The organism is Thioalkalivibrio sp. ALE16 (genome assembly GCF_000381305.1).
Taxonomy (GTDB): Bacteria; Pseudomonadota; Gammaproteobacteria; order Ectothiorhodospirales; family Ectothiorhodospiraceae; genus Thioalkalivibrio.
Window position 1 is genome coordinate 1 of sequence record NZ_KB906361.1, and the last position, 114,486, is coordinate 114,486.

Genomic DNA, 114,486 nt, shown 5'->3' on the forward strand with positions numbered 1-114,486 from the left:
CCGCTGGAATCACTCGAAGCCCCTACTCTTGCGGTTGCATCCTGGGAACTAATCCCAAGCCCGGATGCGCGGGAACGTGCTTCATTCTGCATCGCTTCGAAGTAATCCTCACTGGATACTCCGCCACGCTCGATCCCATGCTTGGCCATTGCACCTTCGGCATCAAAACCATGGCGGTCGTCGGCTTGCGCGCTGACCGCTCCGAACGCCAATCCCAGAGCAATCACGCTGGACAGCACCGATTTCGCTTTCATCTTCATCGCATTACCCTCCGCAATAGCCTTCAAAGTGCCAGTAATTCTCACAGTCGAAGCACCCGTCATTTCTTTGGTCGTAGCTCACAACTACAGGCACCCCTCCCCAAGGACACATACCGTCCTCAAGAGTGGTAGACCAACCCGTCCAGAGGCTCACGCCCGGGGGATTCACCAACGGCTTGAGGTCGTCGCGGCTTCCATTACATTGACTGAAGACCGAATTCCCAGACGAGTAACACGTCTGCCCGTGAGTCGGCGAGTAAGCATACCAATTAACTCCCTGTGACCCCGGCCCATATATTGGGTTCCTGTTGCTATTCGCACTCCAAGCGCTCACATAACTGCCCCCTGGCGCACCAAAAACTGAGGCGTGATCCACTTTACAGCTCTGCGAACTTTCGTCCCACTCGAACCCCATATCCCGACATTCACGCTGAGGATATGCGCAGCTCAGGGATGACGCATCCCATTTTCCGTCATTGGCTTCGCAATCCGCGCGACGCGAGTCCCACCAGCCCTGTGTGCTGGCTTGCGTCACGTTCATACTGGAGTCCACAAAATCTGAGGACGACGCGGCAGCGGCATCCATCCCCTCACTCAACCGCTCTTCCACGCTTCGGCTGGTCGTTCGGGACTCGCTGACCTTATCGTCCAGGCGGTTCGGGTCCACCTGGCCGGTGATCCCCCGTTCCATCTTCATGGCCTCGGTGTTAAATCCATGCCGATCGTCGGCCTGAGTCGCTGTCAGACCAAACGCAACGACCATGGCCACAGACGTGGCGGCTACCAATACCTTTTTTCCATTCATTTCCTCTCTCCTGTTTACCTGCTTTCCCTGTTCGGCCTGGGCGACCCCATCACCCGCATTTCGTGAATACCACTGTCATCGAATTGCTCGTGTCCTGCCAGGGCCCAGTCGGCGGGAGGATCTGCGGATCGATCCGCCATTCCGAACCAAGATCGGTAACATTGACTCGCTGCCCGTGAATCGGCTCCCCGGATTCTCCCGCAATCGACTGAATCGAGGTGTACACCCCGGGGTCGATGCCGGCCGGGCACTGCGGTTTTTGAACCGTCATCCCAGTACCCGATAGAACGACCTGGTTGTAGATTCCCTGACTCACGAGCTTGTCGATATCCTCGATGTACATATCCCGTGCCAGCACGCGCTCATCCGCCACGACATTGTTACCGGCATACACGTTGTCGCCCGCCACGACGTCCGTGGTCGCGACTACATCATTGCCTGCAAACAGGTTCCCATCGGCGCGAATATTGAGTCCGGAATTGATGCTCTGCCCGACCTCAAGAGACCGCTGAATCACGGTATCGCCACCGATAAACGCATTGTTCCCCAGCACCATGTCGCCCGACGCATCGATCGAGTCGGCATTGACGAGACTGTTTCCGCCGGCCCGAATGTTCGCGTTCATCTCGTTCGACCCGTCCGTCCGCAGCCACATATCGTCAGAGGGACGGTTGCTGGCCACGACCATGGCGCGACCAAAGTCGGGGTCCGCCGGATCCTGCGTGCTCGCCGACGGATCGTTTGAATTCACCGGGACATTGGCGAGGAAATTCTGGAACAACCCGTTCGCCGGCTGCCCGCTGTGCGCAGAAGCCGTGTTGATCACCCGGTGGGCGAGAACTCCCCGGCGATCCGGCTGATTGCTCAATACGTCGAAATAGGCTCGGACTTCCCATCCATCTGTCCCGAAGTTATTGACCTCGATGTCATAATCCGTGCCAAAGATCGTGTCACTGTTTCCGTATCGAGCGATATGGCACGGGATGTACCCCTCCGACACATCGAGGTGCCCCCGGGCGGGGCCGCCACACGACTCGGGCCGGAAATGATCTAGGTCTACGGGGCCCGCCGTCGGCGTAACCACGCCCGCTTGGATATCCCCGATGTAACCGCGCAACCCGACAGAAAGCTGGGCCAACTCATTGCCCGCCGTTTTCGCTGACGAATCCGCAGTGCTCCGATCCATCATCTTGTGCGCCAGCGGAAGTGCGGCGACCGCGACGGACAACGCCAGCAACATACCGATGAGCGTGAAGCCTTCCTGCCTGGCCCGCGCTGCGCTTGAAATCGTTCCCTGTTTCATCCCTGACCCATTCCTTTAGATTGTCCTAACGAAAAAGGGCCCGGCACACCCACCTTTTCACGAGATGGAGTGTGTCGAGCCCTGCATGAACGCCCCGCTCCCTAAGCGGGTAGTGCAAGTACGATTAACTGCTTTATCGGCCTTGCGTAAAGGCGATGTCCACAAAATCCGCGCTGGAGCAAGCCTGACCCAGTGTGGCGACTTCCATGGTCTGACCCACGTCCTTTACAACCGAACCGCCAACCTCAACACGGGTGAACGAGCCCTCGGCAGCCTGCACGAATCCCGTACAATCATCGCGCGGAACATCCGGGTAGGTGAAGCGCACGGCATCGTTCGTGGTATTGATCGTCGCTTCATCGACCGCGATCGCGGTGTTCCACGGCGAAATAATGTCGGAGCCATTCACCATCGAGCGAGGCGGAACGTTGTTGTTGACCAGCGTTTCGGCGTCGATGTTGTTGAAGTTACCCTGGCTGCGATACAGCGCTCGGGTGTCCGCCACCATCAGATTCAGGGTTTCGGACGCCTCTTTCGCGACCGCCTTGCCCTGCACCTTGCTCACGGCCGCAAACACGGCAAAGAGAATACCGGCGCCGATCGCGAGCACGATCAAGACCTCGATCAGAGTGAAGCCCTTCGATTTGCGGGCGCGGGCGTTGAGGGTGGAGCGGGAGATGGACTGCTTCTTCATGGAATCACCTTTCCTTGGTTGAGGTACACATTAGTGGTCCGACCACGCCTATAACGTAGCCGATTCGGATGGGCGGATCAAATGCCCATCGACTGCTGCTCAACGGCATCCGAGATCGCGAAACTGGTCTCCCCTAGCGCGAAGATCGTGGCCAGGATGAACGCAGCCAAAAGCACCATGACCGCCACGGATGTAAGCGAGCTGATTCTGGAGACACTGCTCTCGAGGTCACTCATCGCGTCGTCCCCGATCGTCTTCATCGCTTCCGCAAAGTCCGGAAGATCGCCGTAAATCGCAAGACTATCACTCATTTCGTGACTGAGAAGCCCCGTCTCAAGCGCTTTTGACTCGGGCAATCCGCCCTTTAGCTTTGCCCCCATGAGCGAGAGATGCTGACGCAGCCAGGGCGTCGAATACTGGGACAGGCTCCGAATGCTGTTGGCCGCCGTCATACCCCCTCGAAGCATCGATGAGAGCGCAAGCAGGAAGAAAGCTCCCTGCATTGAGCGATAAAGCGTCCAAGGGAACGCCTTATCGGCGTAGTCCCTCAGGCTCTCCTTCTTCTCCCAGCGATTACCGCTGGATTTCTTCTTCTGGAACTCAGCACTCCCTTTCCAAATGGGAAATGAAATGACGAGGGCAATCGCTAAGGCAACCACCCCAAGGGCGGTCCACCCGCCCCAGTCCAGCATCCATTCACCAAATGCGAAGTACGCTTTCGCGAAATCCGGCATCTGTTCTTCTGGAAGCATGTCCTGGGCGCTGGGCACAATCGTTGCGGCGATGTAGTAGACCAACCCAAACAACGAGAGCAGAAGCACGACCGGCATTGTCAGTTTCGACACCGCCATTTTCGTCATCTTGTGTCGGAACTCGGTCAACTCCGCGGCCTCCTGGAGACCCGTCTGGAGGTCGTTCACCTTGTCGCTGGCCGCGATAATCGTCACTTCCGCGGGATCCGCCCACCCATCAAGCGCATCAGCAAGGCTCGCACCCTGCCCAACACGCTTAATCCAGTCATGCGTCATAAACTCGAGCGGGTTGCGACGCGCCTTATGCCTCGCGTTGAGCTTCTTGATCGATTCCGTTGGGGGGAAGCCGGCCGCCGTCATGGATGCCATCTTGCGATACAGGCTGGCCCGCTCTTTTGCGCCGAACTTGAGCTTGGCTCGCATCCTCTTGAGTCGATCCCCTAATGCCGCCGAAGACACATTCTTTCGTGCCCCCGGCTTCGATCCACCCCCCGCATTCGACGGCCGACTCGAGAATCGATCCGCCAGCGCCATTAGACGCTGGCCGTGCTCCATCATAGCTTCCTTCATCGCCCTTCCCTAGTCGTCAAGGTGGAACAGTTCGTCCAGCATCATGAATCGGTGCTCGATATCCCGAGGGTCGCATATCCCTTTTCGCATCTTGTAGATCGCATGCTCAAAGGCCGTTCGCCCTGTCATATCACCCGGTTCTTCGGATCGCTGGTCGCGCCAAGCCTTCCGGGCCTCGATGATGTCGCCCTGGCGAATGGCTCGCAGCATCGCGTTGTTCGGCAGGGCGACCTCCGCGCAGACCGTCTGACCGACAATTCCGACGCCATTGCACTCAGGGCAACCGTTTTGCTTGCTGAAGTAGATTCCATCGAGATCGTTATTCTGGATCTCGCTTAGCCGTCCGATCATGCTCTTTTGCTCGGGAGTCCCTGCGTTTTCGCGTGCCCATTCTTCTGCGGGGATCTTGCAGTGGTCACACAGCACGGGCATTAACTTCTGGTATGCGAGCCCCGATATCAAGCCGGGCTGCGACAGAGTCCCACCATCGATGTCGATCAGATTGAGGCGGTCAACAACCCCGCTCCACGCGTCGGCGTGAATGGTGGTCGCGACCTGATGCCCTGTCTGCGCGGCCTGGATGGCCAACTCCGCCGTCACGGTATCTCGAATCTCGCCAATCATTAGAACATCAGGGTCACTGCGCAGCGCGGCCTTGATCGCATCAACAAACGGCTTGTTTTCGCTCTTCCCATCGCCCGCTTTACTTTCATCACGAACAACCGGTGTTTGCGAAGCTCCTCGGATCCGATACTCCACGGGCTCCTCAATGGTCCGGATTTTTTGATCGGGTCGCTCCATCGCGATCCCTTCAATCGCATTTTGGAGCGTCGTCGACTTACCCGACCCCGTCGTACCCGCAATAATGAATACCCCAGACGATTTCCCCATCGCCCGGCGGATATCGCGCACATGCGACTCTGCGTAGCCCAGATCTTCATACGACTGGTGATCCGCCTCAACCCCAATCGGAAGGAGACGCAAGACCACGTTGAAGCCTTCCGGTGCCACCGGCATTGACGCATACCGGAAACGAACGCGCCCCTCTTCGTACGGTCGGTCAATAACCGCGTTCTGAAAGATCCGCTCATTAAATGAGTCCCGTGTCGATCCGGACTCCGTAAGCGTGTTGTACGCCGCAGAACAGATAGCTCGGGCTCGCTCGGGCGCCAGATCCTTGTAGTGCCGAAGTCGCCCATGCTGCCGCATCAGGATTTGGGCGGATTCCCGATCCGCCTCGATGTGGATATCCGACACCTTATTTGCAAGGGCATATCGCCCAATGTCATCAAAATCCTGTTGCTCATTCGAGACGTCTCCGCCGGATAGTAGCTCGTCGCTATTCTGCCGCTCGTAGAGCGCCTCAATGATCGCCGCTGTAGTCAACCTCGGCCTATTGTGCACCCGAGCACCCGGCAATGCTTTTCGCGCAGTGCCAATCAGATCCGCGAGATGAACCTTTGACCGGTCACGCACACGGCCAGTACACAAGACCCAAACTTCGAGTTCGATCGATTGGCTCTCGACCATCCTCGGGACATCCTGGACCTCGATGTCTTCCTTTTGAAAATCGCCCTTGATATGCGTGACATGCCCCACCACACAAGCGAAATCCTCGATGACCAGGGGCGCCTTAACGACCCCGCTGGAACCAGTGAGAATCCAATCGTAAGGCGGGAGATCCACCATGCGTGTAATCTCCGGCGCCTCAAACCGCTCCCGGTGGTTGTCCGAGGCGATCGCCCCCACACTGCTCGGCGGCGCGGGCTGCTCGGCGCCTTCAGTGTCGACCGCAGCGTCTTCCAGGATCTCGCCGACGGACTCCGCCGTCTCTTCGAATTCCAGGCTCATCCTTTACCTCCGGCGATTGGGATCGCCATTCCCATTGGGGCGCTTCAGGCCGATTTCGAATCGTCGGCCTTCCTTCTCGGCTACCACTCGGGTCAATTCGATTTCGGACACCATCCAATCGCCCGGGAGCATGTCCCCGTGAGAGATCGTCATACGACCCCCGCCATAGAAGACCTCCGCCGAAGGACGGCCGCGGTCACCAAACACGCTCACCAAGCGCATCTCGGCCAGTGCTCGCTCGTCATCGAGGATGGTGGAATCAAACGCACTGGCCACTCGGCCCGGTCGAGCTTGATTACGTGGCGCCCCGCCTCCTTGAGGCCCATTCATCAACGCCATGATCTCTTCCATTGAAGGCCCTCGTGGTTCAGGGCGTGCGGCCTCGTTAATCTTCTGTTGACGCTCCATATAGGCTTGGCGCTGCTCCCCAACCCGATTCCGAAGCTCCCACAACTCGCTTTCCTGCTGAAGGGCCCGGAGTTCATCCAGGTATTGCCGTTCGGATCGGGTCATGTCGACCGGGCTTTCAAGCTCGTCGTCCGCCGCGCGAGCGCGCGGGGGTGCTATCGGAATATCTGGACGAATGGGTGCTGCACCCACAACCGGTTCGCCCCCTCCCGTACCGGGGTCAACACTTACCCGGCCCGCGTCCGCCGCCGACCGCTCCGGACCGGGGCCCAGGTTTTCTTCTGCATCCCCCGCATCGCCATCGGGGCTAACCGAAGGGGTTGGGTCGATCTCACCTCGATCGCTCTGCCTCTCGGGTGATCCATCCGCTTCAATCGAACCCCCATCAGTCTCCATGTTCTGCATGAACGAAGGTACGTCGTCCGCCTGCGCAGACGCCCATGTCGCCGTGCCCAGGCACAACGCAACCACCGCGGCTGCGACCGGTTTGCGGATCCACTGAGTTTCCTTACTGTTTCGCCACATACTCCATCTCCACTCTCCATTGGGAGGAACTGCCACCGTCTTCCGGCGGGGCAAACGTCACTTTCTTTGCTCGAATATCGGTTTGGTCGAGGCTCCCCAAAAGCCGCTCTAGTTGAGCGAGCGTCTTACCGTTGGCGTGCAACGTCTCACTTTCAAGACGAACCATCCCCGCTGGCGCGACCGCCGGCCCAACCGAAGACGTCCCTCTCGATCTCTCGAAATCGATCCCGGGCGACCGGAATTGAGCAAGCTGCATGAAATCCCACCAGTCGGCACGGATCTCTCGCCCAACTGGCAACTGATTCAGGTCCGACTCACCTTGGAATACTCGCATTGGCACATCCCCGATCGAGACTTGCGCACTCAAGGAGTCCCCTCGAGAGGATCTCGACAAGGCTCCTTCCGGGAGCCCCGCTTCCTCTTCAAAGCCGCGGATTGGCCGGATGGACGAATACGGCACCCATGAAATCGTGCACGCTCCGGGCTCGCACGCAACACCTTCGAATTGCCAACCATTCGCGGACACGGCGTGCCGATCCATTGCCGTCTCAATGGCCTCTATCGCCCAACCACTATTCTCGGGGATTCGATCGTTGACGGACCGGAGGATGGCTTGAAGGTATTGCTCTCTTGCCTCGGCTTCTTCGCTCTGGGTCTGAACTTGTGGGGTCTCATCCACAAAAAACATATCCCACGCCATCCAGCCAACGCCGGCCATAAACGCCAGCGCAGCGACGCCGGTAACAGCCTGCCTCGCGGGCGACATCCCTTTTTCGAGCGCCTCTACCGCAACCGCATCCACGTCCGCGACAATGCTTTCAAGACCCTGAATACTCGCGCCCGCGAGTGCTCGACCCACCTCGTTTTTCGCTTGATCACCCAACCCCTCAAGGCCAGGGATATCCGCGCTTGAGACCAGGATCGCCTGATCGCCGAAAAGCTCGAGATGATCGTGCAGCGCTGACAGAATTTCGCGCCCGCTTCCTTCGATATCGGTGCCCGGGATAACGCCACCCTGGTGCGAAACCATCAGCCACCAGACACCATCCTCGATTTCGCCGACGATGATGTGCTCGGGGCAAGCCTTCGCGATTGTTCCCGCCAGCGTGCCGGCTTTTTTAGGGGGTGTACCCCGGTCTCGATAAAGGCCCACGAAATCCTCTTCAAGCGACTCGGAGGATTTCAGGTGAACAACTCCAGTAACCGGCGGGCCGCCGTCCTCTTCATAGCTTTGAACCTCGCGGGCGCCGACGGCCTTGCCAGCCGGCACACCATGCCACTCCAATTCGGTGAGATAGAGCTTCTTGTTGAGCTTGATCTGGCTCACGCATGCCCTCCTTGGCTTAGAAGCGATCTCGGATCGAGGTCACAGTGGGAGTGAGAACAATCACCAGACTTTCTTTGCGATTGTCCGCTGCCCGATTACCCCCGAGCGCCCACTGATCCGCATCGATCAAGCCCTGCCGCGAGAGGTTCGCATCAATCGACTCAAACCCCGCGAGAACCAATGCCTCCCCGCTTTGCAGCCAAGTGCGCTGGACGAAATCACGGGAGGACACCTCGGGGAGCTGAATCCGCTGACCCCCAGACTCAAACTCCTCGATGCGATCCAGTGTCGACAAGGTCAGCATCACCTGCATCAGGATGTCCCGGCCGTTGTCCTGCACGTGCGGAAGGAGCTGCATCGAAAAGCCGACATCGATCTCACCCGGAGTGAGCGTCGTACTCGACCCCACGTTTGCGGTATCGGTCTGACTCACGGATTCCAGATACGCAATCGTCTGGCCAATCCGAACGGGCGCCGGCTGGTTGTTCACCGTCTGAAGCGTGGTGGACGTGACACTGGACGTCTTACCGATTCGGGAAAGACTCTGGATAAAGCCCTCACTCCCCACGAACCGGCTCAGCGTACCCGCCCCCTCAGGAATCGAGAGACGCGCCGTTCCTGGGTTCAGATCACCTACACCTCCACCCGGGCTCGATACTTCCAATCCGATGTTGGGGGTATCGAACAGCGCCGACCAATTCACGCCACGTAGGTCTTCCTGCGAGGCCTCCACGCGGAACACCTGCACATCCACCGAGACCTGACGCTGGAAGGTCTCATTGAGGTTCTCGATATATTCCGCGACGCGGTCCACGACATCCGGAACGTCTCGGATCGTCACCGTTCCCGTGGTATCCGTTACCGAGAAAGCACCGCGGCTCGACGTCATTGTCTCAAGCGCCGCTTCCACCGACTCCCACACCGAACTGTCGCCCTCCAGTCGAAGGTTGCTTTCCGCACCCCCTGTCCTGGACTGCTCGCTCCTGGTTTCGATGTTGACGTCGTTACGGATACTCCCCGGCGTCATGGCGATTCGCATGGTCTTGGTGACATACCGATAGAACACGACCCGCTGCGCACCTTCGTCATAACGCCAGTTGGCCTGCAATGCATTGGCCGCCGCATCCAGCACGTCGCGTACCCGACCTTGATGAGACACAGCGACTTTGACGTCGTGCATCAACTCGCCACCTTCCGATCGAGCACCCGCCAGTTCATCCAGATCCACCACGGACACATCCCGCCCTGCGGAGTCTTCCCGACGCTGGTCGCGGATATTCCCGCTCCGGGCGCCTGAGTCGACCAGGTCATACTCGAATCCAACCTGCAACCCCGCGACCTGAGAGAGCTTCCCCATGACCTGCCCGATCGGGGTGGGATGCGGCTCATGGAAGGTCACCTGTCGCTCGAACAGACGCGGCAAGGTTTTCCGGATCGGAACCGGACGGGTATTCACGTAGGGGTTGCTCGACCCTTGAGGCTGACGGGTCGACTCGTGGGCACGCTCATTTCCTTTCATGCGCTCGGCCTCGAGCACCTGAATTTCAGAGTGAACGCGATCCACTTCCGCGTCGGCACGGTTGACGGTCTCGTTGGGCTCGCCGAAAGACGCACAGCCTGATACGACCAACGCCACAGCCCCCGCCACAATCGTCTGCTTCCAATGCATCATCTAAAACTCCTTTTTTCGATCAGCGGCGACGCAGAGACTGCGGTTCACCCGACATATCGGACGATTCAAAAACCACGACCCGGTTGGCTTCCGCGAACCGGGGGCTAACGCCCATCAATCCACCCTGATCCTGGTAGGCGCGAACAAGCCCCATGATTGCCGACTGCATATCGCCGCGCATCGGGATGTCGTCCTCGATGAAATAATCGTGATCAACGTTCCAACGCAGTGAGTTCCAGCCTTGCGCTTTCACGTAGCGCCGGAGGGACTCGCTCAGCATGGTCCCAGCGCGCAGGACATAAGCCGGCGACTCACAAACCGGATCACACCCGCTTTGAGCCGTCCGACCGGAAATTTCTGCGGCGAGTCGAGAGTCGCCGCGACGGACCACCTCGACCTCACCTTTCGAAGTGCGAAGGAAGAATTCTCGAGGCGATGAATCCAGCACCACGTAGGGTGGACTCTCCTTGAGCTGTACTCGGCTCCCCCCCACGATCGCGTAATGCGGCGTCACATCCCCAGGCATCTCGATGAACGTTTCGTACTCATCCGTGAAGACCTGAACCGGCTGGGCGTTTGGCGCGCCAAGGGTTTGGAAGTCGAATGAATACGGTGAATTCACCGATTCGTTGTCGATATAGGTTGTCCAGCTACCGGCAAAGACGGGCGCTGCTGCCATGAGCGCCAGTGTCGATACCACCAGAATTCCTTTCTTGCCTTTCATTAACTACTCCTGTCGCCCATTGTTTTCGAGCGCCTCCAGGCGCTGCATCAGTTCTGCCCTGCGCTTTTCCAATTCTGTTCGGTCCGGCTGCACACCCTCTGAGGCTTTAATCGCGTCGTTACACGCCCCTTCGGTCATCCACCCCGCCCGAATACAAATCGAGTCCCCCGCTGAATTTCGCGCGAACCAGATCGATTCGACACCTTCGGTCACTCGATACATTCCGTGCCTGCGGGTCTCTCTCGTTTGACCAGCCGCATCCTTGAGGTCGCGATATCCTGTTCCGTCAGCGGTGAGAAAATAGGTTCGGCTTCCATCGTCAAACACCTGACCATCGGAATTCCTTCCATCGAGCGATGCAACCTCATAATCGAAGTTAAACTCATCAGCCTCGACGATGATCGCCATTTCTGGGTTCTGCGCATGGAAATACCGCGCATCTCCGTCTCGGGGATCCTTGGTGCCCATCCCTGCGCACCCCGTCACTAGAAAGGTGATGGCCGTAATGCCGACTCCCATTTTCGGCATACCTATCATTCCATTGCCTCCCGATAACGCTCATATCGCGCCAGCACGAGTGGCACGAATTGCTGGGTTTCACTGAATGGCGGAATCCCTCCATGCCTTTGAACCGCACCCTCACCGGCGTTGTATCCGGCGATCGCATGCTCAATTTGATCGAAGGTATCCAGAAGGAAACGGAGATATTTCACTCCCCCTTCAATGCTTTGAACCGGATCAGTGCGATCTGTCACACCAAAACGTTCGGCGGTTGCAGGCATAAGCTGCATCAACCCAAGCGCACCCGCACTTGAAAGGGCTTCCGGCTGGAAAAAGCTCTCGGTGTGCATTACGGCCCGAACCAAGGCAGGGTCGACACCATAACGACGAGAGATGGACTCCACCTCACGCTGAAAAGCTGTCGTGTTGATCCGGCCGTTATACGGTTGGGTCGCCGAGGTTCGGTTCGGCGCGGGGTGGAAGGCCGCCTGGCGCGCTCTTGGGTTGCTCTGGGTCGTTTTCGAGGACGCAGCGCCTTGATCTATGACGACCGAACGGTGGGCTATATCCTCGCCTCGCTTGAAAAAATGCGCGAGGCGACGTCCTTTCTCGTCTGTTCCAACGAGGACCAGTGGACCATCATGGTTTCGACGAACACCCAGATCCAGAAGGGAGGTCCCCGCCTCGATCTCCACGGTGCCGCTTTGCGCGGCCGCCGCCGGCCCAGCCGCCAACATTGTTCCCGCTAGGATTAGCGGAGAGATTGCTCTCAACATCCCTGTTCGTCCTTTGTCATCCGGATCATCCCTATCCGGTTCTCCATGAGCCTACAACAACTTGAATTCGATTTACAGCACGATGTCCGAGTTCACCATGATATTCATCGTTTCCCCGGCCTTGATGGTAATCGTCGGCGGCCTCTGCTGATTGCGTTCCAGCGAGTCGCGTGCGACATCTCCCACGATTTCGGCCGCCTGGCTCGAACTCGTGGTCTCACCCCCGCCGCCACCAATCTGGGTCACTTGCGCGGGCTCGCTCTGTCGCTCGATGCCGTAGGTGATGGCGCCAATCAGGCCCGCTCGCCCCAGGCGGGACCAGAAGTGCGTATTCACACGGCCTGTCATGCCCGATTGCCCCTCTGCATCCGCACCCTGCATACCTCCCAAATCAATATCCCGTCCATCCGGGAGCATTGCTCTATGGAAGGCAAATACCAGCCGGTTTTGCCCTTGAATGACGTCCGAATTGTATTCACCCACAAACCGTGTCCCACGGGGAATCACAACCTCTGCGCCGTTCACTGAATCCAGCGTGTCGCGGGTCGAAATGGCTGTAATCATTCCCGGAAGATCCGAATTCACAGCCGTTTGCAAAACCACAGGAATCACCGATCCCTCCAGGACTACGGGGCGATCAAGGGGCCGATCCCGCACCACCCGCATATCCCCGGGATCACGGTCACGCTGACGGTTCAGCCATTGCTCATTCCGTGTCGGCCCGCCGGCCACATCCTCGCCAGGGGCTCGAGGGGCATCAACCCTTCCGAGCCCTTGCTCCATCATTTCCATTCCGCGATCCGCCCGCGAACGAAGGTCCGCAAGCATGCGGTCGTTCTGATCCCGCATCGCCTGGAATCCCGGGGGGGGTGACGAACGATCCGCTTCAGCGCCCCCTCTCGCTCTGCTGCCGCTACCCGTGATCGCCAAAATCTCCGATTGAGCGGCGCGTTCCTGGAGCGCGCGCTCACGATCGCTCATCTGGACCGACTGGTTCGACTCCGGATCCCCATTTTCAACGCGAATACGGGGCGCCCGATCATCACTTCTCTCTGGCTCCGGGGAGTCTTGAGCGGTTCGTTGAGCCTGCATCTCGGCTTCTCTCGCTCGGCGCCGCTCGAGCGCTTCTTGCTGGCGCCGCTCCAGCTCTTCCTCGAAACTCTGGGATTCGATTCCTCGATCCGCGAGCGCGTCCTGCTCCGCTTCTTGCCCGCCACCGCCACCACCACCTTCGGAGAAAATCATCCCCACGACCATGACCCCCGCGATACCCAGGATCACGAGCATGGCCAGGTTCTTCGGGGTCTTCCCCTTTACTTGTTCCTTTGGCGCCTCATCAACTCGTTCCTCGAATTCTTCCTCATCGAAAGAACCCTCCAGAAGTTCGTCGTTCCGCCCTTCGTTCCGGCTTCCTTTGCTCATTTGGCATCCCTGCTCGTGACGCACTGCATGCGTTTACCCGCGCTCAATCACCACTTCGTCGCGCCCAATCCTAAGCCGGGTCACCCGACTCACCTGGTGAACGACGATGTAGTTGCCGTCCACGCGGTAATTCGCAAGGGCCTGAGACGAATTACGCCCCTCGACAAACACCGCCGGAAGCTCGTCGAGATCATCCTCCAATCGAATCCACAGCGATTTCCCGTCATCGAACGCACTTTGGACAACACCCGAAGCCCCATTGATCTGGTAGCCGAAATTCAGCTCGGACGGATGGGGTGTTCGTGTTCCCCGCGCGCTCGTCTCAGCGTGCTCGCGCGCCGCCGTTGCCTCGGCCGCCTGTCGACTGCTCGAGGATCGACCTTCTCCTTGACGTCCAGATCGATTCGCCTCTCGGATGAGCCCACCAGACCCGTGCTCCCACGAAACCCGCTGATACCACTGCCCACTCGAAGGAACCGCCCGCAGGCTGATTTGATACGTTCTCTTGTCGGTAACGATCGTGCCTGCCGTGTACACCCCCGGCCGCACCGGCTTGACAAATATGTGGCCAGGAATGTCGTCCGTGATCCATTGCACCGTATCACCAATCGCGAGCGCCACCAGCTCTTCGTCCGGGGCGAGCGCGATATTCGTTGGGGAATTCGGCCGCGCGAGGATCTCGTAGGTGCGGTTCTCGTCGTACCGAAACTTCACCAGGCGCGTCTCCTGGGGGAACGTGTACGGCTCCGCGGACGCCACCGCTGTCGACACCAGCGGGGTTGCCGCGCCGCCTGCCAACCCGGACACGAGTGCAAACGCGACTGCGCCCGGAACCACCGCACGCCCTATGAATCCCTTCATCATTATCCCCCAATATCCCTTGTGAGGTTGAAGTTTGTTACCACTAGGCCAACCGGATTTTCGAGGATCTGCTCCTCGGTCTGCGGCCTAAACGTTTCGTAGTTCACGACGAGAGAATAATCTTCCCTCCCCGTCGCCCGATTCGGCGAACGTGTTTCCGTATAGAACTGTATCACAGCCGCACCGTCCGACAAAAAATTGATCGAACGGATCTGTGTATCAACCGTAACCTCCGGGCTATCTGTCGAGCGTCCGATTGGATCATAGCTATCCAGGTGCTCGCGAAACTGCGAAGACGCCGTTCCCCTTGTTTTGTTAAACGCTTTTGGAAGATTCTGGGACGTCACGCCTGGCCGGATCGTCATCATCTGATTGGTCCACTCAGCCAAAAAATAGCGAAGCTGAATCTCTGACGGAGTGAATTCAATCGCTCGCGCATTGGACACTTCTGTCCGGCCTATGTTATCCGTTTCGATGACATACGGCGTCACCTCCTTCAGCGGGGTGAGACTGGCAATCGAAAATGCCAGCAGACCCGCCACCGCGCACATCGCGAGAATCGCCACGAAATACCGGTTTCGTTCTACCTCCAACGCTCCGGCGTTCATGAATCGGGCCTTTATGGCCTTCGCATCCAGAGCCACCGAAGGTGCCCCTTCCGGCGCTTCGTCTTTGTTCTTTTTTCCCTTCGCGACCCGCTCATCCTGGGCCTTTCGACCGAACATCCCTTTCATTTTTCAATCCTTTGCCAGAGTTCCCTCATTAACGGTTCTTCCCGACTGCACGTGCAACGGCTGCGGCGCCCCTTGATCCGGCGGCCGCTACCGCCGGTGCAGCTCTAGCGCCACCCTTCGCCGCCATACCTGCGCCTGCGGATGTTGCCATGCCAAATCCTCTGCCCATCATCAGCATTTCCGCAAGCAGCGGGGCCTTCAGCAGCATGATGCCGCCCACGGCCGCCGTCAAAATCAGCGGAAGAATCGTCATCAGCGTGAAGGCTCCGTTGAGCTGGTTGATACCGGTCAAATTCTCTTCAGGATCCTCACATCTTGTATACCCTCCGCCACCCCGATTCGGCATCTCAGGACCCACCTCACACTCGGGCTCTGGACCCGGCGCAAACTGATCGAATGAATCCATGTTGGCGGTCACGGACAGCAGCAACCCACCAAACACCGACAAAATAATGGTGAGCACTATTTTCATTAGACCTACAAGAATTGCCATCCTAACCCAGCCATCCCCCAAGAATGACAGGTAAGGGACCATTAGCGTCATTAACATAATCGGGCCAATCGCAATGACCACCGTTTGCATAAAGGTGACCAGGATCAGCATGAACGCATAAATCAGCAGATACGCCACCGAAGCCAAAATGGCGATGGCATGTATGACGTGGATCTTAATAATCACCCACAAACCCTGAATGGCCGCCGAAGGCTTCTCTCTCCACGACCGGTCAGCGATTTCAGAGTTAATTATATCCTCGGCTGTCCGGACCGATTTGCCCATCATATCCATGAAGTGGCCGAGCCCTCGAATCGCATTCGACCCGGGTAAATCCGAATCGATTTCCGCAACGTTGGCACTCCCCGCCTGTGCTTGTGATAGTCCTGCTTGAGTGGCTATCGCGCTGACCGTCTCCTGCTCAACGGTGGAACTTAACCGGTCAAACCCGTTGTAAAAGTATTCGACCAGTTCACCGTAATTCCCCACTATCCAATAGAAGATCGACCATAGAATAATCATTTTGACGAGATTGAATACATAGTCCGACGCATCCATGGAGCTTGAAAGCGCCATTCGGATCCCGAACCACACGATAATGATCACGATCAGGAAATCCATGATCGTAAGCGCGACCGCCGACAGGTTCTGCCCAGCCTCGGTTGCGAGGATCGTCAAGCCCATAACAGGCCCAACAACCGCATCAAGGCCGTCGTTAATCAGTTGTCCTACCGGGGCCGCCATTCCATCTCGCCTCTTCCGTCGTTATCGGTTCCCGAACTCTTAGAAGTTCGGTTCAATGCCAATCGAACGGTAGAACTCTCGACTTTCTTCTATCGAACGGCGACGCTCGAATTCACTGCGCATCGCGTCCTGCCGCGCATTGCGTCGGACGCTTTCTGCGTCCGTCGATGCGCTTCTCTCCTCCTCCGCGGACATGACTTGCTGGGCCGATGCAAGCTCGACCAACTGCGCATTCTGGTCCTGCAACATCGCCATCTGCGTCGAAAGCTGCGTCAAACCTTCGACCTCTCCCGCGAAGCCAGCCGCCGCCTTGTTTTGATGGCGCTGGATCACATCGTATTGATTCTCTACTCGCGAGCCAATCTGCCGAGCCCGCTCGAACTGGCTTACCACCAGACCGTCACGCCGCTCTGCCCTCTCTCGTCTCGATTCATAATAAGCTGGCCAATCGTCATGCTGACTCACCGAAAGATCCCTGTGGAGGTCATCCATAAAGTCTCTCGCACCATCCAAATCACCCACAAGCCTATCTACGGATCGCATGTAATCCTGATACTCCTGCATCGTGAGCCCCGTATCCCCCAACAAATCTCCCGGATTGCTGAGCTGCTGAAACTGATTGTAGTAACGCTGCAAGTCCAATGAATACTGCTGGGCCGTCTGATAAGCTGTCACCAAGTTTTCGGCGTGATTCGTTGGGTCGTAAACGATCCCCGCTGCGCCCGACGCCTGAGCACCCGAAGTGGCTACCACGGCGGACACAATCAAACCCGTCAGGGCCGTCCATTTCACTTTACGCGTCGTCTTGCATCCGATCATGATAGATCTCCTTCCATTGTTCCGGGTGTGAGCTTTTGGCCATATCAAACACCTTCTGCGCTTTCCCGTCCGATCGAAGATAGGCCAGCACGCGGGGCGGGAATTTCGCTTCCACCATGCGTGCTTTGGTGTTATCCACGATGTAATACTGCTTCTTCGGGATCGCGGTTCGAATGCGTTCAATCTGTGCGTCAGATAAACCGAATCGGCTTTTGTACAACTCCTTCGATGCGCGAGCATTCGGATTTGCCAAAAAGATCCGATTGGGAATGTTGTCCACCATCGATACGAATGAGCTAGATTTGGCCAGTTCCTCAAGGGATTGCGTGGCCATGATGAGCGTGGCGTTCTTTTTCGCTAGGGTTCGGAGCCAGTCATTGACCTTCGCCGCAAAACGCTCGTCCTCCAGCATGAACCAGGCCTCCTCGATATAGATCATAGTCGGACGTCCATCGAGGCGCTGATGGATACGATAGAACGCGTAATCCAGGAACGCCCTTGCCGCCCGAGGATCTTCAAACAGTTGCCCCATTTCCATCGCAGTCCAGTTGGAGAAGCTGAGCGCATCTTCGTCGTTGTCGAAATAGGAGGCCTTTGCTCCCCCCTCAATCCAGGGTGCCAACTGGTCACCGAGGTGCTGAGGAAGATGCCATGCAAAACTGGAAAGTTTTACGGTTTCACCACTGCTCTTGAGCTGCATAACCTCCTTGGCAGCTTGGTAGATCGCTTTCTCGTCAGCCGTGGTGATCTTGTGTTCACGCGACTCAATTAGTGTTTCCACCCACCGCGTAAACCAGTTCAGATCTTCCTCTGAATCCAGCTTGGAGAGGGGGTTCATAGGCGCGTCTTCTTTCGCCAGCCAGAGATACTTTCCGTCGTGTAGATAGGTTGGAATTCGGCAGGTTAAATCTTTGTCGAATATAAATACCTGAGAAGGGGCATACCGATTCCACTGGCTGGCGAGGAACATCATAAATACGGACTTACCCATTCGGCTGGGTCCCACCACAAAGCCATGAGGCAAGTCACTCTCGTGGAAGCTAAAGAAATACGGGCTCTTGTACTCCGTTTCGAGCGACGTCAACGCCCCCGTTTCCTGTCCGCGCTGCTGCGTTAGATATTCGTTTACCTTCGACCCGGTGCGAACGGAACGGATTGGCACCGAGTCCGCGTAATTCTTGCCCGACACAAACATCCAGCGAACGGGTTCTTTGACCTGCCCTGGAATATGCCCTGTCCAGGCCGAAAGAAGATGAATCGTCTCGCGCATGAGAATGAATTCGTTCTCATGCAGTAGCTTCATTGTGTTGTTGTAGTCCTTCTCAAGCTGCTTCGGGGTCTTTGCATAGACGGTGAGCGTGGCAAGCATGTAGCCAGCACTCCCGCCAAGACCCAAGTCGGTTAAGGCATTATCCGCCTCTTCGTACTGCATGATGCGGGTGTTGTCGATCGTCGCCGTATCACCTTGAGAGAATGCCTCCTTCATATACCCCATGATAGACTTGGCAAAGTTGGCATTGTGCCGGCGTACATCCTCGATGTAGGACTTCGCCTCCTCTTTGTCGAGAACCTTGAACGCGATCGTGAAATCCAGTTCGGCGTCCGCTTTCTGAATCGGGTCAAAAACGCCCGGGACCGAGTGATGCGGCCACGCCTTGATACTTGCAGTCGTCGCCACCCTCGGGTTCTGTCCACTGAATTGCAGATGACGGGGGTGGACGGTCAGGGAGTCCTCGCCCAAATACGAATCGAGATACGTCGATGTCGGGTCGGGCGCAACGGTGGCTTGCTGAGAACCTGGAGAAATGGTCCGGTGCATAAACCCCAACAGCTCTTTCCCTTCCAGCCGACGCATTTTGATCCCCGGGAGCGCCGCCGTGAACTGATCCAGAGTGCTCTCAATCGCTTTGACCCAGGTCACGACCTCTTCTGCCTCGAACACGAGCCGGTCGCGCGACTGAAGAGAGATCGATGCTGCCCGCATCAGCGCTTTAATCGATGAAAGGCCATCCGACAGGGCTTTCGCATAGAGATCGAAAAACCGCGTCGATCCCTTAGCATTCTCGAATCGAATCGCCACGTAGTGCCGGTGATAGTAGGAGCGGGTCTGTTTCAGGCTCTCCACCCAGGCCTGGTCGACATACTCCGACGCAGGATTATCGAAAGAAGCAATACCGGGATCCGGGTCCAACACTCGGCGCTGCGTCGTCCACCAAAGGCTTGTGCCTTTTTCAAACACTCCAAGGGCCGCCTCGATTCGTTCCACCGAGGTATTCACCTCTAGGGCGTCTACGCCTTCTCGGTCAAACCCTTCATGCTCAAACGCCACAAGAATGGATCCATCCTTCTGGATCACGCAGCCATCGGTCACCATCGACATCCACGGAATAAACTCAGAAAGTGGTCGATGACTCGCCTGATACGCTTCGTCTGGGCGTTTCTTCGAAACACTTAGCATAGCATCCCCCTGCCCCAGCCCTTGGGACGCTTGGCTTGCTTCTGGTTGATTCTGGGCCAGGGCTCATATCGGTCGCTCTGGCGCGCATACGCCAGATAGACCTTCCGAACATCCTTGTCCTTGGAGTAGATATGCCGAAGGAATTTGTGAATCAGCCAAGCGAGAGCCAACCACCAATACCAGTACAGACCCATCACCGCCGCGGCCGTAATGGTTAGGTTGGCGATCACCATATTCGCTTCAACACCCGCGATTCGCTTTCCCTCGATGAGCGATGGGCGCACCGGGGTTTTACGTAACCCCTCGGGTGTGAAGAATTCATGATTCTCGTCTTCCATGACGTTCCTTTTCTATCGCTACGCGCCGCAGCCGGCCTCACCCAATCCGAACAGGTTTGCGAACTGGGCTGCCATAAGCGCTAATGACGCACCCATAACAAATCGGAGCAGGCTGGCGAACATGCCTTGCAGCTCGCCAAATGCAACCATCAACCCGGTAACCACCAACGCGATTACTACGGCATACCTTGCAACGGGACCACACATCGAGTCGCGCACAGCCTTGAGCATTTCAACCCACGGCACTCTGTCTTCCGCAACACGATTTCCGGCTTCCTGAGCCGACGCCACCTCCGGCCAGAAAGCCGAAAGAAGCACCAGGAACGGCATCACCAGAACAAGCAGTTGCCCACTTTTCCGCCATGCTTCACTCGAGGCTTCCACTGGAACTTACCGTCCGCAGGCAAAGCCGCCGGCAACCCCGAAGAAGGAGAGAAAGTTCACTGCGAAGAGCGCAATGGAAAGGCCAAAAGCCACACGCATCATCACCGAGAACAAACCCGACAGCTCACCAAAAGCCACCAGAAGGCCCGTTACCACGAACGCGATCACCGCCGCAAACTGAGCCACCGGACCACACAGCGAATTCATCACCGTTTCCAGAGGCCCCTCCCACGGCATTGTCTCCGTCGTCGACTGCGCCAGCGCCGGATCGATCGTGAAAACAGCGATCACCGCCAACAGGCTCCAGATATTCCATTTGAGGATGGTGTGCTTGTGCTTCTCAGCCCAGACCGACAGATTGCTGCCTTTTTCCGCCATCCATGCTTTGCTCTGATCCATCATGCTCATGCTATCCCTCGCATTTTTACGTTTACTGCATACCCACTGACTTTGAAAACCCTCGCTTCCCTTCAGTCAGCACCACTTCGACCGAAACCGTTTAGCCCCCTGGACGGAACTCGAACAATGTTTCGGTCTGATACCCTCCGTCCCTGTAGCCGGTCACCCGAACAATCTCTGCCAAGTGCCGCTTTCCATGGGTTCGGGACATCTGGATTACATAATCGATGGTCGATGCGATCTGGGTTCGGATCGCGTCGATGGGCCACCCGACGTCGGCGATCAGCACCAGGGTTTCCAGGCGTGCCAATGCCTGCTCTGCACTATTCGCGTGCAAGGAGCAGCAGCATCCGTCATGCCCGGTGTTCATCGCCTGAAGAAGGTCGAAAGCCTCCCCGCCTCGGATCTCACCGATAATAATCCGGTCCGGTCGATACCGAAGCGCGAGTTTCAGCAGGCTCTGCATGTCGATCCCGATCTGGTGATTGGTTTGCACGCGCACCTGATTGGCGACCGCGACATCCAGCTCGGGAACATCCTCCAGCACCATCACTCGGTCGTCTTCCGGGATATGCTCCAGAAGTGCGTTCAGTAGTGCGGTCTTACCGGACGACGTTCCACCCGACACGAGAAAGTTCTGGCTTGACCGAATCAGCCAACGGACCCACTCGGAAAACCCCTCCCCATCTTGCCGCGGAGGTTCGGGCTCCTCCTCTGCATCGGGGGCCCCACCGGCGCGATGGAATTCGGAAAGCTGCTGGGCATAGTCACCGGTCGTGAACCTCACCTTCCGGTGTTTTCGAATGCAGATGGAGTGGCCTTCCTGGGCGATTGGATGCAAAGCAGCGGCGACACGCATGCCTTCGATCTGCGTATCGATAATCGCGTCCTTGGAGGTTTCGCTCACGTCCTTCTGGTCAAGGCGCCCCATCAGCACGATGGCGGCCCGAACCGCATCCGCCTCCATCCCGACGGTCACCCGATCGAGCGAACCATTCTTCTCAACGAAGACGTCACCGGGGTTGTTCACCATGATCTCCTGGACATCGGGGTCGTCCAGGTAGGGCGCCAGCGGGGCGAGATGAGCGCGAAGTAACTGCTGGGCTTGGCGGGTTCGCTGATCGTCCATGATTCTCCTTTGGTTCCATCCTGGAACGCGTGCATTTGACTATACCCATCCGGCCGCTTCGATTCTACCCCTCCCGAAGGAGCGGTAGTCGAGGCGCCGATGGTCACACCCGCTTTTGCGACGAGCGTAGTGTGCTTCCGAACAGAAACAGTACAGCCGCCACCAAAGCCGTGATCGCCCATGCTGGCGTGGGGATCAGGGCGAATGGCGCATAGATCAGGAGCGCAACCCCCAAAACGAGCATTTTCTTAAACGTATCGTGCTTCAGCGGCGACGTCATCTCGAATTTCCACTTCCGCTTCTCGCGACTATTCAGCGCGTCGTAAATCAGCGCGGCGAAGAAGGGGAGAAAGACGATCAGCCACGACAACGCCAGCATGAGTCGATAAATCATTGTCCAGAACGCCAGCCAGAACACCTCGACGCGCTTCCACATCTCACTCTCGGTGTTTCCACGACCGGCCTCGCTTGCGAACGGGAGACTCGCTCCGGCGTTGTGCGTCCAATCCCGCGCCTTCCCGTATATCCCGGAATCGACGACCCACCCGAAGAACACGTCGTCGGCCCGGTCTTTGAAGACCTGTTCTGACTCATTCCCCATCACCGACGCATTCAATGTTCGCTCAATATCAACAACCCGTGACAGATACCCTTGTGCGTCAAACAGGAAGAGGATCACCGTTTGCAGTAGAACGATCGCAATCGCGAATCGCGCCTTGCTTAGCGGCTGCCTTGGGGCTTGCGCTTTAGCTACCATCGCTCTCTTCCTTGAGATTTTTCAAAACGTCCTACCCTTTCAGGATCGGGGTCAGTACCTTGAGGAGTCGCCCATCCTTGAGGTGTGCGAAATACTGGAGGTCTGGGATCTCCCCCAGGAGTGGTGGCGGTACAAGCTCCAGGTCTTCCTTCTTCATGGCCTCACTGTATCCAGCCTTGGCGGTCTCCATTTCTCCAATCTCGCCGCCTTGTTCCCGATAGCCGATTTCCATGTCTTCAATGCGAACGTTCGGAAGCGCCTTCGTAATGTACTCCTGCGTCCCGCCGTCTCGGACCCGAAGGAAAAGGCCGTTGTTGAAATTACCGAGCGCCTGCAACGCGTTTGCCTGCCCCCCAAGTCGCACATCGACATCCGACATCGTCTGCGAGGCCATGATGGCACGCATTCCAGCACCTCGCCCCTTGTTGAGGATCCGGATGGCGGGCTCGTTCAGCACCTCAGATGCTTCGTCGACACAGATCCACAGGGGCTTTGCTGTTCCGTAGTTATAGATATCACCCGCGACCGCCGCCAAATCCGACAAGACGATGGCACCGATCGCTGATCCAACCGTTTTATCCGCCAGCGAATCCAGCCCGATATACAAGACCATGCTCTCTCGAATTACCTTCTTCATGTCCAGGATCTGGCGATCGTCCTCGGCATCCTCGTATTTCGGGCTCAACAGCTCCCCGAGAACGTCAGAGGTCAGCATGGACAGAATCGGGATCAACGAAGCAATCAGCTTCTGGAAATGCTCTCGGTTGTGAGTGAACGCCATGACCAGGCCATCCACCACCGAACTTCGGTGCGTTTTCGCAACCTCATCCGTGTAGAACGAGATCATCTTCATGATGCGCTCGTCTTCCTCTGACATCTGAGCGTTCTTTTTGCCGCCATCGCCGCCACCGCCCGCTTTGTAGTTCGCAAACGCATTCGGCCAGTCTTTCGACCATCGCTCGAAATGGACCGGCAGCACGCGCGCGAGCAGCGGCCCCGGGCCACCCTCGATATAGGCCCGGATCTTCACGAGGCTCGGCATCTCGCCAACCTCCACCATCCCTTGGATCCCGGAATTCAGGGCATTCCACGCGATATCGCGAAACGGATCCGAGCCATCGCTGGACATGAGATCGGTAATCCGGGAGGCGACTTCTGTGGCGCGGTTCCAGTTCTTCAGGGGGTCAATGCGGATCGAGCGCTCGGCATAGGCTGGATGGAACATCTTGAATCGTTCCGGCGAACCCGTCGCTTTGCACGCCCGCTCCATATTCTCTCTCAGCTCATGGTCACCCTTGGGGTCGATCACCACCACAGGCCCGTCGTTCTGGGCGATGAGTTGGGTCAAAAGGATGTCGTACAGGCGGGTTTTCCCTGCACCGGTGGTTCCAATGACCAGCGTATGTCCCTCAAGGTATTTCTTCTGGACGTAGAGGTCCTCCGGCTTCTTGAGCCCGTGCATCCAAAAGGCACCGCCGCCCTTGGCTCCGGATGTCTTGCCAACAACATTCTCAACACCGCGGCGCCAGATCGTGTAGGCCTTATTTGCCGCCGTTTTGTCCCACACAAAGCCGCGCCCAATCCAGATCTCATCGCTTCGGAGCTTTTTCAGGAGGTGCTCCATGGTGACGAACTCCAGAGCACTTCCCTGGATTCTTTGCGATTCCTGCCAGCGGGGCCAGGCCTGGAGGCCACGAAACATACCTACCCCCAGACAAGCTGCAACGGACACGGCCACCAGTCCTGATGGCATTGCCATCAAGGGCCCGGCAATACCCGAGACGGTCGCCCCGACACCCCAGCCAATCGCACTTCGGAGTTCAAAGTTTGGTCGGAAAGGGACCTCGTATTCATCGTGACTCGTGAACAGCACTCGAAAACTCCTTGTTACGTTCTCGCAAGCGCTTCGCCCCTTTTTGCGTGAGGCGTAGCCCTGCCTTCCCATTCTCTAGTTTTTCGCCCACCACTCCGAAGCCGTGAAGACTGGTTCGCACCTCATAGGGTCGAACCGTTCTACCTTCCAGCTCCGATAGCTCTTCAAGCACCTCGGTCTCCGTGAACGTCTTGATGCCGGATTCCCATCGATCCATGAGCCACCGGATAAGGTTGGCTTCAAGCCGCGCTTTCCGATGCTGCTTCGATTCAGCGGATGATGCCGGTTGACTACGACTTTCTCCGTGGTCCTCTTCGATAGACAGAACACCGCCCTTCGGCTTTTCGGCCTTCGGGGTCACTCCATCTCCTCCCTCTGCTGCGCCGCTCGCTACGGCCGGTTTCGCGACCGAATACCCCTGGACGCGAATCGTATGGCCATTAACCTCGATAGCCGTTTCCTCGGTTTGGACGTCATGCGCACCAGCAATCTCACGCTCACGTTTCTTTTCTTCGGGGCTTCGTTTGGAGGATCCAACGAACCCGAGCCGTTCAGGCGTCGCGCTGTCAAAGCCTTCACTCTCCCCGTTTCGGGTGGCGCCGCGCCCACCTTTCCGTTTTCCCTTGTTGCCCGAACCATTAGTCGAGGGTGCTTCACCCTTCTTCGTAGACCAATCAGGTGCCTTCGGCTTTTCCGTTGAGGGGGCTTCCTTGCTGCGCTCGGTTGACTGATCTCCAGATCCTTCCGTTTTTTCCGCGGGAACCCCCGCCGTTAGCGGGGCGGTGGAGATTGTCTTCGGACCGCCCTGGATCGCATTGTCCTTCCGGTCGGATGCTGAAGTGGACTTCGCGGATACGACCTGCATCCTGGGTGGCGCCGATTTTCCAGTCGCCTTTTTCTCGGGTTCGGCCGCGGCGGGGTTTTCCGGTCTGTCTTCCCCGGCGGTACTTTTGTTCGGATATGGTGCTGACTTCTCTGGGGCGTTCTTCGCCTTACCCGATCGTTTCTTGGGTTCCTCGACCCCCTTAGTTGCCCGTTTCTCCTCCTGCTCCGGCGCTTCCGTCTTTTCCCTGGGTTCCGGCGCGAGGTCATCCATGACCTTGGAACGGGTGGTCTTGGGCTTCGCACCCGGATCGCCTTGTTCGATCTTGCGGGCCAGCATTCGGCGATACGCTTCGGCGTTCCGCAAAACGCAGCGGCTGGCGCGATCATTGAGCCTCCACCACTCTTCGCCGTATTCGCCTGCCGCGAACGGCAGCTCACCGTTCGCGTTCAAAAGGAAAAGGCCTGACTTCAGGGCAGCGTCACGCATTACCTCCATGTCGGGATGGAAGTCCGCAAAGAAGTCGGGGGCCCTTAGCGCGACAATTCGAGGCTTTTCGCCTTCGATAATCTCCCCATCTTCGGTCACCAGCTCATAAGGAATCGTTGCGATATCCGGCGACGCGCTCCGCATCTTGTTCAGGTCGTCGGCAAATGCCCCAAGAATGCGCCCCATGAACCCATGCTCCGTAAAGAACGCGGAGACATCTTCTGCTGATAGTTCTTCCCGGCCCTCCTTCTGGACCACACGGGAAGGCTCCTGCGTGGGAATCCGGGGCGGCGCAGCCGGCTTGAGCTTCGAATGGGCAGGCGGTGCCTCCGCATCGGGCACTGCCCCGACTTGCGATTCCGCCGGCACCTTTTCTTTTTGAGCCGCCGCATGGTCCTCTGCCCTCATCGGCCCGGCGGACGCATCGTGATCGTTTTCCGGTTGGCCAATCGCTTTTTCTGCCTCTTCAGGGCGCGAACCGGCACTGTTCTGATGCGGATTCGAACCGTCTTCCGCTGCCGCGTCTTCCGGCGCGCGCGGAGCTGCGCTTTCAATCGCGCCCCCATAACGCCCTGGCGTCGACTCCACGATTTCATCCGTAATAGTGTCGATCGAGTTCATCCGCAAGGCTTGTAGGCGAATCCCTTTCTTGGCCGACCCCTGTTTCTCCAAGGCTTCCGGCGCAATCGGCCAGTAAGTTCGTTTCTCGTTATTATCATCGACGAATGGAGACGCAAGATTTCGGTCCAGAAGTTCGCGGGCGATCGTTTCGGCGTCGAGCGGAATCCCTCTCACGCCATCCGACTTCAACACCTTCGCAATCGCTTCACCGGCTGCGGGCCAGACCAGAAATGGCACCTTGTCGATCATCCAGAAAGGAGAACCCGGCTTGTTCGGTTTCCACTTATGGTCCTTCAGAAGACGCCGAATGGCCGACAGATAGTAGCGCTCCACGGGGATTCCGGTGCCGCCGTACACCGCCACAGTTTGCTGCTTGTCGGCACTGGTACTGGAAGAATCAGCTTGCTTGACGATTTTCGCGATCACATTCAGTGGAGAGGCATCGCCCGTGATCGCCTCCAGGGTCTCGTTGAGGATGTCCGAAGGTACATCCGTTAGAAACTCTTTCCCCCGGCTACCCATGATCGCATCGAGCATCGTCAGTGATGCCGGCTCATGGCGACGATGACGCCCTCGATTCCAGTAGACGAAATATCGATCAACGCCGTTCTTGGAGGCCCATCGCGGGATCGTCATCCCAAACGGATTCCACCGGATCTCACCCGATGAATCCATGACATTGATATCCGTTACAGGCTTGCCGATATCGTGACAGAGCGCCGCGACCATCACTGCATAGCGAAAACGAAGGTTCAGCTCTTTTCGGCGTTCTGCGTATTCAGAACGGGCAAACGGGGCGTGATTGTGCGCGCTTTTGAGGGCGAGGTGCGCGACCTCCAGACCATGCCGAAAAAGCCCACCCGGTTGGGCATGATGGTCCGACTCCGAGGCCGGGAGCAGATGGACGACCTCCGCATACCGATTCAGAGCGGAATTGAAGACTTTTCTCTGGTAGTCGTCGTCCGTTTCAAACTCGTCCTGGATCTTCTTCAGGAGTTCTGATTGGGTTGCCAGCACGGTATCTCGCGAGACGGCCGGAAGGCCGTCCATGTACGATGGGTACCGCGGTATATCCCGTTCGAGATCAAACGGCCGGACTTCGGCCCTTTTCGACTGATTGAGGCTTCTCTGACGTCCACGAATCATCGTCGAGTCGGGCTTCCCAGTCGGCTCCTTTCCGGTCAGAACCCCCCACGCGGACCGCGCGCGCCTCACTGCTTCAACTACTGCTTTCACGCCGCCTCCCTGCGCGCGATGGCCGGGCTGCCGCTTTATGCGGCAGCCATACCCAGTCGCTCTTGAATTTCGCCTGCCACCCGGTCGGCGAGATCAACGTCGATCTTCCGCCCAAACAGGAATGTTTCGTCCGAGCCCGATTGCGTTCCGCCGTCCTGGCTGAGATCTCCGAACCCGCGGAGCCTTAGATCATGCTCGGCGACTTCGAAGCCATCCTGGGTTTTCTCCAGTACGGAAAGCCGTTCGAAGACCTTTTCCTTCGCGGTATCCGGCACGATTAGACTGCAAAGCCCCGAGCCGCCCTGGCGGGCCACACGACCGCGCAGTTGATGTATCTGGGTCAGGCCGTAGCGAGACGCGTCAGCAATCACGATATGCCGCAGAGCCGGGAGGCTGATCCCGACCTCCACGACGGTGGTGCCGATCAACACATCCGCTTCGCCTTTCCGCATCCGATCGAGCGCCGTGCGCTTTTCCTCGTCGTCCATACCTCCAGAAATCATGGCAACCCGCTCGCCGAACTGCTTTCTCCACTTCTTGATCGCATTCTCGAGCGCGAGGCGGTCATCCGGATCCCCTTCCTTCAAGGGGTATACGACTAACGCTTGATAACCCTTCTCAATAGTCCGACGAATCTGCCCGAAGACGCGGGCGGCGTCCGCGGCACGAACCACCTCGGTCACAATGTCTTTCGGGGTATGCGCCTGGCGCAGTTGACTGACTTCCATCGCCCCGTAACGGATGAGCGCCATCGTCCTCGGGATGCAGGTCGCCGTTGCTTCAAGCAAGTGAGCCCCCTGCTTCGCCAACTGTTCGCGCTGCGCCACGCTGTATTTCTGCTGTTCATCCACCACGACCAGCGCGATTCGATCCAGGTCATCCTGGCTCAACCGCGTCAAAAGGGCCGTCGTTCCGACGAAAATTCCCGGCTCCCCATCCGGTAGCGGGAGCGGCGCCTGTGTTCCAGAAACCTCACGCACGTTGATCTCCGGCCACATCTCGCCAATTTCTCGAGCCACCTGCTGCGCGAGCGGCTGATTCGGGAGCATGATGGCAACGCAATGGCCGGCATCAACGGTCGCCGCAGCGACCAGGGCAAACACCACCGTTTTCCCGGTTCCCACATCCCCCGAAAGTAGGTGTCGTTGCGGAATGGAGGAGGCAAACTGTCGGACCATAGCCTGCACGGCATGCTGTTGCTCTTCTGTCATCGCAAAAGGCACGCCCTCCAGTCTTTTTTCCCAAGCGCCCAAATCCAGCGGATGCGCCTTGGCATCCCCCCCTTTTGCGCTATATGCGCGTGAGAGGGTCGCCAGAACCGCCAGCATCTCGACTCTGCGCTGAGCTTTCATGCCCTTTTCGATCGTTTCAGGCCGATGGGATTCCCACAACCATGCTTCCACCTGCTGTACGGTCGATTTAACCGGAAATCCGATGTGCCCGGCCGCATCGCAGACTTCGTTATAGATCCACCGCGCGGCGACGGGGATGGCTTCCTCGATATTTTCCGAAACACGCTCACGAACGGTGGCGGCTTTCATTACGCCTCGGGGTGCCGGATAGATCGGCCGCAGTTGCCCAGCCCATTGGGAATCGATGCGTTCTGCTTTCCTCAGCCACCGATTCCCGTCACCACCTCGGCTCACCTCCCCGGAAAACAACACGGGCGAGCCTGCTTCCAAATCCTTTAGTGTTTCCCGGACATCGCCGAATAGCATAGTTTCGACGGCCTCACCATTGCCATCGACTATTCGAAGGCGCGTTCGGGGTTGTCCGTTTTTGAACTGAGGCGGCGGAGGCGCTGCCGCCAAGGATCCACGAATCACGATTGGGCCACCCTCTTCAAGGGTGTCAAAGACCTCAAAGTCTTCAACCAGCTTCGTCAGGTCATCCCAGCGCTCCGGCAACAGAAGCGCGAGCTGCCATCGCTCCTTTATACCCATGGCGCTCAAGCGCCCCACCGCTTTGTCAGCCTCACCGCTCATGGGCGTCCTTCACCATCGAGGATGGTTTTCCAGCGTTCAGGGGGGTGATACCCAGAGACGGCCCGGCCGTCTTCTGTAATAGACCATGGCCGTATACCGCTCGCCCCAGCATCATGCGCACGCTCCACTTGGATACGAATAGCGGATTCCGCGTCGCACTCGGGGGCGAGATAGACATCGCCGCGCATTTCCGCCTCAAAGGCTTCTTCACGTTCCTCGGGCGGGGCGCAATAGACGGACTTCGCTGACTCCATGCTCAGCTCGTTGTCCATGCTCGTTGGGATCGTTACATACTCGACCGTAATCCCCGTCTCATTCATTGCGGCTGTGTTCTCGAATGCGCGGCGACAATGCGGGCAGGTCGGATCCACAAACATCAAGACACGCCCCCGATAAGTGGCCGGATCCAGGTCTGCGTAGTAAATATGCCGAGTCCAGGGCTCAAACTCCTCTGCGATCGCACGCCGCATTGCACGGCCTTCCTCGATCACAGCCCCCTCAGAAACCAACCGGTCGTACGTGATTTCGCCTAGTAGGTACGTCCGTACGGAATCGATATTCAGAACGTACAGAACGGCGAACACGATAACGACCATGGCGATGCGCCCGCCGGGGATTCTGGTTGGGATCACCGTCCCGTCCATTTTCTCCGTGGCGTTTAGCAGTCGTTTGCGCAGCCCTTCTTGCTCCCCTTCAGAGGCAGTTTGGCTCGCTTTGCGCTCGACCTGAGGCTTCACTCCTGACTTCCGAGCCAGGTTTTTGTTTTCGGCCAGGCCGTCTTCCTCACTCGCTCCCTGGCCCGGATTTTCGGACATTTCGGCCGCACCAGCGGGCGCCTCTTGAGGCTCCCCGATCTCAACTTCGGATAGCGAGCGTTCTGGCTCTCCGTCGTCTCCCTCGAGAGGATTCTGGCCTTTTTGTTCCTGTTCCGACATGGCGACTCCCTCGCTCTCCGTGGCTTCCGTGCCGTTGTGTCACTGCTTACTATATATCAGCGACGCTTCGATCTCACGGCTTTCGCACCGCTTCAACCTGGATCTGCACGGATACCTGCCCCATGTAGTGATTCCTCTTTATTCGCCCAGCCAACTCAACTTCGAGGTTCTCCCTCAAGGTGAGGTCTTCTCCGGGTTGCAGCGCCCCAAACCAGACTGCTCGCACCGACATCCCGCCGTCTCTCGGAAGGAACTGAAACATCAGATGCGATCCGTCTCCGATTCGTCGAATCTTGGTCAGTGTTCCGCGCAGGAGAAATAGCGGTTCAGGGAAGCCCCTACCGTATGGCCCCAGGGCCTCGATCTCGTCTACACCCTGCACCGTCAAGGGCGGCGTACCCCCCTTCTCGATCTCCAGCGACGGATACAGCTCGATCCCTTTTCTTGCGACTTGCTCGGCGCATGCCTCCCCCCATGCCTCACGCAGAGCGTCCAAGCCGTCTCGATGGAGGCGCAGACCCCCGGCCCCCTGATGCCCGCCATGTTTTCTCAGCAGCTCAGGGTGGCGATTCGCGACGCGATTGAAGGCTTCGGCGACATCGAATCCCTCAACCCCCCGGGCGGACCCGGTGATTTCGGCTTCACTCTCAAACACCGGCGATACGCATAGAACGGGCACCCCGAAGGCCTCAACCACTCGGCTCGCTACGATGCCATGGACACCGGGGTGCCCATCAGGCAACCAGACCAACACGCCTTTCTCGCCGCGGCCGACCAGGGTATTCGCCTCTTTCATCGCTCGCTCCTTCAGGGTCGCTTCGATCTGCTTCCTGGCTTCGTTTTCTTGCTCAAGGAGCGCCCAGTGCTCTTCGGCCTCGGCTTCCGTCTCCGCGAGGAGAAATCGCACACCGGCCATTGCTTCATCCAGTCGGCCTCGAGCGTTAATCCTGGGGCCGACACCAAATGCAAGATCTTCCGCATTCAGCGGCCGCTCGCCCTTGGTGAGGTGGCGGGCCGCCACCCGCCAGCAGGGCCGTGTTGTAGAGGGGTGATTCATCCGATGTAGGCCATGAATGACGGCAATTCGGTTATTGATGCTCCCACCGAGCGTGACGCAGTCGGCGACCGTGCCCGCCGCGACCTCCGCCAACATTCCCGTGAGTTTTGACCGAGCATCTGTCGGCATCTCTCGGCCCATATCCGCGGCTATGCGGAATGTCGCCATCATCAGCAGCCAGGCGACCATGCAGCCCGCAATGGCGGGATCCCCGTATCGACTGTCCTCGCGCGTCGGACTGACGAATGCGACCGCCGATTCCGGTCCGCCTGCTTCGGGGATCGCATGATGATCGGTCACAATCGTGTCCACGCCACAGGCGGCGAGGCGTTTAATTCGGGCCTCATCCGCGGATCCGTTATCCGCCGTAATGACCAGGTTTACCCCTGGTTCACTGCCCAGGATTCGATCAGCCACGGAATCCGACAAACCATATCCTTCCCTGAGGCGGTGCCCGATGAACGACTGGATCTTTTCCATCGGGTGCCCGAGGCATTCCACAAGGGCGCGATAGAGGATCGCGTGACTGGTCACGCCATCACAGTCATGGTCCGTGGAGAGGGCAATCGTTTCACCCAGTGTTATCGCCATCACAATCCGATGGGCTGCCGCTTCCATGTCCGGGATGCCGAACGGATCGCTCAAATTCTGAAGGCTGACGGCGGTGAAGTGATTCATCACCCCGCCTTCGTCCATTCCCTGGACACGCGAAGCCAAGATCCGCGCTTGAAGGTCCGTCAGGCCCACACTGCGGGCCTGACATTCCTGTTCCGGGTCTATTTTTCGGTGAACCCAGACCTTCTCCGGCTTCCGGCCTGCGCCGTGCGCGAACGCCGGTTCACGCTCGTGGGCGTTCATCGGGGTGTAACCCCAGGCTTGCAGGCATCTTGATCCAGAACGAACTCTTCGCCATCCCAGACAAACATAGCGCCCACGACGGCCATGTCGCCCCGCAGGGGTCGAAGGCTGTACTGGGCACAGTCGCGCTCGTCGAAACCGTGAAAGACGAACGCGGCCACCGGGTGGCCCTCCGCATCGTACTGGTAGCCGTGGATATCGGCGTCGTTGTTCATATCCGCTCCGGCACAGGCCGCCAGGGGGAGAATGAGGGCGGCCGCGAGGGCCGCCCGGTTGCAGGTGAGTGTGCGCATCATCATGGCTTAGAACCGCTTCGAGAAGGTGGCAACACCGGCCACATCGGAACCGTCCTGATGGTCCGGGTTATTGGAGTACAGCAGGTTCACGTTCAGCCGGCTGTCTTGGCTCGGTGCGTAGGCATACCCCAGCTCAACGTCTTGCTGACGACCGGCCGCGGCCAGACTGGCGCTGCGTTCCTCGCGGATCACGTTGCCGTCCAGGTCACGCCCCACCGGCACGTTCAGGTTGGCGGTGCCGCCGGTGACGCGCAGCGGCTGACTGACCATAAAGATCGCCTCGTGCTGATCCCGCTCGAAGGTGACACCCAATGCCGACTGCTCGGTGGTCAGACCCTCGATGGAGCGGATCATCCCCGGGCCGCCAGCCACATCCGCATGCCCGCGCTCATACCGGGCCATCAGGCCGAAGTGGTCGCCCATCGAGTAGTTCGCACCCACCGACACGATGCCCGTGGTGGAGCTGTCTCCGAGCGACAGGGCGCCATTGCCCCGCGAGCCCAGCAGGCCGCCGTCTTCATGGCGCTGGCCGTATCCGGCTTCCAGTTCCAGCGCGTCGGTTGCGGCGAAGCGCATAGCCACATCGGTACGGGCCTGCCGATACCCGGCGTACAGATTGTCGTCACCCCGGTTCGCCGAGCCGGCATAGTGCCCGACATCCAGCGCCATGCGATCGGACATCGGCAGTGTCACCCCGAAGCCCGCGCCCCGGTCCAGCAGGTGCGACAGACCGCCCGAACCGTCGGACAGCATCGCCATCCCGCTCTCCGGCGCCCACGGATCCATGATCCCGGTTTCGCCCTGGTGGAACCCAAAGGCCGACAGTTCGACCACACCGGTATCCAACCGCATCTCGCTGGCGCCGACTGCACCCCCCGCGACGTGGTGGCTGGTCAGGGACAGCCCCGGTGCGATCTCGTTCTGGACCGGCCGCGGATTCAGGCCTGCCGTTGCCATCTGGTTGACCCGGTCGCCCAGGCGTTGCCCGTAGGGCAGTACCGAGTAGCTGTGGCTCGACAGGTCCAGTTCATAGTCCCGGCCCAATTCGTCGAAACCGACCACACCTGCCAGGGCGTTGGTATCGAAACCACCGCCGAAGCTCGACGACCAGGCCGCATGCGTTCCGGCGATCGAGTGGGTTTCACCCTCGACCGCTTCGCCGGCCGCGATCGCCACTTCACCGTCCGGCTCCATCGCGGCTTCCAGATCCAGATGCCCTTGCCCCAGGTAGTAATAGCCGCAGTTCAGGTTCTCTTCGGGACCGCAGTCATTCTGCTCGTACAGCTCGGAACCTTGATCGGCCGTCTCCAGCAGACGGTTCGTGACTTCAGCCGCCGTCAGGTGCGGCCACTTCGAAATGATCGTCGCAGCCGAGGCGGAAATCAGGGGCGCCGAATAGGACGTACCGCTGACAAAGCCGGTCGCATCGTCATCGTCGCCCAGAGCCGTTTCATGGGTCCCTTGCGCCACCATGAAGCGGTCCTGGATTTCCTCCATTTCCCCCGCGTAGTTGCTGTAGGACGCCTTCTGATATCCCGACGCCGCGCCCGCGATGATCAGGTTCTCCCAAATCTTCTGGGTTTCGGTCAGGTTCTCGTAGTCAATAAAGTCGAACGAGTCATCCCCGTCTTCCGGATCCGAAAGATTTCGGTTTCTGTTACCCGCTGACGCGACCACGACGGCGCCTACGGTCGCCTCATCCGGTCCTTCGACCGACTGGATCGCGCTGACCGAATCGGCGCGATCCAGGATTCGCCATGCTGGCCCCAGGGAGAGATTGATTACGCGCGCATTGACGCTCGATGCATGCTCTACACCATCTCGGATGCGTGTGGAGAGGAGGGAGCTTCCGGCGCTGATCATCTCCAGCTCTGCGTTACCCGCAATGCCAAAGGTGTTTCCCGCGATCAGGGCCGATACCGGGGTCCCGTGGTCGAACACGTCCTCTTCCGAAGCCACATCTTCCGGGTCCGTCGAGTCGGTGACGACGTCATAGGTTCCGGCGATTCGGCCTTCGAACTCTTCATGACTCGGGCGGAAACCGTTATCGATCACCGCGACTTTCACGGTCTCGCCGCCCTGAACGGTGGTTTGGGTCACCTCCGGCGGGGTCGGGCGCACCTGGTTGGTGCTGCTGCCACCGCCACCGCCGCCGCCACCGCCGCCACAGCCGGTCAGGGCCAGCAGAGCCGCTCCTACGGAAAGGGGCAGAATGCCCTTTTTGCTCTTCTTCCATTCCATTTTTCCTACTCCTTTGTTTGATTGCAGGCCCCAACCTACCGGATTCTTCCGGCTTGTCGAATTAAATTCGGCCCGGATTTCAGGCATAAAAAAAGCCAGCTCACCGTCGCCGTGAGCTGGCTTTATCTGCTCGTCCTGAGCCCCCGAAATCCCTTCGGGTCGCGAATCCTTCGCTAGTCCGGTGCGCCTTGCACCACCCTCTTGTTTGTCATCCCTGACAACCTCGCTCCAGAGTCTTCCGCTCTGGCTTGCTGTACCCGAACCCGCTCGTTCGGGCGAACGAGACCTCCTGGTCTCGCGCCTTCGGCATCCGTGCCGCTCCTTCCTTGGGGGTCTGTTCGTCCTTGCCTTTCGACCCATCCAGGCTTCGGCCTTGAAGCCCTCATCCGTCCTTGGATGTTTGATACCTTAGTGCGCCTTCTCCTGCTTGTCACGCCCTCATTTGTGCTAATTTTGCCACGCGCACCGCCAACAAGCCCTACAAGTGAAATCCGGCCTTCGTGAGGATTCCATGGATTTCCACGTCACTCCCCGTCCCCATTTTCTGCTCGATGCGCCGCCGGAGCGTGTATATGGTTGACGGCTCCAGGCCAAGCTCCCCCGCCGCCTGCTTCGGCGTTCTTCGTGCAATATAGAGCTGCACGGCCGCTTCCACTTCCCGTTCTGTCAGCAAGTCGGGCGCATACCGCTCTCCACACCGCCTTGCCTTCTCCATGATCTCTGTCTCGTACGTCTCCCCGCGAAATGTGGCCTCGATCGCATCCACTAGCTCTTCGATCTTGCCGGATCTCTTCGTGAGATACCCTTCAATCATTTGCGATTCAAGCATCGCAGCGATCATTGGCAGATCCACCTCTCGACTAAACACCCAGACCTTGTCTTCGGGAGAAAGACAGCAGTCTCGCTTCCGGATCGCCGCAAAACCCGAAAGGCCTCCCTGCAAATTCAGATCCAGCACAACAATCCTCGGACATCCCTCGTCTTGCGCTTCCCAATCGTTACGAGCCCGCTTGTACTCTTCGAGCGACGTGTACCCATTCACATCTTCGATCATATACCCATTCGCTCGCATCCCTCGCTCTACGGTCTGCACAATATAATCAAGGAACATTCCTTCATCCTCGATGACATCAATGCCGTATAGCATACAGCGCCTCCTGCAATCGCTTTTGAACCATTGCCCAGTCCGCCTGCTTCGCGCTTTCTTCTGCGGCCTCAAAGATACGCGCCAAGCGATCATTACGGGTTACACTCAACGTCCCTACCGCCGTATGAAGAACCCGACCGAGCATATCATGGTCGGATTTTTCCATCGCGTCGATCCCCATTTCGACTTGCTTCTTGGTGAACTCGATAATCTGCTCCCGATTCGGCACAAACTGCGAGTTACTTTCAACGCCAATCATTGCAGATGGCTCGACACCCATCGCTCCCTTCAAAAATTCATCCAGTATCGCGCTATTATTCGATCCACGCGACATAATATGTTCGATCTTCACCCGGCCCGCTTCGTCTGTATCTATCATCTCGGTATTTCCTGTCATGATCGCCAGATGAATGTTCGGATTTCCCTCTAGCAACCTTTCAGCACATTCCAGACCATTCGCATCCGGCATCTGATAGTCGATTATTGCCGCTGCCACATAGGCCCCTCCGGATTCCTGAATAGCGACCGCTTCTTCGGCGTTTTCAGCCCTCACTATTCTGTCCTTTAGTGAAGGATATCGAGCCCCGAGCATTTTGCTGAGCGTTTCGGTATTCATCGGGGAATCATCCACTAGCAAAAGCTGGTTATTGCCATCGTGGACTCCCTTTATTCCTGAAATCCCTCGTAACGCGCGTTTTGACTTCTCTGCTCGAATCAACTCAACCTTGTTCCTTATTTCTTGCTGCGGGACCCACCCTTTGATGTGCATCTCGATCGTATTATCCGGGTCATCGATATAAATCTTTTCCCTGGAGTTGAATCGCGCATCCGCCCAGTGGTAATCCTCGGGACTATCCAAAATCAAAATGTCGCCTTTTACGGATACTCTCTTATCGTTATCGAGAATCGACGCGCTGACCCCGTTCACACGTCCCACATTGGCCGCGATCCGCTTCGCGCGTTGCGGATCTTTCGATCCGATCAGAACTTCCGTTTTTGTTTGTTCACCAGCTTGTTTATCCAGGTCCTCAAAGCGCTTAGCGTCGAAGAACGGGAAGATCACCTGAAACCAGGCCCCGCCGAGTGGATGCTCCTCCTCCATTAGACGAATATCGCCGCCGATGGCTTGAATGTTTTTCGCAACGTACTTCAAGCCCATCTTCAGACCCAACCCTTCCACTTTAGATGAGGGTGATTCGTCCGCCACAACCTCTCCAGGCTCCACGGGGTCAAAGATCGCGTTTTTCGCGTCGTTGGAAACCCCCTCCCCTTCGTCACGAACGTCGATCGCGATTTCGTTTCGCCCCGTTCGACTCACAATAACCTCTACGCTCTTTCCGGTTGGCGTCCATTTCTCTGCATTGGATAGCAGGTTATCGACTGCACTGGATATCACGTCGCGACCGGATACAATAACGGTCGGAATATCCGCGTTGATGCGAATTTTGTGATCGCGTGTTCTCCCTCGTATCCTCTTGATGCTGATGACCGCGTCTTCAACAATCTGCGCGATATTAAACGGAGTCGTCTTGATCTCATCGCCTTTGGATATCTCCAGTTCCTTATGGAGGCGTTTGGATGCGCTTTCGCACAGTTCCAGGATATGATGAAGGGGCTCCGCTGCATCCAGTGGCGCTCCTCCTCTCCCTAGCTCGGTTAGCGCGTACTCTGCCCAGTTCGCGATGTTCCCAAGAGGGGTCCGAATGTCATGCGTGAGCTGTTTATGCCAGTTCTCTTTCAGCTCAAGCACCCGTTGACTTTTTCTAATTCGCTCTTGCGACTCGTACGTGTCCTGAATCTTCGATTCCAAGCGGTCGATCGCCTCTTGCAGCTCACGATGCGGCCACCGCCACCGAATCCCGGCCAGCTTGCCCTTACCTTCCGAACAGGGCGCTCTCCCTACTGCGACATCCGAGAGGCGTTTCAGGATCGACAGTAATCCTTTTTCACTCATCATGTGGAGTACACTGACTCCTGCGAGGACCGCAACAAGAGCCATCGAAAGCGCGCTTAACCACATGAGGGTCCAGGCCATTGGCGAGTATCGACCTTGCACTTCAACAAAACCGGATTGACCATCTTCGTAATTGATCACGGCACGAGCGGTCGATGTGCTGATGGATTCTGGCATCAACTCTTTTCCCGCTTCGGATCTCTCGTCCCAGTCCGACCAAAACCCTTCGGGCGTTTCGATATAGATCGTGAGCCCTTCGTCATCGTAATTCTGGCGCCAGGATTCCACCTTCTCCTGAATGCTCTCCATGGACTTCGCGTTTGTATTCTGAATGAGCAAAGCGATAACGGAGGCCGCACTCGATGCCTCCGTTCTCTCGCGATCAGCGACATACAAATGCGCCACCCACACCAATGCCGTTGAACTAAGCAATACGACAATCGGGACGATGTATCGCATGCCAGCGGTCATCCGGCTCTTGTTCATTCAGAACGTTCCTTATTAGATTCGGGTGACACCTGGACACTAGGAGCCCTTTCTGAGCCGGACGTCGGTACTTCCGCGGTAACTGCATACCAAGCACCATCGTCTCGCTGCACCCAGGCCTTTACCGTGAGTCCGTCTTCTCCATCACGTTTGATTCGCAGATCATGGATCTCGAAGCGCGCTGCGCGATGGGATCGCGGTACACCCTCCGCATCGAATTGCGCGTTCACGCCCGATGAGATGAGTTGTTCGGCCACTCTCTGGGAACGTTCCATCTTGTGCTCATGAGCCCCTACGCGTTCTGCTTCATCCACCATCATCCAGTGAGCCAGCGCGAAAAATACCGCCATAAAGAGCCACCACGGTGACACCAAGGCCGCCAAGCCAGCGCCCCCCAAGGCCAGAAACATCGCAATGTGTTCCTGTGCACGTACCTGGGTTCGCTCGTTCTCTGATGCCATTCCCGTTGCAACCATTGCTTCGTTCATTTAAGTACCTCCGCCCACTTTCTGGGCGTTCGGAACGGTTCCGCTGTCAGAAAAGTTGATCGCAGTCACTACAGGCACCCGGAATAGGCGCCCCCATGCCTGCATGATGTTCCTCTGCATCTCTGGTATGGCGTCATTCGCCGCCCACCAGGCATTGGAAGGAGCGACGATCACATCCGGACGCTCCCAGAGCGTGGTCAGGATGGGGAAGGCCACGAGTTGCTCGTAACAGATGAGCACCCCAATCGTCTGTCCTTCGTGCTGAATCGCACCCGGCCCGGAGGGGTCCGCCCGCGCCGCGTCCGGATCCAGCGGGTTCCACATCGCCCAGGGGATCGGGAACCGCTGGTCATACCGCAGCCCCGCAAACCTGCCAACACCAACCAGGCTGTTGTGGTATCCGCGAGTGTCGCGATGAATCTGAGTCCCGACCAGGGCGCCGAATCCGGGTGACTCCCACGCGCTCCACATCGGCTCGGCAAACTTCCATTCGCCGACGATGGTCTCCGGGAGAAGCACATAAGGCTCCGATCGTCGGTTCTCATCAATCGACTTGAACACATCCCTTTGACGCTGGGTGACATCGCGTGCATTCGTGAAGTCGAGTTTGCCGAGCTGTGTATCAACGCCAAGCCAGTCGCGATCCGAGGGATCCACTCGGTCCGCCAGTGGCATCTCAGGTCCGCCCCAGAAGACCGCCATCACAAGCACGGTCAGCGCCAGTGCCGATACAACCCTGGACATCATGACCAGCAGGAGCCCGGCCAGAAACACCCCCAAGCCAAACCAGCCAAGGCCCGGAAGAAAGACCCCGGCCGCATTGAGCGGAGAGGCCCACCCCACCCAGACCAACGGGGGGAGTGCGAAGACCAGAATCGCCGCCACCCCCGAGAAGCCTCGCCCAACGCCCGGGGCCCAGGCCAGCAACCAAACGATCGCATGGACCCCTCCGACAAGCGCGACCGCCCCGATCCCCATTAACAGCGATGCGTCGTCGAAATGGTTCGGTACCGCCGGTGCAACACTCCAGCCGGCGGCTGCAACAAACAGGCCCGCTGCCATCCCAGCCGCCCACCGGTTGAGAGTGAGAGCCCAGAGCATGGGGAGGGCCGCCAGCAGCGCAACTGCGATGGGCGTGGTGTTGAGAGCCGCGAATCCCAGGATCGGGGCAGCGATCACCACCAGACCCCCCCAGGCCAACCTCATGGCACGTCCAGCTCCTGGTGTGCGTCGCTTTTCGTTCTCTCGGGCGCTTTTCGGCACCTCGGTGGAGGGGCTTGTGGCGTGACTCAGCTTGTCTTGCTCGTTTGGCATGAAGAATCCTTTCTTCCGTATGGGGCGAGCTATTCGCCGCGACGTTTCGCGTCCCTGATTTTCGATACTTTCGGATCCAACCCTGAAGAAGCCGACCCTCCTTCTTTGGACTCACCGACGTCATCCGGAATGCGCTCGAGCATCTCGCGGGCGATCTCGCTAATCGCCCGTCCATCCGTTTCCGAGATATTCAGCCCGGGATGGGCTACCTGGATCGCCCGGTTCAACCAGTCGTCCATCTGGACGCAGATCGCCGCCGGATGAAACTCCTGAGTATAAGGAACCAGGACAACGGTCGCGAAAGCCCACGGGCGGTTGCGGTACAGCCATTCCAGGATGGCGTCGGGATCGCTGTCGATCGTGACACGCGCCGCCTGGTCTTGATATTCCTGAAAGACTTCTCCCTCTCGACCCGTATAGTGCGCAGCGAGAGATTCACGCGCCTCATCAAGAACCCCCTTTCGCCCCCATTGCGTATCGGCGAGCATCAGAAGCTCGTCCGCAGGTGCTGCACGCAACCAGCTCTCCAGGTCGATTGAAGCGGTGACCTCCTCTTCCTTATTTTCCGCCAGCTTGCCCAACCGGTTCGTCGCCCACTCCAGGGCCTCCCAGTCGTCTTCGTCTTTGAACGTGAAGAAGATGTTGTGCTGATCCACGATCGGGTACCAGGTCGGCCCTTCCTCAGATTGGGGCGCATGGAGTACCAGCCACGCCCGCCGGACGCCATCCGTTTTAGCGAAGTCCGACTGCTGATCGGGCGTCCACCCAGGAACGATGAATCTGGATCCCCAGGCCACTCGAGCCGGCGTTACCACCATGCCATCGGTGCCCATCAGGACAACGTCCAGAAAATACGCCTCTCGCTTCTCCTTGGCGTGGTACGTGCCCAGAAAGCGTGGGTCATCAATAAGCGCCTCCAGCGCCTCCTTCGTCCGCCCCATCTTTTCCTCGATGGACTTCATTGTTCCTTTCTGGTGATCCATTGACCCTCCGTGGTTCTTCGGTTTTAGCGAGGACAGACTGCCTCTACCGTAGACGCTACAAAATGATCGGGGTCTTGGCTATTTTTTCTCGGGGCTTGTTTCGATTTTTTCTCCCCGGCGAAATCTCGGGGCAGCAAGGGGGGGTGCTTGCATGGAAGGTGAGTGGCTAGGAGGGGGTGTTGCGGGGTAGGACAGGAAGCGTAAGGGCCAGGCTTCTACTGAGGGCGGCTTCCCACCCTCAGTAGAAGCCCCCCTTTGTGGGGAGGCTTGTCCCGCAAGATCGCAGGAGGGTCCTAATGGAGCCCGTGGTTTTTGAGCGCCACCTTGAGGCGGGATTCAAACCGGTCGGCTACGACCGCTTGCTCCCGCTCATGGATGCCATCAATATCCGGCATGATTCCAAGGAGTTGCGCCTGGATCAACCAGGCTTCCACAGGGATCTCGGCAAAAACGGCGAGGTGGTCTCGATCAATATCAGCGATCTTCATGGTGGCGGTCTCCAGGTCTTCTGAGTGGCTCCCGCCATCCACGTCCGGCACTCCGGTCGTGGATGGAAGGAACCACCCAGAAGGTGGTTCCCGCCTCATCAAGAGGCTGTTTTGTCTACTGGGTCATGCCCTGATTCTTCAGAGCATTCTCGATCCGGCTTTTCAGCCTTCCATCGAGAATTTCCAGTTCATCGTCCTGCAACGAATCCGTATTCGGGATGATCTCCAGCATTTCTGCCTGGATCATCCAGGACGCCTTCGGGATGTCGGCGAACGTAGACAGGATTTCTTTGTCGCGAAGCAGCTCGGTATTCATGGTGACTCTCCAAAAAAGGAGCCACCACGCCCGCACCGGGGAGTAGTGGCCCCGGTGGGGTAAAGATGCTTAGGCGAAGACCAGTCGCATAGACCGGTCGAATTTGAGGGGTCGGTGACCGTATTTCGACATGAACTGCCGGACAGTCAACGACCGCGCTCCATACGGAAGCGGCATCATGTGCTCCTTTTAAGGGGGCACATGATCCTCACCGGGATGATGTGCCCGGGAGGGAGTACGAGGCACGTATTGGCCTCGGGGATTCAGTCGAACCAATCTCGCAAGATCGATTGGACTGAAGCACGGTTTTTTTGAGCCGCTAACTCACCTCATATACCCGAGGAAGGTTGAATCACAGTCAGTCAACCACAGAGCACACGCCCTTTCAAGGCCATCTCAGAACCGGAGTCGGACCCTCGGCCGCCAGCTTTCTCCGCGCTTTCCAAACACCCGACTTCGATGTGCGCCTTCGATCTGAATCGCGCACTCTCGCGCCCCGGATCGTGCTTTAAGCCACTCCACGCCCGGCGCGCCGCTTTTCGGGACGCCGTTCTCGCTAATCCCTCCTTCGGGGAAAATCATAACCTTCCCTCCAGCCCGAAGGGCTCTCAACAAATGCCGCACCCCGGTCGGGCTCTCGTTGGATACCGGGATTACCGACCCTAGCCCCGCAGCGGCTAACGCGCCCAAGGCGCGTGAGGTCCATGGGTTATCCCGCGCGAACACCGGATCGACCGCATATAGCATCGGCACAGGAGAGGCGAGTGCGATGATCGGGCCATCGATATACGACTGGTGGTTGCAGGTCACGACGAGCGGCCCAGGTGCTTTGAGTTTCCGCACGGTTTCCGTTCGATATTCGACCTCGACCCGACACAGGCGGAGGAGGGCCCTGCACCACCTTGGGCGCCTCCCCCACTCCGCATCGGATTCGTCGGGTCGCAAATCCAGAACATGGCTTTTGTCTGCATCCATTTCTACTGGTACTCTTCCTTGAGCGTGATCCTGCTCACAGGGTATCGCTTCAACAATCCACGGTCGATTTTCGATCTTTTACCCGCATGGGAAGGAACCCTCCATGACTGAAGAAACGAACGATTTCAATGTCCCGGGCTACGACGTGCCAACCGGGCGACCCAGTATTGCCCTAACCCAGGATCTCCCGCTCTACACGAACACCGGCCTGATGATGATGAACGGCCGGCCTGTCGTAAAAGACGGAGATGGGCGCATCACTCAGCACATCATCGTGGGCTTCTACCTCTACGAGCGGAAGATGCGAGATCCCTGGCGGGATGCCGCTCGCGGCAACCCATTTGGCGCGTGGTGGGTCCAGCGGGCACGCCTCGCCATGGAGCAAGCGCGCGGCCCGATTGACGAGGCGCTCGATGAAATGGATCGGCGCTTGCGAGCGCAAGGCTTCAATCTCGACACCTTTCCGATTACGGACCCCAAGGATACCCTACAGATCCGCATCAAAACCGGACTCGGGCTCCTTGCTCGTGACCTCATTAAGGACGGAGACCTTCTCGAAGCCTCAATGCTTTTTCTGCGGTCGCTGGGAGAGATGCCCAACGATGAATTCCAGAAGCGGTTCAAGGTGTACCGCCAGCACATGAGAGCCGCCCTGAGGGCTTCGATGCGGTACCACCACTTCCCGCTGACTGTTGACGCCGTTCGGGACCGTACCCCGGATGCCCTGGAGGCGGAGAAGCGCATGGGCCCCGTCCCAGAAGCGATCTTTTCAGTTTCGGATGATGCGTGCTGGACAGGTCCGATCGTGATCGATTCAACGGATATGGGTCATAAAAAGAGCGCGCCCGAAACACAGGGCGCCATTGCATCAGTTTAGTCCATATCCAAGAGGTGCCGGACCATCTGCCTCCCTGACAGCACTTGGATAGCCGGGTTTCTCCGAAAAGCCCTTCTTGATTGAGGACCCGTGCGGCCCGTATGGACGAAAAATCCGCGGGCCGCTTCTCTTTCGCACACTCGGGCAAATTCACGAACATCCTCCGGTCGGATCGAGGCCGCATATCGCTTGGACTGAATCAGCCACCACTCGCCGTGCAGAAAAACCCGTCCATCGATCCCACCGTCGCCACTATATCGTTGGGACCGCCTCACGCGATGACCCCGCATTTCGAACCCGGTCAAAACAAACTCTTCGAACACCAGCGGGTCAATCTTTCGAAGATACCCTATAGCGGATTTCCATCCGGACGCCCTGGCAATCTCGCGAACACGCTCCCGGGTCCGGACGGATTGATTCACCCTCCAGCGACCCTTCGGAATCTGGATCGAACGATGGCTCGATTCCGATGCCTGGCGATCCCGCAGGGTCGTGGAGCGCGCTACACCGCTCGTGCGGTCCAGCCATCTATCGACCCACTCCTCGATTCGGTCGAGCACCGAGACTATTTTATTGATACCCATGCGCCCTCCTTTTCAGGCGAAAAGGTATGGGATCCTTCGATTTTGTCGAGTTTCTAAACGAAAAAAGCCCGACGCAATGCGCCGGGCTTCTTCCTGGGGGTTTTCTCTCCCTACCTATTCGCTAGTGGATTCACCGCCTACAACAAAATAAGCGGCGGATTTTTTGGCGGCATACTCCTTTTGTTTATCCGCCGGGCGTTTTGGGGGATCGTATTCTTCCCCCTTTTCGATGAGTTGATCGCCAAAATGCTCGAGGGTATCGAGCAATGAACCAATTCTACGAAAAACGCTTTTCATGTCGTCTCCTGTTGACGTGATCCAAGCCCGCTAAACTCGCTTGAGAGCACAGGGGGCGAGGCGAGATTTTCATCAGATCCCTGAACTGACCTCATATACCCGAGGAAGGTTGAAAAGCTACCGTCGAAACGGGCGATCATTGTCGCTCGTTTTTTGGGTAAGTCGAGTTTTCCGGTACCCCTTTGAGGCGGAAAACCATGACGCATTCGCGTCAGCGGGATGGGTGAATTCCTGGTGCTGGCGCATTCATCAGGTTGATGGGAGGCAGCTCCAGGTTGGGCCACTTAATAGCCTCCCGGTGATCCGCCAGCTCTTCAATCCAGAAGTGCTCGATTACGCGTCCATCCTGGTCACGAATCATCCATTCCATCGGTCCTGAAACGGTTTCCATACCGCCCATGAACTCCGATGTGGCGGCCGCCAGCCCCGCCAGCACGCTTTGCGCGCCCGCGAGGTTAATGCAGCACGCTACGATCGAAGCCGTTCCCGCTTGGGTGTATTGCTTAACGCTGTACTTGAGGGTGTTGTCCATGGTGCTCCCCTTCGGACGGCACACCCCGGCCGCTCGGGGTGTGTTGATAATCCCCTTTGCGGCGGGTTGTAAAGAGCGCTCGAGGCGCCCAATGCATCCGGCTATGCGCCGGCGCGAAACGAATGCTCAAGGGTCGGTGTGATCCAGATCGTCTCCAGCGCTTTGCCGCGGGCCCCTCGGATCATTCCAGCTCCATCCGCTCGGATTCCTTTGCTTTGGACATCGCGGATTGGATACGCCTCTTCAATACGTTTTTGGATGTAGTCTTCGGCTCGCTTTCGCGCTACAGCGTAGGGCAAGCCGGATTCCAGAACACGGCACTGTGCTTTGCCGTGCATGACGACCATCACGTGGTGCATGCGATTTCCCTCCTGAAGTGGATTGATTACGCCGAAACCAGACGGGTGTAGGCCACGATCTGACCTTTCTCGTCCCGAATCGCCGAATCTCCCGCGTCAGGCGCGAATACGCCTGGACGCCCCGGTACCGCCGCCAGCACGGTGGGTGACACCAAACAGGCCGTCCCCGCTTCCGGCATACCGTGCACTTCTTTGATGGATCGCTTCACTACCGGGACTCCAAACTGGTAGCCCGCGATTTCGTCAAGGTATTCAATGCTCGCCACTACGCCGCATGGCTGGATCACCTGATCCATCCCGTCTTTGCAGCGGAGCACGATTAACTGAGTTGTCAGATTTAGCATGGTTGGTTTCTCCGATAGCGGCCCACATAGGCCGGGTCGCAGCAGCCCTTTCGGGGATCCGCTGGAGAAACGCGTTTCGCGCGAGCGTTGGTGTCCCGCGCGTCCTCCGTTTTCGCGTCTTCCTTGAGACGCAACTTGATCGGAGGTTTGATCAGCGCGCGAGGCTTCACGCGCCGTCGGTCGTGCGGTTTTCGCACGTTCCAGCTCGGGGAGAGCTGAAGCCAGTCACCCTTGGCGGGGGTCATATTCCTTCCGAGCATACAACGCCTATCCTTAGGGTTCAAATGCAGTTTTGGGATGTTCGCGATGCGCGCTCTACTGCCTTGATTGAGCGCCCATCTAGGGCTCACTTTATCGTCCGATTTCGTACTGTCGATTATTTTCCCCGTATCGATAGGACCCGCACTCTCGGTCCTGGAGTGTGGATGGTATTTGACACGCAATCCTCGATCCATGCAGATTTACCAGCAGCCACGGATCGGCATTGTAGAAAAGGATCTTCATGACGTCCCGCTCATTCTCTCCTGCGCTCTACCCGTTTGGGGCATCCTTGCTGCTCCGCTTACGTACGAGCTTCTTCTCCCTTGGGAGAGGGTTGGGGTGGGATGTATCGATCCTTTCTCCGCCGCATCCGAAATCCCATCCCGTTCCGGATGCGTCTCCGCACGCTCGATCCGTGGCTTTTTCACCAACCTCTTTGAAGAGGGGGTCTCCGGTCTGCGTGTCTAGGTGCGCCCTGTCACCCTCACGCACTCCCTAACCGAGAGACCCCCTCTTCAAGGCGGCTGGGCCCAATGAACTGTGTTGCCCGCGATGGGCAGAGCTAGGAAACGGATTTCCGCATGCAATCGACTCAAGGTTTCACACTGCTTGAACTGATGATCGCCACGGCCATCGTCGGCATTCTTGCCGCGATCGCACTGCCCGCCTACTCGTCCTATGTAGAGCGAACCCGGCTGGGGAATGCCCAGATGGACCTGTTTGCTCTGGCATCGTTTGCTGAGCAGTACCGAACGCGAAACGGTGTCTACCCGGATACGGATGACCTGCCTCGAACGCATTCTCCCGAAAGCGGGGCGGTGGCTTATACCATCAGCATTGATGCCAAAGCATCAACATTCATCCTGGCGGCCACACCGTCCGGCCCCCAGGTGGGCCACTCGTGTGGGACGCTGACGCTCACCCATCATGGTCGAAAAGGGGCTGACGACGATGGCTGTTGGTAATGCCCTTCGCCCGTCTGGGTTCACACTCCTGGAGTTGATGTTTGCGATCGGGATCCTCGCCATCCTCTCGGCGATTGCAGCGCCCTCTTTCGCATCCTTGATCTCCAAGAACGAGGTGACCCTCACCACGAATTCGCTGGTCGGTTCATTGCAGTCCGCCCGCCAGTATGCCGTTTCCAATCGCACCCCGGTTACTGTTTGCGCGGTTTCCGAGGGCGAGACATGCGCCTCGACCACCGACTGGAGCACCGGTTGGATCATCGTGGCCGATGATACGGTTCTGCACTTTGAGGAAGATCTCCCGAGTCGCTTGATTCTTTCCTCGAGCCACCTGGATGGCGTGACCTTCCGCTCATCCGGCACCCCCAACCGGCCCATCGAATTCCAGCTTCAAGCGGCGGGTTATGAGGAAGATCGGCATGTGTGCACTCGTGTCAGTGGAATCACACGCAGCGGTCGTGAGGGCTGCCACTAATGCTTGCACAGCGTAGCGGGGGCTTCTCCCTGATCGAGGTGCTCGTCTCTCTCGTCATTATCTCGATCGGGCTCCTTGGCGCAGCCTCTCTCCAGCTCAACGCCCTCCAGGCTTCAACGGCAAGCCACGAGCGAACCTTGGCGAGCGGCCAAGTGGACTCATTCTTTGAGGGCCTCTGGGCCAATGCGTGCCACGCATGGGAAGGCGACGGTGAAAACCGGCATTTGAGTCCAGAGGTCGTTACCAAAATCCACACCGATTGGTTCGAATCCGCCCAAGATCAGCTTGAGCGATTAGAGTCGGTGGAATCGAGTGTCCAGCAAGGCGCCCAGGGGCTCGTGTCGGTCGAATTGAACTGGGTCACTTCTACGATGATGAGCGAGAGTGAAGACCCGGTGACGGCTCGCGTCATCCACACGAAACGCATTCTCGATCCAAGGGGGGCATGCTCTTGATTCACCCTCCCTACCGTTCCGCCGAATCCGGTTTTTCCCTTATCGAGCTGATGATCTCGATGCTTCTCGGGCTCCTAATTGTCGCAGGCACGATCGGTCTCTACAGCTCGCTCACTTCCGTTGCCGCTTCCAAGCAAGGACTTGATCTGGCGCAAGAGACTCAGCGGGCCGTCAACTCATCCATCCTGCGGATGGTCCGGCAAGCGGATCGCGTTGGGCCCGCCAGCAATAATGATGTGCTCGTTCTGGATTACACGATGCGGGATGGAATGCGCGATTGCCGGGGCAACGGCCCAGCGGAAATCACCACCGGGGAGTCTTTCTCCCAGCGTATTTACCGCTCCGATTCGGATCAGATCATGTGCGATCCCGAACATGGGTCACCCGTTGTGATCGCGGACGCCATCACAGCCTTCTCCATTGCCTACGGATCCCCTGCCGATGGACTGGTCCTGCATGAAAGTTTCAATTCCCTATCCACCGGGGCCCAAGCGGTTCGCTTTTTTGTAGAAGTCAGCCCTGACGCCGTCCACCCCACTTCCTGGTCCTTGACGGCGGCGCTACGCCCCAACCAGGAGGCCCCTTCATGAATTGCTGCACCTCTATGCTCAGATATCGAGAACGAGGTTCCTCGCTCTTGGTGACGCTCCTGCTTCTCCTCATGCTTAGTACAATGGTTGTAGCCACCGTTCGGGACGTTTCGTTTCACGAGCAAATGGCGTCAAGCCAGGACCTGCATTCTTTGGCTCACCACGCGGCAGAGACGGGCGCCTACGATGTGCTTCGATCGATTGAAGACTCCCCGGTTTGCGACCTCTCGAGTCTGTCCGGGCATTTCCAAGACCCCGTCACCGTAGAGGACTCGGGCTCGAATGGGTACCTGCTCGGATACCGAATCGATGCAGATGCCACCCATTGCGCCACCCCTCGCAATCTTGAAGCCACGATCATCGGTACAACCCACGGCGGCCTGGATCTGAGTGCTCCTGCATCCAGCGAGGTCCACCTTCGCGTCCTCTATGACTTCGACTCGAGCCTGGTCACGGACCCCATCTTCGGAAATGGTCTTACGTCCAACGGCTCGATCACGGTCAACGGGGGGAATGTCCACCTCGATGGCAACGTCTGGGCCAGTTCCTTCTTTTCCTCCGGTGGCAACATTCGCAACAGCTTCCTGTCGGGGACGATGACTGTAGGGAGCGGGGGTGTCGTCGGGCCGTTTTCCGAGTTGACGAGCGACTCCTGGAGCGGAGAGGCCATGCCCGGCGTTGTGGAGATGACCGACACGGTAGCCGACATCCCCCATGTGGATTCCGAGACGCTTTCGCGGCTTGAGCAGCAAGCCGATTCAGGGGGCGGCCGAAGCTGCGATGTGAATCTGGAAGGGGACCAGGGCGGACGCGTCTTCTACTGCTCCACAGGCGAAATGCGCGTTTCCGGCGATTTCAGCAACGCCACTCTGGTTTCCGCGGGTTCGATCAATATGAGGGGTGGCACCTCGCTGGGCAGTGACGGCGCGGTCAACACCGTGATCATCGCAGGCGGCGGGATCACTATGAACGGCTCGACGGATTCGGCCGGCGTCTTCTGGAGCAATGATGGTTTCCGCCAAAATGGCCGGGGGGCGCTTAAAGGAAGCATCGTGACCGAAGGGGATATCCGGTTGCCGGGTAACTTCCGCTTCGAGCAGATCGAGGATATTCAGAACCCTAACCTTCCCAAGGCAGAGAGTAGTGAGGACACCAGTGTTACGATTACGGAGTGGCGGCCTGTTTTTGACGACTAGGTTAGCGATCCCTCCCCGGCGTGATTTGCCACATGATGGAGGGCGCTAGTTGTCTTCGTCATACCCCATGATCGCCGCGCCCAGCATCAATCCGGTCAGCGACGTTCCAGTTCCCTTTTTCGCTTTCGCTTTCCGCTTCTTTTCGATCTCATCGGATTCCTTGAGCATGCGATCTGCCTTGCTCTCCAGTCGGTCAGCGGCTCGGCTCAGCCATCCCAAGCGGGTTTCTTCGTGTTTCGCCATGTCGTCTTCTCCTTTCGTTCTTGATGTCTTCGACTCTATCGAATCAGCGCGTTCTGTCCAGTTTTCGTTGACGGCGTAAAAAACTCGACAAAGGCCGCTCAATAGGTAGTGTGCTGCCCATCGCCGCATCAGGAGCGGCGACCAACCACCATGACGACCAAAAGGACTTCTATCGCCATGAATGAAACCGTTTCGACCTACAACAGCAGTTCGATCCAGGTCCTTGAAGGGCTGGAGCCGGTGCGCAAACGACCCGGCATGTACATCGGGGGTACCGATTCGGCCGGTCTGCGTCACATCTTCTACGAGATCATCGACAATGCGGTGGATGAAGCCATTGGCGGTCATGGCGATCGCATCGAGATGGTCTTCCACGCCGATGGATCCTACTCGGTTTCCGATAATGGTCGAGGCATCCCGATCGACATGCACACCGAGAAGGGTATGCATGCAGCGGCCCTTCTTGTTACCACCCTGCATGCTGGGGGTAAGTTCGATAACGAGGCGTACAAGTTTTCCGGGGGGCTGCATGGTGTTGGCTCCGCCGTGACCAATGCCCTCTCGACCGAGTTCCAAATGGACATTCGTCGGGATGGCAAGCGATACACCCAGCGATTCGTGAACGGGGGTGAGCCCGAACAGCCGGAGATCCAGCCGTATAAAGGCCAGGATACCGGGACGCACATTCGATTCTGGCCGGACCTTCGTTACTTCGACGACGACGCCGAGGTGGATTTCGAGACTGTGGCCGAGCGTCTAAAAAAGACGGCGTATCTGGCACCGGGGTTGACCCTCTTGCTGCGGGCGGAAGCGCGCGCCGATGAACCTGCGCGGGAAGTCGAATACTGTTTTGGCGCATTCAGCGAGATCCTGGACGACCTCGCCGGAAAGAGCGGGGCCGCGCTCACCGAGACCCTTTCCACCAGTAGCGAGGAGGCGGTTGAGGCTGAGGGCGACGTCGAGGTTTCGATCGCGCTTCGCTGGCACGAGCGCGCCGGGGTCGTAACGGGTTTCGCCAACATCATCCCGACATCGGATGGCACCCACATCACCGGGATGAAAACGTCGATCAAACGCGCGGTTGAGACCTATGCCCAGAACAACAACATGCTGCGGGCCAATCAGTCCCTTTCGACCGACGACGTGATGGCCGGTCTGGTGGGTGCGGTCGCGGTACGCCTGGGCAACCCGACCTTTGCCGGTCAGACCAAGGAAAAACTGAAGAACCCGCCGATCAATGGCGTCGTATCCCGCGCGACCCGCGACCTGATCGACCGAGTGTTCGAGGAGAACCCGCAGATTGCGAAGGCGATCGTGGAGCGCGCGAAGCTGGAGCAGAAGAAGCGCGAAGCGGCCGACAAGGCGGCCGAGCTTGTCGTGAGCCGCAAGAGCGTCATCAGCGCCACCGCCCTACCCGGCAAGCTGGCCGATTGCCAGGAGCAGGACCCCGCCAAATCGGAGCTGTTCATCGTCGAGGGGGATTCGGCCGGCGGCTCCGCCAAGCAGGGTCGCGAGCGCGAGTTTCAGGCCATCCTCCCGCTGAAGGGAAAGATCCTGAACACCTACCGGGCCGACCCGGCGCGCATCATCAAATCCGAAGAGGTCAAAAACCTCGTTCTGGCGCTGGGCTGCGGACCCAAGACCGAATTCAACATCGACAACCTGCGCTACCACAAGATTATCATCCTTGCGGACGCGGACTCCGATGGTGCGCACATCGCTTGCTTGGCGCTGACGTTCTTCCACGTCTACGCCCCCGATCTGATCGAGAACGGGTATGTCTATGTCGCTCTTCCGCCCCTGTACCGAGTCCGCAAAGGCAAGACCTCGCATTATCTGAAAGACGATAAAGAGCTTCAGGCCTTTCTCGACAGCCAGGCGGATTCGGACAAGTGGAGCGTCCAGCGCTTCAAGGGCCTGGGGGAAATGAACCCGGACCAGCTCTGGGAAGCCGCCATGGACCCCGCCACCCGTCGAATCGGACAGATCCACTATTCGGAAGATGGGGGTCGTAAAGCCGATGACCCGGTGTTTGAGACGCTAATGGGTTCCGAAGTGCCGCCACGTCGCGAATTCATCGAGCGGGGTGCTGAACGTGCCCGGCTGGACCTGTAAGGCGGGGTGCATCATGGCTTCGCATAAACGCTCCATCGGCCCGATCACCCGCTGGCTTTCGGGCTGGGCCCGCCGGTACATGAATCGCCGCCCCCCTGACTTCGTGATCGGTAACGACTACCTGCGCCGCTGGTACGTCATTCCGAAGAATCGGCTCTTCAACGTGTACCTTCACGCGGTCATCAAGAGCGATGACGATCGCGCACTACATGACCATCCGTGGCTCGGAAATATGAGCTGGGTATTAAGCGGCTGTTATAGGGAGCACATGCCAAACGGTAGCCGGCTCCTGGAAGGCGGAAGCCGTGTTTTCCGAGGAGCCCGGTCCCCGCACCGGCTAGAGGTGGTCGCGTCCCCGGTTTTGAGCCTGTTCATTACGGGTCCGAAGGTTCGCGAGTGGGGATTCCATTGCCCGAATGGGTGGCGCCACTGGAAGGAGTTCACCGCCCCGGACGACAGCGGAAAGGTCGGGCGGGGCTGCGACTAGACAACGACTGCCGGTAGCTCGACCGGATAGATCCGCGGGTTCCTATCCCGCAGGTTGTGGGTTCGACTCCCTCCCGGCAGGCCAATAAAGAAGCACCCCGATCCATAGTGGAAGTGGGGTGTTCCATCAGCACAGAGGAAGGAAACCGATATGGCTGAAGAAACGATCGAGAACCCGCCGATTCATCTTCCGGCGAAAGAAATGATGGAGTCGTCGTTCCTCGACTACTCGCTGTCCGTCATCACCGACCGGGCTCTGCCAGACGCCCGGGATGGCCTGAAGCCCGTGCATCGCCGGATCCTGTACGCCATGCACGATCTCGGCATCATGCCCGGTTCAGCACACAAGAAGTCCGCTCGCGTCGTGGGTGACGTAATCGGTAAGTATCACCCCCACGGGGATACAGCCGCTTATGGCGCGGCCGTACGCATGGCTCAGGAATGGGCGATGCGGCACCCGCTGATCGATGGTCAGGGTAATTTTGGTTCGATCGATGGCGACAACGCCGCGGCGATGCGTTACACCGAGATGCGCCTGTCGAAGATGGGCGCGAAGCTGTTCACCGATATTGGCAAGAACACGGTGGACTTCAAGGACAACTTTGACGGTACCGAGAAAGAGCCCTCCGTGCTCCCCCTCACCTACCCGAACCTCTGGGTCAATGGGTCCGAAGGGATCGCTGTGGGCATGGCGACCTCGATCCCGCCGCACAACCTGGCCGAAACCGCGAACGCTTTTCTCGCCTGGCTGGACCACCCGGAGATCTCAACACGGGAGCTGGTAGAGCACATGCCGGGGCCCGATTTCCCCACAGGCGGTATCCTCCATGGCCTCGATGGCTACATCCAGGCGCTGGACACCGGACGCGGAGCGATCAAGCTGCGCTCCCGCTGGCATACCGAGGATCGATCGCGCGGAGCCAAGCGCCTTGTCATCACGGAGATCCCCTATGCCCTGAACAAGTCCAAGCTGGTCGAGCAGATCGCGGACCTGGTCAAGGAGAAGACCGTCGAGGGCGTCGCCGATATGCGCGACGAATCAAACAAGAAGGGCATTCGGATTGTTCTGGACACGAAGGCCGGCGTGGAGCCTGACCTGGTCGCCATCCAGCTTGTCGCGCTCACAAACCTCGAGGTCAGCGTCAGCTACAACGTCATGGCCCTGGTCGGCCAAACGCCCGTTCAGCTCGGCATTCGAGATGTCTTCGAGCATTTTCGGGCACACCGCATCGAAGTCATCCAGCGGCGCACCCAATATGATCTGGACCGCGCACTGGACCGCCTTCATATCCTGGAGGGGTATCTGGCCGCTCTGGATCGTCTCGACGAAACCATCGCCGCGATTCGGGCCAGCCAGAATACCGAAGATGCGCGAGCCGCCCTGATCGGCCTGCTGGGGATCGATGAAACCCAGTCCCAGGCCATTCTTGATTTGAAGCTCCAGCGCCTGACGGGGATGCAGATCCAGGACATCCGGGACGAGCACGACAGCCTGACCGCGAAGGTCGAGGATCTGCGCGATATCCTCGCCAAACCCGAGCGTCAGGTGACGTTGATGCGCGATGAACTGCTGAACCTGTGCGATCAGCACGCTACCGAGCGCAGCACCGAGATCGACAACTCGCTGTCGAAGGTCTCCGCCGCGGACCTGATCCCCGAAGAACAGGTGCTTTTGATCGGCACCCAGAACGGCTACATCAAGCGCCTGCCGGCCGACGCCATGAACCGCCAGAACCGGGGCACGAAGGGGCGTTCGATCATCGCGCTCGATGACGATGACCTCGTGACGACCTTCCACACTGGCAATAGTCACGACTACCTTCTGGCGCTCACCGACTCGGGGCAGGTCCATGCAGTCAAGGTCTATGACGTACCCGACACGGGGATGGGGAATCGAGGCCGCCACTATCGCAACATCTTCGAGGGGCTTGAAGGTGACGTGGTGGCGATGCTGTCCGCGGCGGATCTCGACAGTGAATCGGCCAGCCTCGTCATTTTTACCGCCAACGGCCTGATCAAGCGCACGGCCATTGGGCGGTTCTCCAACGCTACCCGCAAGGGCGGCGTTCAGGGCATCTCCCTGAGCGAGGACGACCGGATCATTTGCGCACGGATTTCCCACGACGCGGCGACCGAGGAAGCCGTGATTGTCGCGGACAATTCCAAGGCCATCCGATTTCCACTGGAAGAAGCTCGAGCAATCGGCCGGACAGGCCAGGGTGTTCGGGGTCTCAAGATGAAGGACGGTGAGAAGGTGATCGCTGGCGGCATCGTCCGTCACGACGACCTGCCCCACACGGCCTTGATGGTGGTGACCGAAAAAGGTCTAGGGAAGGCCACGCCTATCGCCGACTTCCGTTTGCAGGCGCGCGCCGGCCAGGGGGTTACAGCCCACGCCCCCAACCAACGATCCGGCAACATGACAGCCGCGACATTGCTTTTCCAGGGGCAGGATGTCGTGATCTTCAACGCGTCCGGGGGTGCCAACCGAATCGCGGGCGATGACGTGCCGCGCAACGGTCGAGCAACAGCCGGGTCTTCGATCATCAAGAACGGTTCGGTTCGCAATGCCGTGGCGGTTCCCGCCTCACCGGATGCCGACCCTTCCGAATAACCCCTCAACCCAATCGGCCCGACATCTGTCGGGCCAAACTCTACGAACCAAGGAAGAACATGAGTGAAAAGAACACGAAGCAACGCCACATGACCACCAAGGCGGTTTTTGGACTCACCGCCGGGGTGGGTATGGTCGTGGTCGGTCTCGGGTTGTCCGCCAATGTCACCGGATCCGAGACGCCGGCCGTGGCATCGAGTGACTTGAACCCGAGCCTCCAGGCCGCGGCCGAATCCGCACTGGGCGACGCGATCCCCACTCACACCCCAGATCACCTCCGACCTGCCCCGATTGATGGCTTCGTAGAAGCCCGTTATGGAACGGAAATCGTTTACGTCGACCCCGATCGGGGGTACCTGATCAATGGGGACATCATCGACCTCGACGGAAACACCAATCTGACCGATCAGGCCAAGGCCGAGGCACGGAAGGAGGCACTCTCAACGGTGAGCCGCGAGGACCTCGTGGTGTTCACTCCCGACGGCTCGACCACGGCTACGATCAACGTGTTCACAGATCCCAACTGCCCCTACTGCCAGCAGCTCCACGAGGAGATGGACGTCTACCTCGATGCAGGCGTTGAGGTCCGCTACCTGATGTTCCCGGTCCTCGGCCGGAACTCACCGGAGGTTATGGATCGGATCTGGTGTGCTTCAGACCGAACCGGAGCGATGGACCGAGCGAAATCCGGTGACCCCCTGGACGATCTGCGCGCGGATTGCGCGACCCCACAGGAATCCCACCTCGCGCTTGGTCAGTCATTGGGTGTTCGCGGAACCCCGGCTATCTTCACCGAAGATGGTCAGAACTACGCAGGGTACCGGCCCGCGGCGGAGGTCATCGAGGCCCTGAGGTCGAACTAGAGCGCAATCGGCCCGCAAAAAAGCCCGCCGGGTAACCCTGGCGGGCTTTTTTCGTTTCTGTCTTGCATCCATTGGGGCGGTCGTCAGAACCGGTACCCAAATCCGATCTCCAGGTGGGAATCCTCACGCCAATCCCCACCTGCACCGAATCCCTGGGAATTCCCCCCAAGATCCCGCCATGCCCGTGTCGGCGCGGCATACTCCGCACGTAACCGACTTGATGGGCTGATTGCCCAATCAACCCCTATCCCGAATCGCTCACCCGGCGGGATCCGATCCGCATCAGCGTTTCGGTTCCCCGTTGAGTGTTCGTACTGTGCGATCCCATAGAGCGCCGCGTTCTCCATAAAATAGTGACCGAACTGGCCCGACCAGCGAGTTCTCCCCGTCAGCAGATCTGATGCTGTATCCCAGCGGGAATACGGCTCCGTTCGGCTTATCTCGATTCCAATGAAGAGGTTGCTTTCCGCGGATTGACTCAACCCTGATACGGGCAGGTTTTGGAAGTGCAACCGCTTCGACCAGACGTGGGATTCATAGGCCCCTGCGCCAGCCACAAAATACCCTTGCGGTTCACCGGCGCTGACCCCTGAAAAACCGGCAACCACCATGAGCAGCAGGAGGGCCAATGCTCGGTGCTTATCCATCGTTTTCTCCATCCTTGGAATACCCCGTCCTTAGCCGATCTGGAACCGTCGCGCAGCGATAAAGGCCCTGCGCTGAACGCTACCCCGTCTGAACAACCCTCACCTGGAGTCCAGCGCCCTGGGCGGTTTCGATCATGTGGCGTGTACCCGGGCTCTCTCCATCCCAGAATGCCACGAGATGCGTCGCGAGGTGCGCCATTTGTTCGTTCCGGATCGGCCCGGCCTGTTTGCCGTGCCGCTCCCATTCGGCCGGAACTCGACGCAAACCACGGCCGGTGTTGACGGCAAATCGCTCACCCAGTTCATCCGCACCGCGAGCACCGCCCGATAGAATGACCGCATTCGGGTGTCGCTCCAGAATTTTCTCGAGCTTCGATTGAACAAGATCCCAGTCCTTCACCCCTCGGGAACCTGCCACGATCACTCGAATCGGTTCCTGGCCGGCTCCACCGGGATCCAACATCCGCCGCCACGTTTCCGGAAGATGGACGTTCGCGGGGCTGCCGACAAACAGAGGCGCTACCACACTATCCGGATTTCCGGCCAAACCGCACCCAACGCGCGTCACATCAAAGGCAAGGCCTGGATTCTTCTTCGCGTATTCTTTGAACGCTCGGACCCCCTTTTCGACCTGTCCAATCGACAACTCAGTCAGGTTTTCATCCTTTGTTGGGATCGCGTAGGCGGACCCCGTCGCTCCGCTCCCTACCCCTCGCTCGGCCGCCCGATGGTCCGCTGCATATTTCGCCGCACCTTTTCCGTGGCGCCCCGCTAGATTGGACCCGAAAACGAAGATCGGTTCCTGTGCTATTCGGTTATCCCATCCACCATTGGCGATTTCGGCGATCACATCCCCGTGGCATGCCTCTGGGGCGCAATGGCAGCCCAGCGTTTTTTCGTTCAACTGACTTCGTATCAGGCGCAACAACTCCGGCTGGTTGGCCACCCACGTTCGAAAGCGCTCGATGACGCGCGTCCGTTCTGCCGCGGAACGATCATGCATTACAAACGGGTTCCCGAATCGGGAACCACGCCCGATGTACTCGTCAGCCTGTTCTTTCGAAACGTTCCGGACCCACTGATGCTCGTCTTTGCTGATCCTTTCAGCGCACATGCGTTCCCTCCGCCATCCTTGGTTGATGGTTTCCATGATCCAGGATTGGGTCGATCTGTCGATTTTTGATCACAAAAAAGCCCAGCGTTTCCGCTGGGCTTCCTTCTCGAACAGCAGGGTCGTGCCCTATTTCTTCCGATATACTCCGCGTTCCGGCGATTCGATTTCCCCCTTGTTTCGGAGATACCCCAACCGTTGATGCAGGTCTTGTACCGGAGGCCGACCCGATTTCGTTAGCGCCTCCTGAATATCTTTCGCTCTGTAGTCCTTGCCGGGTTGCATCACCCCCATGATCTCCTGGACCGAGGCTGTATTCTTCCGCTTCCTACGGCTGCCCTTCGGCTTCGAGCGAACCCCAATCACCATTTCCATGTCGTCCAGGCGCTTCTGGACACCATTGACCTCTTCTAGCTGACGCTTCTCCAGGTCCTTAACCTCTTGCCGATGCTTCTTGGCAATCGCGCGCTTTTCGCGTCCATGGGCTTTCTTGAGTTCCTTGAGTTCCTTCCGAACCTCGTCGATTGCCCCTTTCGCTTCCTCGTATTTCGCCTGTATTTCTTTCTCTTCGCGCTCCTTCGCTAAGCGGTAGAGTTCCTCGGCGCTCATCTCATTAAAGTCTTTCTCGGTTCCCATCTCGTTCTCTCTTTCCTGGTACAGCCGTCGGATGCGCTTGACTCGCGCTTTGGCTTTTGAAGCCTAACAGGTGGTTTCGCTCCTGTACGCGTCTACTTTGACCCAACGTGAATACTCTGTCTATACAGCGGTTCTATTGGGAAGGCCACCTGATCCTGATTTGGTGGATCCATCAGATCCTTGTGTGGAGGCGTTAGCCCATCGATATCCCATTGATCCCCTCGGACCTCCACCTTCAATCCACGACCTTTGATCTGAATCTCGTTTGGCTCCCCATTTTCTCCCACCGCTCCGTAGATCAGGACGGTACTCTCTGCGTTAAAAAATGGGAACCGCTCCTTCCACAGATGCCAGTAGGACACCATGAGGATAATGCTCAGCACGATGGACGCCAGCAGCGTCATATCCTTCAACGACTGACGGGCGGTATTCCTTGGCTCTTTTCTCTTTTCCGTCATTCAATATCCATTACGTTCTCGATTATTTGGGACCATCATCCACATCTGCGAGGCGATGACAATCCACCACCCTCTAACGATTCCTCCATGGTTGTTCATGCTCGAGATGGAGGAGAAGCATATTACGGATGAACTCCGAGTTTACATCGAATACATCAGATCCCGCTTCCGCGGACAACACACGCGCACCCTGAGGAGTCTTGCGAAAGTCGTCCAGAAGCTGCTGTTGCTGGTCCAGAGGCAAGGAATTCAGGTAGCGTTCTGCGTACGCCCGAGTGATATCCACCCCCTCCCCCGCCGGATCGGAATGCTGCGTGACCACTCTCGGAGCCGCCCCGGTCTGCGTCTTCGCATAATCGGCCCGAATCGCTGCGACGTAGTACCCCGCCCCCGGTTCCTGCCCACGAGCTGATTGATCGTCAACGTAGCGGAGGTTCCCGACAACTTGCTTGCGAGGGAACTCTTCCATCAATGACCGTGCCACGGGTTCGTGGATACCGCGCTCAATCATGGCTTCCACTAGATCGTCATCAGGGGCGTCGAGCGCCAGCGCCCCCTCCTCGACAGAACCGAGAGGCAATCGGCTTCGCCCTTTTCGAGCAATCTGGATCGTTATGGAGACAACCCGGTTATGCCGAAGGGTTTGGTCGACTTGCGCGACGTCGATGTCACCGTTCTCGCAGATATCCTGGTGGGCGGGTTTCAGTACACCGGAACGGAGGTGCTTGTACTCCGAATACCGGTCAGTCAGGCAAAGCAGTTCTCGGTACGTGTCGATTGCGACCTCCAACCGAATTTGCCTGAGGTGAGCTGGCAGGGCGTCGAGGTAAAACTCGTGCAGCGCGATCGCGTGCTTCTGGCGAAGTCGATTCTGGCTGTCCAGAGACAAACGGGTGTAAATGCTGGGCTCGGCCAAGAGCTTGGCCATTGCGGGCCCAAAACTGTAGTAGCAGACATCCGGATCATCGCGCCCGAAACCGATCTCCGCCAGGAGATACCCCTGCATGGCGACCCACTGATCCCGGTGAGCCCTGTCTTTCCCGAGGATGTTGAATCGCACCGGCTTGCTGTGCAAGGACTCGATGGACTTCACCAGGTGCGACCGATTCCGCGATCGGTACTCCAGGCGTTGGGCGAGGGATTTCAGGTTGATCGAATGCCGATCCTCAGTCTTGAGGCGGGGCTGGGCGTGCCGCAGCAGGACGTTGTATATCCGCCGTTCAAGGGCCGTGAGTGCCGCACTGACATGGATGACCCCCGAATGCTTGTAGAGGATCGACAAGTCTTGAGCTTCATTACGGTCGCTTTGCATTAGACGCCCTCTAGGGTGACCTAAGTGTCTGAATATACGTGCACAAATCTTTTGTCCTTGCGAGTGCGCTCTTGCACAAAAACGACGACCTCGCTGCACAAATCCTATGACCCTCCACGGGTCTGACGAACACAGGGAGCATGCGCAACTCCCTCCAATCCCTCTTAAAACAGCCGCTTACAGCCCTCTTCGTCCGGCGGGGTTGGAGGCCGATGCCGTGCACAAATCTTACGACCCTCCTGCACAAAAACGACGACCTCGCTGCACAAATCCTACGACCCCCGAGCACAAATCCCCCGACCTCCTGCACAAAAAGCTCGACCCGGATTCTCGTATATGTCTGTTTTAATGGCTTCTTTCGGCCTCGCAAACAGGACTGTTTCTGTATTTGTATTCAAACAGAACCAACACCGCACAGCCCATCCGGCCCCACTCAGGTGCTTTAGGCCAGCTTCGGTGACCTCCTCGGTGAAAAAACACTTGCACGGCTAAGCTGCCTCGGATAGTTTTTGCGGTATGAGCGCTGTATAGCGGAAGTCGGGCTCGCTCGCAACCCGCTCTATGGGCGGTCCACGACTCGCCATGGAATTGGCGGGCCTACTGAACGAAGGAGACACCACATGGTGCAAACCGAAAGCCAGACCCGAGTCCTCACGGTTGGGAACCAGAAAGGGGGCGTGGGCAAGACGTTTTTGAGCAAGCACATCGCCGAGTACGCGGCGATTGAACGCGGAATGAAGGTCCTGCTGATCGACCTGGATCCACAAACGAACCTGAGTCATCGGTTTCTTGACATGGCGCCGGCGGCCGACGATCCGAACGAATACGCACCACCCGTGCATCCGGAGTACGACCCCGAAGATGAGGACTGGGCGGCGATACAAGGGCACAGTGATGCGAGCCACATCTGGAAGTACGGTTTCGCAATGGCCTACCCCACCGAACACCCCAACCTCGACATCATGCCGGGGCATTCTGCGAATCTTCAGGACATCGAGTTCGTTAAAAAGGAGGAGGTCTACGACACGGTCATTCACTGGTTGAGGAAATTTCTCCTCTTGGAGGAAATCCAGAGCACCTACGACCTGATCGTTCTGGATACTCGCCCCTCTCGGGGACCTCTGGTGCAGGCCGCGGCCAATGCGAGCACGCACATGCTGATGCCAACCGAGATGGAGTCACCCTCCATCGATGGGATCCGCGGGATGCTCACGGTGCGAACCAATGCGAACCTGCAACGCCCGGAATCCGATCAGCTCGATCTCGTCGGTATCCTGGTAAATAAATTCAAGAAAAACACGCGCTTGCATAGCGCCGTCTACGAGCAGCTACTGGAAGATCCGGACCTTGGACCGCTGATGCTCCCTGAGCGCATCGATGACTGGGTTCGGTACAAGGAGCTGATGTGGCCGAAAGCCCGTTCAGTGTTTCTTCGGAACGACTACCCGAAGGAGCGGGAGCAGATCGAGCGGGCTTGCGGGATGATCATCGACCGAATGTTTGCGGGGTAAATGGTATGGCGGGGACACGCGCGGAAAAGAACAAACGACGGTTCTCTCTTGCTTCGACGTCGGCTGGTGAAAAACCATCGGTCGGCGAAGGCGTCGCACGGGAACTTGCCCAGTCCGAGCACTTCGGCGAAGGCGAACTGCAATCGATTCGAGTGGACCGTATTCACACGAGCGAAGTGAATCCGAGAAAGCTCCCGGTCGATTCAGTCTGGATCCAGGGCCTCGCCGATCGGGCGCGTAACGCTTTGGGCCGGAAATCGGGAACCGCTGCCGACGAAGCGATTCTCGAACAACTCGACCAGGAAATCGCGGACCTTTCTGATGTGCGCACACGCACGGCGTTGGAAACGCTGATGGTGCTTGCTCGCTCAATCCACAGCGATCGGTTGATCTCACCCGTGACGGTGCGGTTTGTGGAAGGTCGAGGCTATGAATTGATCGCGGGGGAGCGCCGGTTCCTGGCACATATCCTTTTGGGTCGAACGAACATCCGCGCCCTACTCCGTCGATTGGATCGGGAAGACCCGAATGATGTTCTGAAGGGCGAAATCACCTCCCTCATGGAGAACATTGCTCGTGAAGACCTGACCATGGCTGAACAGATCAACGCGATTGAGCGGATCGTCGATGCGAAACAACGAGTAGACCCTGATTGGGTTCTGAATGGTGTAAACCTCATGCGGTTGCTACATCAGCCCCGTCGCCGGGCCTATCGGTATGTGGAAGCGCTTACCGCGCCTCCGGAGATCCGAGCACAAATTAACGACGGTACCCTCGACTCGTTTCGCTCCATTGAGGAGGCGAAGCGGGAGCATGAGGGAGCTCAAACAAAAGCAGGCTCCAAGGATGACCCAGAGAGTCCAGGTCGGCCGGCCGGAAAAAGGTCGTCAAGCAAGGTGTCCATCCGCTTTGAGAAAGCCGAATTGGATCTTCTGCGGAACCTCTTGATTCGCGCGCTCGGCGAGGAACGCGCCCGCAATCTGGGTATTGACGAAATGGAATGGGGTGACGCGAAAACAGCTCGCGCGGCGTTCAGCAAGATCTTCGCAGCACTCGACGATCAGGGAGAGACATAATGAAAGCCAAGATGGACGTGCCCGCAAGCACGGTCTTCGGGGGGCGCAAGGCATCCCGGGAGGCTGTGCAAATTAGCGTCAACGTCCCCAAGGCCGTCCAGCAGGGAATGCGGATTGATATGACCACTCGGGGTTATGGTCTGAAAGAGAAAAGCCGCTGGATGGAAAACACCTTTCGCGCGTTTACGGATCCGGAATACTGGCACAATGTGGGCGGGGAAGCGGGTTGGCGGCGCGTCGTAGTGGACTCCGAGTGCATCCGCGTGATTGAGCCCGTCAAGGAGTGGTTCAAGCTCGAGCCGATCGTCATCGAAGACGCCCTGGCTTGCGCGATCGAATGCGCCTATTACGGCCTGAAGCAGGAACCAAGGTTGGTACTCGACTTGAGCGCGTCCTCGGTGCTTCGTACTGCAATTCTTTGGCGCATCGGACAGATTGGACCAGGGAAGACCGCTCGTTAGACTGATTCGACCAACCCTTTGTTTTGAAGCCGCCATGTTGGCGGCTTTTTTGTGCCCTACTCCGCTCTTCTCTGACTTCGGGGATCGTTTTTCTGCCCTGATAAATTTCCTGTCATCCAGTTTGGCGTATCCGCTCGGCGGCGATGAAGATGCTCCTGCGCACTATATCGGGAAGGGGCGAGGGAAAGGACCCGCGCGGAGGGCGACGCGATCCGAGGGGTCGATCCACGGGTGCCAGAAGAAAAGTGCGCGCGCGCACTTTTGGCGTCACTGCCCTTGCGTGTTGGTATGGGGCGCAACGAGCACCTCCTTACCAACCCCTTCTGGGTCGAATGATCGGCGATCCAAAAGACTCGCTTGTTGGTGCATCCCGAAGACCGTGAGAGTGGTGGTCTCGCAAAAGTGCGCGCGCGCACTTTTGCGATGGCAATCGTCATCCAGCGCTTGAGTCACGGAACTTCTTACTATGCATCGAAGCCGTCGGCGACGGTCGTGCTATGCGAAGCGGAATGAGACCCATTCACGGCGATCGAAGAACGATTCCGCTCCAGCCGTGTTTGGGACGGAGGGAGCGAATCGGGTTCTTGCGGGTCGATGGTGGCCGCATATTCGATAGAGGCGCTTTCGGCTTCCCACTTAGACCCTCTGGAGCGCGCGTGCGCATTCTCTCGTACAGACGATAGTTTGCGGGAACCGTTGGTTCGGCATGCCCTTGTCGCGAGACTCCGAGATGCATTGACGCGCCGACGGGGCGCCATCCATGAAAAGTGCGCGCGCGCACTTTTTCAACGCCGACCAAGTCTTCTATTGGAGTTTCCTCGTCATAACGCCCGGCCCATGAGGCAATCTGCCGCAGGGGCTGGAGATATTGGCTTGGGGCTTTCGCGTTCGAAAGTGCGCGCGCGCACTTTTTACTGGCAGCGAGGAATGGTCTGCGTCGTTGGGCCCAAGCAACCGGGTCGTGTGGGTACCGCGCGGCCTTGAAGATCGATTCGCGCGATTTTGTCTCCGTCTCCCCATTACGCTCGACCCCACGGGAAGCGTCTGCTTTATGGCCAGGAGACAACCATTCCATAGGGGCTGCGGCGCCGAATGTGCTCGCGCGACCTCTCTGATGGGTAATCTTGGTTTACGGGCGACACGGATGGCGGAAGCCTTTTCCGCTTCGTTCAGATCTAAGCCGGAACGTGGCTGCAAGCGCGACACCAGAAAAAGTGCGCGCGCGCACTTTTTGCCGCCTCCGCAGGCTAGTTGATGTATTTGTCGCTCTGTCATAGCGGACGACCGATCGCAGATTGGTGCGCGAGGCACAAACGGAACGACAACCCCGCGGCGCATGGGTGTGCTCTTACTTTTCAGTTAAGCCACTGGCTGACGGTCGCTGTTGGTCACGGGGGTGCTGGTCGAGCGGGTCGAGGCCAGACTTGAACGCGGCTGCGTTCGCATCGCCCAAAAAGTGCGCGTGCGCACTTTTTGGAGATCCCGGCAAAGCCCGTACGTGAACCCTATTTCGCGTCCAGGGTGAATAAAGACCAATGGCGCCCCGGTTCTCGCACTCCAATTCGGCCGAGCACCCCGTATTCTACGGTGCACCCTTAATCGACAAGGAAGGAATGGAGTGGGGTAGGGCAGGGGGCTGCCCCTCTATCAGAAGGGTTGCCGGGATGCGCGTGCGCCTTGGCACATATACGCCGAAACTGACGGACGGGCGAAGATCTTACGCCGCGCGTGTATAGATTGAGGTGAAGTTACTGATGATTCCCTGGGCGATATCCATGGCCATCAAGGACCCACTGATTACCGCTGTACCAACGACACCAAGAAGCACCATCTTGGCGATAAGCTGGACCGCTTCCGCGGACATCACGAGCAGAAGCATCACCCACCCGAGTAGCACGAGCAATCTCGCGATCAACATTGGATGCCCCTCCCTCGCTCTACCGGTTAACTCATTCCTGATGTGCGCACTCGCACATCGGCATGCAGATCGATGGCTCAGTGAGCCGGGCCGTAACCTACCCCTTATCGAAGGCCTTCGTTATGTCGGCGGATAATCTCTTTTCGTCGCTCTCGCGCTTGCGCGCGACTCTCGAGGGCTTCCTCCCAGACCTCGGGGTACACGTCGAGCACTTGGGTTGCGCGAAGGCCGTCGATCACGTCTGGGCCTTCTTCTTCTTCATAATAGGCATGCAGCGCCAAGAGATACAGTCGGTCGAGGGATTCCGAGTCGTGCTCTTGCTCCATCCAGTCCATCGCATCAGCAAACGATTCGAGGAAACGATCCTCCGATGAGGTGTCGAGAATGGGCCCGCTACCCCCGGGCGTTCCGAACCGATCTTCTTCTTGCGGCAAACCGCAGGCAGTGAGCACAAACAGGGCGGCAGCGGTCGTGATTAACGTTGTGAGTTTCATAGCACTTCCTTCTTGACGAGTAGGCCCAGAATACCCGTCCGGTTTTCCCTGTCGAATTTACTCGAGCCGGTGATAGATCTGCGCTTTCTTTCGCTTATGCTCAATAGTATTCGGTTATCGTTCAATCTTTCTGCTAAAACCACCCGCGTCTGAAAGCCCCTATCTCTCCGTCTACGCGCCTTTCTATCTTTACCTATACGTTTACCTACGCGGGTCACCAAAAAGCCCGTGACGCGCCTCTCAGACGGTCGATTTTCTGGCCCGATCACCAAGGAGACACGAGCAACCTCTGTATTTACCCATAGGGGAGCGCCACCGCTAATCCCAATGAAGGGATCGCCGGTTCAGCGCGTCCAACATCTGCTGGACCTCAGGCGCGGTGTACCCCTGTGTCGTCCTCTGGTCGGCATGACGGAGAAGCTCCGAAGCCACCCTCATTGGGGCCCCCGAGTCGAGAAGGTCTCGTGCGGCGGTGTGGCGGAGGCTATGCGCGGACGCACACCTAATGCGCTCCGCCTGATCCGGCACACCATCCCCGTCAAGCCGATCGGCTGCCGCCCTGAGCACGCCTTTGATGATGCGATCGAGCCCCTGGCGAGTCTGAGGGCGGTTACGGTTCGTTTCTGCTTCCCGAGGCACCAGGGGCGTTGATTCTCCGGGTAAGGGGAGCGCGGGAATCCCCATTGCGCGCCGGACGCGCCGCATTTCCTGGACAACAGGAGAGGGGAGGGGGAGTTGAGCAAATTTCCCACCCTTTCCCTGAATCGACCATATCCATACCTCTCGACCCTCTACGGAATCGGCATGCAGATCGCCGAATGTTCCGCGAAGATCACTGATCCGCGCTCCGGTGGCGAATAGAAGACCGAACACCCATCGTGCGCGCGCCTTCTGAAAACGCTGGGCCGCCGTGCCTTCAGGCATTTGGTTGATCGTTTCCTTGATCGCTGCCCAATCGTCCCGCGAAAGCGCCTTCCGGCGACCTGAGCGCGCTGCCTGGTCACGCGCTGCCTCAGTCGCTCCATTTTCGAGCGCCATGAAGGCAAGCGGATTACCTTTCAGGTAGCCGGCCGATGCCAAGTAGTTCAGGAGATCCCGGGCGACATGAAGTGCGTACGCCTGGCTTTTTGGGGCAAGCGACCCGTAAAACGGCTTCCACTGCGGATCGCAGATTGCCCTCTTTTTTCCATTCTCTGCGACCCAACGTTCACGCGGCTGCGGATTTGCGAGAAACGCCTTGTACATCTGGTAGTCCGTGCTCGTCAGGTCACTTAGAGCCGATCGTCGCTCTTCAGCGGCCCACAGCAGCAATCGGGTGACCTCACGCCGATAGGCTTGAAGGGTCGCGGGTGATTTCGCCCCCTTATGGCTAAGCCATGCGGACACGGCCTCACGGTCCGTGTCCGCTCCCAGTAGGTTTTCTCCGGCCGCTCGAAGCCGGCCATGCGCTCCGTTCGGCACCGCCGGCCAGCCTTCCGGGTGCCCCCAGGGGAGCCGGTACGTCGACTCGGCAACCCCCTCGAGCGATCCAGTGCGCGGAGCAGGGGGCAGCCCCTTACTGGACGGTTCGATCTTCCCCACGGTGCAATCCTTTTCCGTTTGAATACGGGCCGCAGGACCTTCTAGGTCCCCGGCGCAATGTTTCACGGATTTTCATCTCTCGTTTCACGCTTTTTATTCCTGCCGGTTTTTCAGTGCCTTGGTTTCCTTCCGGGGGCTTATGGATCGCTCCATTGAGCCTTGTTTCACGGCTCAGATCGCCAAGAAGCGCTCTCTTTCCATAATAGTAGACACAATACCGTTTATGTCTAGTTCGAATGCAAAACCATACGGTTTGGGACACTCTGTACGCCGTATTCCGTACCGATTGAGGCATAAAAATGGCCACTCAGCCGCTTTCCTATGAAGCCACCGTTGAGATCGCGATCGAGCTACTTCGGGAAGGCCGAAATCCCTCCGCCAGCGCTGTTGTTGCGCGAGCGCAGCGCGGATCAAAAACCACCGCTCTGAAGCACCTCGAGCGCTGGCGTGAATCACTAGACGCGCACGGATTCGTAATGCCTGCGGGGGTCCCCGAATCCCTCTCTGCCCCCCTGGAACGCATTTGGGCCGAATCCCTGCGCGCCGCCAGCAAGGTTTTTGATGAAGAACGGGCGCGACTGGAGGGCGCAAGGGAAGAGGCCGTCGAAAAAGCGAGATCGTCCGACCAGGCAGCAGAGGAAGCGGAAACCCAACGAGAACGACTGGAAACGGAGGTCGCCCGATTGACCGACCGAACCGAGATGCTTTCATCCCAGCTTGCATCAGCAACCGCTGAACGGGATGAAGCTATGGAGGTACTGAAGGCCGCGCGCGAAGCGTTTGAGGAGGAACGCCGAACAACTCAACGAAGCCATGACGAAGCGCTGGACCGTCAGGCACACGACCACCAGGCCACGCTCGAAGCCCTTCGATCACGCATTGAGGATCTGGAGGGGCAGGTGGAGCGCTGGCAGGAACGGTACGACGATACCGAGAAGTATTGGCTTCAGGAGGTTGCGAACGCCAGGCACGCAACGGAGAAAGCGAACGATGCGCGCGCGGCCGACCGCGACCAGTTCGACAAAGAACGCCGCCTACTGAACGAACAGCTCGTCCAGCGGGGATCCGAAATCACTCGCCTCGAAAATCGACTGGCCTCGGCAACTGCCCATGAGGAGCGGGCAAAAGCACTCGATACCGAAATCACGCAGTTGAAGACGTGGATTGAGCGCATGACCGCCGCGAGTCACACAGCCCCAGATGCGAAAGACGACGGCTCATCTTGACGCAGACTGTGTCGCTTCGATCCGTGTTGCATAGAGGGCCCCAGGCATGCTGCTAACCCGAATCGGCGCCGCCTTCACGCCGATGATCCTCATCCCCGAACAGTCCCGCCTCGGGGTAGGGCATCATCGATGTGTCCATTGAAGGGGACCACCATGATCCATTCTGATCCTGCTGATAGGCATGGTGCGGATGTATTTTCGGCGCCGAGAACTCCTTTCCATATACCAGGAAGAACCCCTTGACCGGATCTCGAATACACCGACCCTGAAGAAGATCCGTCACATCCGGTTTGCACATCATGGACAAGGAAAACCCGCGTCCAACATGATGCTTACCAACCTGGATCAAGGTGCTGGGCTTCACCTCGACCTGCGTCGACACAAAAAGCCCGCTCATTCCGCGGCCTCGGCACTCCAAGGCCAACCGATCCAGTGCCCGGCTAACGTGAATTTGCCGATCACGGTCTCTCGTCGGGCCCACACCCCGAACGAGATACTTTCGACCGCCAAGTTGAACCGCTCCATTCGGACAAAATTCGTCGAACTGAGAAAAGCGCTCCACGCGGTGCCCAGTCACCTCGAACGACGAGAGCACAAAGTCCGCGAACGCTTCGTTCTGGATCCCGCCTACGCGCCGAGCAATCTCATGATCCTGGGCGTCATTCGCCAGGAGATTTTCCGCCAGATTCGTCATCTCACGGATTAGACGCCGACGCCCTGGGGATAGAAGGGCAGGGTTGTTTCGAAACGGCGGGAAATATCCTTTTTGTGCTCGGGTCACAGCGAAATCCTTTTCGCAGAGTACAGAGATTTCCCGATCGTACATCGTCTTCGTCACGGCGACAACAGAACATGGAAACGCTCCCCAAGGGGCTTTCCGCCCTCCCACGGGACGACTTGCCGGTCCTGGTTTTTTTGAATACAGCGGGCGCATCGCGCCCGTTAAGGTTTTCTTATTTAGTTAAGGTCTTCGTTAAGGGGGTCGCTGAAATGGCTTTGTGGTGCGGTTTTTCGGCCTATCTATGTTCATAAAGTCCGAATAGGTGTTCATCGAAGTCCGAATGGATTTGGCGACTACCGTCCACAAAGTCCGAACAAGCGCGGGTTATCCACAAGGGGCTTGTTCACAAAGTCCGAATGGCCCTTCAATGAGGAAAATGGCCGTTCACAAAGTCCGAACCCCCGGTTTTCTCGGTTTTGGTGGCAATTCTCCCCGTAATCCGCCGCCCGCTCTTGGCTTGCCCCATCCGTCCGCGTTCCTAAAGTCCGAAGTCGAGGTGGTTGCCGGGCCTCCCTCGAACTCTCCTGACTGATGCGTGTTCACAAAGTCCGAACTCGTAACCCTCTGTTTTTTTGCCATTCCTTTGACTTCGTTGCACTTGACAGGAAAACCGGATACCGTCATTAGCGATTGTCGTTACCCAGCGTCCACGGAAGGACTCGAGAAGGCCAAGGATGACCGAGCCCCTGATTGATCCCGATCGTTACCCGAACCACGACCTATTTGTCGTCGAGCGCCTACCTACAGTGGTGCCGAAGACCGATATGCCGTCGATGCCGGATCCTTACTTCGCTCTCCGGGCCGGGGATCACCAGATTCGTCGCTATGTGAATGGTGACACCGAAGTCGAGGTCACGCCGTCCGCTACAGGCATGGCTACGATCACCGACAAGGACATCTGGCTCTACGCAACGGCTTATCTCGTCCGCGCCCTCGATCGTAACGACCCGAAGGCCGGGCGGCGTCTTCAGTTTTCAGCCGCCGATTTCTTTCGATTCTGCAATCGCGGAACGGGCGGCCAGAACTACCAACGGCTCAAGGCCGGTCTGGACCGACTTGCTGGTACGCGGATCAAGACCAATGTCGAGACCGGGGGTATGCGTGATCCAAAGACGGGTCGCCGAACAGGTGCCGTTCGCGCCACTGGCAACTGGGGGCTCCTGAATGAAGCCCTGACCTTAGAAGGGGACGTGGCCGGCCGCGGTCGAGAAATGATGATCCAGGTCGAACTCCCCGAATGGCTTTACCGGTCCGTTGAGAGCCGGGATGTCCTGACCATCAGTGAAGACTATTTCAAGCTGCGGCGCCCACTTGATCGGCGTCTCTACGAAATCGCTCGCAAGCACTGCGGGGATCAGAAGGAGTGGGCAATAAGCCTTGAAAAGCTCTCACTCAAGATCGGCGCCTCGCATGAGGTTCGCCGCCTACGGTTCGAGATCAAGAAAACCATCACGGCCGACATCATGCCGGACTACGCGATGCATTTTGATTCTACCGGAACTGTGCTTCGCTTCCAGAAACGGAAGCCTTCCCGCACGTCTGTATCGGGCAATCCGAGAGCCCGGTCCAGCCTCATCCTCGGTTACCTCCCAGACGACCTAAAGAAAGCCTCCAAGCCAGGAGAGCAGGATCTTCGGGCGGTCGCCGAGCGACTTCAGCGTCAAGAGCTTTCGCTGCACCCGGTACCGGATTCAGTCGAACGCTCCTGCACCTCATCCACCGGCAAGGTCGCCTCTCAGGGATTATGTTCGTTGCTTCAGGGAAACCAGGCGAACTCAAAACCTTCCAATTCATCCCGTTCAGCCTTTCACGCAATGCATGAAGCGCTGGGCATGCGGAAAGCGCGATCAATGTCATAACGGGCTGTCTGGCCGCGCCCGTTTGGTGGAAGTCGGCCATGTGTCACCTTCAAGGATTCGAAGATGACCTGGAATCAACTTGCAGCATGGGCTCGACGGCAATCCACCGAGACGAGCGGCAGGAGCCGTATTACCGACCGCATTATCGACACGATGGTATCTCGCGGTCGGCCACTAGGGGCTTCGGATATCGCACGCATCCTCAACATGGATCTTCTCCAGACACGAGATGCGATGCGGCGTCTTGATCGCCAAGGTTGGATTGAGCGCAAGGGTAAGCGGCCGACACGGGAGTTGGTCTATACGGTTACGCCCAGCGGAAAACGCCGCGAAGGCCGCGGCGGCTATCGCCGGTAACTACGCCGCGTTCGACTGGAGCGAGCCACTGGCTCCCCTAGTCTCCTTGCTCTCATCCCCGTACGCGGATGGATCCACACACCCTACATCGACGGCCGATTCCCCTCGACTAAGCCCCTCTTTCTGCTTGTACACATGATGTGTACGAACCTGGGCGGGCTTCGCTTCTGCGAGGCTCAGGAGCGTGTATCCGGTAGCGGGGTCATTGACACAGTACCCCATGGCAAGGTCGACCAGGTCTTCGAGATAAAGGGCCGCAATAGATGACCCTTCCCGTTCGGATCCGCTTCTACGAACAAGCATCGGCTCGATAATGATTTCTCGGATCACGTAGATCCCACGCACCCCTCTCAGTTCACACTGAAGCGCAAGCTCGTCGACGGATCGCGCGACGTGGAACCCCTTCTCCCTTCTTGGAACCGCTTCAATGCAGCGGATCAAGAATGACTGTTCATCTGATCGCACGAAGGCGTGGGCCCTGTAGGGGTGAGTCTTAGTCAGGCGGTCTACTTTGAACCCGCGATACTGAAACAACCCCTGGACGAAGTACGGGAAAACCGACTCCGGCACGTTCTGAATGGCTTCGCGAACCGCTTCACGCCCCAGTTCGCCACTTTTTCGGACGCGCTCCAGATGCTCATCCGCGGCCTTGCGTGTTTTCCTCGCCCCCGGACCAATCTGTTTGATCTTCTCGACAATCTCTCCGAGGGTTTCGAGCGGTGATTGGCTTAGCATCGGCAAATCCTTTTGCTATGTCTTTTTAGCACTATCTTATAGACGACCAACCGCCCCGGGCAAATACCATTTCGATGGCGGACTAGGGCGCCGCGCACGCGGCCTTCCTGTCTGGTCGGCCTGTCCGATTCACTTCGGATTCAACCCGATACTCGACCACTTCAAAAAACCGGCTTCGCTCTTCCCCTTGCCGCGGGCGTTGAGGCCGATAGCTGATTTCGAGCGGACGCTTTATCCGTTCATCATTCGGCTTCAACTCCTCGGGACTCATGATCGGATCGCCTGATAGGCAGTTCTCTTTGAACCGAGCCCAGGCGTCCTTGGCGGCCGGGTGTCGCCAATGAGGGCTTAGCCACAGATCCACGGTGCTGACGTCCGGTTCGACCAGCTCTGGCTCTCCTTCTTCGTTTTCGACCAGGTAGGGGAGTTCCTTTACCTTCATGGCCACCTTCAGGGTGCTGTCCCCTTTGTAGGTTTTTGTTGGCGTCGCATGAAGCTCAATCACTTTGCCTCGGCGTTCGTTGTAGGCCGCTTCTGATGACGTCAGCGCGCGTTCTTGAATCGCTTCCATCCCTTTGCTGAGGATCGTCGTGCACCGGGTGCAGAACGGATCGTACGCTGAATTGAGCGTGCCGCATGCAGGACACTCCCGGCAGGCCCAGGTTTGCTTACATCTCTCGGTTGTCCCGTCCGCATGGGCGTGCCGATAAAGGCATTGCCGTCCCATGTGCCCCGCCAGCTTTTGGCCGGCTGCATTGGTGATGTACTCACCCGATTCGATCGCCACCAGATAACCGTGGTCATCCATTCGCGCCCCGGCGGGCAACTTCACCGACCGGAATTCGTTTACCGCGGCGCACGTCGGGCACGCAACCTCTACCAGAGGCTGATCGGCGCCGTCTTGGGGGATGGCCGCTTGGATTTGCGGAGAGAAGGGGTCGCCATCCGGACAGAACCGGGCGAGGTTCTGTGCGTAGTCGAGCACCAGGCAATCGCGTTTACCGGTTTCGGGTGACAACCGAAGACCTCGTCCGATTATCTGCTGGAATAGGGCTGCGGAGTGGGTTGCGCGCAACACGGCGATCAGATCCACATGCGGTGCATCGAAACCGGTTGTCAGGGTTCCCACATTAACGATGTACTTGATCCCGCGTGTTCGCAAGAATCGGTCGAGGATCCTGCGGCGCTTCTTTTTCGGAGTCGCGGCCGTGATGAGCGCTTTCTGCGTGTGGTGAACCGGGAGCAGCTTTAGCACCAACTCGGCGTGCTTCACGTTCTGCGCGAAAATCATGCAGGCATTACGCCGAACCATCTTTTCGGTGACCTGCTCAAGGATCCGTTGGGTGCGCTCCGTGGCTGAAACACTCTGGAATACGGCTTCTTCCGACTCGGGCGTCCAGGTCATGTTGACCGATCGCTTCAGCCCCGTTGTGTCGTAGTGGTCTCGGACTGTACCGAACACCGGGGGCAGGATGTAACCTTCCTCGATGAGGTAGTGCGGAGAAACTTCGTAGATCATCTCCCCGAAGTAGGGATCTCGCGCGTATTCCTCTGTGAGCGGGGGCGTATCCAGGTGCACGTTTCGCTGGAATATATATCCCCATCCCAATCGATACGGAGTCGCCGTAAGCCCGATCACGCGAACGTTGGGATTGCTTCCTCGAACCGTCTCGATCACTTCCTTGATCTGCGGCGATATCCGGTGGGCTTCATCAACGAAAATCCCCGCAAACTCGTATCCGATCAACTTGTCTATGTTGATGCGAAGTGTCTCTGGGTTGGCGAATATGAATTCCCCGGTATGGTCCTTGTCTCCAGCGGCGGCCGAGAACAGGCTGGCCGGGTATCCCGCCTTGGCCATCTTGCTGTGGTTCTGTTGCACGAGTTCGCCGCTTGGGGCGATACAAAGGATCTTCTTACGGCGACCCGACTGGCGGAGCGCCATCGCCTGAAGGATTGCCGCCATAGCGGCGATCAGGTGGCTCTTCCCAGCCCCGGTTGGTAGCACCAACAGGAGTGGCGAAAGGGTCTTCCGGACCCAGTATGCAAAGCACTCCGAGGCCTCCCGCTGGTAATTCCGAAGCCCATTGAACTGGCCGTCCAGTACCTCCTTAACGGCCTGGCTCAGTTGGCTGCTGGGCGCGGCGTCTTGTCCTTTTGGGTTATCCATGGCGTCCTTGCCAGATGTCGCTTTTGGGAGAGGGCGATAAAGAGACTGTACCACCCCTATCCGCTCTAATCACTGGCATACCCGGTCGCCCATCACCCGATCTCACTGTTCACAATGTCCGAATGCTTTGATCGCTGTCATCATTTCTTCATCAAACTTTCATGGTTTTGCGGTGTTTCGCTTGGTCGCGTTCGTTCTATCTTCCACTACCACCCACGGAAGGAGGTTCAACGCCATGCTGGCACCTCGCTATTCTCTCTCTTTTACGGCTGTTCTTGTTGCGATGTCGATCGGCAGTTTGGCGATTGCTGATGATCGACATGGCTTCGATTCTGATGCCCTCGCTCAAGAGCACGGTATTTCTTCATCGCCGCGTTCCGACGACAAATTCGAGATTCTCCGATCGCAAGGCTCAGATCGGTCGTCTTCGCTGGAAACTGGCTACCAGAATCGTAGTGGCGCAACGACGTTCGTGGACTCGACCGGTGGGGCGGTGAATCCGCCGGATGCCTCGGCCTGGTGGGCCCAAATGAAGGCTGAATGCGAGGCAAACGATAAAGCGTGGGACCCTGATTCCCGATCGTGCATCGATCCATTTCGGGCCTGCACCCAGATGGGATTCGACTGGGAGGGGTCCGCCTCTAACGGTCGGTGCTTGGTAGGTCAGGGCTCTTTGGATGGATCTCCGCAATCCCAATCCCCCCAGCCGGGCGAGCCGGGCTGGGTTTACCGGGTGAACAACACCATCTATAACTGCTCCTGGAGCAGCCCACAGCACTCTCATACATGCAATAGCGGTGACGCTACAACCCTTTCCCGATCCAACTCAGGGAATGACGACTACGACCTTATCTGCCGATGTAATTGAACGAACGAGTACAGGGCGCACCCTCCGAAACCCGCCTAACGGCGGGTTTTTTTCCTTTCGATGATCTTCACCCTTGACCCGTTCTGCTGCCTTCAAAAGAAAGAGGCCCGCTGAATAGCGGGCCTCTTTTTCGGCGTCGTTTTGATTCGGATTACGCCGTTCGCCAATCTCGGGCTGCGAACGGAACGTCATCATCGTCGAAGGCGCCTCCGACCGCTCCGCCCCCGCCGCCAGCCGCAGCCGGCTGGCCGCCGGTGTTCTGGCCAGACGTCGAACCGCTATAGCCCGAATCGTTGGTGGCTCCACCACCGGAGCGCCCCCCTACGAGCTGCATCTCGTTCGCCACAATTTCCGTGGTGTACCGGTCGTTCCCGGACTGGTCCTGCCATTTGCGGGTCTGAATCTTGCCTTCGATGTAGACCTGCGAGCCTTTGGTCAGGTATTGGGCACCAATGTCGGCCAGACGCCCGAACATCACGACGCGGTGCCATTCGGTGTTCTCACGCTTCTCGCCGGAATTCTTGTCGGTCCACTGTTCCGACGTTGCCAGACGAAGGTTGGTGACAGTAACCCCGTTGGGGGTCTCGCGCTTTTCCGGGTCGGCCCCGAGGTTGCCGAGCAGGATGACTTTATTAACTCCACGTGCCATATCGAATTACCTCTACGTTTTGGGTTGGGGTATCAACGTTCCTGCTGGAAATAACCGAAGAGTCCAGCGGGTGCATTCCGGTGTGTTCACCCCGTCCTGCAACGTCGATGGGTGCATCCTATCAAACCGAATCGAGTTGTCGAATTTAATTCTGCTTGGCTGCCCTATCGGTTTTTCCTTCCCTTGGTGTTCCAACAAAACAGAGAAACCCGCGAGTTGCGGGGGCGCCCGAAACCTTCTAGGGTGCTCTTAACGACCGCATAAGGAGATGCAATCGCCATGGATGGCAAGCCGATCGTCACCACCGAATACCGTATGAGCAGTGTCCACTCCGTGGTGCGCTCCCGTGGGGACGATCCGGACCCCCTGAGCGACGTCATTGAGGTCTTGGGTGAAGCCTCGGATTGTGACGCGAATGTCCTCGCACGCATGCATGCGTATCTATTGCCGCCGGAGTGGGAGAGTGTCTTCGATGACCTCGTTGCCGAACTTCCGGCGCTGGATCTTCTTTTGCCTCTCACTACGGACGAAGGGGTCCTGGACGATGAGCTACTGGCGCATGCGGGCTTGAGTCCGGCCTCTCACGCAACCGATGGCCTTCTGGTCCTGGATCGTCTCGAAGTTCTCCCGTTTGCACAAGGCATGGGGCTGGGGGGTGATTGTCTTCGCGATCTTTTTCGGGTCGCGGGCCGTGGTTGCTCGCTCGCGGCCCTTCGCGCGTATCCCCTCCAATTTGAGCGTCTCCCCGGGGGCGCCCCGATGCCGTCCCCGTGGGGTTCTGTCTGGTCTGAAATGATGCTTTCGGAAGAGCGGGATGAATCGTTTGAGGAGTCCGTGCGGGCGGTTGAGGGTTTCTACGAGCGCGCCGGCTTTTGTGTGGCTGTCCGGGGTCGCCAGGGTGGCGCCATCATGGTGCGCGACCTCCCCGTTGAGAATTCGACAACCGATTTCGATCTGGCAACGTGAGAGTTGTTGGCGGCCCCGGGCCAAGTGGAATCGGGGTGGGATTAGCAGGAAGTGCCCGAGGCAGGCATGGCCCAAAAACTGCTGCACCGAGCGATGAGTGCTTTGATTTCCTCCTTGCTTAGGCGCTCGGCCGATAGCAAGGGATTGCTCCGACGCCCTCCGGGAGAGGGCTCCATCATTCTGGAGACTGTGATGTCTGAAACCGTAATCGAATCCCACCTGGTGATCTTTAGCCACTACGCGAATGGCGAGGAGAAGATCGATCAGGTCACGCTCTGCTTGGATGCGGGTGCGGCGGCACTACCCGAGGAACAGATCCGAGAAGCGGTGGAGGCGGCGGCTTCCGATGTTCTGAGCAAACTACGGGAGGCTTTCGAGAGCTGCATCGCTCTCGCGCCCGGTGACCTGATCTACGATCTTCTCGATCCCAATAAGGTTCGCGAGACGCCCTGGCTTCCCCGGCTCGAAATTTCGGTCTCTTCTCCAGCCGAAAAAACCGGCTCAGATTTCGCCGTAGCCCCTCATGGGACGACTCTTCACTAATTTCAAGGGATTTTTATGCGTCTTTCGTCCGTCTTTTCTGTATTGCTTGCCGCGCCCCTTCTGGTGTTTTCGGCCCCGGTTTTTTCGGGTTCGTTCGAGGTCTTTGGAAGCGGCGAGATTTACTGGGTCGCAGATGGTGACACTATGATCGTCACCGGACTGACCGAGGCCAATTACGCGACGATCAAGCGGCAGGCCGAAGAGGCCCAGTCCAATACCGGCCGGGATCTTCGTGTGGAGGACCGCTTTAACGATCGCCATCGGAGCATGCTGGTCCGGATCGGCAACATCGACACCCCGGAATCCGTTCATCCGGACCCCTCTCGCAACACTGCCGAAGGCCAGGCGGCTTCCGATTACGTGAAGGATCTGATGGCCGACGCCCGCGTGGATTACGTGTGTTGGGATATCGGCCACTGGGGGCGCCCGATCTGCTCGCTCTATGGCGGTGACTTCGGCGCTGGGTGGGACCTTGGTGTTCACCTCGTCGACCAGGGGTATGCGGACTATATCGATGACTTCGGTCCGCATCCGTACTGGCCCGAGATTTACGAGCAGGTCTCTCGGCCGTGAACCCGACGCCGCAACAGCAAGCGGTGATTGAGGCGGACCCTGGGCGTCATCTCGTGGTGCGCGCATTCGCCGGCGCCGCGAAGACCACCACGCTGGAGTGGCGGGCTCGACGGCATTCGGATCGCCGCATCCTGTATCTCGCTTTCAACAAGTCGGTGGAGCAGGAGGCGCAGGTACGGTTTCCGTCGAACACCACGGCGAAGACGACGCACTCGCTGGCGTTCGGGCGAACGGGACGGCACTTCCAGCACAAGCTCGGCAACCCGAAGCCTTGGGAAGCCCTCAAGGCCTTCGGCCAGCGGCCAGCCCGGAAGCGTGGACCTCTCTACGCCTCTCTTTGCCTGGCGGTGGTGCGGCGTTTTATGGGGTCCGCGGCAGAATCTTTGAGCCGGATGCATCTCATCGAGAACGAAGTGGATGCCTTGGGTTTTGATCCCCGCCAGGTCGTGGAGGATTCCGCTCATCTCTGGGAAACGATGAAGGACCCGGATGCCGCGCTCCCCATGCCACACGACGGGTACCTGAAGATCTACCAGATGACGCGGCCATGCCTGTCCAATCGCTTCGACCACATTCTTTTGGATGAAGCGCAGGACACCAATGAGGCCGTTTTTGCGCTGCTTCGACAACAGCAAATCCCTTTGGCTTTGGTCGGCGACAGCTACCAGGCCATCTACCAATTCCGGCATAGCGTTGATGTCATGGACCGTCTGGAGTCTGCGGATTCGTACTCACTGACCGGCTCCTTCCGGTTCGGGGCGTCAGTGGCTGAGGGTGCCAACGCGCTTCTGGCGACGTTTCTGTCGCCGGCGGCCTTCCTCGAGGGCCTGGGCCCCTCGACTCGGTTGCTTATACCCGGTGAAGGCGTGCCTGGATCCAATGACGGTGCCCCCTGCTATCTGCATCGGACGAATGCAGGGGTGTTTGAAAGTGCGGTCGCCGGACATGAATCCGGTGAGCACATTCACTGGGTCGGCGGCATCGAGCGATATGGACTGGATCTTCTCGTCGATGTTTTCGAGCTGTCTCGACAGAACCATCGGGCCATCCGCAGCCCATTGATCAAGCGCTTTGGTTGTGTGGATGAGCTGCGCCAGTATGCCGCCCAGGTGGGTGACCCGGAGATCATGGCAAAGATCCGCATCCAAGACCGACTGGGAAATGCAACCCGGGGTCTAGTGGAGGCCTTGAAGCGCCGGGCGGTTTCGGCGGACCGGGCGGATCGCATCGTTACGACGGCGCACCGGTCCAAGGGGAGCGAGTACCCCACGGTCGTGCTTGGGTCGGACTTTGCGCCGCTAATGCTGAAGGTCCGCAATCCGGATACCGAGTCAGTTGAGGATGTCCCCCGGACCCTGGGCTGGGTTGACTCCAAGCAGCGCGTGATCCCGAATGACTCGGAGCTGTATCTGATTTATGTTGCGATGACCCGGGCGCAACGGAACCTGGTGGTCAACGACCACCTCAAACGATTGTTCGAATACACCGGTGTGCTACCGGAATGGTCGAGCCCATCGCGAGCGGCGTAATACCCCTCGCAAGATCTTGCACCGCACGCCACAGTGCGAACGGAACCGGCCCGCAGCCGGCAAAAGAGGACGCAAGCATGTTTAATGAAGTGATGAGCATTGCCCTGACCGCCCCGAATTCTCTACCAAAGGGCTGGACTTACTGGGACACCGTGGCCACCACGGAACGGATGCGGCGCCATGCGCGCCGTGTCGAAGGTACTTCGATTCTCCCTCCGCGCGTCGACATCATTCGGTCCATTCCGGGTGCTCCTGATGCTGAGGGCGTCCTGGCGCGCTGCGAAGCCACCTGGCCGGTGTCTTCCGACGACATCCAGGCGGCTCGGGATCACCTGCGGGGCGTGGGTCAAGAGCATTCTGCGGACACTTTTGATGATGACAGTGTCGCAGCGTATGTCCGTGCGGGAGACCCTCACGAGGACCTCGAGGCTCAGCGTGCACCGCTGCGCTTGAAATCGCCGAAGCAGGGTCTCTACCGCAATACGGATCGCATGGCCCCGGCGGCGTTCAAGGGTGTAATTCGGTTCGCGCCGGAACACGATGGCTGGGTCGCCGAGATCGGCTCGGGCGATACACGCCGTACACTTCCAGGAGGTGCGCTCAGCAACCCTGGAGAAGCGTTTGATCGCCTCATGAAGCATTTGCCTTCGCTCTATGCGCAGGACGCGCGCAGCTTGCTGGTGCAGTCCGGCGGGGATGTTCGCCAGGTGAAGTCTATGCTCCCGGCGCTCGAAGTGCAGGCGCTCGTGATCGAGCGGGACGCTCGACAGCTCCCCGTGGACCGCGTACTGGAGTCGATCTCCACCCATGCGGTCCGCTGGGTGTCCGAGATCTATCTGGGCCCGGCCGAGGCCTTCGATATGACGTCCTTAATCCCGGCGGTTTGCTGTCCGGATTGCGGGACTGTCTTGGATTGGGAAGATGACTACGCGTTTTGCCATGGCGTCACGAATGCGCGGGGATGTGGTGCATCCTGGTTGCTCGAACGCCGTGATGGTGAAGTGTTCATGGTTCGATCGAACAGCGCCGATCAGGATGCACTCCTCGAGCCCATCGACCGGGAGATCTTCTCCCGCATTGAAGCGCCAGTGGATGTGGCGAAGAAGCAGCACAACGCACGCAAGACCCAGAAGAAGGGTCAGCGTCAGTTGGAGGCGGACGCGGCGCGGCGGCAGTTTGAGGCCTATCCGGAATTCGAGTCGATGACGGATGAGCGGGGAATGCGCCGCGGCTGCGAGGTGAACACCCCCGACGGTGCCCGGGTATCCTTCTTTGGGCCCATGCGGATTGATGCGCGAAGCGGCCAACCCGCCGCCCAGGTCATCGTTCAAAAGGGCGGGCGAAGCCTGAAGACTGGGCGCCGCTACTGGCTCACGCCGCAAGAGCTTTTGGGGCGGCCGTGAGATCGATATTCCCCGCCCTCGCGGGCGGGGATCCGTTACACCGCGGCTTTGTTTTCCAACTGAACGCAGGCGCTGAGCGACTCCACCTGATGACCCGTTGGCGGGATAATGACGTCTGGGTCGTTCAGGCTTGGGAATACCGCATTCCCGCCGGCTTGTTTTGCCCGATACATCCGTTGGTCCGCGATCTTCACCAGCTCCCTCCAGTCGAGGGCCTCGTCGGGGTAGACAGCCACCCCGACACTGGCCGTGATCTGGCCGCCATCAGGCCTCAGGCCCAGGCCATTCTGGTATGCCAGTCGATTCAGCACCGAAATCACCCCGCTACGACCCGCGCCGGGGAGGATGATCAGGAATTCTTCACCGCCCCAGCGCACCACTGAATCCGTTCCGCGGAGGTTATGCATCAGTTGGGCGGCCGTATTGCACAGGATTTCGTCGCCGCACTCATGACCAAAGTTGTTGTTGACTTCGGAGAACTTATCGAGATCCAGAAACAGAATCACCACACTGGTTTCACGGCCCCGAATCTCTTCAGCGAGTCGTGTCTCTCCCGCGCGCCGGGTCAAACACCCCGTCAATGCGTCGTGTTCCAGCTCGTAGACGACGCGGTTCATGAATTGAATCTGGGATCCGGCCGAAAGCATCACGACCGACAGTAACGCGAGCATAAACAACACCCGGTCACCCAGCCCGATCGCTGCAATCCAGCTCTCCCCGCCCGGAAGCGTGACTGCGGTCACCAGCATGAGCCCGAAGGGCAAGATGGCACCGACGGCCACCTCGAGGACGGTTAGCGGGAACATCGCCAAGGCCGCGATCATCACCAGAGGGATTAAGGTGTAGGCCACGATGATCATCTCGGGTATTGCGCCGGCGGGCTGGCTCGCCAGGATCATGACCGCATACGCATAGAACGCGCTCACCGTCGCAATCAGTAACCCGCCATTGATCCAGATCTGGTTCGCTTTCCGCGGTCTCGGGGCGTACAGGGCGAGGGCGATCAACGCCCCACCGGCCGCCAATCGGCCGATCGCGAGCAAGGCCGCCGTCTCCGGAGGCAGGGTATACACATCAATAACAATCCACCCCAGCAGCACGAATCCGAATACGGCCATCAAGAGCCGGATCCTCCAAAAGGCCTCGCGGGTTCTTGCGCGCGTCAGGCCTTTGTCATGACTAAGGGGGTCGATAAAGATGCCCAGCCGGTTCTTTATTCCTTCGAATCCTGAACCGTCCGGTCCATCCTGATCCCTATTGTCACTCTGACGCATCGTTGAGTCCTTTCTTTTGTGCTGGCCGATTCCCCCTTCTCCAGCCATGGATTGGGTGAGTCGCGGTCATTCTAGGTCTTTCGTGAACATCCACCAAAACCCATTTTTGAAGGTGCTTTGAGCCGCCTGTTTTTTTCCGGTACGATCATCGCTAGTCACGCTCTGAGCGTGCTCGGGCCGCAAGGATGCCTACGCCCAATAACCCCTTGGAGGGGTTGCCCGGGAAGTCGATCATCAACGGTCTATCTTCCTGAACGCTGCATCCTTGACGGTCGCCCCCTGTTTTCTGTCAAGGATTGACTGCTATGGATAGCCAACACCCCGTTCTCGATTTCGTCTACGCGCGCGCCAGTCTTTTGGAGGCTGGCGCCGCCGCTGAGTCTTTGGGCCAGCCCATCCCGGTCTCTCGGTCCGAGCATATTCAGATTCTCCAGAATCGAAAGAAGGGGCCGAAGCTCGCGCGCCGAATTGCCCCCCTGGTTGTTCACGCCGCTCTCCATGATCCGGATTTCCCCGCGGACATTGATCGGGCCCCACTGGAGCACGCTGAACGAATCCTTTCCCAGGAGTCCTTCGAGGATTGGATCGCGGAGATGGCTGAGGCTGTCGAAAAAGGTCAGCGTCCGACGTTCGCACTCCTGTCGCTCCCGAATAACAAGAAATCCCGGCTGGCCTCCAGTCGGAAGGCCTGGCAGCAGGCCGGCGAGCGTTCAAGCAAGAAGATCGCGGACTGGATCGTGCAGAACGCACCCTCCGTGATTGCCTTCTTCGAATCCCGTGAAGCTGAAGGCGGAATGGATTTGAAGCGTCTTTCCAAGTTCACTCCCAAGGCGGCGTAAGCGTGGCGGTGGAACAAACCCAACCTGAAATCAGGGCGGCCGTTCCCGAGCGTGGATCGATCCCCAAATCAGCCCTTGTGTCCACCATCCAGGGTTCGGAGCGCGATGTTAAGCGTTACGCGGAATCGTGGTTGCGAGAACGTGGATCAGTTCAAGGTTTCTGGTGTGCTCGGCCCTGGGGGGAGGGTGTCTTCCTTGTCGAAGTGCATGACGGAGGGGGCGGCAAAGGGTGGCTGGATCCGCTGATTGCGCTTTATCGCGAGAGCGGGGAAGGGCAGGGCGTCATCCCTGGCTCCGAGTCTTCCCTAATCGTCGAGCTGGGCGATACGGCCGCACGCACGCTGGCCGTCGCCCCCGGGGATGCCCCCGGTACGATCTTGCGCCCCACCGGGTCGATGAATTGCGTGGACCCGAAGCCGGAGGTCCCCCTCCTGCTGATGACGGGTGGGGCCATGTTTCTTGGTGCACTGCTGCTGCTTTTGGCGATCGCCCATCGTCCGGTCCCGGATCCGATCTCGATTCTGCCTCCTGCGGATACTGCGATCTGGTCAGTCTGGTCACACCAGGTGGTCCCTTTGAACGGTGGCGACGTAGAAACCCTGCGATATGAAGATGGTGAATGGACATGGTCTCCAGCCTCAAACTGACGTCGACGCTGTCTCGCTGGGTGCGCGACTTCCGTGCGCTCCCGCACGGCCTGTTGCGGATCCTGGCAGTGGTTTTCGCGATCGTTTCAGGGTTGGCTTTTTTCTCGGCCGGATGGGTAATCGCGGCGCCGGATCAGGGGCGTGTCGTGACCCTCGAGCAATCTCTGGACGTAGCGGCCCCCTTGTGCGAGCAACACGCGGCGCGCATGGGATTTCATGCTGCCCCCGAGGGCACGCAGATGCTTCTAACTCATCCGGGCGGCCCGGTCGAGCCGCTCGTGCCGCTTTTTGAAGCTACATTGCAGGGTTGCCGGGGGTACCAGCTCGAATCCCTGTGCATCGGTGAGGGCTGCGCGGCCTCACCGAATCTCACGCTCCGGTACGCGCCGTGACGTTCGATCGTTCTCGCCTTCCATTCTCCATCACCCTGGCCCTGTTGCTGGGCGCGGGTATGGTAGCGGGGCAGAGTAAATCCGCCCTCGACTTGGGCGTCGGTCTTGATGCATCGACACCATCCTCTGTCGTCACACTGGACCCTGATTTACTCGATGCGCTGCGGCAGGTCGAGATGGCCTGGTCGTTTGCTCCTGAGTCCTCACGTCTTCCGGATCTGGTTTCCAGAGGGGCGTTGCGGGCGATCCCCGAGCCCCTGGAGACCATCGGTGCGGATTGGCGGCTGGGGCCGATTGCGATCGAAGCCCGGGGTGTCGATGGGGATCTTTGTTCCGCATACAGCGCGGACGGGGTTTTCGATACGGACCCAGGGGGGGCGGGATTGTTGTGCATCCGGCATGAGGATCGTCATGACCTTCGTTTTCGCTCTCGCCCCGTCCCTGCCGAGGATCGCGGGTATTGGGTCTGGCGGGCTGAATGGCAGAACACCGATCAGGCCGAACGCCTGATGGTCTCCGGCGCATCGACTCTCGAGGGCACCTGCCCGGGACAGATCCCGGAAGCTCCCGATGTTGTGCTCGTTCCCGGCCAAACCTATTGCTTCCCTGCTTTCCGTGGAGAGCCCCGAACCCATGAGCTTTGGGGCGCTTACTACCTGACCGACCCGGAGGCGTCCGCTCGTTTTTATGCGGGCGGACGAGGGTACAGCGTCTTAATCCCCTCGATCTCACCTTTTTAGTTACTCCTATCGATTCCCCGGAGCATTCCCATGAAACGGTCACCTCTCTATGCCGGTCTGGACTGCCTGCCGATGGGCGAAGGCTGCGAGGCCTATGAGGGGTACTTCCCGAGCGAAAATCGGACCCGGGTGCTTCACCTCAACAGCAACAACCTGACCGATGTGGAGGGGCTGGCCAGCCTCCGGCACGTGGGAAGCCAATTCCAGCTCCACAGCAACAACCTGACCAGTGTTCAGGGTCTGCGAAGCCTGCGTGAGGTGGGGAGCCACTTTCGCCTCTACGGAAACGATCTGGAGACACTGGATGGTCTTGGGTCGCTGACCTCCGTGGGGCAAGACTTCGCCCTCTACAGCAACGATCTGGTGGACATCTCGGCGCTGGGCAATCTGAATGAGGTGGGCAGAAACTTCTACCTCCACAACAACCCCCGCCTGGCGGACCTGTCGCCGCTGTCGAACCTCCAGACCCTTGGGGACAGCACGACCATCCGCTTCGATGCCGGCATCCACGAACGCGAAGGCTTCGTGCCGATTCAGGGCGGGGCGCTGTGCGAAACCTCGGCGGCGGCGAAATTCGACGACAACACGAATTACGCCACACAGGCCGATGTTTGCCAATAACGGTACGCATCTCAATCAAGGATGAGTTAAGCCAAGCATGGATAACCTAACCCCTGTACGCCCGATCGGCGAACTGCTGATTGAGCGTCAACTCCTAACGAGCGGGGCCCTGGACGCGGCGCTCCATGAACAGCGCCTGACCGGCGAGCGTCTGGGGGCGATCCTGGTGCGCAACGGGTTCGTGACACGCAAACAGCTCATTGCCACGCTCGCGGATACCGCTAACCCCGAAGTTCTATCGGAGCCGGTCGAGACCGACCGCGTGACCCCGGACCTTCTGCACCGGTTGCGCGTAATGATTCTGGGCGAGACGTCCAGGCGCGTCCTTCTCGCATCACCAAGCCCCCGCTGGTATGTGGAAAATCAGCTTCGCCCCTACTTTGAGGGTCGGGTGTTCGAGTGGATGGACTATGACCCTGCGATCTTCGAACACCACATGGACCGACTGGCCTCGTATTCGGCCGAGACGGAGCTGGATCGCGTCCTGCGAGAAGCCGTCATGGCTAGCGTTTCAGATGTGCATCTTGTACCCAAGCCCGCCGCGTACAGCCTGATGCATCGATACCTCGGCGTTCGCCGGATCCTGCGAGATCTCGATCATGAGGATGGGAAGCGCCTGGTGGCTCAAGCCAAGGATCGAGCGCGAGTCGACATGGCCGAGACCGCGCTCCCGCAAGATGGCGCTTTCCGTATGGCCCTTCTGGAGCGCTCAGTGGACTTTCGTGTGGCCACCCTACCGGAATCGGATGGGGAACGCCTCGTCATCCGCGTGCTGGATCCAGAGGCCGCGCAACCAGACCTGGAAGCATTGGGCTTGAGACACATCGATCCCTGGATGAAGGCCGCTACCCAGCCACATGGCATCTGTCTGGTCTGTGGCGCCACCGGCTCGGGAAAATCGACCACGCTCAACGCCACCATCCGGAAGCTCGATCGTTTTGGGCAGTCGATCCAGACCGTTGAGGATCCGGTGGAGCATCGCCTTTCGTTCGTTGGTCAGGTTGAAACCAACAGCGGGCGCGGGCTCGACTTCCCCCGGGCCTTGCGTGGCTTCATGCGTTCCGACCCCGACGTCATCGTGGTGGGTGAAATCCGCGATTACGAAACCGCCAAGCTCGCGGTCCAGGCAGCGGAAACCGGGCACATGGTGTTCGGGACGATCCACTCGGACTCACCGGTTGGGGGTATCGCCCGGATACGGGACCTCGGCGTTCCGCTGGAGGATTTCTCCGGCCTTTTGCGGTCGATGCTCGCCCAGAAGCTCGTCCGAACCCTATGCCCGGCCTGTGAAGGACAGGGCTGTGCGGCCTGCCGCCAGGAAGGGTATGCCGGCCGGACCCTCATCGCCGAGGTGGCAACCTTTTCCGGCGATGAGAGTGTGCAGCGGGCATTGGGTGGGGAGCGATGGTGGTCTTCAATGGAAGAGGATGCCCAAAGCCTTGTAAACGATGGCGTCACCACAAACGAAGAGATTGCCCAGAAATTGGGTTCACTCTAATTCTTCTTCTATTTCTGGACTCGAACCCATGGCCTTTGACCATATAACGCTGGAGCACCCGGACACACTCGATCTCAGGACGGTCCCAGTAGGGTTTTCCTGGACGACGCTGTTTTTTGGGTTTTTCCCAGCCTTCTTCCGACGGGATTGGAAGTGGGGGTGGCTCATGTTCGCGTTGTACATTCTTAGCTGGGGGATGAGTGGCGCGATCTTCATGTTCCTGTACAACAGGATCCATCTGGATGGCCTGCTTTCCCGCGGCTATCGCGTTCGCCGAGTACAGCTCAACCGGCTGCAAGAGGTCGAGCGGCGCCTCTCCATGAAGCTCCCGGTGGTAGAAGGTTATCGGGATCTCTGATTAGATCCGAACGGGGCGATTCCCCACCCAGATCACAACGCCCAGCGCTTCGTCTTCAGTGGCGGTTGTTTCATCCGAGCAGGTTGCTCCGCGTTGAACGGCGGCGGCCGGGAATGCTTTCTCCGCCCGGATGAGAAGGCGCTCAGAGGGTTCAGGGAATACTGCGCACAGGCGCGTTACCTCCAACCCCTCGAAATCCCCATTGGCCTCCAATATCCACTCGCCACCCCTTGGGAGTAGAGGGCGCGACATCCGGACCCGATCCTCAAACTGGGCGAGCGTGGTCGGCGCATCGAAGCCTAACCGAGCCATGGTGTCCGAGGCCTCCGCGAAGGCTTCAAATCCCCGTTTCACCTGCTCGGCTTCCTTCCCCCCCGAAAGGGCGCCGATATTGGTGTAATTGACGGTCGCAAACGCCAAGCCCGCTGTTAGCGCGATACTCAGGACCGTAATCAGGAGTTGGAACATCGGTTAGTCATCCACCCGGGCGATGCCCGCTTGCAGTTCTACTTGCGCAACGCCAATCGTTTCCACCTCGACCCGGTACACCTCGCCGGGCGCGAGATAGGCCTGGACTTTCCCGCTAATCCGTTCACGCATCGGCCCGTTTGGCGTCACGGTGACCACATCCTGTGCCTGGGCCTCGGCAATCCCGAGCATAGCGGCCGCCACACGGATCAACCTTGAATCCGGGGTGTTTCTGGTTTGACCCGGCGGCGTTCCGCCCTGGCCGGGAGGCGTTCCGCCCTGTCCGGGAGGCGTTCCGCCCTGCCCGGGAGGTGTTCCGCCCTGCCCGGGAGGTGTTCCGCCCTGCCCGGGAGGTGTTCCGCCCTGGCCGGGAGGTGTTCCGCCCTGGCCGGGAGGCGTTCCACCCTGGCCGGGAGGAATGAACCCACCATCTTCGATCGTAAAGGGCTCGATATACCCTTCAAACCGGGCCGTCCATCGATCCCGTACGGACCAGGTGCCTTGATGGTCGCGCGCCTCCAGACGAACCTCAACGGTTGTGGATCCCTCGTTCTCCGACAGAGTTTCGAGTTCAACCTCGATTCCGTGCTGCACTAGCACGCCGCGGTCGGCATTCGGGGGGACAATGGTTGCTCCAATCGTGGGCGCCTCCATCGGCACGACATTAAATCTTGGACCTTGAGTGAGGTCCCGGTAGGGCCAGTAGGTCCAGTTCACGGCGGTGTCTTCCGGTGATTCGTCACCGCAATTCAGCGTCTTCTCCAGACTCCCTTCAGCGCGCCGGGCACGGGTATCCTCAATCGCGGCGGAGGCGGCGCTCGACCACTCATTGCTTGGTACCTCCAGGCATAGCCAGGGCTCCGCGATCTGACCCTTGTACGCAACCCCCGCGCTCCATGTCGCACCACCAACGCCAGGGGATACCATTACGGCACTATTCTTCAGCGCGTCGATCCCAGCGCTTTCCAGTTCACTGAAATCGATCGCCCCGGTGGCCGGATCCCGCTGCCATTCCAGATAGGCCGTCATCGCCGCATGCATCTGGTCGACTTCGCTCATAAGCTGTTCATGGATCGCGACGCGGGCTTTCTGCTCAGCCGGGACGAACGTCAGCGCCGCCACCAGCGCAATCATGGCAATCAGCGTCGCCATCACCACCAGAAAGAGATTCCCCATGGCGACTACTGCACCCGCATCAGGCCGTCATCAAAATCGATGACCGCCGACCCCTGGCTTTCCAGTGTAATTCGAAGAGCAGCGCCTGCCGGAATCCAACCTTCGAGGACGCCGGCTCGATCCGAGCGGAGGTAGCCATCCGCGGCTTCGGTCTGCCCGTCCACGGTCATCGTGACATCCGCTTCCAACGCGCCCATCCACTGGTCGACCGATTCCCATGTGACATCGTCCTGACTGACCTCGAGGGTTGCGGTCATACTGGAGGCTCCATCCCCCAATTCCGCCTGATAGGCGACCGTGAAGGGGTACCGGACATGCGTGCCCTGGCTTGAACTGACCTGGATACTTTCACCCGCGGCCGGTGGTGCCACCTCGATCCATTCCGCGACTACACGCTCGAATGGCTCAACAAACGTCCAGTGCGTCCAGTATCCGCCGCCGGGCTCATGGGTCGCTGCGGCACAGTCCGAACCCTCGATACGGGCTCGCTCCGGCGCCTTGCGCGCATTATCGAGCAGCCCTTGAGCGGCACTTTCACTCCATCCGCTCGCGGGTGGGGCGAGGCACACCCATACGGCGTCACGGCCCTCGTACGTGGCGGTTCCGACTCTCCACTCACCTTCGCCAATCGGGCGCGGCAGGAAGAGCGCCTCGGCGGTCAGATCGTCTCGGATGTCGTTTCGAGGAACCACCAGGTTGATCGAGCCGGTTGACGGGTCTCGGGATTGCTCGAGAAAGCGCGCCACGCCGGCGTTCATCTTGTCGAAACGCTCACCGGCGAGTTCCTCGACCTCGACGCGGACTTGTTGATCGGCGGGGATATAGTTGACCGTGAGGGTTATGGCGACCGCCCCCAGCATCAAGGCCATGACCACAATAATCAGGTTGACCATGGCTTTAACCTACCAGAACCGCTGGAGTTGGCCCGGACCGATGGTCACGTTGGCGTGGTTTCCAGGGACCTCCGTGATAGTCCGCATCTCCCAGCCTGCGGGGATCACCGCCTCCAGAGCAGCATTGCGGCGCAGACGCACCCCTCCTTGCGGGGTTTCTGTTCCCCCGGTGATGTCTTCTCCGGAGGCCGTCGTACCCGTGACCGCCAGCGCCGGAAGCGCTTGCTCGACCTCCATTTGCCAGCGATCTGCCGTGACCCAGGAACCTCCCGGTTCCCGCAGCTCAATCCGAGCCGTTACACCACCGGCTGGATCCTGGTTGGAGTTCATTTCGATTTCCGCATCCACATTGAGACGAATCCGCACCACGCGGTTTTCGTCATACAGCGTGGACTCGGATGGGTTCGGCGCGTCGACAAACTCCACCGCAGTGCCCGGATACGAAACCTGGTGCGCCGCGAACCAGTAGGTGAGGTAGGCCCCCTCCGCGACATTGGTATCGGCCCCACAGGTATCCGCCTGAATCGTCGCCTTGTCTGGTAGAGCGCGCTGAACGGCATCGTTGATACCGGCCTGGACCGATCCGGCCCATCCAGATTTCGGGGGGTTGAGGCAAACCCAGATCGCATCGCGTCCAAGATAGGCGCCCACACCCGCTGTCCATTCTCCGTTTCCAGGCGCGCGTGGGGCGAAGACATATTCGGGGGAGAGATCATCCATCAAGGTGTCACGGGTGGGCCCAAGATCCACGCTTCCGGTCGCGGGGTTTCGAACCTCGTTGAGGTATCCATTCACCCCTTTTTCCAGCACGTCAATCTGCGCCACCACGGCATCAACCGTCGAGGCTCGAATTTCGCTGTCCACGGGGATGTATTTGATCGCGGCCGTGAGCGCAATCGCCCCCAGGAGCAGGGCCATCACCACCAGGATGAGATTGATCACATGCCCCCCATCGCGGCTTCGGTCATCTGAAGCAGCGGCAGAATGACCGCTCCAAACAGCACCACACCGGACGCCGTCAGGAAGAGCGCAGCACCCAGTTGGGCCGTGGGCATAAGCTGTTCTACCCGAATGCGATAGATATCGCGGTACTGGGTTGCTATGGCTTCGACGGAGTCTGCTACCTGACTTCGATCCTGCGAGGTCCCGAGGGCCGCCTGGTCCGTTGGATGGAGACTGGTCATGGCGTTGGGCCATGGCCGGCCATCGCGGACGGCCTGAAGGGCGGCGGCGAAGTCATTCTTGGTCTGGCCTCGCTCGGCGCTGTCGCGGGATAGCCGCAGCGCTTCTTCAACCCGAAGACCGGAGCGCAGCAGGATCGCCAGCCCGTAGAAGGCAATGTAGTTCTTGCGGGCGAGGACCACATCCTTGAAGAACGGGATCCGAATAATCAGACGATCCACGGCGGCCGGGATAATGGGACGCATCACCTTGGTCAGGACCAGGGCGAGCACCACGAAGAAGGTCGAAATGGCCGCGACCCAGGTGAGAATGTTGGAGGTGAGCGTGACCCAGGGGAGCTGTCCCGCACCCATCTGTTGCACCATAGGGGAGGCTTCCATTTCGGGCACGACGTAGAGCGTCGTCCCCAGAAGGGTCATCACACCCGCTGCAAAACCGCCGAGGGTTGGCATCAACCCCTTGGCGGACTCCTTCTTGATCGCTTCGTTTTCCTGTTCAAACCGAACGGCTTCCTTGAGGGCGGCGGCCATATTGCCAGCCTGCGAGCCGGTTCGGATGATGGCCAGCGTGGATTCTGGAAAGGCGGCGGGCCCCACAGCCTCCATCGCACCCACCAGAGAATCCCCGTTCTCAATCCGCTGGCGAAGCTGGCCCGCCACGCGACTGATGCGGCCTCGGAAGGTATCGTGGAGTAGCCGAAGTGCTTCGCCGGTCCCGACCCGTGAGCCGATCATGGCCGCCAGACGCTGAAACAGCATGGCGCGATCGCCCCGGCCCAGTGTCGCCGCTGTCGACAAGGACCAGCGTCGTTTCACGGACATGACGTGCCCCTGACGCTGCGCCTGTAGGCGGGCATCCTCCGCACTCGTCGCATGGACCTCTACGGTCTGGATTTTGGAGCCGTTCTTGATGCGTGCGGCGAATGTGGCCATACCAATCCCTTGGGTTATTCAGAGCCCGTCACGTCCGTCGTGACGGCGGATTTTTATCCCGCCGTCTCAGGCGGTTTCTTTCATGGCATCCGGCTCGGCCTTGAATTCCGCCCCGAATACGCGACGGACCTCTTGCAGGTCCGTCAGTCCTTCCTCGAGTTTCACGCGCACATCGTCGATCATCGATGGCCACCAGCATTCTCCGGCGATCACGCGATCCACGGATTCTTCGTCGGGAAGGTAGGCCACCTCCGACACGATGCTGCGTCCCGCATAACGCTTGTTTCCGCACGCATCGCAACCGGCCCCATTGCACTCGTTGCAAACGGTCCGAACCAGGCGTTGTGCCATGACGCCGCGCAGCAGGTAGCGCAGCTCATGCGGTTCTACCCCGATATCCCGAAGGCGGCCAATGGCGCCCCGAACCGAGGAGGTGTGCAGGGTCCCCATGACCAGGTGGCCGGTTTCGGCCGCCTTGACCGCGTTGCGGGCCGTTTCCAGGTCACGGATCTCACCGACGAGAATGACATCCGGATCCGAGCGCATGAAGGCGCGGACGGCGCGCGCAAAATCCAGCCCCACTGAGTCATTGGTCGCGACTTGTCCGACATACGGGATCCGATATTCCACTGGATCCTCGACGGAGTAGATCGCACGCTCCAGGACCTCCATCTCGCGGACGGCCGCGTTGAGCGTGGTGGTCTTCCCGGAGCCGGTAGGTCCGCAGATCAGGCAGAGCCCTTCTGCGCGGGACATGGCCTTTCGGAATTCATTGATACGGGTGATCCCTAGATGATCAAGTACCGGATTGACTCGATCGGGATCGAGCAGACGGATAATGATCGTCTCACCTTCCGTGGTCGGAACCGTCGCGACGCGCAGATCAACAATCCGGCCGTTGTGCTCGACGGAAAAGCCTCCATCCTGCGGGATCCGCCGCTCCGCCATATCCATGCGCGCACGGTCCTTGATCTGCGCCGTGAGGCTGTTGTACTCGTCCATGGTGCCTTCGTGCATCAGCTCACGGACACCCATCTGGCGAGAGAGCACGGTGTAGCTGTGCATCCGCGGCATGATGTGCAGGTCGGATGCGTTGTTGTCCAGGGCTTTCCGGAGCATCCATTCCAGCATCCCGCCATCGTTGGCGTTGGCTCGCTGGGCTTTTTCCAGGTAATCGTCCACTCGCTGCGGCGATGCGGGTACGAATTGGATATCCCGCCCGCCCATATAGGGCCGCAACCGCCGCCGCGTCATACCCTTTGGTTTCAGGGTGGCCACATACACGGTATCCGGGAGTTCCGCGACGATCATGCTCCGGGTCTCGGCCAGGACGCTGGCCGGAAGGCCGGGCATCAGCGTGGACTCCCGCATCAGCATTCCCGGATTGGTATGCCGAAGGGTTTCCACGAGGGTGTCCTGGCGGATGAACCCGTTGCGCACCAGGATCTTCCCCAAGTGCTCCCCGGTTACCGACTGTTCCATCAGGGCGGCATCCAGGCGCCCCTTCGCCAACAACCCCTTTTCAACGAGATGATCCCCAATCCGCATCGTTTCCGCCTTTTGCCCGGAAGCTCGGCCTGATTAGGTGCCCGAGTTGCAGCAAAGCGCCTGATATTTCGATTCAGCGGCGTCCGTGCATACTGGAATCAGCGGATCTTCCTCTGCGATGCCGAACTCGTCCCGCGTCGCACCCTGCCTTTCATTGACCAGCTCGCAAGCCTTAATACTCACAAGGCTCCCATCAAGGGATACGCTGCCTTCTTCGACGTCGATATCCCAACCTTCCGGGATTACCTGGATATAGCGCGGAATCAGATCTTCCTCCAGGTTTTCAATGGGCGATTTATCCCGAATCGAGCGCAGGTTGACCGCTGATACAATCTGGTTCGCCTCGTTCAGAATTCGCGAGGACTCGGCGTTTGCGCTTTCATTGGAGAACACGCTTCCTCCGTAAAAGAGCGTGGCGATGGCCAGCGCAGCCACCAATGAAATCGATATGATGACAATAATGAGGTTGAACATCGTAAAATCCTCTTGTTACAGCCCCGATGTGGTTGCAATCGGGGGGGTGAAATGCCTACGCCCTGCGGACCAGAAACCTTTGCATCGCGCGCTGGACTCGGACCGCTGGGCGTAACCACGCCACTAAAAGGCCGAGCACGCCTCCGGCCAGCCACCAGGCTGCGGTCGACCCTTGGCCGACCGTGAGGAAGTACATCCCCACGGCCAGCGCCAGGCCGGCTGCACCAAAGTCGAAAACCGTAATGAAGCGTGTCAGCCGTTCCATGGGTTACCGTCCCTTCGACTTAGTAGCCGTACAGGAAGGCGCCCTCGTCTTCGCCGCCATCCCAGTCGCAGCCGTACGGCATGCCGCCGAGGTCCATCGAACCGGCGGTGGAGTCGAAGTCGCCCGACACGGTGCCGTCACCGTTCGGGTCGCCGGCTTCCACGTTGATGGCGCCACAGACCGCTTCGCTCAGGATCACATTGGAAACGAAGCCTTCGTCACCCATCGCCCAGGAGCCACCGATGTTGGCCGCCAGAGCCGGGATGCTGGACAGGTAATCCTCCGTCGCCAGGATTTCCACGTCTTCGGGGTGATCGCCCGCATTGCGCACGGTGTACAGGGTGGACGCACCACCAATCTGCTGGGCCTGGTTGATCACACCCGAGGCGTTGGCCTGCGTGGTGCCCTCTGTAAAGGCAGAACCCCCAAAATAAAGGGTAGCCACGGCCAGGGCGGCAACCAGGGCGATGGAGATGATGGTAATAATAAGACTGAACATATTGAAAAGTCCTTTTCAGTGGTTAAAAGACGATCCGGATTATTCCGAATCTTTTACTTGTGACAATCGGGCTTCGAATCCCCGATCCCCACACTTCTCCCCGGCGCACATGGATTGAAGTTGGTGCGCAGAGCAGAATCCTTGAAGCACAGACAAACGCGCCACATACACCATGGGGCTTTCGTTGTCACTGGCTTCGAGATATAGATCCTTTTGGGTTTTATGGACGCTGAATTTCAGTGCCTTCGCTTGTTCTTCACAGGCTTGCTGGGCCCGGTCGGCATTGGTCTCGGGTGGCGTGATCACGCTCATTGCTGCAACCGTCGCAGCGCCCCCGGTCATCACTATCCCCATGGCGCCGAACAACACCCCCAGCACGACATTCCGGCGCTGATGAACCTTCACAGCATCCCCTCCAAGCTCGACAGTTGGCGGTGGAACTCGGCGTCGGTGCTGGCTTCCGGGGTGTGCGTGTCGACCGCATAGCGCCCCGACTCGAACCGGAACTCACGGATGTATTCACCGGGCCCAAGGGCTTTCTGATGGTGTTGCAGGGCCTCGATGGGCAATTCGATGTGGGCACCGGCATGCTCGGAAACGGGGGCTGTCAGCGTCATCACGTAGACGGCGAGAGCCGACAGGAGCGCGGCGCCGCCGACACCCGTGGCTGCCAGCCCGAGGGTCGCGATGACACGCCCATCGTTGTAATAGGGCGTCATGTCGGACGCGCCGGCCTGGCTGTATTCGATGCGTTCGGCATTCTCGGTGGGCACCTCCACGATCAGGGAGAAGACTTCTCCGTCTTCCTGATGCACCTCCGCCCAGCGATCCCCGGCAAGCGGAATCGCAATGGCCGCGTCGTTGCACATCCGTCCGATCACCTCTTTCAGGACCGATCGACCGCCAGCCTCCTGAATCTCGTAGGCGAAGCCGCCTTCATGCTTGGTGATGTTGATCCAGGTGGCCTCGAGGGAGCTGCACTGACGCTCCGCCAACCCTCGGACATAGGCCCATGCGTCCTTGCGGCTTACGCCGCCCAGCGTTCCTACGATGATGAAGTTCGGGAGGCTCACTGCACGCCCCCTGACTCGCTCGATGGCGCGATCTGCCAGATCTCCACGCGCCGATCTTCGGCCGAGACTTCATTCGGCAGCCCGCACGCGCCAACCGCCAGTGTTTCCACCTGACCCAAGGGCGCTCCGTGGCTCCCGAGTGTCCGCAGCGCCTGCTCCGCCCGCTGCTCCGCCAGTGCGCCGTCCGCGGTTCCACGCGGGCCGGTATCGTGGTATCCCGCCAGCACGTATCGATGTCGGGGTTCCGCCTGAATCTCGTCGGCAATTCCCGTGAGATATCGCAGGGAGGGGCTCTGGAGTCGATCCGTATCCGGCTCGAAGTACACCGCGCGGATGTCCACGATGTTTTCGTCCTCGGATACCGCTACCGCGTCTGGGTCGCATGCGGTCGCCGGCCCCGGGGCGACGATGCGATCGTCCTGTACGACTTCCTCGAAGTCTTCATCGCTCTCGTCGAGGAACACGGTGACGGTCGGGCGCAGGAGAATGAACATGGCGTGGCGATCCGTGCTGATACGCTCCGAACCGGCTGCTTTGTCCTCAAGCCCTGCAAGGGAGGTGTAGTTCTTGTCGACCTGATCGTAGGCGACCCCGCCGATCAGCGTTGCCTCACCCGGTCGCAACCGGGAGATATTGGTGAATGCGAGATCTTGCAGCTCGGGGGAGGTGAGGGTGGCGCCATCAACACCCACATCGAACTCCCGCATTTGCACGACATCCGTCAGGTCCATCTCGATCCTCGATGTCACCAGATCGGTGGATGCGTCGTACCGCGGGACGATCGAGACATTCAAACCGGTTTGCTGGACCTCAACGGTGGCGCCGGTCGTCGACCCCGTATCGCGCACGGCCGTCGAGGTGACCTCGCCGACAAAGGGCACCTGGTTGCCTGATCGAATCTCGACCTCAGCACCCGCCAGGGTAGTCAGGGTGATGTCTTGTTCGGTTCTCGCATCGCCGTATTCGGACAGCGCGTTTACGACGGCGCCAATACTGAGCCCGGGGATCTCGCGACTGAACGAGATCCCCTGGCGGGTCAGGCTTGTGGCGTTCCCAGTCACGTCCAGGTCGGTATTCACCAGATCGCCCAACTGGATGGCCAGTTCGTTCCAGTTGAACCCCTGCCGGCGCTCTCGATTCAGGCGCACGTCGATCAATGCCATCTGGAGGTGCACGACCGCAGCGTTGCGCGCCGCGCGCTCGATGTACTGCTCAATATCGTCGTGGGCGTTCGGGGTTGCGCGGTACGTGATGACGCCCGCATCCAGCTCACCGCGGACGGAGGTACCCCCGAGGTCCTCGATCTGCGCAGCGAGGCGCTCGACAAGGTCTTCATTCTGCGGGGCGCTCAGGATGTACCGGGAGTCGGGTCGAAGCACGACGTACCCACCGCGGTACTCAACGGCGACATCGCGGACTTCCTGAAGCACTCGCACCAGCCCTCCCACGGTGCCATCGAACTGTGCAAGCCCAATCGGCTGGCCACTGAAGTCCCCGGCGTCTTCCGTATCGGTCGCGCCCTGACGAATCGTTGCCGGGATACCCTCGGCGTTCAGGATGCCCACCAGATCCGTGAGGGTGGCGTTGTGCGGAAAGCGCAAGGAAATCTCGGTATCCGCCACTGCGCCGGTCAACGGGTACCGGTTGCTCACCTCGATGCCGGCGCGACCCCGAACCTTCGTGACCGGTTGCTGCTTCTCGGCCCACTCCAGTTGGCGATCCGCCTGGAGCGCGTCCGTGTCCGGCAGCCGGTCTCGGTCGGGGGGCATTGCCGCACACCCGGACAGAAGGGCGAGGGCGATCGAAGTCGCCAGGAGACGACCCTTCATTCCGAGTCCCCCTTTTGTGCGCTGCCATTCGATTGGGCGCCGGGGATCACAAACGGGAAATTGGCCTCCCCATCATATTCGGCACTGTACAGCCGGCCATCCGTATCGTTGCGATAGAAGGCGCGATGCTGGGTTTTGCCTACCAGCTTGCTACCGGCGGGGATCTGGCTCAGGGCGGCGGGGATGTTCGCCGAGGCGTTCTGACCGTTCTGTGGTTCCTCCTCGGCCGCCCGCGATTCCTGAAGAACCACTCGGAGGTCCTCCAGATGCGCTTCCAGGCGCTCGATTCGATGCTCCAGCTCACTGGGCGCGGCCATGACGACCGCCGGGTCGTTGGTGCTTGGCGGGTAAAATGGGTCGGACGCAATCGCATACCCGCTGCCTGCGAAAAGCAGGGCGGATCCAATCAGGATTTGAAGGTTGCTTCGGCCCGGTCGGGCGCGAACGATCCTGCGGTTGCGCATGGAAGTCCTTTTCCGTCTCGCCTGTCCTTGGCGGTAGTGGTGCTAATGCTTGCGCAAACTTCTATCGCCTGTCAAACACCCTTCGAGCGCGATCGCGAGGATTCACGCATACGTTGCACCCCCATTTCGCGACGCGCAATGCGGCCGAGTGGCCGAGATCGGCGCCGCCGTGGCGGAAGCGTTCGACGCCTCGGCCAAATACCCGAAACTTCCGGTGCCTGATGTGATGCGGTGATGAAGTGACAGGGATCGATCGACGGTGCCGTCCGTGACCCTCATCTTCAAATTCGCGCGGAGACCGCGGCGTTCAGGCCGAGGAGGAAGCGCGCTCTCCTTTGATTGGAAATCTTCGTCCTTCGGGGCGGAGAGCAGTCAATTCGCATGACCGGTGCTTTTTGGCGCCGGCAAGCCCCGCCTAAAAGGCCTTTGAATCCGGCTTGGATCTATGCAACCCTTTGGGTTGGCGACATTGCTCGCATCGATTTCTTGGCACGAATGGATTTGTGTCGAACACCGGAAAGGATTCTGACCTCTGTATGTATCTCTTCTTCTGATGCGCTCCACGGGGATCCCTCGTGCGGATGGACTGTGCGCGCCCAACTGAAAGGATTCAGTATGCAATTTCGCCCTACGTTTCTTCGTCGCTCTGTATTTTCCGTATTGGTCGGTTCTGTGGGTCTGGTGGCCCAACCAGTGATGGCCGATGCCGGCTGGGTTCTTCAAAGTCCCTCGCATGTTGAGGCGCCGGATCGCATTGAGGCGCCGGATCCTCGAGGCGAACTGACCACCCTGATCGAGCAGCTCCATCGTGATGGTGAGCTGGATCTCTACGCTCATGTGGATACGGATGCGCGGATCATTGAGATCCGCCAGGCCGACATCGACGCGACAGGGCCGTTGGCGGGCTATATCGGCGAATCCCTCTCCGACACACAGAAACGACTCCCCTTGATCGATCAGGCGGCTGAATCGCGTGGCGGCGAGCCCGCCATTCGTTACGGCCGCGTGGAGGATGGCGCTCTTCCTGTGCATACGGAAATCCGGGATGCCGACCGTACGGTTCTCGCGGCCATGCTCTCGTCCTACGGTGGCCGCAACACGGGAGAGAATGTTCTCTCCGGGGTTTTTCGCACCGGGTACGGCGGGTGGATTTTGGGGGGCGGGTATTCCCGGGGCGTCGCCGCGATCAGCCCCTCCGATTCCCGAAATGGGCGCTACGATGCGCTTCAGCTCAGCGCTCAGCGTCCGACCCCGGCGGGTATCTTCTCGGCCCGGGCGGCCTACTCGGAGTCCAAACAGGGCGGCGATCTCGAGGACTTCGATCTGAACAGCGACACCGCTCAGTATTCGGTCGGCTGGTCCTACCCTGTTCAGGGTGTTGAGCCCTATGTCAGTTTGACCCATTACCGCCAGAAGACCGATATCGGCATCGTGTCGCTTGAGGGCGCCCAGAATTCCACGGCGCTGATGGCCGGCGCGGAAATGGACCATTCCATCGAATGGGAAGGCGCTGACCCGATGATGCTCACACTCGACGCTTCTTTGGAACAGGGCCTGACGTCCCGCACGACCGGCTTCGGTCTCGGCCGTGAGGTCGATTCCCAATGGACCCGCCTGGCGTTGGATCTGACGGCCAACCAACCGATGGGCGACTGGCTCTGGTCCTTCAATGCGGGGGCGCAAGAAAATTCCGGTACGTTGCCGAACCAGCGCGACTTTGTGGTCGGTGGTCAGCATCGAGGCAATGGCTATCGGGCCGGGATTGCCTCGGTCACCAGGGGCCAGTACGCCGGGGTTCGGTTGTTCACGCCAGCGATCGATACAGAGAACAACCGCTTCCGACCTTTCGTGGGGTACAACGCTGGCAACGGGCGCCCCCTGATCGGGGAGCGGCGGGCGGTGGAGAGCGCAGAACTCGGAACCGTGGTTCGTTTCGGTGAGCATTTCTCCGGGGAAATCGGCTACGCCTGGGTGATTAACGAGAAGAACATCAACACCACCGATTCGGATGGTCGAGTCAACTTCAACCTGGTTGCCCGCTTCTGAGCCGGCATCGACTTTCGAGAGGGATCTCAAAATCATGAACCATATTTTCAAGAGCATCTTCAACGCCGCTCTGGGCACCTGGGTGGCTGTTTCGGAAATCGACGGGCGGCGCGGCCGCCGGGCGTCCGGGGTCTCCGGCGCGGCGGCGGAAAGCGTGGGAGTTTCGCCATCGCGTTTCCGCCGCTTGGGTGCGCTTTCGGCGGGAATTGCCCTCGGAGTGGCCAGCGTCGGGGCGTCGGCGGGGCTTCCCGGGGGTGGCGTTTTCATCAATGGATCCGATGGCCAGATCATCGAGTTGAGCAACTCGCAACTCCAGATCCTTGCCGATCAGGTGGGCGGCAGTGCGCTGGGCGTTCGTGATGCCGTCACCATTGACTGGCAGGACGGTTTTAATATCGACGCCGGCAATGAAGTGATCTTCAGCCCCGATGGGGCGGCGGGTACCCCGGGCATTTGGGTCAATATCGATCAGACGGGTGTGCTTTCGCAGATCGCGGGGACGCTCACTAACGACACCAGCGCCTCGGTGGCGTTGATCAACCCGAATGGGATGCACATCGGTGGCCAGGCCGTCCTTCCGTCCAACTTCGTCGGCCTGTCCGCGGATCCTGTTGTGGGGGATGGGGTCGTGAACGCTGAACTCAATAGTGCGCCGATCACTGTGGAATCGGGCGTCACGATTGAAGGGCTCGATGGGGATGGTGTCTCAGCCCCGGATATCCACGCTTCCGTCAATGCCGATGAGATCGAGTCCAGCGATCTCGAGGCCGGGGCTGACATCGGCGCGATGCTGCCCTTCATGACCGGCCAAACGGGCCAAACTGACGCATCCTGGAATGCCCCAGGGGTCGTGGTTGAGCTGCGCAACGAGGCGGGGGTCGATGCCGATTTTCACCTCCAGATGCCGGATGTGGAAGGCGCAATGGATGGCGCTCCTAACCAGCAGCAGATGACGATCCGTACCAATGGCATAGGGGTCATGCACTCCATCATCCACACCGGGGAGGTGGTCAATTTCAACCTTCTCTACGAGAACAGCTTTGCCGACGCGCTTTCCATCTACGCACCGCGTGAAACGGGCGGTCATCTTATGGGGCGTATTGAGATGGATGCGCCAAACTTTGATACCACCCCCTATACGCGCGCGTTCCGGCTTTATGGTTACCAGAACCTTTTTAACGCCCACCTGAAGGCCACCAACAGCCTGATCGAAATCCGTTCGGATCGCCCCGGGGCCGATTACCAATCCACCTTCCAGGGGGTGCACATTCGCGACAGCCATATTGAAGCAAGCGGAACGGAGTCTGATATCACGATCTCCCAGGATCTATCCGATCTTTCCGAGAGCTTTACGATCCATATCGACAACTCCGAGATCCAGGCGGGAATCGATCTTGATGTCAACACCCACGCGGGCTCCTTGTCTGTTTCGGATTCCACTTTGAGCGCCGGGCGCTCGATGAGCGTTGAAACCAATCCGGGAACAGGTGGTGATCTGCGCATTGAGCGTTCGGATCTTGTTTTGACGGGTGTCGATGACGATGCGGATCCTCCACCGGTCCTCCTCGCGATGCTGATGATGGAGCCCGAGCCCGATGATGGCGGGATTTTTTTGGTGGCATCCCCCGATGACGGGGGTGACATCATCTTTCGTGATGCCTCGACCATCGATACGAATGGCCGCGTGGTCGCTTTCGACGCCGGCGGGCGTACCTACCTTGGCGTTCTCCCTGACGGCGAGGGCGAATGGACGGATGATCCCAATCATACAGAGACGATGATCAATGGCGTGGCCGTCGCGGATATGGGCGATGACGAGCTTGTGCGGTTCGGTTCCGACTACAACCCGGAAGGCCTGGACGGCACCCTCTTCGATCCGTCAGAAGTTGGAACCGTAGTGTTGGTGGCCGGAGAAAACGACAGCCCGGTTGATGACGAGCGCACGATTCGCACAGTCTGGCCAACGAGTGAGGAGCCCGAGCCCGAACCGGAGCCCGAGCCCGAGCCCGAACCGGAACCGGAGCCCGAGCCGGAGCCCGAACCGGAACCGGAGCCGGAACCGGAGCCCGAACCGGAGCCTGAACCAGAGCCTGAACCGGAGCCCGAGCCTGAACCGGAGCCCGAGCCCGAGCCCGAGCCCGAGCCGCCGATTGCGTATGATGATCCCGCTGTATCCGGGGGATTTATCGTGGACGCCGAGGTGGGGCGCGACCGAGGGCTAGAAGAGCCGGTGGTCTACAGCGATCGAACCCTCCGGACTCAATCTTCGGTGCGCAGCTCTGGCGTTATCCAGGCCTCTTCCGAAGAGGAAGGAGGGGGATCCCTTCCGGGTGATTCGGCGGCGGGGCGAGACGCCTATAAAGAGGGCGACGAGGAATAATCTCGAGATCCCCCTCTCCCCAAGGCCCGCCGGGAAATTGGCGGGCCTTCTTTTTTGAAAACTCGACGGCAGGGGGTTTCTCGGTACCCTGGTACTGAAATCAACCGGGACTGCCCCCCTATTCACAGCAGCGGATTCCGGCCCGAAGCCGGACGGAGAAAAGAGCGATGGCAAAGCGCAAGATTGAAGTCGGATCGCAGTTGATCTATCACACGATCGTTTCCCAGGCGGGTTCTTTTGATAAGGCTCTACTGGAGTTTGTGATGAATTCGGTCGACGCCCACGCGACGGAAATGACCATTGAGATGGATCGGCATGGATTCCGTGTCGAGGACAACGGCAAAGGGATTCAGCGTATCCACGACGTGGAAACGTGCCTTGGCACGCTGGGTTTCGACCATGACGATACGGAAGGTCGTGTCTTTGGCAAATTTGGCGCTGGGAGGGCTCAGGCATGGGCATTTGCGCCCACCTGCATGCGCACCGGCACCTACCAGATGGACGTGGATATCAAGAAGTTCGGGCTGGAATACGAACTTCTCGAGGACCGCGATCCCGTCGATGGATTTCAGGTCAGTGGTACGTTCTATGACCCCATGACACTGTCGGATGTGGAGCGTACCGAGCGTTCACTTGCGGATATGGCCCTGTACGTCTCGCTGCCGATCACCTTCAATGGCCGGCGCCTGAATCGTCCGCCGGAAGATCAGAAATGGACGCTGGAAACCGACGACGCCTGCATTCGGCTCGACCATAGCAGCACGCTGGACGTGTACAACCTCGGGGTGCTGGTCTGTCGGTACAACTCGCGGGACTTCGGCTCCGGCGGGGTGGTGCTGTCGAAGCGCGCCCTTGATGTGAATCTGGCGCGCAATGCCGTGCTGGAGTCCAAGTGCGAGGTCTGGAAGCGGATCAAGAAGGACCTCGGCAAGGCCGTGGGCGCTAAGCCGAAGAAGGCGACTCGCCTCAACGACTTCGAGCGCGAATACTTCCTGACTCAGATTCTTTCGGGTGATCTTTCTCTGATGGACCCGGAAATCGGCAAACTGCGCCTGTTGCAGGACATTACCGGGAAGCGCCACCGCATCGACCGGGTGCTGAATCTGACTGACGTCACCTTTATTTCTAACCACGAGGACGAGCGGCTGGCCGTCCGGGCCCATGAGCGTGGCGACGTGTTCGTTCTGAGTCAATCGATGGTTTTCATGCTGGGGGTGCGTCTGCCTTCATGCGACACCGTTCTGGAGTCGCTCAACGCGCTGTGCCGCAACGAACATTCTGTGCATTTGGAATCTCTTGGATATGCGCCGTTCCGGGGCAACGTTCATCCCTTCGAGGATTACCGGGCGCTGTTCGAGTCCGGTCACGACCTGCTGGACCGCAAGAAGGACCTGACCAAGATTGAGCGGTGCGCCCTAAAGGCGATCGAGCGTCATGCCCGTTTCCTGCCGTCGCTGTTCAGCATGGTGATCGGGGAGTCACGGGAGAAGCGGGACATCCATATCGGCGTCAGTCAGACTGCCGAGGCATGGACCGACGGACGGACGTACATCGCCATCGAGCGCGAGTTTCTCCAGGATATGCGTCGAGGGTTCCCGGGGGTTCTGAAAATCGCCAACCTGCTGGCGCACGAGTATGTGCATGATGTTTCGGATACCACGGGCCATAGCCATAGCCCGGAGTTTTTCGAGCAGTACCACGAGATCACGCAAAATCCGCGTTTCGGGGGTATCGCTCAGGATATTCTCGCCGCCTATCATTCCGAGCTGAAACGTGCAGGCCTGAAGCCGACCAAGGCGATGAATGACGCGCTGGAGTTCGATCAGTCCTGCATCGAACGATCCCACGAGGCCGCCTGATTCGGTGGCCCCATCTTTTCGCCAAGGAGGGCGGCCCCATGCCTGTTTCGCTTAACTCTTGTCACAACCACCCCTTTGACGGTCGCCATCGCACGCCGGTCGTGAACAACGGCTACACGGAGGATGGTCGCCTCAAGACCGTCGAGTGGCCCGTGCAGTGGAGTCCGTCGCAGTGCGTCCACGGGGGGCACCCCGACACCGATCCGATGTGTGAGGGCTGTCGTTGGCGACCGCCGGTGGGGGCGACCCAGGAAGAAATCGACAAGCACGAGCAGGCCGTTATTCTGGCCCTCAATGCCAACGGAACCGGCCCGGGGCCGGAAGGAAACGGATAATGGATAGCATCACCCTGCAAGCAAGGCTTCGGTCGGCGGCGGATGCCGCGAGCATCGACTGGTTCCGCCGCCAGTGTGCGGACGCCTCCGTGGCGATGCGCCTGTACTACAAGCCCGGCGAAATCGCGTTTTGGATCGGCCCCGAGCCCCTGAATGAGGACTGGGTCGAGGACATCCCGATCACCTCGCACATGACGCGCACCAAGGCCGCGCAGCGCATCGTGGAGCGCGCCCAGTCGCTTCCGATCCTGCGGGAGCGGGACCCGGCGTGAACGCGGCGCTGACACCTTTATGCCCCTACTGCGGTGGGTGGTCGGAGCGGGTCGCCGGACGGGATCTCTACCCGCATCGTGCGGACCTGTTTGAGCGCACGTTCTACCGTTGCGATCCGTGCGACGCCCATGTCGGCTGTCACCCGGGAACCGGGAAACCGCTGGGGCGTCTGGCCAATGCGGCCCTTCGCCGGGCGAAGTCCCAGGCGCACGCCGCGTTTGACCCGATCTGGAAAAACGGCGCTATGTCTCGCAGCCAAGCGTATTCGTGGCTGGCGCGTCAGATGGCTCTCCCCAAGTCGGAATGCCACATCGGTGATTTTGACGAGGGGCAGTGTGCGGCGGTCGTGGAGTTGTGCCGCCGACACCCCGAGCACAGGGAGGCCTCATGTCCGTCCTGAAAGCGCTTGCCCAGCACACGGCTCGGTTGCTTACCTTCCGTCACAACGGTGATGGGCTTCCGCGAACCCGGGACGGGGTTTCGGTTGCCGTCTTCCTGATCGCGGTCGCCACTGCGTTGGCGATGCTTCGCTGGGGCGTGGTGCAGGGCTCCGATCACTCCGCGGTCGAACTTGGGTGGGGCTTTGTCGCGTTCGTTTTGATGGCCTATCTCGCGATGGCATTCGCCTATGGGGGTTGGCTGGGCTTCCCGTTGGTCGCTGTTTCCGGTTACGCCATCATCAGCAGTGCGATCGACACCGTGATGATGGCGATCATTCTGGTGGGTGGGTTCACGGATCCATCCGCTGGCGCGGCCGAGCTGATCCTGTTGACCGTCTTTGTGATTCGTGCGGCGATCCGCGAGCGATCACTCCCACCTGTCGATCCGGAGAATTCTCGATGAAGCTCGCTCACTGGCAACACCCCAAGCGGCCCTCTGTCGCCCGTATCTACATCAACGGTATCCCGGGGCTAGGGCGCGAAACGAAGGCCTACTTCGAGCGTTCGGGTCGCGCCAAGATCGGCGTAAACCTGCTGGTCACCAATGACGACTTCTATGACGACGTCCTGGAGGCGCTGTTTGAGGCAGGGATTCTCGAGTCGGAAGCGGAAATGGATTCGCTCACGCTGGATGCGGTGCTGGCTCGTCAGGGGGCGTCCGCCATCCCGCCGACGTCGGGGCGCCCGAAAGCTGCGGTCGCGCCCAGCGGCTCAGGCCCCGCGTACCGTGCGCAGGAAGTTGCTGCACTGGACCCGCATTCGATTCCGGTTCCGGATCCGGTGCTCATCCGTATTGACCATCGGGAGCCCCCGGCGCTGTTCGAGGCGCTTGCGGATATACCCAATGTTCAGGTTGAACGCTGTGAGCTTCCGATGGCGGATATCGAGATCAACGAGCGCTTCGTGATCGAGCGCAAGTCCTGCCGGAGCGGGTCGGGCGGGCGATCCGATTTCGAGTCTTCAGTGATCGACGATTCGAAGCGGCTGTTCTTCCAGTCCGAGAAGATGCGACTGGCCGAAGATTGCGTGCCGGTCGTGATTCTTGAGGGGGAACCCCACCTGTTCCAACAATCCATGACGCCGGCACAGGTCGATGGCGCGATTTCGTTTCTGGTCACGGTCCAGCGGCTCAATGTGATCGTCACACATTCGGTGGAGCACACCGCGTACCTGCTGGTAAAGCTCGCCACCCATGATCGTTCGGGGCTGGGGTATGTCCCGCCGCTGCGCGGCAAGAAGCCCAGCCACCCCAAGGACCAGCTTGCTTTCGTTCTGGAGGGACTGCCCGGTATGAGTGGGTCACTCGCAAAGAGGTTGGCGGCGCACTACGACACCATCGGGCAGATCTGCAACGCAACGGATTCGGAATTGCTCTCAATCGAGGGTATCGGTCCGAAGCGCCTCGAGGGCATACGGAAAGTGCTTGGATAGAAAACGACAGTTGCCCGCGCTTCGATACCTTTGCCGGGGCTCACAACGAAAGGAGGCGTTATGGATTTATCGCAATGGATTTTGTCGCTGGACCCTTGGCAATACTGGTTGATCGCGGCCCTCACCATCCTGGTCCTGGATCTTCTGATCTTCGGCGGTCTGATGTCGGGGGGCGGAGGCATCACCCTCATCCTGGCCGGAGGTGCGCTGGGCGCGATTCTCCCGGCGGCTTTCGGTGCCGACATGGCGGCCCAGGTTCTCGGTGGGATCGGCGGCATGATCGCCATGGGGGGCTTTGTCTTCTGGGTCGGTCGGCGCTGGGTGCGCGGGGACGATGGCAATCTCCGGACCCAGGATGTTCGTGCCGAACGGGAAGCGCTGGTCATCGAAGAGCGAGGGGATCGTGTCGGCGTGACTTTCCTCGGCGACTTCTATCCGGCCCGCGCCGAGGCGGGTGACTACACGCCGAACATCGGAGACCGCGTGCGCGTGGTCCGTTTTGAGGGGATTACCGCTGTGGTAACCCCGTACATGCAATAGCGCGTTCAAACGCAAAGGAAGGAAGTAATGGAAGGATTCATCACATTCGTCGTGCTGGCCGTTCTGGTCGGCGCATTCCTCAGCATGGGGATCACGATGGTCCCGCAGCGGCGATCCATGGTGATCGAGCGTCTGGGCAAGTTTCACCGGGTGCTGACCCCCGGGTTGAACCTGATCATCCCGTTCGTGGACCGTCCGCGGCCGATCACGATTCTTCAGTTCGCGGGTGAGCAGAAGATCGTGCGCACCGAGACGAAGATCGACATGCGGGAGATCCTCCTCGATTTCCCGAATCAGGCGGTGGTCACCAAGGACAACGTCGGGGTCACGATCGACGGGGTGATTTACTACCAAATCATGGACCCGCAGGCGGCCGTGTACGGTGCCGAGAACCTGGTGCTCGCAATCCAGACCCTTGCCCAGACCACGCTCCGCTCGGAGATCGGCAAGATGGAGCTGGACGACATCTTCGAGAACCGCGAGACCATCAACAAGCAGATGGAGGCGGTGATGGACGAGGCCGGCCAGAAATGGGGGCTCAAGGTGAACCGTGTGGAGCTCAAGGACATCAGCATGCCGGATGACATCGTGCAGGCGATGAACCAGCAGATGGTTGCGGAACGCACCCGCCGTGCCACTGTGCGCGAAGCCGAGGGCTACAAGGAGGCGGAAATCCGTCGGGCCGAGGGGGATCGTGATGCGGCGATTGCGCGCGCCGAGGGTGACAAGCAGGAAGCCGTGCTTCGCGCCCAGGGTGAGAAAGACGCCATCGGGCTGATCGTGAGCAGTCTGGAAAACCACCCGGACGGACCGGCGGCGGGTGTGAACTACCTCATCGCCCAGCGCTATATCGGGATGTTGCCGGACCTTGCGAAGAACGGGGATCGCGTATTCGTGCCGATGGAGGGTACGGCTTTGCTGGGCTCGCTCGGTGGCATGCGGGATCTCTTTGGTCCTGGCGCTATGGGGGCTGTGGATGCGAACGGCGGGACTTCCGCGGGTAGCGGACCTGCCACCCGATAGTAACCGAACCGTTACGCGATCAAGCCCGCCAGGACTTCGGTCTCGGCGGGCTTTTTTGTTCCCGAACAAATCGACAAGCCCGGATAATCCGGTAGGCTAATTCCTCGAAATCAACGGAATCGGCCCGGAGCCGGAAGGAGTACCCCATGGGGGGGAATGCAGTTACCAGTACCACGCGCCTGACTTCGTCGGAGCTGATGGTCCTTGCGGCGCGGGTACAGCGCGCCCTCAGTGCTGTTCTCCCGGAACACCACCAGTCCGAGCCGGTTCGGTTTCACTCCGGCAAGCGGGATCACGGGGATTTTGATGTGCTTGTGGCTTGTGATGATGTGGAGTACGTGGATGGACTAGGTGAGGCGCTGAACGCGTCCGAGTGCAAAGTAAATCGGCCGAAGAAGGGCGGTTCGGACCCGAACCGAAAGGTCACCAGCTACTCGGTCCTGGTGGGTCACAAGCCTTTTCAGGTGGATGTTGTGCAGGTTCCGGAAAGTGCCTTCTCGTTTGCGCGCTGGTACTTCGCCTTCAACGATCTGGGAAATCTTCTGGGCCGTGTGGCTCGGCGACTGGGGTTCAAGCTCTCCGAGTCGGGGCTTTGGTGCGAGGTCGATGCGGACGGCGAGCGCGTGGGCGAGGTCGCTGTCACTCGGGATTGGGACGAGGCTCTGACCTTTTTGGGGTACGACTCCGATCGATACTGGGCGGGGGTTGAGGGTGGCTTCGATTCCCTCGAATCCTTGTTTGAGTTCGTTGCCAGTTCGCCGCATTTCAATCCGGCGCCGTTCCGCCCGGAAAACCGGTCCAGTGCGGATCGGCGCCGGGACGCTATGCGGCCGACCTATCAGGCCTTTCTTGCATGGCTGGATCAGCAGGGATCGCACCTGCCTGTGATGGAGGCCTGCGACGAGGAATTGCTTCGGGTTTCGGCGCTGACACAGGCCGCGCGCGATTTTCCGCTCTTCTCTCGTGGTGTTTCCGAGATGCTGGATCACCACCGCCGGATGAAGTCGGTCCATCAGCGCTTCAATGGCCGGGTCGTATCCGACGCCACGGGTCTGGTTGGGTCGGATCTGGGCGCTTTCCTGCGGGCGTTTCGTGAGCGCATGGGCAGTGAGCGGGCTCTGGCGGAGTGGGTCGAGTCGAGGTCCGACTCCGACGTGGGCGCGGCTTTGGCGGTGATGGCAAAGGCCTGGAGGGCGCAGGTCGCGCGCCATGAGGCGGAAGCGAAATCAGGAGTGATGTGATGGATCTCGAGGCACGGGCACGGCAATTCGCGACTGAGGCCCACGAGGGTGTGGGTCAGGTACGCAAGTACACCGGTGATCCGTATATCGTTCATCCGGGCGCGGTCGCGGATCTGGTGCGTACAGTGGATCACACCGAGGCGATGCTGGCCGCCGCGTGGCTTCACGACACGGTGGAAGATACCGACGTCGAACTTCCGGACATCGAGCGGGAATTCGGTGGCGAGGTCGCCTCCCTCGTTTACTGGCTCACCGACGTGAGTCGGCCCGAGGATGGCAACCGGCGGCAGCGAAAAGCACTGGACCGGGCACATCTGGCGCAGGCGCCCGCCGCCGCCCAGACCGTGAAGCTCGCCGACCTGATTGACAACTCCCGTTCGATCTTTCAGCACGACCCGGGGTTCGCCCGGGTGTATCTGGACGAGAAGCGGATGTTGCTGGATGTCCTGGAGGCCGGGGATCCGCGACTGCATGAGTACGCATGCCTGCTGGTCGAGGATTACGAGGGCCGGCTGGCGCGTGCTGCCGAGCAGCGTTTCAGCTAACCTTTCGGCATAACCCAGAATTCCAAGGATGGAATCGATGCATGAACGCCCTCTATACCCCGCCCACGCAAGCTGGTGACCGCATGGATGCGCTTGCACTCACTCCAACCTCGCCCCTGATGCGCTACTACGGTGCGAAGTGGCGCCTGGCCCCTTGGATTCTGGAGCATTTCCCGCCGCATCGTCTGTATGTCGAACCCTTCGGCGGGGCCGCCGGCGTGCTACTGCAAAAGCCACGGGCGGCGCTCGACATCTACAACGACCTGGACGAGGCCGTCGTGAACATCTTTCGGGTCCTGCGGGATCCCGAGCAGGGCGCCGCCCTGACGCGCGCCTGCGAGCTGACCCCATACTCGCGAGCGGAGTTCGAGCGTTCCTTTGAGACCGTAGAGGACCCAGTGGAGGCGGCGCGTCGCACATTATTTCGGGCGTGGTCGTCCTACGGCTCGACCGGGGCGACCCGCGTAGGCCGGTCGGGGTTTCGTTGCGACCAGGGCGAGCATGGGTTCCAGTCGGCGGATCAGTGGGCCCGGCTGTCGGATGTCCTGCCCGCGTTCATCGAGCGGTTGAAGGGCGTGGTGATCGAAAACCGGGACGGGCTCGATGTCATGCGCCTGTACGACGCACCGGACACTCTCCACTACGTGGATCCCCCGTACCTGCCGGATACCCACCATGTGGATGGGGGGCGCTACTACCGCTGCAACCTGTTCGAAGAAGACCATGTGCGCTTACTGGAGATGGTGCGCGGTTTGAAGGGTCGCGTGGTCCTCAGTGGGTACCCGAATGATCTATACGATCATTGGTTGCCGGACTGGACCCGCATCCATCGCCCATCCGCCGCCGCCGCCAACGGGGGCTCGGTTACCCGGACGGAATGCCTTTGGCTGAATCCGGCGGTGGTCCGCTCCGGCCGCCAGCCGTCTTTGTTTGGAGTTCAAGAGATGGACTAACCCTCGACATGGTGGGTACCCAATACTCACCCCAATGGATGAAGCGGCGCAGGAGCGCCAAGGAGAACGAAATGGATTTTCACGGACGGATCATGAGCCTCACGCTCACCCCGCGGTATGCCGACACCCGACGCGCGATCGTGGACGGCAAGAACGTCATGGAGTCGGTCAACTGGATGTACAAGTGCGGCGCTCGGGATGCTCGGCATGCCGCCGCCGAAGTCGCAATCGAGGCCGATCAAGCGATCGATGCGTTGAAACGGGCGCTTGAAGCCTACGAAGCCTGCTGGGCGGAGAATCCGCCCGACCCGGATTCCGATTGGGGGCGCGCTCGGTCCGAGGCGCGGGCCGCGCTGGATCTTGTCTCCCATCCCTGGGACTCGGCGGAGCAGGAGGCCGGATAGCATGGACTCGAATGATCGGATGGAAGTGGAGAACCGCAAGGCAAGAGTCGATTTCGAGGAATGCTGGTGTGCGCTGAAACAGGCGCGCGAGGAAATCGAACGACTTCAGGCCTATGCAGAGACACTCCAAGCGAATCTCGGGCGGGGTGAGCGGGATCGGCAGGCCCTGCTCAATGCACTTCGTGAGCTGTACTGGATCTCCGAATCCGCGATTGCAGCGGGGGAATGGCGGATGGAGGGGGCGAGCGACCCTCGCCAGGTCCTGATGCAGGTGGCGTCTCTCATTTCCGTACAGGCTGCCGCTGATTCAATCGAAACGTGAGCGGGGCGCGATTGACGGCCGGGTGCGGTAAAGAATTCGACAAACGTCGCCCGTTCGGTAGCCTTGAGGTTGAACAGGGCGACCCGCTCGCGCCTTCCCCGAGCGGCGGATTCCGGCCCGGAGCTGGAGGAGAAACATCATGCCGAATAGCACTGTTATCTACACCAAGCTGGGTGAACAGCGAGGTCAGAAGCGTCTCTGGCTGGAAGGCCAGCGACTGGCCCGCATGGGCATCGAACCCGGTCAGACCTACGAGCTGGCCGAGACGGACGGTGGCGCCAAAGGGGTGACCCTGCGCTTTACGCCGTCCGGGGCGCGCAAGGTGTCCCGTCGCAAGCGCGGTGATCGCGAGTACCCGGTCATCGACGTGGCGAACGACGACATCGCCCGCATCCTCGGGGAGTCCGAGCGGGTGCGGGTGGTGATCCGCGAGGGCCGCATCGACGTCACCCTGCATCACCACGAGGCCGCGACCCGCCAGCGCCGCGAGACGCTGCACGGGCGCATTGCCTCGGGTCAGCCCATTCGGATCGGGTCGCTGGCCCATGGTGGCGGTGTACTGGACCACGCGCTGCACACCGGGCTCGAGTCGGCCGGCGTCCCGGCGACACTGGCCTTCGCCAATGAATTCGATGGGGCGTATCTGGATGCCTCGCTCCAGAACAACCCGGTCTGGAGCCCGGAGAGTGTCGCTATCGAGGGGCCGATGCAGGACATCGAGTGGCGCAAGCTGCCCGCGATCGACCTGCTGGTGGCGGGGCTCCCTTGCACCGGCGCCTCGAAATCCGGGCGCTCCAAGAACCACCTGAAGGCCGCCGAGGAACACGAAACCGCCGGGGCGTTGTTCGTGGCCTTCCTCGCCGCCATCCAGACCCTCACGCCCTCCATGATCGTGCTGGAGAACGTACCCGAGTACGGGAAGACCGTGAGCATGACCGTCATCCGCTCGGTGCTCGCCAGCCTCGACTACGAACTGCATGAGACGGTGATCGACGGCTGGGAGATGGGGTCGCTGGAGAAGCGCAAGCGGTTCTGTCTGGTCGCCACCAACGAGAACATTCCGTTCGATTTTGCCGGACTGCGGCCGATCCGCCAGCGGGAGGCGCAGGTCGCGGACATTCTGGATCCGATCGCGCTGGATGATCCGATGTGGAAGTCCTACGACTATCTGGCGGCCAAGGAGGTGAAGGACAAGGCGGCCGGAAAGGGCTTTCGGACGCAGGTTCAGGACGGCTCGCAGGATGGCTATGGCACTTTGGGTCGCGGATACGCGAAGGTCCGATCCACAGAATTGCGCATCCAGCACCCGACCGATCCGGCCCTGAGCCGCATCCTCACTCCGGCCGAACACGCCCGGGGCAAGACCATCCCGGAATCGCTGGTCGCCGGCCTGAGTGCCACCCGCGCTCACGAGATCCTCGGCCAGTCGGTGATTCATACCGCCTTCGCGGCCGTGGGCCGGCATCTGGGGCAGGCGCTCCGGGCCATGGTCCGCCAGCCTGAGCGTCCGGTTCTGGCGCAGGCGGCGTAACGATATCCTCCGGGTGGGCCTTGGGTGGCGCACCCGGCAATTTTTCACGTGAGCAAGGGGCTCCGTATGAACAGTACCGACGATTTCTTTGAGCAGGGCGACCGCGCTTCAGGGTCGAGCCAATCGATTCCGCTTCCGGAGCGACTTCGGAATGAACTGGCAAAGCGGAATTGGCGACAATCCGATCTGGCGCGGGCCTGCGGGATGGGTCGGGATGCCATCTCGACCTACATCAAGGGGCGGTCTCATCCCTCCCCCGAAAACGCAAGGAAAATGGCGCGGGTGCTCGGCTGCTCGGTATCGGATCTGCTCCCCGGATTCGTGGGAGGTGTGAACGATACTGGTAGGGATGGGGCCGCGCCGGCCCTTGAGATCCGCCAGTCGAGTTCGGACCCGAGCCGGATGTGGGTGCAGGTCAACCAAGCGGTCACCCCCGCGCAGGCCATGGCGATCATGGAGATTCTCCAGAACAAGGGCGGGTGAGCGGCCTCGGCACGGCGTCGCCAGGGGCTCCCCGCGTCACTATGTGTGAAGGGTCGCACTAGAAGAACTCGACAACTGGTTCGTGGACGATACGCTGGGCACCATCCAACCAGGGAG

The 114,486-nt window shown here is 59.3% G+C and carries 113 protein-coding genes and 1 tRNA gene; 48 read left to right on the top strand and 66 right to left on the bottom strand.

Going from position 1 to position 114,486, the window contains the following annotated elements:
• On the bottom strand, positions 1-260 hold a 260-nt coding region (locus F627_RS16920; RefSeq protein WP_155987104.1), incomplete at its 3' end, for a hypothetical protein.
• A gap of 715 nt (positions 261-975) precedes the next feature.
• Between F627_RS16920 and F627_RS17135 the strand changes: the two genes are divergently transcribed.
• Entirely contained in the window at positions 976-1,131 is a 156-nt protein-coding gene (locus F627_RS17135) for a hypothetical protein (RefSeq protein WP_196801159.1), read from the top strand.
• Here F627_RS17135 and F627_RS0107880 read toward each other — a convergent pair.
• The 36 genes from F627_RS0107880 to F627_RS16395 form a co-directional block, all read right to left on the bottom strand.
• Positions 1,115-2,368, bottom strand: coding sequence for a hypothetical protein (locus F627_RS0107880; RefSeq protein WP_019583724.1), 1,254 nt, complete (start codon positions 2,366-2,368; stop codon positions 1,115-1,117). The two genes, F627_RS17135 and F627_RS0107880, sit on opposite strands and share 17 nt — an antisense overlap.
• A 133-nt stretch (positions 2,369-2,501) precedes the next feature.
• Complete coding sequence (locus F627_RS0107885; RefSeq protein ID WP_019583725.1) at positions 2,502-3,062, bottom strand: type 4 pilus major pilin; 561 nt, start codon at positions 3,060-3,062, stop codon at positions 2,502-2,504.
• Between the two features lie 77 nt (positions 3,063-3,139).
• A complete protein-coding gene (locus F627_RS0107890; RefSeq protein ID WP_019583726.1) occupies positions 3,140-4,237 on the bottom strand; it encodes a type II secretion system F family protein in 1,098 nt (365 codons plus the stop codon).
• Between the two features lie 156 nt (positions 4,238-4,393).
• Positions 4,394-6,235, bottom strand: coding sequence for a GspE/PulE family protein (locus tag F627_RS0107895; RefSeq protein WP_019583727.1), 1,842 nt, complete (start codon positions 6,233-6,235; stop codon positions 4,394-4,396).
• Between the two features lie 3 nt (positions 6,236-6,238).
• The gene (gene pilP, locus F627_RS16925; RefSeq protein WP_155987105.1) at positions 6,239-7,168 is read right to left on the bottom strand and encodes a type IV pilus biogenesis protein PilP; all 930 of its coding nucleotides are present in this window, start codon (positions 7,166-7,168) and stop codon (positions 6,239-6,241) included.
• Complete coding sequence (locus tag F627_RS0107910; protein ID WP_019583730.1) at positions 7,152-8,495, bottom strand: type 4b pilus protein PilO2; 1,344 nt, start codon at positions 8,493-8,495, stop codon at positions 7,152-7,154. The genes pilP and F627_RS0107910 overlap by 17 nt, the downstream gene beginning before the upstream one ends.
• A 16-nt stretch (positions 8,496-8,511) precedes the next feature.
• The gene (locus tag F627_RS0107915; protein ID WP_019583731.1) at positions 8,512-10,167 is read right to left on the bottom strand and encodes a hypothetical protein; all 1,656 of its coding nucleotides are present in this window, start codon (positions 10,165-10,167) and stop codon (positions 8,512-8,514) included.
• A gap of 19 nt (positions 10,168-10,186) precedes the next feature.
• Entirely contained in the window at positions 10,187-10,891 is a 705-nt protein-coding gene (locus F627_RS0107920; RefSeq protein ID WP_019583732.1) for a TcpQ domain-containing protein, read from the bottom strand.
• 3 nt (positions 10,892-10,894) lie between these two features.
• Positions 10,895-11,428, bottom strand: a complete 534-nt coding sequence (locus F627_RS0107925; protein ID WP_155987106.1) for a hypothetical protein — start codon at positions 11,426-11,428, stop codon at positions 10,895-10,897.
• Entirely contained in the window at positions 11,425-12,168 is a 744-nt protein-coding gene (locus F627_RS16390) for a lytic transglycosylase domain-containing protein (RefSeq protein ID WP_081630732.1), read from the bottom strand. The genes F627_RS0107925 and F627_RS16390 overlap by 4 nt, the downstream gene beginning before the upstream one ends.
• A 72-nt stretch (positions 12,169-12,240) precedes the next feature.
• Positions 12,241-13,590 (bottom strand): TrbI/VirB10 family protein, encoded by a 1,350-nt coding sequence (locus F627_RS0107930; RefSeq protein ID WP_019583734.1) that lies wholly within the window; start codon positions 13,588-13,590, stop codon positions 12,241-12,243.
• A 33-nt stretch (positions 13,591-13,623) separates the two neighbouring features.
• The gene (locus F627_RS0107935; protein ID WP_019583735.1) at positions 13,624-14,454 is read right to left on the bottom strand and encodes a TrbG/VirB9 family P-type conjugative transfer protein; all 831 of its coding nucleotides are present in this window, start codon (positions 14,452-14,454) and stop codon (positions 13,624-13,626) included.
• Positions 14,454-15,185, bottom strand: coding sequence for a type IV secretion system protein (locus F627_RS0107940; RefSeq protein ID WP_019583736.1), 732 nt, complete (start codon positions 15,183-15,185; stop codon positions 14,454-14,456). The genes F627_RS0107935 and F627_RS0107940 overlap by 1 nt, the downstream gene beginning before the upstream one ends.
• A gap of 28 nt (positions 15,186-15,213) precedes the next feature.
• Positions 15,214-16,422 (bottom strand): type IV secretion system protein, encoded by a 1,209-nt coding sequence (locus F627_RS0107945; RefSeq protein WP_019583737.1) that lies wholly within the window; start codon positions 16,420-16,422, stop codon positions 15,214-15,216.
• Positions 16,423-16,461: 39 nt separating this feature from the next.
• On the bottom strand, positions 16,462-17,241 hold the full coding sequence (locus F627_RS0107950) for a hypothetical protein (protein WP_019583738.1): 780 nt from the start codon (positions 17,239-17,241) through the stop codon (positions 16,462-16,464).
• The gene (locus tag F627_RS0107955) at positions 17,216-19,699 is read right to left on the bottom strand and encodes a VirB4 family type IV secretion system protein (protein WP_026332061.1); all 2,484 of its coding nucleotides are present in this window, start codon (positions 19,697-19,699) and stop codon (positions 17,216-17,218) included. Before F627_RS0107955 ends, F627_RS0107950 begins: the two co-directional genes overlap by 26 nt.
• Positions 19,693-20,037: a VirB3 family type IV secretion system protein gene (locus F627_RS0107960; protein WP_019583740.1), complete on the bottom strand. Its 345-nt coding sequence runs from the start codon at positions 20,035-20,037 to the stop codon at positions 19,693-19,695. The genes F627_RS0107955 and F627_RS0107960 overlap by 7 nt, the downstream gene beginning before the upstream one ends.
• Positions 20,038-20,055: 18 nt before the next feature.
• Positions 20,056-20,421, bottom strand: coding sequence for a TrbC/VirB2 family protein (locus F627_RS0107965; RefSeq protein WP_026332062.1), 366 nt, complete (start codon positions 20,419-20,421; stop codon positions 20,056-20,058).
• Between the two features lie 6 nt (positions 20,422-20,427).
• A complete protein-coding gene (locus F627_RS0107970) occupies positions 20,428-20,829 on the bottom strand; it encodes a TrbC/VirB2 family protein (protein ID WP_019583742.1) in 402 nt (133 codons plus the stop codon).
• A gap of 91 nt (positions 20,830-20,920) precedes the next feature.
• Positions 20,921-21,949: a CpaF family protein gene (locus tag F627_RS0107975; protein WP_019583743.1), complete on the bottom strand. Its 1,029-nt coding sequence runs from the start codon at positions 21,947-21,949 to the stop codon at positions 20,921-20,923.
• Positions 21,950-22,052: 103 nt separating this feature from the next.
• Positions 22,053-22,706 carry a DUF4400 domain-containing protein gene (locus F627_RS0107980; protein WP_019583744.1) on the bottom strand — a complete coding sequence of 218 codons (654 nt, stop codon included), beginning with the start codon at positions 22,704-22,706 and terminating at the stop codon, positions 22,053-22,055.
• 31 nt (positions 22,707-22,737) lie between these two features.
• Positions 22,738-24,579, bottom strand: a complete 1,842-nt coding sequence (traD, locus tag F627_RS0107985) for a conjugative transfer system coupling protein TraD (protein ID WP_231370138.1) — start codon at positions 24,577-24,579, stop codon at positions 22,738-22,740.
• The gene (gene mobH / locus F627_RS15595) at positions 24,557-27,658 is read right to left on the bottom strand and encodes a MobH family relaxase (RefSeq protein ID WP_081630733.1); all 3,102 of its coding nucleotides are present in this window, start codon (positions 27,656-27,658) and stop codon (positions 24,557-24,559) included. Before mobH ends, traD begins: the two co-directional genes overlap by 23 nt.
• A 125-nt stretch (positions 27,659-27,783) precedes the next feature.
• On the bottom strand, positions 27,784-29,691 hold the full coding sequence (locus F627_RS0107995; RefSeq protein WP_231370147.1) for a DEAD/DEAH box helicase: 1,908 nt from the start codon (positions 29,689-29,691) through the stop codon (positions 27,784-27,786).
• A gap of 38 nt (positions 29,692-29,729) precedes the next feature.
• On the bottom strand, positions 29,730-30,668 hold the full coding sequence (locus F627_RS15600; RefSeq protein WP_019583749.1) for a thioredoxin fold domain-containing protein: 939 nt from the start codon (positions 30,666-30,668) through the stop codon (positions 29,730-29,732).
• Between the two features lie 73 nt (positions 30,669-30,741).
• Positions 30,742-32,583, bottom strand: coding sequence for a DHH family phosphoesterase (locus F627_RS0108005; protein ID WP_019583750.1), 1,842 nt, complete (start codon positions 32,581-32,583; stop codon positions 30,742-30,744).
• On the bottom strand, positions 32,580-32,798 hold the full coding sequence (locus F627_RS0108010) for a hypothetical protein (RefSeq protein ID WP_051081491.1): 219 nt from the start codon (positions 32,796-32,798) through the stop codon (positions 32,580-32,582). The genes F627_RS0108005 and F627_RS0108010 overlap by 4 nt, the downstream gene beginning before the upstream one ends.
• 87 nt (positions 32,799-32,885) lie before the next feature.
• Positions 32,886-35,120: a S8 family serine peptidase gene (locus tag F627_RS0108015; protein ID WP_019583752.1), complete on the bottom strand. Its 2,235-nt coding sequence runs from the start codon at positions 35,118-35,120 to the stop codon at positions 32,886-32,888.
• 478 nt (positions 35,121-35,598) lie between these two features.
• Entirely contained in the window at positions 35,599-36,267 is a 669-nt protein-coding gene (locus F627_RS0108020) for a response regulator transcription factor (RefSeq protein WP_019583753.1), read from the bottom strand.
• Positions 36,251-38,707, bottom strand: a complete 2,457-nt coding sequence (locus tag F627_RS0108025; RefSeq protein ID WP_019583754.1) for a hybrid sensor histidine kinase/response regulator — start codon at positions 38,705-38,707, stop codon at positions 36,251-36,253. The genes F627_RS0108020 and F627_RS0108025 overlap by 17 nt, the downstream gene beginning before the upstream one ends.
• Positions 38,704-39,195 carry a hypothetical protein gene (locus tag F627_RS16930; RefSeq protein WP_155987109.1) on the bottom strand — a complete coding sequence of 164 codons (492 nt, stop codon included), beginning with the start codon at positions 39,193-39,195 and terminating at the stop codon, positions 38,704-38,706. The genes F627_RS0108025 and F627_RS16930 overlap by 4 nt, the downstream gene beginning before the upstream one ends.
• Positions 39,196-40,509 carry a conjugal transfer protein TraB gene (locus tag F627_RS0108030; RefSeq protein WP_231370139.1) on the bottom strand — a complete coding sequence of 438 codons (1,314 nt, stop codon included), beginning with the start codon at positions 40,507-40,509 and terminating at the stop codon, positions 39,196-39,198.
• Between the two features lie 29 nt (positions 40,510-40,538).
• A complete protein-coding gene (locus tag F627_RS0108035; protein ID WP_019583756.1) occupies positions 40,539-41,492 on the bottom strand; it encodes a hypothetical protein in 954 nt (317 codons plus the stop codon).
• A gap of 293 nt (positions 41,493-41,785) precedes the next feature.
• A complete protein-coding gene (locus F627_RS17210) occupies positions 41,786-41,980 on the bottom strand; it encodes a hypothetical protein (protein WP_231370140.1) in 195 nt (64 codons plus the stop codon).
• A gap of 115 nt (positions 41,981-42,095) precedes the next feature.
• Entirely contained in the window at positions 42,096-42,296 is a 201-nt protein-coding gene (locus tag F627_RS0108045) for a hypothetical protein (protein WP_019583758.1), read from the bottom strand.
• Between the two features lie 396 nt (positions 42,297-42,692).
• Positions 42,693-43,271, bottom strand: a complete 579-nt coding sequence (locus F627_RS16395; RefSeq protein WP_081630734.1) for a lysophospholipid acyltransferase family protein — start codon at positions 43,269-43,271, stop codon at positions 42,693-42,695.
• 103 nt (positions 43,272-43,374) lie between these two features.
• On the opposite strand from F627_RS16395, the gene F627_RS0108050 reads away from it, so the two are divergent.
• Positions 43,375-44,148, top strand: a complete 774-nt coding sequence (locus F627_RS0108050; RefSeq protein WP_019583759.1) for an AcaB family transcriptional regulator — start codon at positions 43,375-43,377, stop codon at positions 44,146-44,148.
• Here F627_RS0108050 and F627_RS17330 read toward each other — a convergent pair.
• The 5 genes from F627_RS17330 to F627_RS16405 all read right to left on the bottom strand — a co-directional run bounded on the left by F627_RS17330 (position 44,145) and on the right by F627_RS16405 (position 46,264).
• Positions 44,145-44,732 carry a restriction endonuclease gene (locus F627_RS17330; RefSeq protein ID WP_081630735.1) on the bottom strand — a complete coding sequence of 196 codons (588 nt, stop codon included), beginning with the start codon at positions 44,730-44,732 and terminating at the stop codon, positions 44,145-44,147. The two genes, F627_RS0108050 and F627_RS17330, sit on opposite strands and share 4 nt — an antisense overlap.
• Positions 44,733-44,846: 114 nt before the next feature.
• Positions 44,847-45,029 (bottom strand): hypothetical protein, encoded by a 183-nt coding sequence (locus F627_RS16935; protein WP_155987110.1) that lies wholly within the window; start codon positions 45,027-45,029, stop codon positions 44,847-44,849.
• A 211-nt stretch (positions 45,030-45,240) separates the two neighbouring features.
• A complete protein-coding gene (locus F627_RS0108060) occupies positions 45,241-45,561 on the bottom strand; it encodes a hypothetical protein (RefSeq protein WP_019583761.1) in 321 nt (106 codons plus the stop codon).
• 101 nt (positions 45,562-45,662) lie between these two features.
• Positions 45,663-45,920 carry a hypothetical protein gene (locus F627_RS16940; RefSeq protein WP_155987111.1) on the bottom strand — a complete coding sequence of 86 codons (258 nt, stop codon included), beginning with the start codon at positions 45,918-45,920 and terminating at the stop codon, positions 45,663-45,665.
• 26 nt (positions 45,921-45,946) lie between these two features.
• Positions 45,947-46,264, bottom strand: a complete 318-nt coding sequence (locus F627_RS16405) for a hypothetical protein (RefSeq protein ID WP_196801161.1) — start codon at positions 46,262-46,264, stop codon at positions 45,947-45,949.
• 842 nt (positions 46,265-47,106) lie between these two features.
• On the opposite strand from F627_RS16405, the gene F627_RS0108075 reads away from it, so the two are divergent.
• Genes F627_RS0108075 through F627_RS0108095 form a run of 5 tightly spaced genes read left to right on the top strand, consistent with a single transcriptional unit; the run spans position 47,107 to position 50,206 of the window.
• A complete protein-coding gene (locus tag F627_RS0108075; protein ID WP_019583764.1) occupies positions 47,107-47,490 on the top strand; it encodes a type IV pilin protein in 384 nt (127 codons plus the stop codon).
• Complete coding sequence (locus tag F627_RS15980) at positions 47,453-47,965, top strand: GspH/FimT family pseudopilin (protein WP_081630736.1); 513 nt, start codon at positions 47,453-47,455, stop codon at positions 47,963-47,965. Before F627_RS0108075 ends, F627_RS15980 begins: the two co-directional genes overlap by 38 nt.
• Entirely contained in the window at positions 47,965-48,420 is a 456-nt protein-coding gene (gene pilV, locus F627_RS15610) for a type IV pilus modification protein PilV (protein WP_019583766.1), read from the top strand. The genes F627_RS15980 and pilV overlap by 1 nt, the downstream gene beginning before the upstream one ends.
• Complete coding sequence (locus tag F627_RS0108090) at positions 48,411-49,010, top strand: PilW family protein (RefSeq protein ID WP_019583767.1); 600 nt, start codon at positions 48,411-48,413, stop codon at positions 49,008-49,010. Before pilV ends, F627_RS0108090 begins: the two co-directional genes overlap by 10 nt.
• Positions 49,011-49,057: 47 nt before the next feature.
• Positions 49,058-50,206: a hypothetical protein gene (locus F627_RS0108095; RefSeq protein WP_155987112.1), complete on the top strand. Its 1,149-nt coding sequence runs from the start codon at positions 49,058-49,060 to the stop codon at positions 50,204-50,206.
• A gap of 45 nt (positions 50,207-50,251) precedes the next feature.
• Here F627_RS0108095 and F627_RS0108100 read toward each other — a convergent pair whose 3' ends face one another.
• Positions 50,252-50,449: a hypothetical protein gene (locus F627_RS0108100; RefSeq protein ID WP_019583769.1), complete on the bottom strand. Its 198-nt coding sequence runs from the start codon at positions 50,447-50,449 to the stop codon at positions 50,252-50,254.
• A gap of 177 nt (positions 50,450-50,626) precedes the next feature.
• On the opposite strand from F627_RS0108100, the gene F627_RS0108105 reads away from it, so the two are divergent.
• The 5 genes from F627_RS0108105 (at position 50,627) to F627_RS0108120 (ending at position 56,527) form a co-directional block, all read left to right on the top strand.
• Positions 50,627-52,564, top strand: a complete 1,938-nt coding sequence (locus F627_RS0108105; RefSeq protein WP_019583770.1) for a type IIA DNA topoisomerase subunit B — start codon at positions 50,627-50,629, stop codon at positions 52,562-52,564.
• A 13-nt stretch (positions 52,565-52,577) separates the two neighbouring features.
• The gene (locus F627_RS16410) at positions 52,578-53,051 is read left to right on the top strand and encodes a hypothetical protein (protein ID WP_081630737.1); all 474 of its coding nucleotides are present in this window, start codon (positions 52,578-52,580) and stop codon (positions 53,049-53,051) included.
• A gap of 7 nt (positions 53,052-53,058) precedes the next feature.
• Positions 53,059-53,135, top strand: a tRNA-Arg gene (locus F627_RS0108110).
• A gap of 66 nt (positions 53,136-53,201) precedes the next feature.
• On the top strand, positions 53,202-55,664 hold the full coding sequence (gyrA, locus tag F627_RS0108115; RefSeq protein ID WP_019583771.1) for a DNA gyrase subunit A: 2,463 nt from the start codon (positions 53,202-53,204) through the stop codon (positions 55,662-55,664).
• A gap of 131 nt (positions 55,665-55,795) precedes the next feature.
• A complete protein-coding gene (locus F627_RS0108120) occupies positions 55,796-56,527 on the top strand; it encodes a DsbC family protein (RefSeq protein WP_155987123.1) in 732 nt (243 codons plus the stop codon).
• Between the two features lie 83 nt (positions 56,528-56,610).
• Here the strand turns inward: F627_RS0108120 and F627_RS16945 are convergent, their stop codons facing one another.
• From F627_RS16945 to F627_RS0108150, 5 genes are all read right to left on the bottom strand, one after another.
• Positions 56,611-57,174, bottom strand: a complete 564-nt coding sequence (locus tag F627_RS16945) for a hypothetical protein (protein WP_155987113.1) — start codon at positions 57,172-57,174, stop codon at positions 56,611-56,613.
• 79 nt (positions 57,175-57,253) lie between these two features.
• Entirely contained in the window at positions 57,254-58,324 is a 1,071-nt protein-coding gene (locus F627_RS16415) for a DUF4326 domain-containing protein (protein WP_231370141.1), read from the bottom strand.
• A 90-nt stretch (positions 58,325-58,414) separates the two neighbouring features.
• Positions 58,415-58,921 (bottom strand): hypothetical protein, encoded by a 507-nt coding sequence (locus F627_RS0108140; protein ID WP_019583773.1) that lies wholly within the window; start codon positions 58,919-58,921, stop codon positions 58,415-58,417.
• Between the two features lie 92 nt (positions 58,922-59,013).
• Entirely contained in the window at positions 59,014-59,379 is a 366-nt protein-coding gene (locus F627_RS0108145; protein WP_155987114.1) for a hypothetical protein, read from the bottom strand.
• A gap of 73 nt (positions 59,380-59,452) precedes the next feature.
• Positions 59,453-60,691 (bottom strand): replication initiation protein, encoded by a 1,239-nt coding sequence (locus F627_RS0108150; RefSeq protein ID WP_026332068.1) that lies wholly within the window; start codon positions 60,689-60,691, stop codon positions 59,453-59,455.
• A gap of 620 nt (positions 60,692-61,311) precedes the next feature.
• Between F627_RS0108150 and F627_RS0108155 the strand changes: the two genes are divergently transcribed.
• Genes F627_RS0108155 through F627_RS0108165 form a run of 3 tightly spaced genes read left to right on the top strand, consistent with a single transcriptional unit; the run spans position 61,312 to position 63,739 of the window.
• Entirely contained in the window at positions 61,312-62,202 is an 891-nt protein-coding gene (locus F627_RS0108155; protein WP_019583776.1) for a ParA family protein, read from the top strand.
• Positions 62,203-62,207: 5 nt separating this feature from the next.
• Positions 62,208-63,278, top strand: coding sequence for a ParB/RepB/Spo0J family partition protein (locus F627_RS0108160; RefSeq protein ID WP_081630739.1), 1,071 nt, complete (start codon positions 62,208-62,210; stop codon positions 63,276-63,278).
• Positions 63,278-63,739 carry a hypothetical protein gene (locus F627_RS0108165; RefSeq protein ID WP_019583778.1) on the top strand — a complete coding sequence of 154 codons (462 nt, stop codon included), beginning with the start codon at positions 63,278-63,280 and terminating at the stop codon, positions 63,737-63,739. The genes F627_RS0108160 and F627_RS0108165 overlap by 1 nt, the downstream gene beginning before the upstream one ends.
• 2,022 nt (positions 63,740-65,761) lie before the next feature.
• On the opposite strand, the gene F627_RS16950 is transcribed toward F627_RS0108165, so the two are convergent.
• Together F627_RS16950 and F627_RS15625 are read right to left on the bottom strand one after the other, a co-directional pair.
• Entirely contained in the window at positions 65,762-66,151 is a 390-nt protein-coding gene (locus F627_RS16950) for a hypothetical protein (RefSeq protein ID WP_155987115.1), read from the bottom strand.
• A gap of 318 nt (positions 66,152-66,469) precedes the next feature.
• The gene (locus F627_RS15625) at positions 66,470-67,396 is read right to left on the bottom strand and encodes a tyrosine-type recombinase/integrase (protein ID WP_231370142.1); all 927 of its coding nucleotides are present in this window, start codon (positions 67,394-67,396) and stop codon (positions 66,470-66,472) included.
• A gap of 635 nt (positions 67,397-68,031) precedes the next feature.
• On the opposite strand from F627_RS15625, the gene F627_RS15630 reads away from it, so the two are divergent.
• The 4 genes from F627_RS15630 (at position 68,032) to F627_RS16425 (ending at position 71,955) form a co-directional block, all read left to right on the top strand.
• Positions 68,032-68,958, top strand: coding sequence for a DNA-binding protein (locus F627_RS15630; RefSeq protein ID WP_081630740.1), 927 nt, complete (start codon positions 68,032-68,034; stop codon positions 68,956-68,958).
• A gap of 325 nt (positions 68,959-69,283) precedes the next feature.
• A complete protein-coding gene (locus F627_RS16955) occupies positions 69,284-69,664 on the top strand; it encodes a hypothetical protein (protein WP_019583783.1) in 381 nt (126 codons plus the stop codon).
• A gap of 749 nt (positions 69,665-70,413) precedes the next feature.
• Positions 70,414-71,598 carry a replication initiator protein A gene (locus F627_RS0108200; protein ID WP_019583784.1) on the top strand — a complete coding sequence of 395 codons (1,185 nt, stop codon included), beginning with the start codon at positions 70,414-70,416 and terminating at the stop codon, positions 71,596-71,598.
• A gap of 63 nt (positions 71,599-71,661) precedes the next feature.
• Positions 71,662-71,955, top strand: coding sequence for a winged helix DNA-binding protein (locus tag F627_RS16425; RefSeq protein ID WP_081630742.1), 294 nt, complete (start codon positions 71,662-71,664; stop codon positions 71,953-71,955).
• On the opposite strand, the gene F627_RS0108205 is transcribed toward F627_RS16425, so the two are convergent.
• The 3 genes from F627_RS0108205 to ssb form a co-directional block, all read right to left on the bottom strand.
• The gene (locus F627_RS0108205) at positions 71,956-72,690 is read right to left on the bottom strand and encodes a hypothetical protein (RefSeq protein WP_019583785.1); all 735 of its coding nucleotides are present in this window, start codon (positions 72,688-72,690) and stop codon (positions 71,956-71,958) included.
• Positions 72,691-72,772: 82 nt separating this feature from the next.
• The gene (locus F627_RS15635; RefSeq protein WP_019583786.1) at positions 72,773-74,860 is read right to left on the bottom strand and encodes a DEAD/DEAH box helicase; all 2,088 of its coding nucleotides are present in this window, start codon (positions 74,858-74,860) and stop codon (positions 72,773-72,775) included.
• 1,019 nt (positions 74,861-75,879) lie between these two features.
• Complete coding sequence (ssb, locus tag F627_RS0108215) at positions 75,880-76,377, bottom strand: single-stranded DNA-binding protein (RefSeq protein ID WP_019583787.1); 498 nt, start codon at positions 76,375-76,377, stop codon at positions 75,880-75,882.
• Positions 76,378-76,656: 279 nt separating this feature from the next.
• Here ssb and F627_RS15985 point away from each other — a divergent pair, with 279 nt between their 5' ends.
• The 5 genes from F627_RS15985 to F627_RS0108240 all read left to right on the top strand — a co-directional run bounded on the left by F627_RS15985 (position 76,657) and on the right by F627_RS0108240 (position 81,391).
• On the top strand, positions 76,657-77,343 hold the full coding sequence (locus F627_RS15985) for a hypothetical protein (RefSeq protein WP_019583788.1): 687 nt from the start codon (positions 76,657-76,659) through the stop codon (positions 77,341-77,343).
• A gap of 192 nt (positions 77,344-77,535) precedes the next feature.
• A complete protein-coding gene (locus F627_RS0108225; RefSeq protein ID WP_155987117.1) occupies positions 77,536-77,886 on the top strand; it encodes a hypothetical protein in 351 nt (116 codons plus the stop codon).
• 15 nt (positions 77,887-77,901) lie between these two features.
• The gene (locus F627_RS0108230; RefSeq protein ID WP_042835183.1) at positions 77,902-78,459 is read left to right on the top strand and encodes a thermonuclease family protein; all 558 of its coding nucleotides are present in this window, start codon (positions 77,902-77,904) and stop codon (positions 78,457-78,459) included.
• A complete protein-coding gene (locus F627_RS0108235; protein ID WP_019583791.1) occupies positions 78,456-79,988 on the top strand; it encodes a UvrD-helicase domain-containing protein in 1,533 nt (510 codons plus the stop codon). The genes F627_RS0108230 and F627_RS0108235 overlap by 4 nt, the downstream gene beginning before the upstream one ends.
• 77 nt (positions 79,989-80,065) lie before the next feature.
• Positions 80,066-81,391, top strand: coding sequence for a hypothetical protein (locus F627_RS0108240; RefSeq protein ID WP_019583792.1), 1,326 nt, complete (start codon positions 80,066-80,068; stop codon positions 81,389-81,391).
• 35 nt (positions 81,392-81,426) lie between these two features.
• Here the strand turns inward: F627_RS0108240 and F627_RS0108245 are convergent, their stop codons facing one another.
• Entirely contained in the window at positions 81,427-82,665 is a 1,239-nt protein-coding gene (locus F627_RS0108245; RefSeq protein ID WP_019583793.1) for a diguanylate cyclase, read from the bottom strand.
• A 305-nt stretch (positions 82,666-82,970) separates the two neighbouring features.
• On the opposite strand from F627_RS0108245, the gene F627_RS0108250 reads away from it, so the two are divergent.
• The 7 genes from F627_RS0108250 to F627_RS0108280 are packed head-to-tail and all read left to right on the top strand — an operon-like array spanning position 82,971 to position 87,760.
• On the top strand, positions 82,971-83,504 hold the full coding sequence (locus F627_RS0108250) for a hypothetical protein (protein WP_019583794.1): 534 nt from the start codon (positions 82,971-82,973) through the stop codon (positions 83,502-83,504).
• Between the two features lie 2 nt (positions 83,505-83,506).
• Positions 83,507-84,151 (top strand): hypothetical protein, encoded by a 645-nt coding sequence (locus F627_RS16965; protein ID WP_155987118.1) that lies wholly within the window; start codon positions 83,507-83,509, stop codon positions 84,149-84,151.
• A complete protein-coding gene (locus F627_RS0108260) occupies positions 84,124-84,543 on the top strand; it encodes a hypothetical protein (protein WP_019583796.1) in 420 nt (139 codons plus the stop codon). Before F627_RS16965 ends, F627_RS0108260 begins: the two co-directional genes overlap by 28 nt.
• On the top strand, positions 84,540-85,283 hold the full coding sequence (locus tag F627_RS0108265) for a hypothetical protein (protein ID WP_019583797.1): 744 nt from the start codon (positions 84,540-84,542) through the stop codon (positions 85,281-85,283). The genes F627_RS0108260 and F627_RS0108265 overlap by 4 nt, the downstream gene beginning before the upstream one ends.
• 30 nt (positions 85,284-85,313) lie before the next feature.
• Entirely contained in the window at positions 85,314-85,904 is a 591-nt protein-coding gene (locus F627_RS0108270; protein WP_019583798.1) for a hypothetical protein, read from the top strand.
• 37 nt (positions 85,905-85,941) lie between these two features.
• On the top strand, positions 85,942-87,402 hold the full coding sequence (locus F627_RS0108275; protein WP_019583799.1) for a GspE/PulE family protein: 1,461 nt from the start codon (positions 85,942-85,944) through the stop codon (positions 87,400-87,402).
• Between the two features lie 28 nt (positions 87,403-87,430).
• Positions 87,431-87,760: a hypothetical protein gene (locus F627_RS0108280; RefSeq protein WP_019583800.1), complete on the top strand. Its 330-nt coding sequence runs from the start codon at positions 87,431-87,433 to the stop codon at positions 87,758-87,760.
• Here F627_RS0108280 and F627_RS0108285 read toward each other — a convergent pair whose 3' ends face one another.
• The 12 genes from F627_RS0108285 to F627_RS0108340 form a co-directional block, all read right to left on the bottom strand.
• Entirely contained in the window at positions 87,761-88,228 is a 468-nt protein-coding gene (locus F627_RS0108285) for a hypothetical protein (protein ID WP_019583801.1), read from the bottom strand.
• Between the two features lie 3 nt (positions 88,229-88,231).
• A complete protein-coding gene (locus F627_RS0108290; RefSeq protein WP_019583802.1) occupies positions 88,232-89,404 on the bottom strand; it encodes a hypothetical protein in 1,173 nt (390 codons plus the stop codon).
• A gap of 5 nt (positions 89,405-89,409) precedes the next feature.
• A complete protein-coding gene (locus F627_RS15990; RefSeq protein ID WP_019583803.1) occupies positions 89,410-90,297 on the bottom strand; it encodes a hypothetical protein in 888 nt (295 codons plus the stop codon).
• A gap of 9 nt (positions 90,298-90,306) precedes the next feature.
• Positions 90,307-91,239 carry a hypothetical protein gene (locus F627_RS0108300; RefSeq protein WP_019583804.1) on the bottom strand — a complete coding sequence of 311 codons (933 nt, stop codon included), beginning with the start codon at positions 91,237-91,239 and terminating at the stop codon, positions 90,307-90,309.
• A complete protein-coding gene (locus F627_RS0108305; RefSeq protein ID WP_019583805.1) occupies positions 91,236-92,411 on the bottom strand; it encodes a type II secretion system F family protein in 1,176 nt (391 codons plus the stop codon). The genes F627_RS0108300 and F627_RS0108305 overlap by 4 nt, the downstream gene beginning before the upstream one ends.
• Positions 92,412-92,477: 66 nt before the next feature.
• Entirely contained in the window at positions 92,478-93,866 is a 1,389-nt protein-coding gene (locus tag F627_RS0108310) for a GspE/PulE family protein (RefSeq protein ID WP_231370143.1), read from the bottom strand.
• A 126-nt stretch (positions 93,867-93,992) separates the two neighbouring features.
• Positions 93,993-94,433 (bottom strand): hypothetical protein, encoded by a 441-nt coding sequence (locus F627_RS0108315; protein WP_019583807.1) that lies wholly within the window; start codon positions 94,431-94,433, stop codon positions 93,993-93,995.
• A gap of 284 nt (positions 94,434-94,717) precedes the next feature.
• Positions 94,718-95,197, bottom strand: a complete 480-nt coding sequence (locus tag F627_RS17220; protein ID WP_019583809.1) for a hypothetical protein — start codon at positions 95,195-95,197, stop codon at positions 94,718-94,720.
• 39 nt (positions 95,198-95,236) lie between these two features.
• Positions 95,237-95,602 carry a hypothetical protein gene (locus F627_RS16975; RefSeq protein WP_155987119.1) on the bottom strand — a complete coding sequence of 122 codons (366 nt, stop codon included), beginning with the start codon at positions 95,600-95,602 and terminating at the stop codon, positions 95,237-95,239.
• Entirely contained in the window at positions 95,599-96,270 is a 672-nt protein-coding gene (locus F627_RS15650; RefSeq protein WP_019583810.1) for a hypothetical protein, read from the bottom strand. The genes F627_RS16975 and F627_RS15650 overlap by 4 nt, the downstream gene beginning before the upstream one ends.
• Positions 96,267-98,099: an OmpA family protein gene (locus tag F627_RS0108335; RefSeq protein WP_019583811.1), complete on the bottom strand. Its 1,833-nt coding sequence runs from the start codon at positions 98,097-98,099 to the stop codon at positions 96,267-96,269. Before F627_RS0108335 ends, F627_RS15650 begins: the two co-directional genes overlap by 4 nt.
• Positions 98,096-98,563 (bottom strand): hypothetical protein, encoded by a 468-nt coding sequence (locus F627_RS0108340; RefSeq protein WP_019583812.1) that lies wholly within the window; start codon positions 98,561-98,563, stop codon positions 98,096-98,098. The genes F627_RS0108335 and F627_RS0108340 overlap by 4 nt, the downstream gene beginning before the upstream one ends.
• A gap of 696 nt (positions 98,564-99,259) precedes the next feature.
• On the opposite strand from F627_RS0108340, the gene F627_RS0108345 reads away from it, so the two are divergent.
• The 17 genes from F627_RS0108345 (at position 99,260) to F627_RS15670 (ending at position 114,369) form a co-directional block, all read left to right on the top strand.
• On the top strand, positions 99,260-100,609 hold the full coding sequence (locus F627_RS0108345; RefSeq protein ID WP_019583813.1) for a ShlB/FhaC/HecB family hemolysin secretion/activation protein: 1,350 nt from the start codon (positions 99,260-99,262) through the stop codon (positions 100,607-100,609).
• Between the two features lie 34 nt (positions 100,610-100,643).
• Positions 100,644-102,989 carry an ESPR-type extended signal peptide-containing protein gene (locus F627_RS15655; protein ID WP_019583814.1) on the top strand — a complete coding sequence of 782 codons (2,346 nt, stop codon included), beginning with the start codon at positions 100,644-100,646 and terminating at the stop codon, positions 102,987-102,989.
• A gap of 167 nt (positions 102,990-103,156) precedes the next feature.
• Positions 103,157-104,848 (top strand): ATP-binding protein, encoded by a 1,692-nt coding sequence (locus F627_RS0108355; protein WP_019583815.1) that lies wholly within the window; start codon positions 103,157-103,159, stop codon positions 104,846-104,848.
• A gap of 38 nt (positions 104,849-104,886) precedes the next feature.
• Complete coding sequence (locus F627_RS0108360) at positions 104,887-105,183, top strand: hypothetical protein (protein WP_019583816.1); 297 nt, start codon at positions 104,887-104,889, stop codon at positions 105,181-105,183.
• Complete coding sequence (locus tag F627_RS0108365; protein WP_019583817.1) at positions 105,183-105,455, top strand: hypothetical protein; 273 nt, start codon at positions 105,183-105,185, stop codon at positions 105,453-105,455. Before F627_RS0108360 ends, F627_RS0108365 begins: the two co-directional genes overlap by 1 nt.
• Entirely contained in the window at positions 105,452-105,856 is a 405-nt protein-coding gene (locus tag F627_RS16430; RefSeq protein WP_019583818.1) for a zinc-finger-containing protein, read from the top strand. Before F627_RS0108365 ends, F627_RS16430 begins: the two co-directional genes overlap by 4 nt.
• Positions 105,844-106,299: a hypothetical protein gene (locus tag F627_RS0108370; RefSeq protein ID WP_019583819.1), complete on the top strand. Its 456-nt coding sequence runs from the start codon at positions 105,844-105,846 to the stop codon at positions 106,297-106,299. Before F627_RS16430 ends, F627_RS0108370 begins: the two co-directional genes overlap by 13 nt.
• Entirely contained in the window at positions 106,296-107,327 is a 1,032-nt protein-coding gene (locus tag F627_RS0108375; RefSeq protein ID WP_019583820.1) for an ERCC4 domain-containing protein, read from the top strand. Before F627_RS0108370 ends, F627_RS0108375 begins: the two co-directional genes overlap by 4 nt.
• 60 nt (positions 107,328-107,387) lie before the next feature.
• Positions 107,388-107,867 carry an NfeD family protein gene (locus F627_RS0108380; RefSeq protein ID WP_019583821.1) on the top strand — a complete coding sequence of 160 codons (480 nt, stop codon included), beginning with the start codon at positions 107,388-107,390 and terminating at the stop codon, positions 107,865-107,867.
• Between the two features lie 27 nt (positions 107,868-107,894).
• A complete protein-coding gene (locus F627_RS0108385; protein ID WP_019583822.1) occupies positions 107,895-108,890 on the top strand; it encodes an SPFH domain-containing protein in 996 nt (331 codons plus the stop codon).
• A gap of 146 nt (positions 108,891-109,036) precedes the next feature.
• Positions 109,037-110,131, top strand: a complete 1,095-nt coding sequence (locus tag F627_RS0108390) for a hypothetical protein (RefSeq protein WP_019583823.1) — start codon at positions 109,037-109,039, stop codon at positions 110,129-110,131.
• Positions 110,131-110,676, top strand: coding sequence for an HD domain-containing protein (locus F627_RS15665; protein ID WP_019583824.1), 546 nt, complete (start codon positions 110,131-110,133; stop codon positions 110,674-110,676). The genes F627_RS0108390 and F627_RS15665 overlap by 1 nt, the downstream gene beginning before the upstream one ends.
• A gap of 41 nt (positions 110,677-110,717) precedes the next feature.
• Positions 110,718-111,629, top strand: a complete 912-nt coding sequence (locus tag F627_RS0108400) for a DNA adenine methylase (protein ID WP_019583825.1) — start codon at positions 110,718-110,720, stop codon at positions 111,627-111,629.
• Between the two features lie 71 nt (positions 111,630-111,700).
• Complete coding sequence (locus F627_RS0108405; protein WP_019583826.1) at positions 111,701-112,033, top strand: hypothetical protein; 333 nt, start codon at positions 111,701-111,703, stop codon at positions 112,031-112,033.
• 1 nt (position 112,034) lies between these two features.
• A complete protein-coding gene (locus F627_RS0108410) occupies positions 112,035-112,355 on the top strand; it encodes a hypothetical protein (RefSeq protein WP_019583827.1) in 321 nt (106 codons plus the stop codon).
• Between the two features lie 139 nt (positions 112,356-112,494).
• Positions 112,495-113,886 (top strand): DNA cytosine methyltransferase, encoded by a 1,392-nt coding sequence (locus F627_RS0108415; RefSeq protein WP_019583828.1) that lies wholly within the window; start codon positions 112,495-112,497, stop codon positions 113,884-113,886.
• A 66-nt stretch (positions 113,887-113,952) separates the two neighbouring features.
• Positions 113,953-114,369: a helix-turn-helix transcriptional regulator gene (locus F627_RS15670; RefSeq protein ID WP_231370144.1), complete on the top strand. Its 417-nt coding sequence runs from the start codon at positions 113,953-113,955 to the stop codon at positions 114,367-114,369.
• Positions 114,370-114,486: the final 117 nt, after the last annotated feature.

Excerpts from the sequence above, each read along its gene's own strand:
- F627_RS17135 (WP_196801159.1), top strand. The coding sequence starts at position 976 with ATGCCGATCGTCGGCCTGAGTCGCTGTCAGACCAAACGCAACGACCAT.
- F627_RS0107880 (WP_019583724.1), bottom strand. The coding sequence starts at position 2,368 with ATGAAACAGGGAACGATTTCAAGCGCAGCGCGGGCCAGGCAGGAAGGC.
- F627_RS0107885 (WP_019583725.1), bottom strand. The coding sequence starts at position 3,062 with ATGAAGAAGCAGTCCATCTCCCGCTCCACCCTCAACGCCCGCGCCCGC.
- F627_RS0107890 (WP_019583726.1), bottom strand. The coding sequence starts at position 4,237 with ATGCGAGCCAAGCTCAAGTTCGGCGCAAAAGAGCGGGCCAGCCTGTAT.
- F627_RS0107895 (WP_019583727.1), bottom strand. The coding sequence starts at position 6,235 with ATGAGCCTGGAATTCGAAGAGACGGCGGAGTCCGTCGGCGAGATCCTG.
- pilP (WP_155987105.1), bottom strand. The coding sequence starts at position 7,168 with ATGTGGCGAAACAGTAAGGAAACTCAGTGGATCCGCAAACCGGTCGCA.
- F627_RS0107915 (WP_019583731.1), bottom strand. The coding sequence starts at position 10,167 with ATGATGCATTGGAAGCAGACGATTGTGGCGGGGGCTGTGGCGTTGGTC.
- F627_RS0107920 (WP_019583732.1), bottom strand. The coding sequence starts at position 10,891 with ATGAAAGGCAAGAAAGGAATTCTGGTGGTATCGACACTGGCGCTCATG.
- F627_RS0107925 (WP_155987106.1), bottom strand. The coding sequence starts at position 11,428 with ATGATAGGTATGCCGAAAATGGGAGTCGGCATTACGGCCATCACCTTT.
- F627_RS16390 (WP_081630732.1), bottom strand. The coding sequence starts at position 12,168 with ATGTTGAGAGCAATCTCTCCGCTAATCCTAGCGGGAACAATGTTGGCG.
- F627_RS0107930 (WP_019583734.1), bottom strand. The coding sequence starts at position 13,590 with ATGAGCAAAGGAAGCCGGAACGAAGGGCGGAACGACGAACTTCTGGAG.
- F627_RS0107935 (WP_019583735.1), bottom strand. The coding sequence starts at position 14,454 with ATGATGAAGGGATTCATAGGGCGTGCGGTGGTTCCGGGCGCAGTCGCG.
- F627_RS0107940 (WP_019583736.1), bottom strand. The coding sequence starts at position 15,185 with ATGAAAGGGATGTTCGGTCGAAAGGCCCAGGATGAGCGGGTCGCGAAG.
- F627_RS0107945 (WP_019583737.1), bottom strand. The coding sequence starts at position 16,422 with ATGGCGGCCCCGGTAGGACAACTGATTAACGACGGCCTTGATGCGGTT.
- F627_RS0107950 (WP_019583738.1), bottom strand. The coding sequence starts at position 17,241 with ATGATCGGATGCAAGACGACGCGTAAAGTGAAATGGACGGCCCTGACG.
- F627_RS0107955 (WP_026332061.1), bottom strand. The coding sequence starts at position 19,699 with ATGCTAAGTGTTTCGAAGAAACGCCCAGACGAAGCGTATCAGGCGAGT.
- F627_RS0107960 (WP_019583740.1), bottom strand. The coding sequence starts at position 20,037 with ATGGAAGACGAGAATCATGAATTCTTCACACCCGAGGGGTTACGTAAA.
- F627_RS0107970 (WP_019583742.1), bottom strand. The coding sequence starts at position 20,829 with ATGAGCATGATGGATCAGAGCAAAGCATGGATGGCGGAAAAAGGCAGC.
- F627_RS0107975 (WP_019583743.1), bottom strand. The coding sequence starts at position 21,949 with ATGGACGATCAGCGAACCCGCCAAGCCCAGCAGTTACTTCGCGCTCAT.
- F627_RS0107980 (WP_019583744.1), bottom strand. The coding sequence starts at position 22,706 with ATGGTAGCTAAAGCGCAAGCCCCAAGGCAGCCGCTAAGCAAGGCGCGA.
- mobH (WP_081630733.1), bottom strand. The coding sequence starts at position 27,658 with ATGATTCGTGGACGTCAGAGAAGCCTCAATCAGTCGAAAAGGGCCGAA.
- F627_RS0107995 (WP_231370147.1), bottom strand. The coding sequence starts at position 29,691 with ATGGGTATAAAGGAGCGATGGCAGCTCGCGCTTCTGTTGCCGGAGCGC.
- F627_RS15600 (WP_019583749.1), bottom strand. The coding sequence starts at position 30,668 with ATGTCGGAACAGGAACAAAAAGGCCAGAATCCTCTCGAGGGAGACGAC.
- F627_RS0108005 (WP_019583750.1), bottom strand. The coding sequence starts at position 32,583 with ATGAACGCCCACGAGCGTGAACCGGCGTTCGCGCACGGCGCAGGCCGG.
- F627_RS0108010 (WP_051081491.1), bottom strand. The coding sequence starts at position 32,798 with ATGAACAACGACGCCGATATCCACGGCTACCAGTACGATGCGGAGGGC.
- F627_RS0108015 (WP_019583752.1), bottom strand. The coding sequence starts at position 35,120 with ATGGAATGGAAGAAGAGCAAAAAGGGCATTCTGCCCCTTTCCGTAGGA.
- F627_RS0108020 (WP_019583753.1), bottom strand. The coding sequence starts at position 36,267 with ATGCTATACGGCATTGATGTCATCGAGGATGAAGGAATGTTCCTTGAT.
- F627_RS0108025 (WP_019583754.1), bottom strand. The coding sequence starts at position 38,707 with ATGAACAAGAGCCGGATGACCGCTGGCATGCGATACATCGTCCCGATT.
- F627_RS16930 (WP_155987109.1), bottom strand. The coding sequence starts at position 39,195 with ATGAACGAAGCAATGGTTGCAACGGGAATGGCATCAGAGAACGAGCGA.
- F627_RS0108030 (WP_231370139.1), bottom strand. The coding sequence starts at position 40,509 with ATGCCAAACGAGCAAGACAAGCTGAGTCACGCCACAAGCCCCTCCACC.
- F627_RS0108035 (WP_019583756.1), bottom strand. The coding sequence starts at position 41,492 with ATGGATCACCAGAAAGGAACAATGAAGTCCATCGAGGAAAAGATGGGG.
- F627_RS17210 (WP_231370140.1), bottom strand. The coding sequence starts at position 41,980 with ATGAAGATCGCTGATATTGATCGAGACCACCTCGCCGTTTTTGCCGAG.
- F627_RS0108045 (WP_019583758.1), bottom strand. The coding sequence starts at position 42,296 with ATGAATACCGAGCTGCTTCGCGACAAAGAAATCCTGTCTACGTTCGCC.
- F627_RS16395 (WP_081630734.1), bottom strand. The coding sequence starts at position 43,271 with ATGGATGCAGACAAAAGCCATGTTCTGGATTTGCGACCCGACGAATCC.
- F627_RS0108050 (WP_019583759.1), top strand. The coding sequence starts at position 43,375 with ATGACTGAAGAAACGAACGATTTCAATGTCCCGGGCTACGACGTGCCA.
- F627_RS17330 (WP_081630735.1), bottom strand. The coding sequence starts at position 44,732 with ATGGGTATCAATAAAATAGTCTCGGTGCTCGACCGAATCGAGGAGTGG.
- F627_RS16935 (WP_155987110.1), bottom strand. The coding sequence starts at position 45,029 with ATGAAAAGCGTTTTTCGTAGAATTGGTTCATTGCTCGATACCCTCGAG.
- F627_RS0108060 (WP_019583761.1), bottom strand. The coding sequence starts at position 45,561 with ATGGACAACACCCTCAAGTACAGCGTTAAGCAATACACCCAAGCGGGA.
- F627_RS16940 (WP_155987111.1), bottom strand. The coding sequence starts at position 45,920 with ATGCACCACGTGATGGTCGTCATGCACGGCAAAGCACAGTGCCGTGTT.
- F627_RS16405 (WP_196801161.1), bottom strand. The coding sequence starts at position 46,264 with ATGCTAAATCTGACAACTCAGTTAATCGTGCTCCGCTGCAAAGACGGG.
- F627_RS0108075 (WP_019583764.1), top strand. The coding sequence starts at position 47,107 with ATGCAATCGACTCAAGGTTTCACACTGCTTGAACTGATGATCGCCACG.
- F627_RS15980 (WP_081630736.1), top strand. The coding sequence starts at position 47,453 with ATGGTCGAAAAGGGGCTGACGACGATGGCTGTTGGTAATGCCCTTCGC.
- pilV (WP_019583766.1), top strand. The coding sequence starts at position 47,965 with ATGCTTGCACAGCGTAGCGGGGGCTTCTCCCTGATCGAGGTGCTCGTC.
- F627_RS0108090 (WP_019583767.1), top strand. The coding sequence starts at position 48,411 with ATGCTCTTGATTCACCCTCCCTACCGTTCCGCCGAATCCGGTTTTTCC.
- F627_RS0108100 (WP_019583769.1), bottom strand. The coding sequence starts at position 50,449 with ATGGCGAAACACGAAGAAACCCGCTTGGGATGGCTGAGCCGAGCCGCT.
- F627_RS0108105 (WP_019583770.1), top strand. The coding sequence starts at position 50,627 with ATGAATGAAACCGTTTCGACCTACAACAGCAGTTCGATCCAGGTCCTT.
- F627_RS16410 (WP_081630737.1), top strand. The coding sequence starts at position 52,578 with ATGGCTTCGCATAAACGCTCCATCGGCCCGATCACCCGCTGGCTTTCG.
- gyrA (WP_019583771.1), top strand. The coding sequence starts at position 53,202 with ATGGCTGAAGAAACGATCGAGAACCCGCCGATTCATCTTCCGGCGAAA.
- F627_RS0108120 (WP_155987123.1), top strand. The coding sequence starts at position 55,796 with ATGGTCGTGGTCGGTCTCGGGTTGTCCGCCAATGTCACCGGATCCGAG.
- F627_RS16945 (WP_155987113.1), bottom strand. The coding sequence starts at position 57,174 with ATGGATAAGCACCGAGCATTGGCCCTCCTGCTGCTCATGGTGGTTGCC.
- F627_RS16415 (WP_231370141.1), bottom strand. The coding sequence starts at position 58,324 with ATGGAAACCATCAACCAAGGATGGCGGAGGGAACGCATGTGCGCTGAA.
- F627_RS0108140 (WP_019583773.1), bottom strand. The coding sequence starts at position 58,921 with ATGGGAACCGAGAAAGACTTTAATGAGATGAGCGCCGAGGAACTCTAC.
- F627_RS0108145 (WP_155987114.1), bottom strand. The coding sequence starts at position 59,379 with ATGACGGAAAAGAGAAAAGAGCCAAGGAATACCGCCCGTCAGTCGTTG.
- F627_RS0108150 (WP_026332068.1), bottom strand. The coding sequence starts at position 60,691 with ATGCAAAGCGACCGTAATGAAGCTCAAGACTTGTCGATCCTCTACAAG.
- F627_RS0108155 (WP_019583776.1), top strand. The coding sequence starts at position 61,312 with ATGGTGCAAACCGAAAGCCAGACCCGAGTCCTCACGGTTGGGAACCAG.
- F627_RS0108160 (WP_081630739.1), top strand. The coding sequence starts at position 62,208 with ATGGCGGGGACACGCGCGGAAAAGAACAAACGACGGTTCTCTCTTGCT.
- F627_RS0108165 (WP_019583778.1), top strand. The coding sequence starts at position 63,278 with ATGAAAGCCAAGATGGACGTGCCCGCAAGCACGGTCTTCGGGGGGCGC.
- F627_RS16950 (WP_155987115.1), bottom strand. The coding sequence starts at position 66,151 with ATGAAACTCACAACGTTAATCACGACCGCTGCCGCCCTGTTTGTGCTC.
- F627_RS15625 (WP_231370142.1), bottom strand. The coding sequence starts at position 67,396 with ATGTACAAGGCGTTTCTCGCAAATCCGCAGCCGCGTGAACGTTGGGTC.
- F627_RS15630 (WP_081630740.1), top strand. The coding sequence starts at position 68,032 with ATGGCCACTCAGCCGCTTTCCTATGAAGCCACCGTTGAGATCGCGATC.
- F627_RS16955 (WP_019583783.1), top strand. The coding sequence starts at position 69,284 with ATGATGCTTACCAACCTGGATCAAGGTGCTGGGCTTCACCTCGACCTG.
- F627_RS0108200 (WP_019583784.1), top strand. The coding sequence starts at position 70,414 with ATGACCGAGCCCCTGATTGATCCCGATCGTTACCCGAACCACGACCTA.
- F627_RS16425 (WP_081630742.1), top strand. The coding sequence starts at position 71,662 with ATGACCTGGAATCAACTTGCAGCATGGGCTCGACGGCAATCCACCGAG.
- F627_RS0108205 (WP_019583785.1), bottom strand. The coding sequence starts at position 72,690 with ATGCTAAGCCAATCACCGCTCGAAACCCTCGGAGAGATTGTCGAGAAG.
- F627_RS15635 (WP_019583786.1), bottom strand. The coding sequence starts at position 74,860 with ATGGATAACCCAAAAGGACAAGACGCCGCGCCCAGCAGCCAACTGAGC.
- ssb (WP_019583787.1), bottom strand. The coding sequence starts at position 76,377 with ATGGCACGTGGAGTTAATAAAGTCATCCTGCTCGGCAACCTCGGGGCC.
- F627_RS15985 (WP_019583788.1), top strand. The coding sequence starts at position 76,657 with ATGGATGGCAAGCCGATCGTCACCACCGAATACCGTATGAGCAGTGTC.
- F627_RS0108225 (WP_155987117.1), top strand. The coding sequence starts at position 77,536 with ATGTCTGAAACCGTAATCGAATCCCACCTGGTGATCTTTAGCCACTAC.
- F627_RS0108230 (WP_042835183.1), top strand. The coding sequence starts at position 77,902 with ATGCGTCTTTCGTCCGTCTTTTCTGTATTGCTTGCCGCGCCCCTTCTG.
- F627_RS0108240 (WP_019583792.1), top strand. The coding sequence starts at position 80,066 with ATGTTTAATGAAGTGATGAGCATTGCCCTGACCGCCCCGAATTCTCTA.
- F627_RS0108245 (WP_019583793.1), bottom strand. The coding sequence starts at position 82,665 with ATGCGTCAGAGTGACAATAGGGATCAGGATGGACCGGACGGTTCAGGA.
- F627_RS0108250 (WP_019583794.1), top strand. The coding sequence starts at position 82,971 with ATGGATAGCCAACACCCCGTTCTCGATTTCGTCTACGCGCGCGCCAGT.
- F627_RS0108260 (WP_019583796.1), top strand. The coding sequence starts at position 84,124 with ATGGACATGGTCTCCAGCCTCAAACTGACGTCGACGCTGTCTCGCTGG.
- F627_RS0108270 (WP_019583798.1), top strand. The coding sequence starts at position 85,314 with ATGAAACGGTCACCTCTCTATGCCGGTCTGGACTGCCTGCCGATGGGC.
- F627_RS0108275 (WP_019583799.1), top strand. The coding sequence starts at position 85,942 with ATGGATAACCTAACCCCTGTACGCCCGATCGGCGAACTGCTGATTGAG.
- F627_RS0108280 (WP_019583800.1), top strand. The coding sequence starts at position 87,431 with ATGGCCTTTGACCATATAACGCTGGAGCACCCGGACACACTCGATCTC.
- F627_RS0108285 (WP_019583801.1), bottom strand. The coding sequence starts at position 88,228 with ATGTTCCAACTCCTGATTACGGTCCTGAGTATCGCGCTAACAGCGGGC.
- F627_RS0108290 (WP_019583802.1), bottom strand. The coding sequence starts at position 89,404 with ATGGGGAATCTCTTTCTGGTGGTGATGGCGACGCTGATTGCCATGATT.
- F627_RS15990 (WP_019583803.1), bottom strand. The coding sequence starts at position 90,297 with ATGGTCAACCTGATTATTGTGGTCATGGCCTTGATGCTGGGGGCGGTC.
- F627_RS0108305 (WP_019583805.1), bottom strand. The coding sequence starts at position 92,411 with ATGGCCACATTCGCCGCACGCATCAAGAACGGCTCCAAAATCCAGACC.
- F627_RS0108315 (WP_019583807.1), bottom strand. The coding sequence starts at position 94,433 with ATGTTCAACCTCATTATTGTCATCATATCGATTTCATTGGTGGCTGCG.
- F627_RS17220 (WP_019583809.1), bottom strand. The coding sequence starts at position 95,197 with ATGTTCAGTCTTATTATTACCATCATCTCCATCGCCCTGGTTGCCGCC.
- F627_RS0108335 (WP_019583811.1), bottom strand. The coding sequence starts at position 98,099 with ATGAAGGGTCGTCTCCTGGCGACTTCGATCGCCCTCGCCCTTCTGTCC.
- F627_RS0108340 (WP_019583812.1), bottom strand. The coding sequence starts at position 98,563 with ATGCGCAACCGCAGGATCGTTCGCGCCCGACCGGGCCGAAGCAACCTT.
- F627_RS0108345 (WP_019583813.1), top strand. The coding sequence starts at position 99,260 with ATGGCCGATGCCGGCTGGGTTCTTCAAAGTCCCTCGCATGTTGAGGCG.
- F627_RS15655 (WP_019583814.1), top strand. The coding sequence starts at position 100,644 with ATGAACCATATTTTCAAGAGCATCTTCAACGCCGCTCTGGGCACCTGG.
- F627_RS0108355 (WP_019583815.1), top strand. The coding sequence starts at position 103,157 with ATGGCAAAGCGCAAGATTGAAGTCGGATCGCAGTTGATCTATCACACG.
- F627_RS0108360 (WP_019583816.1), top strand. The coding sequence starts at position 104,887 with ATGCCTGTTTCGCTTAACTCTTGTCACAACCACCCCTTTGACGGTCGC.
- F627_RS0108365 (WP_019583817.1), top strand. The coding sequence starts at position 105,183 with ATGGATAGCATCACCCTGCAAGCAAGGCTTCGGTCGGCGGCGGATGCC.
- F627_RS0108370 (WP_019583819.1), top strand. The coding sequence starts at position 105,844 with ATGTCCGTCCTGAAAGCGCTTGCCCAGCACACGGCTCGGTTGCTTACC.
- F627_RS0108375 (WP_019583820.1), top strand. The coding sequence starts at position 106,296 with ATGAAGCTCGCTCACTGGCAACACCCCAAGCGGCCCTCTGTCGCCCGT.
- F627_RS0108380 (WP_019583821.1), top strand. The coding sequence starts at position 107,388 with ATGGATTTATCGCAATGGATTTTGTCGCTGGACCCTTGGCAATACTGG.
- F627_RS0108385 (WP_019583822.1), top strand. The coding sequence starts at position 107,895 with ATGGAAGGATTCATCACATTCGTCGTGCTGGCCGTTCTGGTCGGCGCA.
- F627_RS0108390 (WP_019583823.1), top strand. The coding sequence starts at position 109,037 with ATGGGGGGGAATGCAGTTACCAGTACCACGCGCCTGACTTCGTCGGAG.
- F627_RS15665 (WP_019583824.1), top strand. The coding sequence starts at position 110,131 with ATGGATCTCGAGGCACGGGCACGGCAATTCGCGACTGAGGCCCACGAG.
- F627_RS0108400 (WP_019583825.1), top strand. The coding sequence starts at position 110,718 with ATGAACGCCCTCTATACCCCGCCCACGCAAGCTGGTGACCGCATGGAT.
- F627_RS0108405 (WP_019583826.1), top strand. The coding sequence starts at position 111,701 with ATGGATTTTCACGGACGGATCATGAGCCTCACGCTCACCCCGCGGTAT.
- F627_RS0108410 (WP_019583827.1), top strand. The coding sequence starts at position 112,035 with ATGGACTCGAATGATCGGATGGAAGTGGAGAACCGCAAGGCAAGAGTC.
- F627_RS0108415 (WP_019583828.1), top strand. The coding sequence starts at position 112,495 with ATGCCGAATAGCACTGTTATCTACACCAAGCTGGGTGAACAGCGAGGT.
- F627_RS15670 (WP_231370144.1), top strand. The coding sequence starts at position 113,953 with ATGAACAGTACCGACGATTTCTTTGAGCAGGGCGACCGCGCTTCAGGG.